Source organism: Colwellia sp. (assembly GCF_013214175.1).
In the GTDB taxonomy this organism is placed as follows: domain Bacteria; phylum Pseudomonadota; class Gammaproteobacteria; order Enterobacterales; family Alteromonadaceae; genus Colwellia.
The window spans coordinates 115,343-230,685 of the sequence record NZ_JABSPA010000003.1; the positions used below are offsets into that span (position 1 = coordinate 115,343).

Annotated in this window: 100 protein-coding genes, 1 tRNA gene and 2 riboswitches (2 of these 103 running past the window's edge); of the genes, 49 read left to right on the forward strand and 52 right to left on the reverse strand. The window is 38.9% G+C overall.

Annotation, left to right across the window (positions count from 1 at the left end; all coding sequences use genetic code 11):
• The 9 genes from HRT55_RS09010 to nqrM all read left to right on the forward strand — a co-directional run.
• Window positions 1–2,619, forward strand: partial view of a ligand-binding sensor domain-containing diguanylate cyclase gene (locus HRT55_RS09010; RefSeq protein WP_291620625.1) — the 3' portion only. It extends 561 nt beyond the left edge of the window; 2,619 of the gene's 3,180 nt are visible here — the last part of the coding sequence; the start codon falls outside the window, past its left edge; its stop codon occupies window positions 2,617–2,619.
• Between the two features lie 480 nt (window positions 2,620–3,099).
• Window positions 3,100–4,437 carry a Na(+)-translocating NADH-quinone reductase subunit A gene (locus HRT55_RS09015; RefSeq protein ID WP_291620626.1) on the forward strand — a complete coding sequence of 446 codons (1,338 nt, stop codon included), beginning with the start codon at window positions 3,100–3,102 and terminating at the stop codon, window positions 4,435–4,437.
• A gap of 2 nt (window positions 4,438–4,439) precedes the next feature.
• Complete coding sequence (locus HRT55_RS09020; RefSeq protein ID WP_291620627.1) at window positions 4,440–5,651, forward strand: NADH:ubiquinone reductase (Na(+)-transporting) subunit B; 1,212 nt, start codon at window positions 4,440–4,442, stop codon at window positions 5,649–5,651.
• A complete protein-coding gene (locus tag HRT55_RS09025; RefSeq protein ID WP_291620628.1) occupies window positions 5,644–6,456 on the forward strand; it encodes a Na(+)-translocating NADH-quinone reductase subunit C in 813 nt (270 codons plus the stop codon). Before HRT55_RS09020 ends, HRT55_RS09025 begins: the two co-directional genes overlap by 8 nt.
• A complete protein-coding gene (locus tag HRT55_RS09030) occupies window positions 6,456–7,079 on the forward strand; it encodes an NADH:ubiquinone reductase (Na(+)-transporting) subunit D (RefSeq protein ID WP_291620629.1) in 624 nt (207 codons plus the stop codon). The genes HRT55_RS09025 and HRT55_RS09030 overlap by 1 nt, the downstream gene beginning before the upstream one ends.
• 3 nt (window positions 7,080–7,082) lie before the next feature.
• On the forward strand, window positions 7,083–7,706 hold the full coding sequence (gene nqrE / locus HRT55_RS09035; RefSeq protein WP_291620630.1) for an NADH:ubiquinone reductase (Na(+)-transporting) subunit E: 624 nt from the start codon (window positions 7,083–7,085) through the stop codon (window positions 7,704–7,706).
• Between the two features lie 70 nt (window positions 7,707–7,776).
• A complete protein-coding gene (gene nqrF / locus HRT55_RS09040) occupies window positions 7,777–9,000 on the forward strand; it encodes an NADH:ubiquinone reductase (Na(+)-transporting) subunit F (protein WP_291620631.1) in 1,224 nt (407 codons plus the stop codon).
• 260 nt (window positions 9,001–9,260) lie between these two features.
• Window positions 9,261–10,280, forward strand: coding sequence for an FAD:protein FMN transferase (locus HRT55_RS09045; RefSeq protein WP_291620633.1), 1,020 nt, complete (start codon window positions 9,261–9,263; stop codon window positions 10,278–10,280).
• Between the two features lie 145 nt (window positions 10,281–10,425).
• On the forward strand, window positions 10,426–10,656 hold the full coding sequence (gene nqrM, locus HRT55_RS09050; RefSeq protein ID WP_291611798.1) for a (Na+)-NQR maturation NqrM: 231 nt from the start codon (window positions 10,426–10,428) through the stop codon (window positions 10,654–10,656).
• A 163-nt stretch (window positions 10,657–10,819) separates the two neighbouring features.
• On the opposite strand, the gene dxs is transcribed toward nqrM, so the two are convergent.
• Genes dxs through HRT55_RS09065 form a run of 3 tightly spaced genes read right to left on the reverse strand, consistent with a single transcriptional unit; the run spans window position 10,820 to window position 13,916 of the window.
• Window positions 10,820–12,712, reverse strand: a complete 1,893-nt coding sequence (gene dxs, locus HRT55_RS09055) for a 1-deoxy-D-xylulose-5-phosphate synthase (RefSeq protein ID WP_291620635.1) — start codon at window positions 12,710–12,712, stop codon at window positions 10,820–10,822.
• 53 nt (window positions 12,713–12,765) lie between these two features.
• Window positions 12,766–13,668 (reverse strand): (2E,6E)-farnesyl diphosphate synthase, encoded by a 903-nt coding sequence (gene ispA, locus HRT55_RS09060; protein WP_291620638.1) that lies wholly within the window; start codon window positions 13,666–13,668, stop codon window positions 12,766–12,768.
• Window positions 13,668–13,916 carry an exodeoxyribonuclease VII small subunit gene (locus HRT55_RS09065; protein ID WP_291611804.1) on the reverse strand — a complete coding sequence of 83 codons (249 nt, stop codon included), beginning with the start codon at window positions 13,914–13,916 and terminating at the stop codon, window positions 13,668–13,670. The genes ispA and HRT55_RS09065 overlap by 1 nt, the downstream gene beginning before the upstream one ends.
• Before the next feature lie 274 nt (window positions 13,917–14,190).
• Here HRT55_RS09065 and pomA point away from each other — a divergent pair, with 274 nt between their 5' ends.
• The 3 genes from pomA to thiI all read left to right on the forward strand — a co-directional run bounded on the left by pomA (window position 14,191) and on the right by thiI (window position 17,538).
• Entirely contained in the window at window positions 14,191–14,955 is a 765-nt protein-coding gene (pomA, locus tag HRT55_RS09070) for a flagellar motor protein PomA (protein WP_291620640.1), read from the forward strand.
• Window positions 14,956–15,027: 72 nt separating this feature from the next.
• On the forward strand, window positions 15,028–15,972 hold the full coding sequence (locus HRT55_RS09075; RefSeq protein WP_291611808.1) for a flagellar motor protein MotB: 945 nt from the start codon (window positions 15,028–15,030) through the stop codon (window positions 15,970–15,972).
• A gap of 111 nt (window positions 15,973–16,083) precedes the next feature.
• Complete coding sequence (gene thiI / locus HRT55_RS09080; protein WP_291620642.1) at window positions 16,084–17,538, forward strand: tRNA uracil 4-sulfurtransferase ThiI; 1,455 nt, start codon at window positions 16,084–16,086, stop codon at window positions 17,536–17,538.
• 105 nt (window positions 17,539–17,643) lie between these two features.
• Here thiI and HRT55_RS09085 read toward each other — a convergent pair whose 3' ends face one another.
• Window positions 17,644–18,648, reverse strand: coding sequence for a ketopantoate reductase family protein (locus HRT55_RS09085; RefSeq protein WP_291620644.1), 1,005 nt, complete (start codon window positions 18,646–18,648; stop codon window positions 17,644–17,646).
• A gap of 55 nt (window positions 18,649–18,703) precedes the next feature.
• Complete coding sequence (locus HRT55_RS09090; RefSeq protein WP_291620646.1) at window positions 18,704–19,081, reverse strand: VanZ family protein; 378 nt, start codon at window positions 19,079–19,081, stop codon at window positions 18,704–18,706.
• Between the two features lie 206 nt (window positions 19,082–19,287).
• Here HRT55_RS09090 and HRT55_RS09095 point away from each other — a divergent pair, with 206 nt between their 5' ends.
• Entirely contained in the window at window positions 19,288–19,770 is a 483-nt protein-coding gene (locus HRT55_RS09095) for a YajQ family cyclic di-GMP-binding protein (RefSeq protein ID WP_291620648.1), read from the forward strand.
• Between the two features lie 160 nt (window positions 19,771–19,930).
• On the opposite strand, the gene HRT55_RS09100 is transcribed toward HRT55_RS09095, so the two are convergent.
• Genes HRT55_RS09100 through HRT55_RS09115 form a run of 4 tightly spaced genes read right to left on the reverse strand, consistent with a single transcriptional unit; the run spans window position 19,931 to window position 21,633 of the window.
• Window positions 19,931–20,716, reverse strand: coding sequence for a hypothetical protein (locus HRT55_RS09100; RefSeq protein WP_291620650.1), 786 nt, complete (start codon window positions 20,714–20,716; stop codon window positions 19,931–19,933).
• Window positions 20,697–20,957: a heavy-metal-associated domain-containing protein gene (locus HRT55_RS09105; RefSeq protein WP_291620652.1), complete on the reverse strand. Its 261-nt coding sequence runs from the start codon at window positions 20,955–20,957 to the stop codon at window positions 20,697–20,699. Before HRT55_RS09105 ends, HRT55_RS09100 begins: the two co-directional genes overlap by 20 nt.
• A gap of 57 nt (window positions 20,958–21,014) precedes the next feature.
• On the reverse strand, window positions 21,015–21,410 hold the full coding sequence (locus HRT55_RS09110) for a hypothetical protein (protein WP_291620654.1): 396 nt from the start codon (window positions 21,408–21,410) through the stop codon (window positions 21,015–21,017).
• Between the two features lies 1 nt (window position 21,411).
• Window positions 21,412–21,633, reverse strand: a complete 222-nt coding sequence (locus tag HRT55_RS09115; RefSeq protein WP_291620656.1) for a GDCCVxC domain-containing (seleno)protein — start codon at window positions 21,631–21,633, stop codon at window positions 21,412–21,414.
• A gap of 66 nt (window positions 21,634–21,699) precedes the next feature.
• On the opposite strand from HRT55_RS09115, the gene HRT55_RS09120 reads away from it, so the two are divergent.
• From HRT55_RS09120 to metH, 5 genes are all read left to right on the forward strand, one after another.
• On the forward strand, window positions 21,700–22,143 hold the full coding sequence (locus HRT55_RS09120; protein WP_291620658.1) for a helix-turn-helix domain-containing protein: 444 nt from the start codon (window positions 21,700–21,702) through the stop codon (window positions 22,141–22,143).
• Between the two features lie 312 nt (window positions 22,144–22,455).
• On the forward strand, window positions 22,456–23,610 hold the full coding sequence (locus HRT55_RS09125) for a GNAT family N-acetyltransferase (protein WP_291620660.1): 1,155 nt from the start codon (window positions 22,456–22,458) through the stop codon (window positions 23,608–23,610).
• A 50-nt stretch (window positions 23,611–23,660) separates the two neighbouring features.
• A complete protein-coding gene (locus HRT55_RS09130) occupies window positions 23,661–24,275 on the forward strand; it encodes a DUF938 domain-containing protein (protein ID WP_291620662.1) in 615 nt (204 codons plus the stop codon).
• A gap of 120 nt (window positions 24,276–24,395) precedes the next feature.
• Window positions 24,396–25,334, forward strand: a complete 939-nt coding sequence (gene metA / locus HRT55_RS09135) for a homoserine O-succinyltransferase (RefSeq protein ID WP_291620663.1) — start codon at window positions 24,396–24,398, stop codon at window positions 25,332–25,334.
• Between the two features lie 55 nt (window positions 25,335–25,389).
• Entirely contained in the window at window positions 25,390–29,082 is a 3,693-nt protein-coding gene (gene metH / locus HRT55_RS09140; RefSeq protein WP_291620665.1) for a methionine synthase, read from the forward strand.
• A 283-nt stretch (window positions 29,083–29,365) separates the two neighbouring features.
• Here metH and raiA read toward each other — a convergent pair whose 3' ends face one another.
• The 3 genes from raiA to radA form a co-directional block, all read right to left on the reverse strand.
• Window positions 29,366–29,704: a ribosome-associated translation inhibitor RaiA gene (gene raiA, locus HRT55_RS09145; protein WP_291611868.1), complete on the reverse strand. Its 339-nt coding sequence runs from the start codon at window positions 29,702–29,704 to the stop codon at window positions 29,366–29,368.
• Window positions 29,705–29,971: 267 nt separating this feature from the next.
• Window positions 29,972–32,158: a S9 family peptidase gene (locus HRT55_RS09150; protein ID WP_291621306.1), complete on the reverse strand. Its 2,187-nt coding sequence runs from the start codon at window positions 32,156–32,158 to the stop codon at window positions 29,972–29,974.
• Between the two features lie 617 nt (window positions 32,159–32,775).
• On the reverse strand, window positions 32,776–34,164 hold the full coding sequence (radA, locus tag HRT55_RS09155; RefSeq protein ID WP_291611872.1) for a DNA repair protein RadA: 1,389 nt from the start codon (window positions 34,162–34,164) through the stop codon (window positions 32,776–32,778).
• Between the two features lie 320 nt (window positions 34,165–34,484).
• Between radA and HRT55_RS09160 the strand changes: the two genes are divergently transcribed.
• Window positions 34,485–36,953, forward strand: a complete 2,469-nt coding sequence (locus HRT55_RS09160; RefSeq protein ID WP_291620667.1) for a PilZ domain-containing protein — start codon at window positions 34,485–34,487, stop codon at window positions 36,951–36,953.
• 364 nt (window positions 36,954–37,317) lie between these two features.
• Here HRT55_RS09160 and chrA read toward each other — a convergent pair whose 3' ends face one another.
• A complete protein-coding gene (gene chrA / locus HRT55_RS09165) occupies window positions 37,318–38,481 on the reverse strand; it encodes a chromate efflux transporter (protein ID WP_291620669.1) in 1,164 nt (387 codons plus the stop codon).
• 341 nt (window positions 38,482–38,822) lie between these two features.
• Window positions 38,823–39,833: a phosphoserine phosphatase SerB gene (serB, locus tag HRT55_RS09170; RefSeq protein WP_291620670.1), complete on the reverse strand. Its 1,011-nt coding sequence runs from the start codon at window positions 39,831–39,833 to the stop codon at window positions 38,823–38,825.
• 104 nt (window positions 39,834–39,937) lie between these two features.
• Here serB and HRT55_RS09175 point away from each other — a divergent pair, with 104 nt between their 5' ends.
• The gene (locus HRT55_RS09175) at window positions 39,938–40,624 is read left to right on the forward strand and encodes a hypothetical protein (protein WP_291620672.1); all 687 of its coding nucleotides are present in this window, start codon (window positions 39,938–39,940) and stop codon (window positions 40,622–40,624) included.
• 22 nt (window positions 40,625–40,646) lie between these two features.
• Here HRT55_RS09175 and HRT55_RS09180 read toward each other — a convergent pair whose 3' ends face one another.
• The 8 genes from HRT55_RS09180 to aceK all read right to left on the reverse strand — a co-directional run bounded on the left by HRT55_RS09180 (window position 40,647) and on the right by aceK (window position 49,092).
• Window positions 40,647–41,486, reverse strand: a complete 840-nt coding sequence (locus HRT55_RS09180; protein WP_291620674.1) for a TatD family hydrolase — start codon at window positions 41,484–41,486, stop codon at window positions 40,647–40,649.
• 164 nt (window positions 41,487–41,650) lie between these two features.
• Entirely contained in the window at window positions 41,651–43,423 is a 1,773-nt protein-coding gene (gene argS / locus HRT55_RS09185; protein WP_291620676.1) for an arginine--tRNA ligase, read from the reverse strand.
• A gap of 326 nt (window positions 43,424–43,749) precedes the next feature.
• On the reverse strand, window positions 43,750–45,330 hold the full coding sequence (prfC, locus tag HRT55_RS09190; protein ID WP_291620678.1) for a peptide chain release factor 3: 1,581 nt from the start codon (window positions 45,328–45,330) through the stop codon (window positions 43,750–43,752).
• Between the two features lie 331 nt (window positions 45,331–45,661).
• Entirely contained in the window at window positions 45,662–45,910 is a 249-nt protein-coding gene (locus tag HRT55_RS09195) for a hypothetical protein (protein ID WP_291620680.1), read from the reverse strand.
• Between the two features lie 155 nt (window positions 45,911–46,065).
• Window positions 46,066–46,554: a ribosomal protein S18-alanine N-acetyltransferase gene (gene rimI / locus HRT55_RS09200; protein WP_291620683.1), complete on the reverse strand. Its 489-nt coding sequence runs from the start codon at window positions 46,552–46,554 to the stop codon at window positions 46,066–46,068.
• Window positions 46,551–46,928, reverse strand: a complete 378-nt coding sequence (locus tag HRT55_RS09205; RefSeq protein WP_291620685.1) for a DNA polymerase III subunit psi — start codon at window positions 46,926–46,928, stop codon at window positions 46,551–46,553. Before HRT55_RS09205 ends, rimI begins: the two co-directional genes overlap by 4 nt.
• 157 nt (window positions 46,929–47,085) lie before the next feature.
• Window positions 47,086–47,162 (reverse strand) — tRNA-Trp (locus tag HRT55_RS09210).
• Between the two features lie 160 nt (window positions 47,163–47,322).
• Window positions 47,323–49,092 (reverse strand): bifunctional isocitrate dehydrogenase kinase/phosphatase, encoded by a 1,770-nt coding sequence (gene aceK / locus HRT55_RS09215; protein ID WP_291620688.1) that lies wholly within the window; start codon window positions 49,090–49,092, stop codon window positions 47,323–47,325.
• Window positions 49,093–49,369: 277 nt separating this feature from the next.
• On the opposite strand from aceK, the gene queA reads away from it, so the two are divergent.
• The 6 genes from queA (at window position 49,370) to HRT55_RS09245 (ending at window position 57,402) form a co-directional block, all read left to right on the forward strand.
• Window positions 49,370–50,467, forward strand: coding sequence for a tRNA preQ1(34) S-adenosylmethionine ribosyltransferase-isomerase QueA (gene queA, locus HRT55_RS09220; protein ID WP_291620690.1), 1,098 nt, complete (start codon window positions 49,370–49,372; stop codon window positions 50,465–50,467).
• A 155-nt stretch (window positions 50,468–50,622) separates the two neighbouring features.
• Window positions 50,623–51,756: a tRNA guanosine(34) transglycosylase Tgt gene (gene tgt, locus HRT55_RS09225; RefSeq protein ID WP_291621308.1), complete on the forward strand. Its 1,134-nt coding sequence runs from the start codon at window positions 50,623–50,625 to the stop codon at window positions 51,754–51,756.
• Between the two features lie 216 nt (window positions 51,757–51,972).
• A complete protein-coding gene (gene yajC, locus HRT55_RS09230) occupies window positions 51,973–52,305 on the forward strand; it encodes a preprotein translocase subunit YajC (protein ID WP_291612597.1) in 333 nt (110 codons plus the stop codon).
• A gap of 303 nt (window positions 52,306–52,608) precedes the next feature.
• Window positions 52,609–54,456: a protein translocase subunit SecD gene (secD, locus tag HRT55_RS09235; RefSeq protein WP_291620692.1), complete on the forward strand. Its 1,848-nt coding sequence runs from the start codon at window positions 52,609–52,611 to the stop codon at window positions 54,454–54,456.
• Window positions 54,457–54,474: 18 nt separating this feature from the next.
• Window positions 54,475–55,422 carry a protein translocase subunit SecF gene (gene secF, locus HRT55_RS09240; protein ID WP_291620694.1) on the forward strand — a complete coding sequence of 316 codons (948 nt, stop codon included), beginning with the start codon at window positions 54,475–54,477 and terminating at the stop codon, window positions 55,420–55,422.
• 582 nt (window positions 55,423–56,004) lie between these two features.
• The gene (locus tag HRT55_RS09245; protein ID WP_291620696.1) at window positions 56,005–57,402 is read left to right on the forward strand and encodes a DEAD/DEAH box helicase; all 1,398 of its coding nucleotides are present in this window, start codon (window positions 56,005–56,007) and stop codon (window positions 57,400–57,402) included.
• 155 nt (window positions 57,403–57,557) lie between these two features.
• On the opposite strand, the gene cobA is transcribed toward HRT55_RS09245, so the two are convergent.
• On the reverse strand, window positions 57,558–58,349 hold the full coding sequence (gene cobA, locus HRT55_RS09250) for a uroporphyrinogen-III C-methyltransferase (RefSeq protein ID WP_291620698.1): 792 nt from the start codon (window positions 58,347–58,349) through the stop codon (window positions 57,558–57,560).
• 145 nt (window positions 58,350–58,494) lie between these two features.
• On the reverse strand, window positions 58,495–59,298 hold the full coding sequence (suhB, locus tag HRT55_RS09255; RefSeq protein WP_291620700.1) for an inositol-1-monophosphatase: 804 nt from the start codon (window positions 59,296–59,298) through the stop codon (window positions 58,495–58,497).
• A gap of 341 nt (window positions 59,299–59,639) precedes the next feature.
• Here suhB and trmJ point away from each other — a divergent pair, with 341 nt between their 5' ends.
• The 9 genes from trmJ (at window position 59,640) to fdx (ending at window position 67,259) form a co-directional block, all read left to right on the forward strand.
• On the forward strand, window positions 59,640–60,461 hold the full coding sequence (gene trmJ, locus HRT55_RS09260; RefSeq protein ID WP_291620702.1) for a tRNA (cytosine(32)/uridine(32)-2'-O)-methyltransferase TrmJ: 822 nt from the start codon (window positions 59,640–59,642) through the stop codon (window positions 60,459–60,461).
• 58 nt (window positions 60,462–60,519) lie between these two features.
• Entirely contained in the window at window positions 60,520–61,329 is an 810-nt protein-coding gene (gene cysE / locus HRT55_RS09265; protein WP_291620704.1) for a serine O-acetyltransferase, read from the forward strand.
• Between the two features lie 260 nt (window positions 61,330–61,589).
• Window positions 61,590–62,096 (forward strand): Fe-S cluster assembly transcriptional regulator IscR, encoded by a 507-nt coding sequence (gene iscR / locus HRT55_RS09270; RefSeq protein ID WP_291620706.1) that lies wholly within the window; start codon window positions 61,590–61,592, stop codon window positions 62,094–62,096.
• 48 nt (window positions 62,097–62,144) lie between these two features.
• On the forward strand, window positions 62,145–63,359 hold the full coding sequence (locus tag HRT55_RS09275) for an IscS subfamily cysteine desulfurase (protein ID WP_291620708.1): 1,215 nt from the start codon (window positions 62,145–62,147) through the stop codon (window positions 63,357–63,359).
• Between the two features lie 129 nt (window positions 63,360–63,488).
• Window positions 63,489–63,872, forward strand: a complete 384-nt coding sequence (iscU, locus tag HRT55_RS09280) for a Fe-S cluster assembly scaffold IscU (RefSeq protein ID WP_019029442.1) — start codon at window positions 63,489–63,491, stop codon at window positions 63,870–63,872.
• An 11-nt stretch (window positions 63,873–63,883) separates the two neighbouring features.
• Window positions 63,884–64,207 (forward strand): iron-sulfur cluster assembly protein IscA, encoded by a 324-nt coding sequence (iscA, locus tag HRT55_RS09285; protein WP_291620712.1) that lies wholly within the window; start codon window positions 63,884–63,886, stop codon window positions 64,205–64,207.
• 163 nt (window positions 64,208–64,370) lie between these two features.
• Complete coding sequence (gene hscB, locus HRT55_RS09290; protein WP_291620714.1) at window positions 64,371–64,901, forward strand: co-chaperone HscB; 531 nt, start codon at window positions 64,371–64,373, stop codon at window positions 64,899–64,901.
• An 87-nt stretch (window positions 64,902–64,988) separates the two neighbouring features.
• The gene (gene hscA, locus HRT55_RS09295; RefSeq protein WP_291620716.1) at window positions 64,989–66,851 is read left to right on the forward strand and encodes a Fe-S protein assembly chaperone HscA; all 1,863 of its coding nucleotides are present in this window, start codon (window positions 64,989–64,991) and stop codon (window positions 66,849–66,851) included.
• A gap of 69 nt (window positions 66,852–66,920) precedes the next feature.
• Window positions 66,921–67,259: an ISC system 2Fe-2S type ferredoxin gene (fdx, locus tag HRT55_RS09300; RefSeq protein WP_291620717.1), complete on the forward strand. Its 339-nt coding sequence runs from the start codon at window positions 66,921–66,923 to the stop codon at window positions 67,257–67,259.
• Window positions 67,260–67,587: 328 nt separating this feature from the next.
• On the opposite strand, the gene HRT55_RS09305 is transcribed toward fdx, so the two are convergent.
• The 3 genes from HRT55_RS09305 to HRT55_RS09315 form a co-directional block, all read right to left on the reverse strand.
• Entirely contained in the window at window positions 67,588–69,153 is a 1,566-nt protein-coding gene (locus HRT55_RS09305; protein WP_291620718.1) for an ATP-binding protein, read from the reverse strand.
• The gene (locus HRT55_RS09310; protein WP_291620719.1) at window positions 69,146–69,505 is read right to left on the reverse strand and encodes a group 1 truncated hemoglobin; all 360 of its coding nucleotides are present in this window, start codon (window positions 69,503–69,505) and stop codon (window positions 69,146–69,148) included. Before HRT55_RS09310 ends, HRT55_RS09305 begins: the two co-directional genes overlap by 8 nt.
• Before the next feature lie 787 nt (window positions 69,506–70,292).
• Entirely contained in the window at window positions 70,293–72,620 is a 2,328-nt protein-coding gene (locus HRT55_RS09315; protein WP_291620720.1) for a peptidase U32 family protein, read from the reverse strand.
• A gap of 147 nt (window positions 72,621–72,767) precedes the next feature.
• Here HRT55_RS09315 and HRT55_RS09320 point away from each other — a divergent pair, with 147 nt between their 5' ends.
• The gene (locus tag HRT55_RS09320) at window positions 72,768–73,481 is read left to right on the forward strand and encodes a glutathione S-transferase (protein WP_291620721.1); all 714 of its coding nucleotides are present in this window, start codon (window positions 72,768–72,770) and stop codon (window positions 73,479–73,481) included.
• A 44-nt stretch (window positions 73,482–73,525) separates the two neighbouring features.
• Here HRT55_RS09320 and HRT55_RS09325 read toward each other — a convergent pair whose 3' ends face one another.
• Complete coding sequence (locus tag HRT55_RS09325; protein WP_291620722.1) at window positions 73,526–74,074, reverse strand: NUDIX hydrolase; 549 nt, start codon at window positions 74,072–74,074, stop codon at window positions 73,526–73,528.
• 232 nt (window positions 74,075–74,306) lie between these two features.
• On the opposite strand from HRT55_RS09325, the gene HRT55_RS09330 reads away from it, so the two are divergent.
• The gene (locus HRT55_RS09330; protein WP_291620723.1) at window positions 74,307–76,001 is read left to right on the forward strand and encodes a pseudouridine synthase; all 1,695 of its coding nucleotides are present in this window, start codon (window positions 74,307–74,309) and stop codon (window positions 75,999–76,001) included.
• Between the two features lie 101 nt (window positions 76,002–76,102).
• On the opposite strand, the gene HRT55_RS09335 is transcribed toward HRT55_RS09330, so the two are convergent.
• Both HRT55_RS09335 and HRT55_RS09340 read right to left on the reverse strand, forming a co-directional pair.
• Complete coding sequence (locus HRT55_RS09335; RefSeq protein ID WP_291620724.1) at window positions 76,103–76,306, reverse strand: helix-turn-helix transcriptional regulator; 204 nt, start codon at window positions 76,304–76,306, stop codon at window positions 76,103–76,105.
• A complete protein-coding gene (locus tag HRT55_RS09340) occupies window positions 76,303–76,725 on the reverse strand; it encodes a hypothetical protein (protein ID WP_291620725.1) in 423 nt (140 codons plus the stop codon). The genes HRT55_RS09335 and HRT55_RS09340 overlap by 4 nt, the downstream gene beginning before the upstream one ends.
• 244 nt (window positions 76,726–76,969) lie before the next feature.
• On the opposite strand from HRT55_RS09340, the gene HRT55_RS09345 reads away from it, so the two are divergent.
• Window positions 76,970–77,347, forward strand: a complete 378-nt coding sequence (locus HRT55_RS09345) for a response regulator (RefSeq protein ID WP_291620726.1) — start codon at window positions 76,970–76,972, stop codon at window positions 77,345–77,347.
• A gap of 50 nt (window positions 77,348–77,397) precedes the next feature.
• Here the strand turns inward: HRT55_RS09345 and HRT55_RS09350 are convergent, their stop codons facing one another.
• From HRT55_RS09350 to HRT55_RS09395, 10 genes are all read right to left on the reverse strand, one after another.
• Window positions 77,398–78,624 (reverse strand): EAL domain-containing protein, encoded by a 1,227-nt coding sequence (locus HRT55_RS09350; RefSeq protein ID WP_291620728.1) that lies wholly within the window; start codon window positions 78,622–78,624, stop codon window positions 77,398–77,400.
• A gap of 47 nt (window positions 78,625–78,671) precedes the next feature.
• Window positions 78,672–79,778: a chemotaxis response regulator protein-glutamate methylesterase gene (locus HRT55_RS09355; protein ID WP_367241207.1), complete on the reverse strand. Its 1,107-nt coding sequence runs from the start codon at window positions 79,776–79,778 to the stop codon at window positions 78,672–78,674.
• Entirely contained in the window at window positions 79,768–80,280 is a 513-nt protein-coding gene (locus HRT55_RS09360) for a chemotaxis protein CheD (protein ID WP_291620730.1), read from the reverse strand. Before HRT55_RS09360 ends, HRT55_RS09355 begins: the two co-directional genes overlap by 11 nt.
• A gap of 42 nt (window positions 80,281–80,322) precedes the next feature.
• Window positions 80,323–81,135, reverse strand: a complete 813-nt coding sequence (locus HRT55_RS09365) for a CheR family methyltransferase (protein ID WP_291620732.1) — start codon at window positions 81,133–81,135, stop codon at window positions 80,323–80,325.
• Between the two features lie 100 nt (window positions 81,136–81,235).
• Window positions 81,236–82,912, reverse strand: coding sequence for a methyl-accepting chemotaxis protein (locus tag HRT55_RS09370; RefSeq protein ID WP_291620734.1), 1,677 nt, complete (start codon window positions 82,910–82,912; stop codon window positions 81,236–81,238).
• 41 nt (window positions 82,913–82,953) lie between these two features.
• On the reverse strand, window positions 82,954–83,430 hold the full coding sequence (locus tag HRT55_RS09375; protein ID WP_291620736.1) for a chemotaxis protein CheW: 477 nt from the start codon (window positions 83,428–83,430) through the stop codon (window positions 82,954–82,956).
• Window positions 83,431–83,542: 112 nt separating this feature from the next.
• Entirely contained in the window at window positions 83,543–85,762 is a 2,220-nt protein-coding gene (locus HRT55_RS09380) for a chemotaxis protein CheA (RefSeq protein WP_291620738.1), read from the reverse strand.
• Entirely contained in the window at window positions 85,759–86,109 is a 351-nt protein-coding gene (locus HRT55_RS09385; RefSeq protein WP_291620740.1) for a hypothetical protein, read from the reverse strand. The genes HRT55_RS09380 and HRT55_RS09385 overlap by 4 nt, the downstream gene beginning before the upstream one ends.
• A 69-nt stretch (window positions 86,110–86,178) precedes the next feature.
• A complete protein-coding gene (locus HRT55_RS09390; protein ID WP_291620742.1) occupies window positions 86,179–86,541 on the reverse strand; it encodes a response regulator in 363 nt (120 codons plus the stop codon).
• A 44-nt stretch (window positions 86,542–86,585) separates the two neighbouring features.
• On the reverse strand, window positions 86,586–87,773 hold the full coding sequence (locus HRT55_RS09395) for a methyl-accepting chemotaxis protein (protein WP_291620744.1): 1,188 nt from the start codon (window positions 87,771–87,773) through the stop codon (window positions 86,586–86,588).
• A 373-nt stretch (window positions 87,774–88,146) separates the two neighbouring features.
• Between HRT55_RS09395 and HRT55_RS09400 the strand changes: the two genes are divergently transcribed.
• Window positions 88,147–89,478: a hypothetical protein gene (locus HRT55_RS09400; RefSeq protein ID WP_291620746.1), complete on the forward strand. Its 1,332-nt coding sequence runs from the start codon at window positions 88,147–88,149 to the stop codon at window positions 89,476–89,478.
• A gap of 104 nt (window positions 89,479–89,582) precedes the next feature.
• On the opposite strand, the gene HRT55_RS09405 is transcribed toward HRT55_RS09400, so the two are convergent.
• The 6 genes from HRT55_RS09405 to HRT55_RS09430 all read right to left on the reverse strand — a co-directional run bounded on the left by HRT55_RS09405 (window position 89,583) and on the right by HRT55_RS09430 (window position 97,467).
• Complete coding sequence (locus HRT55_RS09405; protein ID WP_291620747.1) at window positions 89,583–91,472, reverse strand: TonB-dependent receptor; 1,890 nt, start codon at window positions 91,470–91,472, stop codon at window positions 89,583–89,585.
• Window positions 91,473–91,916: 444 nt separating this feature from the next.
• Window positions 91,917–93,749: a TonB-dependent receptor gene (locus HRT55_RS09410; RefSeq protein ID WP_291620749.1), complete on the reverse strand. Its 1,833-nt coding sequence runs from the start codon at window positions 93,747–93,749 to the stop codon at window positions 91,917–91,919.
• A 34-nt stretch (window positions 93,750–93,783) separates the two neighbouring features.
• A riboswitch (cobalamin riboswitch) is annotated at window positions 93,784–93,957 on the reverse strand.
• A gap of 12 nt (window positions 93,958–93,969) precedes the next feature.
• Complete coding sequence (locus tag HRT55_RS09415; protein WP_291620751.1) at window positions 93,970–94,878, reverse strand: cobalamin-binding protein; 909 nt, start codon at window positions 94,876–94,878, stop codon at window positions 93,970–93,972.
• A 98-nt stretch (window positions 94,879–94,976) separates the two neighbouring features.
• The gene (cobO, locus tag HRT55_RS09420; RefSeq protein WP_291620753.1) at window positions 94,977–95,594 is read right to left on the reverse strand and encodes a cob(I)yrinic acid a,c-diamide adenosyltransferase; all 618 of its coding nucleotides are present in this window, start codon (window positions 95,592–95,594) and stop codon (window positions 94,977–94,979) included.
• 63 nt (window positions 95,595–95,657) lie between these two features.
• Window positions 95,658–96,644 carry an iron ABC transporter permease gene (locus HRT55_RS09425; RefSeq protein ID WP_291620755.1) on the reverse strand — a complete coding sequence of 329 codons (987 nt, stop codon included), beginning with the start codon at window positions 96,642–96,644 and terminating at the stop codon, window positions 95,658–95,660.
• Window positions 96,637–97,467 (reverse strand): ABC transporter ATP-binding protein, encoded by an 831-nt coding sequence (locus tag HRT55_RS09430; protein WP_291620756.1) that lies wholly within the window; start codon window positions 97,465–97,467, stop codon window positions 96,637–96,639. Before HRT55_RS09430 ends, HRT55_RS09425 begins: the two co-directional genes overlap by 8 nt.
• 85 nt (window positions 97,468–97,552) lie before the next feature.
• Window positions 97,553–97,687: riboswitch (cobalamin riboswitch) on the reverse strand.
• 292 nt (window positions 97,688–97,979) lie between these two features.
• Here HRT55_RS09430 and bfr (HRT55_RS09435) point away from each other — a divergent pair.
• Both bfr (HRT55_RS09435) and bfr (HRT55_RS09440) read left to right on the forward strand, forming a co-directional pair.
• Window positions 97,980–98,465, forward strand: coding sequence for a bacterioferritin (bfr, locus tag HRT55_RS09435; protein WP_291620758.1), 486 nt, complete (start codon window positions 97,980–97,982; stop codon window positions 98,463–98,465).
• A gap of 11 nt (window positions 98,466–98,476) precedes the next feature.
• Complete coding sequence (bfr, locus tag HRT55_RS09440; RefSeq protein ID WP_291620760.1) at window positions 98,477–98,944, forward strand: bacterioferritin; 468 nt, start codon at window positions 98,477–98,479, stop codon at window positions 98,942–98,944.
• Window positions 98,945–98,997: 53 nt separating this feature from the next.
• On the opposite strand, the gene HRT55_RS09445 is transcribed toward bfr (HRT55_RS09440), so the two are convergent.
• Together HRT55_RS09445 and HRT55_RS09450 are read right to left on the reverse strand one after the other, a co-directional pair.
• Window positions 98,998–99,192, reverse strand: a complete 195-nt coding sequence (locus HRT55_RS09445; protein ID WP_291614442.1) for a (2Fe-2S)-binding protein — start codon at window positions 99,190–99,192, stop codon at window positions 98,998–99,000.
• A gap of 502 nt (window positions 99,193–99,694) precedes the next feature.
• Complete coding sequence (locus tag HRT55_RS09450) at window positions 99,695–100,921, reverse strand: threonine/serine exporter family protein (protein WP_291614444.1); 1,227 nt, start codon at window positions 100,919–100,921, stop codon at window positions 99,695–99,697.
• A 100-nt stretch (window positions 100,922–101,021) separates the two neighbouring features.
• On the opposite strand from HRT55_RS09450, the gene HRT55_RS09455 reads away from it, so the two are divergent.
• From HRT55_RS09455 to HRT55_RS09465, 3 genes are all read left to right on the forward strand, one after another.
• A complete protein-coding gene (locus HRT55_RS09455; RefSeq protein ID WP_291620762.1) occupies window positions 101,022–101,195 on the forward strand; it encodes a hypothetical protein in 174 nt (57 codons plus the stop codon).
• Between the two features lie 99 nt (window positions 101,196–101,294).
• A complete protein-coding gene (locus HRT55_RS09460) occupies window positions 101,295–102,065 on the forward strand; it encodes a class II aldolase/adducin family protein (protein WP_291620764.1) in 771 nt (256 codons plus the stop codon).
• A gap of 157 nt (window positions 102,066–102,222) precedes the next feature.
• A complete protein-coding gene (locus tag HRT55_RS09465; protein WP_291620765.1) occupies window positions 102,223–103,398 on the forward strand; it encodes a mandelate racemase/muconate lactonizing enzyme family protein in 1,176 nt (391 codons plus the stop codon).
• Between the two features lie 25 nt (window positions 103,399–103,423).
• On the opposite strand, the gene HRT55_RS09470 is transcribed toward HRT55_RS09465, so the two are convergent.
• A complete protein-coding gene (locus HRT55_RS09470) occupies window positions 103,424–104,404 on the reverse strand; it encodes an amidohydrolase (protein WP_291620767.1) in 981 nt (326 codons plus the stop codon).
• A gap of 66 nt (window positions 104,405–104,470) precedes the next feature.
• Window positions 104,471–105,211, reverse strand: a complete 741-nt coding sequence (locus tag HRT55_RS09475; RefSeq protein ID WP_291620769.1) for an SDR family oxidoreductase — start codon at window positions 105,209–105,211, stop codon at window positions 104,471–104,473.
• A 130-nt stretch (window positions 105,212–105,341) separates the two neighbouring features.
• On the opposite strand from HRT55_RS09475, the gene HRT55_RS09480 reads away from it, so the two are divergent.
• Entirely contained in the window at window positions 105,342–105,812 is a 471-nt protein-coding gene (locus HRT55_RS09480; RefSeq protein ID WP_291620771.1) for a DUF3010 family protein, read from the forward strand.
• A 191-nt stretch (window positions 105,813–106,003) separates the two neighbouring features.
• The gene (locus tag HRT55_RS09485) at window positions 106,004–107,800 is read left to right on the forward strand and encodes an acyl-CoA dehydrogenase C-terminal domain-containing protein (protein ID WP_291620773.1); all 1,797 of its coding nucleotides are present in this window, start codon (window positions 106,004–106,006) and stop codon (window positions 107,798–107,800) included.
• Between the two features lie 131 nt (window positions 107,801–107,931).
• Here HRT55_RS09485 and HRT55_RS09490 read toward each other — a convergent pair whose 3' ends face one another.
• Window positions 107,932–109,656 (reverse strand): Zn-dependent hydrolase, encoded by a 1,725-nt coding sequence (locus HRT55_RS09490; RefSeq protein WP_291620774.1) that lies wholly within the window; start codon window positions 109,654–109,656, stop codon window positions 107,932–107,934.
• 291 nt (window positions 109,657–109,947) lie between these two features.
• Complete coding sequence (gene rpsT / locus HRT55_RS09495; RefSeq protein WP_291620776.1) at window positions 109,948–110,208, reverse strand: 30S ribosomal protein S20; 261 nt, start codon at window positions 110,206–110,208, stop codon at window positions 109,948–109,950.
• Between the two features lie 346 nt (window positions 110,209–110,554).
• On the opposite strand from rpsT, the gene murJ reads away from it, so the two are divergent.
• The 3 genes from murJ to ileS form a co-directional block, all read left to right on the forward strand.
• Complete coding sequence (gene murJ / locus HRT55_RS09500; RefSeq protein ID WP_291620778.1) at window positions 110,555–112,156, forward strand: murein biosynthesis integral membrane protein MurJ; 1,602 nt, start codon at window positions 110,555–110,557, stop codon at window positions 112,154–112,156.
• Between the two features lie 156 nt (window positions 112,157–112,312).
• Window positions 112,313–113,233, forward strand: coding sequence for a bifunctional riboflavin kinase/FAD synthetase (gene ribF, locus HRT55_RS09505; protein ID WP_291620781.1), 921 nt, complete (start codon window positions 112,313–112,315; stop codon window positions 113,231–113,233).
• 134 nt (window positions 113,234–113,367) lie between these two features.
• A protein-coding gene (gene ileS / locus HRT55_RS09510) for an isoleucine--tRNA ligase (RefSeq protein WP_291620783.1) crosses the window boundary here: on the forward strand, window positions 113,368–115,343 show its 5' portion. The gene runs 886 nt beyond the window's last position; the window shows 1,976 of its 2,862 coding nt (coding positions 1–1,976); it begins with the start codon at window positions 113,368–113,370; the stop codon falls past the right edge of the window.

Here is a 115,343-nt window from a genome sequence, read left to right on the forward strand (position 1 = left end):
CGCGACTTGGTGGAAAGTAATACCGGTGATCTATGGATAGCCACTAGGGATTACGGTGTCATCCAATTAAATAAACGAACAAGTAAACTAACGTATTATCAAACGAGTGCAAAAGATAACAACACGCTCTCGAGTAATACTATTAAATCGTTGTCATTTGATGACAGCAACCATAAGTTATGGGTTGGTACTTGGGGAGGTGGTTTGAATATGCTTGATATTAATACTGGCAAGGTAAGACGATTTTACTTAGGTAGCGGAGATAAAAAAAATGTTGGGCCACAAACCATTGTTACTATGATGAGGGATAGGAAAAATATGTTGTGGTTAGGTACACTTAATGGTGTTGCTTACTTTGATTTAACCACAGAACAATTTCATTACTTAAAGGACGAGTATCCAGAATTATCAACCTTAGGTCATGCGGCTTATTATGCTTTAATGTGCGATGAGCATGGTAGTATTTGGCTAGGCAGTTGGCGTGGCAAGTTACATTCTCTTGTTTTAGATGATCATAATTTTCATTTGGAAAGTTTAACTCAATATTTTCCAGGTAGCATTCATGAAAAGTCGATATCATCTATTCTTACTGACAATAATGGTGATGTATGGCTGGGCACTGAAACAAGCGGTGTTCTTCACCTCAGTGCTAATCTGCAGCTAATTAAACACTTTAAACATCAAAAATCTGATGCAAACTCATTATCCGATAATGCCATAACCACTATTAAGCAGCAAAGCAATGGTGATATCTGGGTAGGCACAAGTAATGGTGGCCTGAATAAATATCAAAAAGAATCTGATGACTTCATTACTTTTACTTTGCTTAATAAAGATGGTGGACGTGGCTCAAGCGATTATATTAGTGAAATTTTTGAGTATAATAACAAGCTATTTATTGGCTCTGCTAGTGGTTTATATGAATTCAATTCACAGACAAATGAAATAAAACATATAGATCTAGTAGGGAAGGAAAAAATTTACCCTAGTAATGGCTCAGTAAATGCTATGTTTCTAGATAGCCGTTTCAAATTGTGGTTAGTGACGACAGAAGGCGTATATTTAAAAAAAACTGATATGCCTGTTGAACTTGTCTTTAGTTTTAATGAGCAACTGCCAGCGAGCAGTGTTCGTTTCTCAACTGTGGCAAAAATAGCCGAAGATGATCAGCACAATATTTGGTTAGCCACCAATACTGGGCTATGGAAAATAGAAGAAATTACCAAGAATATTAATGGCAATACAGTTTTAGTTCTACAGCAGCATTTATCCACTATATTATCAGGGATGCAAAAAGATAACGCTGGTATGCTTTGGTTAGCAAGTAATAATAATTTATATCGTTTTTCACCGTTAACTTATCAATTTGACACTTTTAGCATATTAGATGGCATAAAGGGCGGTTTTAATAATGCTGCTCATGGTCTAGCGATAAATAATCAGTTATATTTTGGCTCTGATTATGGGCTGTTGTCGTTTTCCCCTAGGCATATAGTGACCAAAGAACACAAAATTAAAGTTACCATTGATGACCTGCTGCTAGCAAATAAGTCAGTACAAGTTAATGAAAAAAATGGGATTCTGACTAAGCCTATTTATCAAACTCAACATTTAACCCTTCCTGATAATGAAAATATTATTTCATTTGATATATCAGCATTAGACTTTAGGCAGCCAAACAAGGTTATTTATCAGCATAGGTTACTGGGTTTTGATGAAGCCTGGATTAAAAATAGCGCTAAAAATAGGAGGGTAACCTATACCAACTTAAACCCCGGACAGTACACCCTATCTATTCGAGGGGCATATACCTTTAACCCTATCTGGGGAGAAAAAACCGATTTATCTATCACAATATTGCCACCACTTTGGTGGACATGGTGGGCGAAATTAATTTATGTACTGGTAGCGCTATTACTGCTTAAAGTCAGCTACCAGGTACATAAACACAGAATTCTTTTTATCGCTTATGAGCAAGCAGCCTTAACCGATTCATTGACGGGTTTGAAAAATAGACGCTTTTTAGAAAGCACCATTGATCAAGATATTTCCCAATCGATGCGCTTGAAAAAAGATAATACCCTCAATGCCGACGTGACCTTTTTTTTCGCCGACATTGATTTTTTTAAAGAGGTAAATGATAAATATGGCCATGAATCAGGTGATATGGTTTTGAAGCAATTCTCGGCTTTACTACAAGATGTCTTTCGTTCATCAGATCATATTATTCGTTGGGGAGGAGAAGAGTTCTTAATAGTTTCACGTTTTACGCAAGCTGATAAAGCTCAAGAGATGGCTGAGCGTTTACGAACTAAAGTAGGAAATAAATCATTTGAAATATCCAGTGGTGAAAAAATAACTAAAACAGTTTCTATTGGCTATACCACTATTCCCTTTGATCGCGCTGCTACTTGTCGCTTAAGTTGTTCACAACTCATTGAAGTCGCTGATAAAGCGCTTTATCACGTTAAAGATAACGGCCGAGATGGTTGGGCGGGTATTTCAGCAGGGGAACATTTTGACTTAAGCAAATTTGAACGTATTGGTGACTTTAATTTAGCTGACAAAGTAAGCAGTGGCGAAATAATATTGGTAAGTAAATTACCTCATCGCAGTTAAATTATCATGTTCATATCAATTTCTGTTTAGTTAACAAGGAAAACATCGGTTGCTTGCTAAGTTATCAATGTGAAATTTAATCATCAAAACTCAATCAAAATGGCTGCAACTACCGAGTAATAAAAAACCTATAGCAGGATAACTTTACTGCCTAGGTTAAATTATCAGCAAAAGCTACGCAAAAAGTCCATTAATAGGCTAAATTGTAATGAAAAATCCTGAATCCCCGTAGAATAAAAAGGTCATTTTATGGTACTATCGCGCCAGAAAATTTTAACTTAGAGCCAGTGGGTATTTTTCTTTAGTGGCAACGCTAAAATTAATTCTTCACTGAAATACACTGAAATTGGTGACTTACATTTTATCTAATTGATATTTATACTTTAACTTTGTTTATACATGGTTGTAGGGTAGTTGATATTGATTAGATAAACTAATGAACTGATTTTTATACTCCCATCAAAAGTAGTGCAAGTGTTTATGATTACAATAAAAAAAGGCTTGGATGTTCCTGTAAAAGGTGCTCCCCAGCAGGTAATCCATGATGGTCCGTCCATCAAAACCGTTGCAACACTCGGTGAAGAGTTTGTGGGTATGCGTCCAACCATGTTTGTTAAAGTGGGTGATCGCGTTAAAAAAGGTCAAGCGATTTTTGAAGATAAAAAAAATCCTGGCGTTAAATTCACAGCTCAAGCTGCCGGTGTTGTTAAAGAAATTAACCGTGGTGAAAAACGTGTTTTACAATCAGTTGTTATCGATGTAGATGGCTATGATCAAGAAACGTTTACCGCTTATCCAGCAACTGAATTTGCTTCTCTAGCACGCAAAGACGTTGTTAAGAACCTAGTCGATTCAGGTTTATGGACAGCATTTAGAACTCGCCCATTCAGCAAAGTACCTGCCGTTGATAGTGCACCTGCTGCGATTTTTGTTAGCGCCATGGATACTAATCCATTAGCTGCAAATCCAGAAGTCATCATTAATGAACAAAGTGAAGCGTTTAAAAATGGTTTAACTATTTTATCTCGCTTAACTGACGGTGAAGTATTTGTTAGCAAGGCTCCTGGGGCAAATATCCCAGTAGATACTAATGCAACAGTAACTGAATTTGCTGGTAAGCATCCTGCAGGTCTTGTAGGTACACATATTCACTTCTTAAAATCAGCAAGCGCCGACAGGTTTGTTTGGCATGTTGGTTATCAAGACGTTATCGCTGTTGCCAAATTATTCACCACTGGTGAACTTGACAATACCCGTGTTGTCTCACTTGCCGGCCCAGCTGCTACTAACCCTCGTTTAATACGTACGGTTCTAGGTGCAAGTACTGCTGAATTATCAGCAGGTGAAACCGTTGATGGTGAACTACGTGTTGTTTCAGGTTCATTACTAATGGGCTCAACCGCGGCAGCAGTTCACGGTTATTTAGGTCGTTATAATGTACAAGTATCATTAATTCTTGAAGGTCGTGAAAAAGACTTTATTGGTTATATGTACCCAGGTGCAAATAAATTCTCGGTAACACGCGCTTATTTGTCGCACTTGTTCCCAAGTAAGTTATTTAACATGACCACTACGACTAACGGTAGCCCTCGCGCCATGGTGCCAATTGGTAACTTTGAACGTGTTATGCCATTAGATATTTTACCTACCTTGTTTTTACGCGATATTTGCTCTGGTGATACCGACGGCGCGCAACAACTAGGTGCCTTAGAGCTAGACGAAGAAGATTTAGCACTGTGTACATTTGTTTGCCCAGGCAAAACAGATTACGGTGTAATTCTTCGTGATTGCCTAACCACAATCGAAAAGGAAGGTTAGTCATGGGCTTGAAAAAGTTTATTGAAGACATTGAACCGCATTTTGAAAAAGGCGGCAAACATGAGAAATGGTTTGCACTTTACGAAGCCGTTGCTACGGGATTATTTACCCCAGGTTATGTGAACAAAGGTAAAACCCATATTCGTGATAGCATTGATTTAAAGCGTATCATGATCACAGTCTGGCTTGCGGTTTTCCCTGCCATGTTCTTTGGCATGTATAACATTGGTTATCAAGCTGTTGACGCATTAGCGGCGGGTTATGCTTTACCACAATCTTGGCAAGTAGATTTGTTTACCTTGCTTGGTGGTTCGCTAACGGCCAGTGCTGATACTTTTAGCATGATGCTTTACGGTGCTTGTTTCTTTCTACCAATCTATGCGGTTACATTTGCTGTAGGTGGTTTCTGGGAAGTTCTTTTTGCTGCTGTGCGTAAACATGAAGTTAATGAAGGTTTCTTCGTTTCCTCTATATTATTCGCACTTATCTTGCCAGCGAGTATTCCATTATGGCAAGTAGCCATTGGTATTACTTTTGGTATAGTTATCGCTAAAGAAATCTTTGGTGGTACAGGTAAAAACTTCTTAAACCCAGCATTAGCGGGTCGTGCGTTTTTATTCTTTGCTTACCCTGCTCAAATATCAGGTGATGCGGTTTGGGTTGCTGTTGACGGCTTCTCAGGCGCTACTATGTTAAGTGCATTTAATGCTGGTACGGCGGGCATGGTTGATTACACCATGAACGCAGATTGGTGGAATGCATTCTGGGGCTTTATTCCAGGCTCTGTTGGTGAAGTATCTACTTTTGCTATTTTGTTGGGTGGTGCTTACATCCTTTATAAAGGCATTGCTTCATGGCGCATCGTCTTAGGTGTGTTTGGTGGTATGGTACTTACCTCGTTATTATTCAATCTTATTGGTAGTGAAACTAATGCAATGTTTGCTATGCCTTGGCATTGGCACTTCGTTATTGGTGGTTTTGCCTTTGGTATGATGTTTATGGCAACAGATCCAGTGTCGGCTTCATTTACTAATACCGGTAAATACTGGTTTGGTGCACTCGTTGGCGTGATGGTGGTATTGGTTCGTGTTGTTAACCCTGCTTTCCCTGAAGGCATGATGTTAGCGATATTATTTGCAAACTTGTTCGCACCATTGTTTGACTACTTTGTCGTACAAGGCAACATCAAACGGAGGCTTGCTCGCAATGTCTAAAACTAAAAAAACTGAAACGGTTGCCGGTACGCTGATCTTTGTTTTAATTATTTGTTTAGTGTGTGCAGCTCTGGTATCAGTGGCTGCAGTGGGCTTAAAACCATTACAAACGGCTAACAAATTACTCGACAAACAAACTAAAATTCTTGAAGCATCTAATTTATTAGCTGTAGCTTTAAAACCGGAAAACATAAAAGTTGCTGGTAGCGAAGATAAAAGCATTGTTAGTACTTACGAAAAGTATGTTGTTGCTAAAATGATTGATCTTGATTCAGGGGCAATTATTGATGGTGATGTAAATGCTTTTGATGAACGTAAGGCTGCGCGTGATGTTACTCAAAGTATCAAACCTAAAAATGACATGGCGGGTATTAACCGTCGTGCTAATAGTGCGGTTGTTTACCTAGTTAAAAACGAACAAGGTCAATTAAACACTATTGTCTTACCTATCTTAGGTATGGGCTTATGGGATTTAATGTATGGTTTTGTTGGCTTAGAAGCTGATTTAAATACCGTTAGCAGCGTAGTTTACTCTGACCTTAAGGAAACCCCTGGCTTAGGCGCTGAAGTGCTGAATCCTAGATGGAAAGCCTTATGGCCAGGTAAAAAAATGTTTAACGAGCAAGGTGATATTGCCATTAAAATCGTTAAAGGTGGCGCTAAACAAGGTGACATTCACGGTGTTGATGCTTTATCTGGTGCGACATTAACCAGTAATGGTGTTGAGCATACTTTGCATTTTTGGTTAGGTGCTGAGGGCTATGGTCCTTTCATCAGCAAATTTAAAGATGGAGGGCTTGATTAATGTCTTCAGATACTAAAAAAGCCTTATTTGGGCCAGTTATTGATAACAACCCAATTGCTTTACAAGTTTTAGGTGTTTGTTCTGCCTTAGCGGTAACAAGCTCAATGGCTAATGCATTAGTCATGACGCTAGCAGTGATGGTAGTAACAGCATTTTCAAACTTCTTTATATCGGTTATTCGTAATCAAATACCGTCAAGTGTGCGTATTATTGTGCAAATGGCGATTATAGCCTCACTAGTTATTGTTGTTGACCAAGTATTGAAAGCTTTCTCGTATCAATTATCGAAAGAGTTATCAGTATTTATTGGTCTGATCATCACTAACTGTATCGTTATGGGTCGCGCTGAAGCTTTTGCTATGAAAGAAAAGCCGGGCATAAGCTTTATTGACGGTTTAGGCAATGGTTTGGGTTATGGCGCAGTATTAATGGTCGTGGCTTTTTTCCGAGAACTCTTTGGTTTTGGTACTATATTTGGCATGGAAGTGTTTCAGTTAGTGCAAAACGGTGGCTGGTATCAAGGTAACGGCTTATTGGTATTACCATTTAGTTCATTCTTCATTATTGGTTTAATCATCTGGGCAATTCGCCAGTGGAAACCTGAACAAGTAGAGAAGGATTAATCCATGGAACATTATTTAAGTATTTTTATTAAAACCATCTTCATTGAGAATATGGCGCTAAGTTTCTTCCTTGGTATGTGTACATTCTTAGCTGTGTCTAAGAAAGTAAGTACAGCCATTGGCTTAGGTGTTGCAGTGGTAGTGGTATTAGGTTTGGCTGTTCCGGCTAACCAAATAATCTATCAAGCTATTTTAGCGCCGGGCGCTTTAGATAGTATTATGGGCATTACTGATCCGAAAGAATCAATTGACTTAAGCTTCTTATCTTTTATTACCTTTATTGGTGTTATTGCGGCGTTAGTACAAATTTTGGAAATGATTTTAGATAAATATTTCCCTGCTTTGTATCAAGCGTTGGGAATATTCTTACCTTTAATCACCGTTAACTGTGCAATATTTGGTGCGGTATCTTTCATGGTAGCGAAAAATTTAACCTTAGGTGAAAGTGTCGTTTATGGCATTGGCTCTGGTGTTGGTTGGATGTTAGCGATTGTATTGATGGCTGGTCTGCGTGAAAAGATGAAATATTCTGATATACCAGACGGATTAAAAGGTTTAGGAATTACGTTTATTACTGCTGGATTGATGGCTTTTGGCTTCCTTTCTTTCGGTGGTATTTCCCTGTAACTCAAGGTTAATGTTGGTTTAACAGTTAACAATGGCTGTTAGACCCTTAATAAAATTAAAGGAAAAGTCGATGGAAATTATTCTCGGCATATCGATGTTTACCGCGATAGTTTTACTTTTGGTGTTAGTGATTTTATTCGCTAAATCAAAGTTAGTTTCTACAGGTGACATTACAATTAGTATTAATGGCGACCCAAGCAAGTCAGTGACTGCTGCTGCAGGTGGCAAATTGTTAGGCGTATTAGCAGACCAAGGTATTTTTATTCCTTCAGCATGTGGCGGTGGCGGTACTTGTGGCCAATGTCGTGTTGACGTGCATTCAGGTGGTGGTGATATTTTACCAACTGAAGAAGGGCATATTACTAAACGTCAAGCAAAAGAAGGTTGTCGTTTAGCCTGTCAAGTTGCTGTTAAGCAAGACATGGTAATTGAAGTTGAAGATGAAATCTTCGGCGTGCAAAAATGGGAATGTGAAGTTATCTCTAATGATAACCAAGCAACGTTTATCAAAGAATTAGTGTTAAGAATTCCTGATGGCGAATCAGTACCATTTAAAGCCGGTGGTTATATTCAAATTGAAGCACCTGCACATCATGTGAAATACAGTGATTTTGACATTGATGAACAGTACCGTGGCGATTGGAAACACTTTGGTTTCTTCGATGTTGAATCGAAAGTTGATGAAGAAACTTTACGTGCCTACTCAATGGCAAGTTACCCAGAAGAGGAAGGCATTATTATGCTGAACGTGCGTATTGCTACGCCGCCTCCTGGACGCTTACATTTACCAGCAGGTAAAATGTCTTCGTACATTTTCAGCCTTAAAGCCGGTGATAAAGTGACAATTTCAGGTCCATTTGGCGAGTTCTTCGCTAAAGAAACTGATAATGAAATGGTCTTTATTGGTGGTGGTGCAGGTATGGCACCGATGCGTTCTCATATCTTTGACCAACTTAAGCGCCTTAAATCTAAGCGTAAGATAAGTTTCTGGTATGGTGCACGTTCTAAGCGTGAAATGTTCTATGAAGATGATTATAACGGCCTAGCAGCTGAAAATGACAACTTTGTTTGGCATGTTGCCTTGTCTGATCCACAACCAGATGATAACTGGGATGGCATGACTGGTTTTATTCATAATGTTCTTTTCGAAGAATACTTGAAAGATCACGAAGCGCCAGAAGATTGTGAATACTACATGTGTGGTCCGCCAATGATGAATGCTGCTGTTATCGGTATGCTTAAAGATCTTGGTGTAGAAGACGATAATATTATGTTGGATGACTTCGGCGGTTAATCGTTTATTTTAACTTGCCTATTGCCTTGATTTCATCGTCGACTGTGCTCATTGACTAACGTCAACTCCGCGCAGCCTTCTTGAACTAAAGGTAATATTCAGCGTTAAAAATTAAACAATTACTCATCGGATGAATATATTGATAAGGACGACTTCGGTCGTCCTTATTGTTTTATGAACTAGTACAGCAAGTAAATTATTTATATCGCTATATTTTTTGAAAAAGAATATAGCGATATAAATAATAATTTGGAACCCTTATGAATAAATTGAAACTAGTGTTGTTAACTGTTTTACTAATAAGCCTATCAGCTTGTTTCCCGAGTAACCCTTCAAATAAAATAGAGGTGTTACTGCAAGGTCGTACCATGGGTACTACTTATAATATTAAAGTAGTGGCGACAGAAGAGCAGATATTAGCGCTTGAATTAAAACAACAAATTGATGCTGCGCTGAAGCAAGTTAACCTAGAAATGTCGACTTATATGCCTAACTCTGAACTATCCAGGTTTAATCAATCGACATCGACTGAACCAGTGGAAGTCTCAGCAGGTTTTGCTCGCGTAGTTAAAGAGTCAATTCGTTTATGGAACTTAAGTGAAGGCAAGCTTGATGTCAGTATTGGTCCATTAGTTAATCTTTGGGGCTTTGGTCCTGAAAAACGTCCTGAAACTGCACCTAGTGATGAGGTAATTGCATTGACTCATAAGCGTGTCGGTTTGCAGAACCTAACATTAGAGGGCAACAAACTATCTAAGAAAATCCCTGATTTGTATATAGATTTATCTACTACGGCTAAAGGCTATGGTGTCGATGTTGTTGCTGAAATAATTGAAAGTAATGGCTTTACCAACTACTTAGTAGAAATTGGCGGAGAAATGCGTTTAAAGGGCTTTAAGCACACAGGTGAGCTATGGGCTATTGCTATTGAAAAGCCACTTACGAATGAGCGCAGTGTACAGCAAGTGATTATTCCTAAAGATAATGCAGTGGCCACTTCTGGTGATTACCGTAATTATTTTGAAGCTGATGGTATACGTTTTTCACATATTATTGACCCAGATACCGGCAAGCCTATTCATCATAAGCTAGTATCGGTAACTGTTATTCATCCGTCATCTATGACCGCAGATGGTTTATCAACAACCTTGATGGTGATGGGCATGGAAAAGGGTATGGCTTTTGCTGCGAAAAATGATTTGGCGGCATTATTTATTTCGAAGACTGAAAATGGCTTTGATGAGCGATTTACGGTAAAATTCAAACAATATTTGAAGTAATAAAGTCTTGATAACCCTTAGCACTAGTTCTTATGTTGGAAATGGTCTGTGGTAAATTTAGCACAATGACTCTTGTCCAGAGCATTGGCTGTCTTTAGTTAAGTATGTAAGTTAAGTAAATAGAGTGAGTTGAGAGCATAGTATTATGATGATTTTTTTTATTACCTTTGGTTTTTTCCTTGTGGTAGGCACTGCTATGGCAGTGGGGTATATTTTCCAGAATAAAGCCTTAGCAGGTAGTTGCGGTGGTTTAGCAAGCGTAGGCATTGATAAAGAGTGTAACTGTGATAACCCTTGTGAAAAACGACAAGAGCGTGAGAAAAAATCTGCGCTTGAAGATAACTTAAAAAACAGAATTGACGTAACAAACTTATAATTTCTGGTTTTATATAAATTGTTTCTAAGCTTTGCTACCTTGTACCACTAAGCTAGCAGCAAAAATTTAGTGCTAAACAAAAAAAAGGATAATGAATTTACTTCATTATCCTTTTTTTTGTCCGTTAACTCGCTTATCGAGTTAACGCTATATCGGCTCAAAGCTAGCTAATAAAATTGCGTATCTTAGCGATAATACCTTGGGCATCTAAGCCTAATTCCTGGTGTACTTCTTCTTGGGTACCATGTTTAACGAAATGATCAGCAACACCAATGTTGAGGATGCAAACAGGCTTGCCCTGAGCAAGTAGGTATTCATTAACGCCTGAGCCAGCACCACCAGCAATGGCATTATCTTCAATTGTTACCAGACAGTCATGATTGGCATTGAGTTCATCAATTAGTGTTTCATCTAGTGGTTTAACAAAACGCATATCTACTAAGGTAGCATTAAGCTCTATAGCGGCTTTCTTTGCCTGGACTAACATAGAGCCAAAGCTTAATAACGCAATGCTTTTTCCTGATTGTCCGCTACCTTCTGGTACTTCAGCTTTAAGAACAGTGACACCTTTACCAAGTGCTATGGTTTCATCAACGCTGGGCAGAGTTGCTCCGGTACCACTACCACGAGGGTAGCGAACAACGCTTGGACCATTATGTTTAAAACCAGTATTAAGCATTAGCTGGCATTCACGTTCATCTGAAGGAGCCATGATGACGGTATTAGGAATACATCGTAAAAAACTTAAATCAAAGACACCTTGATGGGTGGCGCCGTCAGCGCCAACAATACCAGCACGGTCAACCGCAAACATAACCGGTAAGTTTTGTATGGCAATATCGTGAATAAATTGATCATAACCACGTTGTAAAAAACTTGAATAAATCGCTACCACTGGTTTTTGACCACCAATAGCAAGGCCCGCAGCATAGGTGACCGCATGTTGTTCAGCTATTGCGACATCAAAGTACTGGTCAGGAAAACGCTGACTAAATTCGACCATACCAGAGCCTTCAGCCATAGCAGGGGTAACGGCGACTAACTTACTATCAACTTCAGCGGTCTTACATAACCAATCGCCAAAAATCTTAGAATAGGTAGGTAAACTTGGCTTTGCCTTAGGCAAATTTTTATCTTCCGGGTTAAATTTAGGTACCGCATGATACTTAATTGGATCTTGCTCAGCTGCTTGATAACCCTTACCTTTCTTAGTGGCAATATGGAGTAACTGTGGTCCTTTTAGCTTGCGCATGTTTTTAATAGTATCAACTAAACCATTAACATCATGACCATCAATAGGGCCAATATAATTAAAACCAAGTTCTTCGAAGAAGGTACTGGGCACAACCATGCCTTTTAAGTGCTCTTCAGCACGGCTAGCCAATTCTTTAATCGGTGGGATATTGCCTAAAATCTTTTTGCCGCCCTCACGTAAGCCAGCATAGAAACTGCCTGAGAGCATTTTTGCCAAATGATTATTTAGTGCACCAACATTTTGTGAAATAGACATCTCATTATCATTTAAGATAACCAGCATATCTTTATTAATGTCACCAGCATGATTTAACGCTTCAAAAGCCATGCCGGCAGTCATAGCGCCATCGCCAATAACGGCGACAGTTTTACGGTTTAACCCTTCTTTTTCTGCCGCGACAGATAAACCTAAGGCTGCAGAAATTGAGGTACTAGAATGGCCAACACTTAAAACATCGTATTCACTTTCTTCACGCCATGGAAAAGGGTGCAAGCCATCTTTTTGTCTGATGGTATGTAATTGATCACGACGACCAGTGAGTATTTTATGAGGATATGCCTGATGGCCAACATCCCAAATTAAATGATCAAATGGCGTGTTATAAACATAATGCAAGGCAACCGTGAGCTCAATTGTGCCTAGGCCAGATGCAAAGTGGCCACTACTTTTACTCACTGAGTTTAATAAGAAACTACGTAATTCATTACTAATACGTGTTAATTGCGCTTGCGGAAATTTGCGCAGCTCTTCAGGCGTATTTATCTGTGAAAGTAGTGGGTAGTCAGCAAGGTTTGTAGTCATAGTTTGTCTATTGGTAATAATTATTTATTTAAGGTTTTGCACTGCTTAGTCGCTTAGTGGCTGCGCTTAACAATAAAGGTAGCAAAATCTGCTAAAGATTGGGTATTGTAAGGTAATCTAGCCAAAGCTTGAAGCGCTTGTTGTAATAAGTTTTCTGCTTTGTCTTGTGCGCCTTGCAAACCGAGCAGTGCCGGGTAGGTACTTTTGTTTGCTGCAAGATCAGAGCCTACGGGTTTGCCAAGCTGCTCTTCAGTCGAGGTTAGGTCAATAATATCATCTTGGACTTGGTAAGCTAAGCCAATAAGCTGGGCGTATTCGCTTAATATTTGTTTGTGCTCATTGGTCACTTGCTCGCTACATTCGGCAGGCATTAATACTGCGGCTTCCAATAAGGCACCGGTTTTTAATGAATGTAATACTTCTAATTCACTTAATGGAATCGATTTATCTGTGGCGGCTAAATCAAGCGCTTGTCCACCACACATGCCAAGGTAACCTGAAGCGCGCACTAACTGTTGTATAAGCTTTACTTGTAGCGGTAACGTAGCTGAGTTTGGCTTTGTTGAAAAACTGTGATTGGCCAGTATGTCAAAAGCTAAAGTTTGTAGAGCATCACCCGCTAAAATTGCCGTAGCTTCATCAAAGGCCTTATGACAGGTTGGTTTACCGCGTCTTAAATCATCATCATCCATGGCGGGTAAATCATCATGCAAAAGTGAATAAGCATGAATACATTCAAGCGCGCCAGCAACTGCATCAATATCATTTAAGTTAGCAGCTGTTGCTTGCCCGGTAATATAGGCTAAATAGGGGCGCATACGTTTACCGCCAATAAGCAGTCCATAACGCATGGCTTCAAGTAACTTAGCATCATTAATGGTAAGACTATCAAGCTTGGCGGTTAGAAAATCATTGATACGTTGTTGGAAATCCTCATAAGAGGTCAGTGTGGTCATTAACTTTCGCTCACACTACTATCAAAATCAGTTAATTGTGCAGTGCCGTTTTTATCAAGCAGGATTTGTACTTTCTGCTCGGCAGCTTGTAACTTTACCTGGCTTATTTGGCTAAGGTTTAAGCCACGCTCAAAAAGTGCCATCGATTCTTCTAAGCTCAACTCACCTTGTTCTAAACTTTGTACTATGGTGTCAAGTTCATTTAATGATTCTTCAAAAGAGAGGTTTTCTAGTTTCTTTTTAGCCATGATTATTGCTCTAAGCAGATAGGGAATAAATAATTGCGGCAAACTTACCCTAGCTTGTCACGTGGGTCAATTGACCTACCGCAATTATTGTGCAAAAAATATTTTATCATTAGGGTTAAGTTATTGACACTACGGGCGATAAACTACTTATATCTGTTTTTTATTATTAGTAAATTATTCGTCAGATATTAGCGAATAGTTTTTACATAATGTACTATCCTTTTATTGAAGTATGGTCTTAAAGCGTAATGTGTTGTTTGTTTAGGAGAACTCTGTGGATTTAGCTACGTTAATTGGTATTGTCGGTGCCGTCGGTTTATTAGCCATGGCAATGGTATTATCAGGCGATATTATGATGTTCGCGGATACTCAGTCAATAATCATCGTTTTTGGTGGTTCACTTTTTGTGGTGATGGCTAATTATAATATGGGACAATTTTTCGGCATGGGTAAAATCATCGTCAAAGCTTTTATATTTAAATTAGAAAAACCTGAAGAGTTAATTGAAAAAGCGGTTGATATGGCAGATGCTGCCCGTAAAGGTGGTTTTTTAGCGTTAGAGGAAGCTGAAATAACTAATGCCTTTATGCAAAAGGGCGTAGATATGTTGGTTGATGGCCATGATGCTGATGTGGTTAGGGCCACTTTACAAAAAGATATTGATTTAACTACCGAGCGTCATGAGACCGGTAGTAATATGATGATGGCGCTCGCCGATGTTGCTCCTGCGATGGGCATGATAGGCACCTTAATTGGTTTGGTAGCTATGTTATCAAATATGGATGACCCTAAATCCATCGGCCCTGCAATGGCCGTAGCATTATTAACCACACTGTACGGCGCCTTCCTCGCCAATGTTATCGCTATTCCTATTTCGTCTAAATTGAAACTGCGTATGGCAGAAGAAAAAATGAATCAAGAGCTAGTACTGGATGCTGTTTTAGGTATTCAAGATGGTCAAAACCCCCGAGTTATCGAAGGCTTATTAAAAAATTATTTAGCTGAAGGTAAACGAAAAGTCGATACCACAGAAGAATAGCGGGAATACTTATGTTGGGAATGCTTATGTTAACAGTATCTATGCTAGGACTGCTTATGTTTAGAGGTGTAAATGGCTGAGCCAAAATGTAAGTGCCCACCTCCAGGGCTACCCGCATGGATGGGCACTTTTGCCGATCTTATGTCATTATTAATGTGCTTTTTTATTTTGTTATTATCTTTCTCTGAGATGGATGTGCTGAAATTTAAGCAAATTGCCGGTTCGATGAAGTTTGCTTTTGGTGTACAAAACAAAATTGAAGTCAAAGATATCCCTAAAGGTACCAGTATTATTGCCCAAGAGTTTCGCCCGGGTAAACCTGAGCCAACCCCTATTGAAGTGATCCAGCAACAAACCATGGAAATGACCCAGCAAATGCTTGAGTTTCAAGCGGGTGATGAAACATCGGCTGGTGGCCGACAAGAGCAACGTGGTACAGAGCGTGGTGGCCAATCTCAAAATACTGAGGATGCACTTTCACAACAAGCGATAGATCAAGCTAAACAAGATATGGAAGATGCTGCGCAAGAGCAAATAAACGAATTAGTTAAGAAAATTGCTGAACAGTTGGAGCAGCAAATTCAAGATGGTGCTATCGAATTAGAGTCGTTAGGCCAACAAGTTATTATCCGCATTCGTGAAAATGGTTCTTTTCCTTCTGGCTCGGCTTTTTTACAACCTAAGTTTCATCCCGTTATTAGAGAAATTGGCGAATTACTCAATACAGTACCGGGTGAAATCATGGTATCTGGTAATACCGATAACCGCGGCGTTGACTCTGAGTTATTTAGCTCTAACTGGGATCTGTCCAGTAAACGAGCAGTCGCCATTGCCCATGTATTGATTAAAGTACCTGGCTTTGACCCCTCCCGTTTAGTGGTAGCTGGTCATGCAGATACTCGACCTTTAGTCCCTAATACCAATGCTCTTAACCGTCGTCGAAATCGTCGTGTTGAAATTGCCATTAACCAAGGTAAAGCCAAAGAAACCGAACGCATTAGTATTACCAAAGAATAGAAAGCAATACTTTAGCTGAAATTTGCTGACTTAACGGTAAAACTTAAAAAAGTCTGAAAAATAGTGTATAATGCGCGCCATTATTTTTATGTCTTTTTTAGGTTATAACCGATGAAATTTATCGTAAAGCTTCAAGCCGAGATTACCATCAAATCTCGCCCCGTCCGTAAACGTTTTACTAAAATCTTAGAATCGAACGTTAAGAATGTTTTACGTCGTATTGACGAGCAAGTCACTACACGTATGAACTGGGATAATATTGAAGTTAATACTAAAGACAACTCACCTGAAAATCGTGAACGTTTAGTTGAAGCCCTTAAGTGCATTCCGGGCATACCCATTTTTCTAGAAGTTCAACAAACTGAGTTTGTTGATGTTCATGACATTTATGAAAAAACGTTAGCTGTTCATGCCAAAACTATTGAAAACAAAACTTTTTGTGTACGCGCTAAGCGTACCGGTAATCATGACTTTAACTCACTAAAAGTTGAGCAATATGTTGGTGGTGGCTTAAATCAAGCGGTAGAAAGTGCCAAAGTTAAACTAAAAAATCCTGATGTTACCGTACGTCTTGAAATCAAAAATAAAGATTTATTCATTGTTACCCAGCGTCATAAAGGTCTCGGTGGCTTCCCAATCGCTACTCAAGAAGACGTATTGTCACTTATGTCTGGCGGTTTTGATTCAGGTGTTTCAAGCTACCAAATGATCAAAAAAGGTGCCCGTACTCACTATTGTTTCTTTAATCTTGGCGGTTCAGCGCACGAAGTGGGTGTTAAACAAATCAGTTACTACTTGTGGAACAAATTTGGTGCTTCCCATAAAGTAAGGTTCTTTGCGGTAGATTTTGAGCCTGTTGTTGCTGAGATATTAGATAACGTTGAAAATAGCCACATGGGTGTGGTGTTAAAACGTATGATGATTCGTGCAGCGACAAAAATAGCAGAACGAGGAAAAATTCAAGCACTGGTTACCGGTGAAAGTTTAGGTCAAGTTTCCAGCCAAACCTTAACTAACTTAAACGTAATCAACCGGGTAACTGATACGCTAATCTTACGCCCGTTAGGCGCTTACGATAAACAAGACATTATTGATATAGCACGTAAAATTGGCACGGAAGAATTTTCTAAAACTATTCCCGAGTATTGTGGTGTTATTTCGAAAAAACCGACGGTAAAAGCGGTATTATCGAAAGTTGAAGCAGAGGAAGATAATTTTAATTTTGATATTTTAGACAAGGTTGTCAGTGAGACACGTGTTTATGATATTCGCGATATTGGTAAAGAAACCGAAGAAGAAATTCAAGCGGTAGATCTTGTTGAGAATATTCCTGCTAATGCAGTTATTGTTGACATTCGTAGCCCAGAAGAAGAAGAAGACAAACCTTTAGAGTTAGGTGATGTTGAAGTGAAACATATTCCTTTCTATAAGTTGTCCACACAGTTTGGCGATTTAGATATGTCGAAAGAATACCTACTTTATTGTGATCACGGTGTGATGAGCAAATTACAAGCGCTGTACTTACTTGATAATGGTTTCAAAAATGTAAAAGTGTATCGCCCTTAACGGTCACTTATTATAATTTTTATTTAAGCCTTAATTGAAATAGTGAAGTATTAATTTCATGATTAATGCTTCACTGTCTACTTCATTAGGACTTTTAAGGCTTAACTATTTACTATTCTTCCAAGCATTACCTTTAAGGTTTAGCACCTGTTGCCACAGTCGAGTATTTTCTGGCGTGGCAATATTATGCTGCTGACCTAAACGGTGAATATAACCGTTAATGTAATCAATCTCTGTAGATCTGCCCGCCAAAGTGTCACTGCGCATTGAAGAGCAATTTTTAGCTGTTGCTTGCGCTACTTTATGTACCATTAGTTGTAAGTCACTTAATAGCAAAGCTATGCTCTCTGCCTGGCTGACTGCGGTAATTTCAGTTAACAGCGAGCTGATTTGTTCACTATACTTCTCGTTATTTATCTCGCCATTATCAATGTTCTCAATAGCTGTAATTGGATTGATGACACAATTTATTGCCAATTTTAACCACTGTTTCTTCACTATATCTTGATGAAAGTTTACTTGGGGTAGGGCGCAGTTCAGCTGACTGGTTAATTGCTGTTGTTGGCTTAAACTTATCTCACCCGCCAGTAAGCCGATATCACTTTGACCAAGCCCTGTGTGGCTGACAGCTAAAGGTGTATTTCGATAACTGCCATGGGTAGTTAACATAGTAAGAATCGCTTGCTGACGGGGTAATAATTTAACTACCTCCGCCAAAGTACCCATACCGTTATGAGCGAGAACTACCAAGCAATGAGGATTAATGTCTTTAGCTATTTTCTTGATAGCATCGGCAATATGAAATGATTTCAGGCATAGAATAATGACCTCAGCACAATTTATATCAGCCGTTTGACTATAAATAAGTGGGTAGCTAGTTGGATAGCAAATTTGAGAATTAAGTTGAGAATCTTCAGCGTGGTTTTGTTGATAGCGGGTAAATTGATAGCTAGCTGAGTTTAGCTGCTCTTTACTTAGTAATGCTTGATCAGAGGCAAGCAGGCTAACTTTTTGCTTGCTATTAACATTTACTTGAGACAAATGGTGATACCAAAGTAAACCCATGGCCCCTTGTCCAACAATAATAATATTATCTAATTTAGCAGTCATAAGTTAGTTATTTACCATTTTCTTTAGTTATCCGGGGGACGTTAGCAGAACTTGCTTACGGCTTTACTGTGAGATGCTTTCGAAAATAACTGAGGTACAACCATTTTGCTAGTACAAATAAACTAATGCCGATAACATCAGCAATAAAATCACCTAGCTCTCCACTTCTATAGCCAAGAAAAGATTGACCAATTTCTGTTAACGCGCCATAAAAAATGAGTAAAGGCACACAAAGAGGCAGGGATAATTTTATAATGGAGTGGCTAACCCAAGTTAAAATAAAAAAACTGGTTAAGTGGCCAATAGTATCTATTTCGGGGAACTGAAAAATGTGTTTTCTTAAGGTGTCAGGTAAAAATTCATGAGCGAAAAACAGCAATATTGTTACGGTAATCACAGTAAACAAAAAGTAAGAATGTTGGCGAGCCTTCACAACGAACCTGTAAATAATTAAGAAAGTGATTTGATACTAGCATGATTTAGCCAGTATTTCTTGCTGGGCTTCGGTCTCAGTTTGAGTTGCTCATCTTTGCTAAATGTTTCAGTTCAGTGCTTTAGTTAAGCGCTTTAGTTGCGTGCATTAATGGTGAAGGTATAATAGATCGCATTGAGCAAACTCACCCACATAGAGAATAAATTATGCCTTCAATGGATATCGTATCAGAAACTGATTTAGAAGAAGTTCGTAATGCTGTCGACAATGCTAACCGTGAAATTACCACACGTTTTGATTTTCGCGGTGTTGAGGCAAGTTTTGAGTGGAAAAAGCCCAATATAACCTTGAAAGCCGAAGGTGATTTTCAATTGAAGCAAATGTGCGACATGTTGCGCAGTCAATTAGCTAAACGTAATGTTGATGCTAAAGCCATGAACGTTGGCGATGCTAGTGCTACCGGCAGAAACTGGAGTCAGCAAGTCAGCTTTAAAGAAGGTATCGAGCAGGATATGGCTAAAAAAGTAGTCAAACTTATTAAAGCTGAAAAGTTAAAAGTACAAGCGGCTATTCAAGGTGAGCAAGTACGAGTAACAGGTAAAAAGCGTGATGACCTACAAGCGGTAATGCGTTTATTAAAGGCTGCTGAGTTAGAACAGTCTTTCCAGTATACTAACTTTAAAGACTAGTATTGCTGTCCTCTCGTAATGTAAAGCGCTAGCTAAATTAGCGTTATTGCCAAAAAAACCATAACATTGTTATGGTTTTTTTATGCGTTTTGAACTGATAACAGTCAATCGTTAGAAGCTAACTGAAAGCAGGGTAAATCTACTCGCTTACTTTATTATTTTAAAAATGAAAGCGACTACTTAATAGCAGGGTTAGGTCATTATTGTTGCTTAAATTTCTAACTATGCCACCTTCAATACCCCATGTTGAATGCACCCATTGCAGGCCAAGGGTCACTTGGTGGCTGATTTTATCTCCTGCTTGCCATCGGCCGCCGAGTTCTGTCACCATATAGATTTCCGGCGCTATACCCCAATCAGGGTAAATTGAAGGTGATAATCTATATTGCCAAGAAATATCATATCGTCCACTATTAGGTCGGCTATCAATACCCGCTTGATAAAGTGTATCAAAATCGAATTCATGTCTGTTTTTAAAAAAAGTATAAACAAAGCCAACTTGTATCGCTGGATCTCGATGCTTATTACTGGAATTATTAGCAGTAACATTAGGACTATCACTAATAGGGCTATCACCGATAGGAAAGGTTGCACCCGCTAATAAGGCTAACCTTGATGTGCCTGAGAAAAAGTCATCTTGTATTACCGTGTGACGATATAAAGTCGATAGCTCGCTAAATTCTTGTTCATCTCTAGGTGTTACCTTGTAGGGCATGGCAAATAGCAAAGCTTGTTTATTGCTTAAGCCGTAGGCAGCACTGCTAATAAAATTATCGCTGTTGCTATTTGTCGCATGCACATATAAAAATCTTATCACATAACCATACTTATCAAGGGGTAAGGCGACCAATGACCTTAAGCCCATACTGTTAGCATTTGGCACAGTAAGTAGCGCTAATATTGCGGCTATAACTATTGATGTAAAGCTAGTTATTAGCGTCTTCATTTGATATCACAGTGACTTTTATGGGAGTAAAGCCTGCATCCAATATCGCTTGTTTAATCATTGCAGTAGTAGGTGATTTTCCCTTGGTTTCCAAGCGAACTTTCTTCATCTTCATACTGACTGCTACCTCTTCAACACCAGCCATTTTATTGAATTTTCGATTTAAGCTGTCAACACATAACGCGCAGGTCATGCCGTGTATTTCAACTTCTATGGTCTTGGCGTTAATTGAAGCCGTCATGGTTAAAGCGACAACTAATGGTAATAATAAAATTTTTTTTCATGGTTTAATGCTCCTTTATAGTTCGAGGATGTTTCGAATGGGTAGTAATAGGTAACTAGTGAAAAAGCCAATAAACCAGATTATTACACTTAGCCAAAATATTCTTTTGTTCAAACGCTTTGATTTTTGACAAAGGGCTGCTAAGTCCGGCTCAACAGGGCAATGCTGATTAGGTCGCCAATTAAGCCAAGCTAAAGCCATCAAAATCAACGCTGCTATTATCAGTGTCCAGATCTTATGTTCAGCAAGAAAAACCAATCCAGGAATGTTGTAGTTTAAACTAGCAACTAGGGCACCAAAACCTAATGTTACTAGCAAGATAGGTAAGGCACAGCAAAGCAAGGTGCCGCTGGCAATAAAAAGTGTCAGCCATTTTAAGTAAGGTTTTTCTAAAATATTATTGTCTGGCATGTTAACTCTCACATCCTGAACATGAGCCCGACTCTTGAATTGGTGGACAGGGCACTGAGCCATATGAGCAAAATACGCAACAATCACCTTTAAGAGGTTTCAGTAATACCTGACAAGCGGTGCACTCATAGAACCATTGGCAAGCATTGGTTGGCATTTCAAGCAATTTTCTATCGCCACATTCGGGGCAGGTTAGTTCTGAGTTGATGATAATTTTAGTCATATGCGATCCCTAGTTTGTTTCTGTTAGTATAGAACCTATAGTTACTATAGGTTCAAGGGGTTTAAAATGAATTATGAAAAATATTCTATTGGTCAGTTAGCTAAAAAAGCAGGGTGTAAGGTTGAAACGGTTCATTACTATGAAAAAGTAGGCTTAATGCCCGAGCCACCGAGAACTGAGGGTGGTCATAGGATATATTCATTACCTCATGTTAAACGCTTGAATTTTATTCGGCGCAGCCGTGATCTAGGTTTTAGAATTGAGCAAGTTAAAGAGCTACTTAAGTTTATTGATGAGCCCAACCACTATTGTGGCGAAGTTAAAGCAATGGCAATGCAACAAGCTCGTGTGGTACAAGAAAAAATAGATGATTTACAGCGTCTTAAATCAGCGTTGAATGAAATGGTCACTCACTGTGCCTCAGGTAATAAGCCAGTGGATGATTGCCCTATAGTCGATGCGTTATATACCGAACACAGCACCGAAAAGAGCACTGAAAAAGCCACTTAAGAAGTTACTTGAAAGGTCACTGGTATAGCCATGGAGCAAACAACTGAACAAGCAAGGGGCTAAAATTAAATACAATAAAAGGTTTGAACTGTGATCTTTGCTCTACATGCCAGCTTGTCCCTTCTCTGTTTACCACTGTAAGATTTAGCCTTGTTGTCGCTTTAAAGTTTCTCGTATAGGAAACTTTCGGTAAAACTGTTATCTTCAAACGGCAATAGTCCTTAGCAGTAGTCCTTAGTAATAGCGCCTAGTAATTGATCCTAAGCAATGGACCCTAAGCAAATAACCTTTTTACTGTGAAGATAAAATTTTTTGATAACTTTCATTGATAGCTTTGAACAAATACCGACAAGTGATTGGCACAGGCTAAATACATCCTCATGCCCGTTAGCAAGTTATGAGTTTTTTAAGGCGTTAGAAGATAGTCAGTCAGTATCTACTGCGCGTGGTTGGCAACCTCATCATATGGTTATTAAAAACGATGGCACCATTGATGGCATTATGCCTTTGTACCTTAAGCAGCACTCTTGGGGCGAATATGTCTTTGACTGGGATTGGGCCCGAGCATATGAGGATAATAAGCTAGCTTATTATCCTAAACTTGTTGGCACTATTCCTTTTACGCCACTGACTAGCAACAAACTCTTGTCAAATAAGTTCAGTTTAGCGGAGCTCTTGCCGTCATTAATTAGTCATTGCCAGCAGCATGAAATAAACAGCTGGCACATATTGTTTTGCCCTGAAATTGATAGCGCGGTAAGGCAAACAGAAAACGATCAAAGTGTCGGTATGGCTAAATTACCGGCAGATGTTCATCAACGTCATACGGTACAGTTTCACTGGTTTAACCGAGGTTATGCCAGTTTTGATGACTTTCTTGCCACTTTTACCTCGCGTAAACGTAAAAATACCCGTAAAGAAAGGGCATCAATAAATCAGCAGGGCATTACAATCAGGCAACTTCAAGGGCAAGATATTACCGCTAAAGATATCGATTTCTTCTATTTGACCTATCAGCTCACTTATCTTAAGAAAGGTCATCAGCCTCATCTTAGTTTTGATTTCTTCAGGAAAACATTTAACAACTTAGCAGATAATATTTTACTAATAATTGCCCGCTATGAAGATAACGATGTGGCTTGTGCTTTATTTTTTTATGATGAAACACATTTGTATGGCCGATACTGGGGCTGTCAAGAATCATTTAAAAACTTACATTTTGAGCTTTGTTATTACCAAGGCATAGAATTTTGCATCCAACAAAATTTACAATGCTTTAACCCTGGTACCCAAGGTGAACATAAAATTCAACGAGGCTTTGAGCCCGTATTAACCCATTCATATCACTGGGTTAAACATGCAGCTTTTAAAGGTGCGATTAGAGAGTTCTGTCAACGCGAATGTGAACATATGCAAAGTTATCTTCAGCAATGTCGACAAGCATTGCCATTTAAAGTGGAGGTATAAATTGCCTCTAAGCTTTGCTTTCAAATAGATACCTTACCTAGGAAATTATAATGGATATCGCTTTTTCTCAAGCTTGTGAAAATAATAAACAGCCAATCCTTACGGTATTGCAAAACGCTTTTGCCAATACTAAGCAGGTATTAGAAATAGGTTCGGGCACAGGGCAACATGCGGTTTTTTTTGCTAAACAGTTACCGCAGCTTTGTTGGCAGCCAAGTGATCTTCTTATTAATCACCCATCGATAAACTATCGCAGACAAAACAGTGGCTTAAGGAATATGCTTGCGCCGATTGTTTTAGATTTACATCAACCATGGCAAGTGGCTTTGGCAAAGCCATCCCAGCAAGGAGTTATTGATGGGATTTTTACCGCCAATACCTTGCATATTGTCAGTAGCGCTTTGGTTAAGCTATTTTTCACTGGAGTAAAACAGAGCCTAGTTAAAGGTGGCGTTTTATGTGTTTATGGGCCCTTTAATTACCAAGGAAAATATACTAGTCAAAGTAATGCCAATTTTGATTTGTGGCTAAAGGATAGGGATGCCGAAAGTGCTATACGTGATTTTGAACACATTGAAAATTTGGCTGAGGAGGCAGGTCTTGCTTTAATATCGGATAACCCTATGCCCGCAAACAACCGCTTACTGGTCTTTATTATGAACTAAGGTTTTTTGATAGAATAGAAACATCTAGACGTCTATACGTTTAGATGTTGACATATCTAGCAATCTAAGTAATATGATAATCATCAATTTATTATGTTCTTTTTTTTGTTAGGTAGTGTTATGCCCATTAAAATTCCCGGTCAATTACCCGCTTTATCAGTGCTAGGTAAGGAAAACATCTTTGTGATGTCAGAGCACCGAGCGGCCAATCAAGAAATTCGCCCGATGCAAGTGGCTATCTTGAATTTAATGCCTAATAAAATTGAAACAGAAGTACAAATTCTGCGGATGTTATCTAATACGCCATTGCAAATTAATGTCGAATTTGTCCGTATCCATAAAAATGTTTCCAAAAATACGCCAAAAGAACATTTAGATAATTTTTATTGTTTATTTGATGAGATTAAACACAAGCAATATGACGGTTTGATTATTACTGGCGCGCCTTTAGCTTTATTAAATTACTCTGACGTGAGTTACTGGGATAAAATTTGTGAAGTGTTTGATTGGGCCGAGAAAAACGTCACTTCCACTATGTTTTCTTGCTGGGCTGCCCACGCTGCTTTATATCATCATTACGGTTTAAACCGTCATTTGCGCCAGAAAAAGCTGTCTGGGGTATATCAACATTATCCCCTTGATAGTAAAGAAGAACTTACTCGTGGTTTTGATGAAAGCTTTAATGTGCCGCACTCGCGTTATGGTTATATTAATCAAGTCGATTATCAAAGTATTGAAGAACTCAATATTTTAGTACAATCAGCAGATGCTGGTGTTTGTTTGGTCGCGAGTAAAAATAAGCGACAAGTGTACCTAACCGGACACCCAGAATATGATACCGCCACCTTGCATGAAGAGTATCTTAGAGATTGCAAGAAAGATGCAGCCACGCCACTGCCAATTAACTATTATCAAGATAACAATGTTAATAATAAACCGGTCGGCTCATGGCGAAGTCATGGTAGTTTGCTTTTTACTAACTGGCTTAATTATTATGTTTACCAAATAACGCCATACCAATTAGATGCTGATCATATTAATTCATCGCTAATGAAATAGAACATTAAATACTAAAAACTCCCTTATTCTTTAAATAGTTACTCCTGGATTTAACATGAAAAAACACCCATCTTTTGCTTTATTTGAACAGCAACTGGCTAAAAATATTCTCATTCTTGATGGTGCTATGGGTACCATGATCCAAGCGTACAAGTTTGAAGAGCAAGACTTCCGTGGCGACCGTTTTGCTGATTGGCATACTGATGTAAAAGGCAATAACGATATGTTAGTGCTTACTCAGCCGGAAGTGATTAAAGCGATTCACCTTGAGTACCTTGAAGCCGGCGCTGACATTCTTGAAACCAATACCTTTAATGCTACCACGATTGCCATGGCTGATTATGACATGGAAGAGTATAGCGCCGAGATTAATCGTGTTGCTGCACAAATTGCTCGCGCAGCTGCCGATGAATACACCAAAAAGAATCCAGACCGTCCACGTTTTGTTGCCGGTGTTTTAGGGCCAACTAACCGTACCTGTTCTATTTCTCCCGATGTAAATGACCCAGCCTTTCGTAACGTTACCTTTGATGAATTAAAAGAAGCTTACATTGAGTCGACCTTAGCGTTAATCGAAGGTGGTAGTGATATCATTTTAATCGAAACTATTTTCGATACCTTAAATGCTAAGGCGGCTATCTTTGCCGTTGAAACGGTATTTGAGCAATTAGATCAGCGTTTACCGGTAATGATTTCAGGTACTATTACTGATGCCTCCGGCCGTACCTTATCAGGGCAAACTACCGAAGCATTTTACAATTCACTGCGTCATGCAAAACCGGTTTCATTTGGTCTTAACTGTGCATTAGGTCCGGTTGAACTGCGCCAATATGTTGAAGAGCTAAGCCGTATTTGTGATGTTGCTGTATCTGCTCACCCGAATGCCGGTTTACCGAACGCTTTTGGTGAATATGACTTTACCGTTGAGGACATGAATACTCATGTGCAAGAGTGGGCTTCATCAGGGTTTTTAAATATCATTGGTGGTTGTTGTGGTACTACGCCTGAGCACATTAAAGGCATGGCTGACACGGTTGCTAATATTACGCCACGTAAAGTAGAGCCGCGTGAAATTGCTTGTCGTTTGTCTGGTCTAGAAGTATTAACCATTAATGGTGATAGCTTATTTGTTAACGTTGGTGAACGTACCAATGTAACGGGTTCGGCTATGTTTAAACGTTTGATTAAAGAAGACAATTACGATCAAGCTATTGCGGTAGCCTTACAACAGGTTGAAAACGGCGCACAAATTATTGATATCAACATGGATGAAGGCATGTTGGAGTCAAAAGACGCCATGGTACGCTTTTTAAACTTGATTGCAGGCGAGCCAGATATTGCCAAAGTGCCAATTATGATCGACTCCTCTAAATGGGACATCATTGAAGCGGGCTTAAAATGTATTCAAGGTAAAGGCATAGTTAACTCGATCAGCTTGAAAGAAGGCGAAGAAAACTTCCGCAAACAAGCTGAATTAGTACGCCGTTATGGCGCGGCTATGATAGTGATGGCGTTTGATGAAGAAGGCCAAGCGGATACCCGTAAACGCAAATATGAAATTTGTCATCGTGCTTACCATATTTTGGTTGATGAAATTGGTTTTCCGCCGGAAGATATTATTTTCGACCCCAATATTTTTGCCGTGGCTACGGGCATTGAAGAACATAATAATTACGCGGTCGATTTTATTGAAGCGGTTGGCGATATTAAGAAAAACCTACCTTATGCGATGATATCCGGTGGTGTTTCTAACGTATCATTCTCGTTTCGAGGTAATAACCCGGTGCGTGAAGCTATTCACGCAGTGTTTTTATATTATGCCATTAAAAATGGCATGGACATGGGTATTGTTAACGCCGGCCAGTTAGCCATTTATTCAGATTTGCCGAAAAAATTAAAACAAGCAGTAGAAGACGTTATTAAAAATAGTGATGATGACGCTACCGAACGTTTACTTGATATTGCCCAAGAATACCATGGACAAGCGGGCGGCCAAGCTTCAAAAGCGGATTTAACTTGGCGAGAGTTGCCGATTAATGAGCGCTTGTCTTATTCATTAGTGAAAGGTATTAATGAGTTTATTGTTGCCGATACCGAAGAAGCACGCCTTGTGGCTGTTCGTCCGTTAGATGTTATCGAAGGACCGTTAATGGACGGCATGAATACCGTTGGTGATTTATTTGGCGCTGGCGAAATGTTTTTACCGCAAGTGGTGAAATCAGCGCGAGTGATGAAACAAGCGGTTGCCCATTTAAACCCATTTATTGAGGCGGCAAAAACTGAAATTAGTACCAACGGTAAAGTCTTATTAGCGACAGTAAAAGGCGATGTCCACGACATTGGTAAAAACATTGTTGGCGTAGTGCTGCAGTGTAATAACTATGAAATTATCGACCTTGGCGTAATGGTTTCTTGTGAAGATATTTTACGGGTAGCGAAAGAAAAGAAGGTCGATATCATTGGCCTTTCAGGCTTGATCACACCATCCCTTGATGAAATGGTCCATGTTGGCAAAGAAATGAAACGCCAAGGCTTTAACTTGCCGTTATTGATTGGCGGAGCGACAACGTCAAAAGCCCATACTGCTGTTAAAATTGAACCTCAATATGATGAACCTGTAGTTTATGTCTCTAATGCTTCGCGCGCGGTTTCTGTGGTCAGTAAATTATTATCCAAGGAACATAAAGCAAAGTTTTTTGCTGATACTAAAGAAGAATATGAACGGGTGCGTGTGCGCCATTATAAAAAAGGTCCTCGTTCAAGCTTAATAAGTCTTGAAGCGGCTCGCGCTAATGCCACACCAATTAGTTTTGATGGCTACACCCCGAAAAAACCGAACAAGTTGGGTGTTACCGTACTTGATAATATCGATTTGAATGAAGTAAGAAAGTATATCGATTGGACACCATTTTTCATGACATGGCAGATGTCGGGCAAGTATCCGCTAATTTTAAAACACGAAGTGATTGGTGTTGAAGCAACAAGCTTATTTAATGATGCTAACGCTATGCTTGATGACGTTATCAACAATAAAAAAATATCTGCTAGAGCGGTATTTGGTTTGTTTCCTGCGAACAGAAATCAAGATGATATACAGCTATACACTGATGAAAGTCGCCAGGAAAAATTAATGAGACTTCATCAATTACGTCAGCAAAGTAAAAAACCGGCAGGGCAGTTTAACCGCTGTCTAGCGGATTATGTTGCCCCAATTGATAGCGGTATTGACGATTATATTGGCGCATTTGCGGTGTCAGCAGGTTTTGGTGTTGAAGATTTAGTGAAAGTCTTTGATGCTGATCACGATGCCTATAACTCAATACTATTAAAAGCGGTGGCGGATAGATTAGCCGAAGCCAGTGCTGAATATTTACATGAAAAAGTGCGTAAAGAATACTGGGGTTACGCCCCTGATGAAAGCCTAGGTAATGATGATCTTATCAGAGAAAACTATCAAGGTATTCGTCCTGCGCCAGGTTACCCTGCTTGTCCTGAACATACCGAGAAAGGTTTATTGTGGGAACTACTCAATGTTAAAGAGAACATTGATATGGACTTAACCTCAAGTTACGCCATGTGGCCAGGTGCTGCGGTAAGTGGTTGGTACTTCTCTCACCCTGAGTCTAAGTATTTTGCTGTGGCAAAGCTGGCTAAAGATCAGGTTCTTGATTACGCTGCTCGTAAAGGCATGACCATAGAGCAAGCCGAACGTTGGTTGTCAGCAAACTTGGACTATGAGCCGGAGTAAATTAACCTGAGCAAGCGAAATGTCATGTAGCATGGATGCTATTAACACAAACGGATCCCATGTTCACTTCCTGTACGTAAGTCCAAAGAGCTGGATCTTCGACTAGACACTTCGAAGATGACGACTAGCGTTAAATGCCAAAGCCGTCTGTATAAACATAATGAACAATAAAAAAGGCTGCATCCTGATGCAGCCTTTTCGTTTTCTCGTTAACTGGTAAATTTAAGTTTTACTGGTAATTGCTTAACCTTAGATTTAGCTTATTACCAGTACTTCACTAGCCTTATGGGGCTGCTTGGAATAAGTCTGTTTGTTGAACAACAAACTTATTATTGAATTTTGCTGATAATACACCTTTACGATGTGCGAGCGCTGATTGTAGTTTTTTTGCTACCTTAGCAATAGCTACATATAATTGCTTGTCAGAAGCATTTACTGTTACTTTTTCACCTTCATACAGAGTGGTGACTTCAAGTTTTTGTAAATGCGGCTCTACGGTAATAGTCGAGTTTAGCGTCATGATTGACGGATAATGCTTAGAGATTTTCGCAAACTTATTTTCGATAGATTGCTTGATACCTTCAGTAATTTCAACGTGGTGTCCAGAAATTTTAATCTTCATAGTCTTGCCTCTTTTGTTATCTTAATCTTTGTCTTCATCTTCATAATCCTCCTTCAGCGATAAAAATGCAATAGAAAAAACAGGCTTAATTGCAATTAAATGTAATCAAGATTTATGCCGTTTTTAAGTAAAAAAAACGGCAAGTAATCTAGATTACTTGCCGTTATTTTCTTAACATTTACCATTCAAGGTGAACTGCCTAAAGCTTATAAACTCACCTCGAATTGCCAATGTTAAGACTTTTACTGAGGCAAAAAGATAAAGGGTTTATTTAAAATGCCTATCAAAGAAGTCCATGATAGTGCTGTTTAAATGCACTTTCACTTTTTTACCACGCATACTATGTTTGCTGCCAGGGTAGGTCATTAATTCAAATAACTTGCCTTCATCTTGCAAGCTTTTAATTAATTTAGTGGTATTGGTAAATAAAACGTTATCATCAGCCATGCCATGATAAACCATCAGTGGACCACTTAAGCCTGAAACATATGGAAACACACTGCTTTGTTGATAACCGGCTGCATTCACTTTAGGGTGATTTAAATAACGTTCAGTATAATGGGTGTCATAAAGCATCCAATCGGTCACCGGTGCGCCACTAACCCCTGCTTTGAAATAATCACCCGCTTTAAACATAGTCATTAACGCCATATAGCCACCGTATGAATGACCAAAGATGCCAATACGTTCCTTATCAACATAAGGCAGGCTATGTAAATATTTAACGCCAGATATTTGATCGGCTACTTCTACTTGGCCAAGAGTCTCATAAATCGGAAATTCAAAAGCAGTGCCGCGGTAGTTAGAGCCACGATTATCTAGCTGATAAACAATATAACCTTGTTGTAGCATGTACTGAGTCATATCAGCGCCTTGCCATGAATTAGTCACACGTTGAGCGTGAGGACCACCATAAACCCTAACAATAACTGGGTATTTTTTACCGGGTTGCATGTTTTTCGGTTTATATAGTTTGTAAAACAAGTCTGCTTGGCCGTCATCCGATTTTAGTGAGCCAAATTCAGGCATAACTAAATCATCATAATAAGGAGCAACAGGGTGTGCAGTGGTTACCTTATTTTCAGCTAACCAAGTAACATGTTCACCATTGGCTAAGTGTAAACTTACTTGTTTAGGGGTCTTAGTGTTAGAGAAACTATCAATATAACTGTCACTGGTAGCACTAAAGTTGATGTTATGAAAACCATTTCGCTTGCTAATACGCTGTACATGTTCAGGTGTCTTACCTGTCATTGGTACCTTGTACAAGTGACGTTCAAGTGGTGTATCAGCACGACCGGTAAAGTAAAGCCAACCGTTTTTTTCATCAACACGGGTTAGTGAGTCGACTACCCATTCACCCTTGGTTAATTGTGAAATAAGCTGACCCTTTAGATTGTAATGATAAAGGTGTTTGTATCCATCACGCTCAGATGCCCAAATAAAGCTGTTATTATCTTTTAAGAAAGTTAAATCTTTATGTAAATTAATCCAATGCGTCGACGTTTCTGTTAACAAGGTTTTTTGGCGACGTTTTTTCAAGTCGTAGGTTTTTAATGTTAAGGTTTTTTGATCGCGACTTTGTAATTGGTAAGAGAGTTTTTTACTATCATTTAGCCATTTTACTCTTGGGATATAAATGTCTTGATTATCACCAAGATCAACAAAGCGAATTTTCTTAGCTTGAATATCGGTAACCGCTAATTGAATATGAACATTATTGGTACCGGTTGCTGGGTAACGTTGTTCAATTAATTCAATTTTCTCAGCGTATATTTCATTGCGAATAACCGTTTGTACTGGTGTTTCGTCGACACGTAAAAATGCAATGTGCTTCTCATTGGGTGACCACCAATAGCCGGTCATTCGAGACATTTCTTCTTGAGCAACAAATTCACTCATACCATTTTTAATAGCACCAGCACCGTCTATGGTTAGTTGACGCTCTTCACCTGAGGCAATATTTAGTACATAAATATTTTGCTCACGAATATAAGAAACAAAGTTACCTTTTGGCGAAAATTTAACATCGGTTTCAAAACCTGCCGTTTCGGTTAAACGTTTAGCCGTTTTACTTGCTAGATGGTAGTAATAAATATCACCATTTAGCGGGAATAATAACGCGCTACCATCTTGAGAAAATTGGTATTCCATAATGCCAACACCATAAATGCGCTGGCGTTCACGACGCGCTTTCTCTTCATCTGATAAATTCTCAGGACCACTAAATAGTGATTGAGAATCTACCAGCAGTTTATTTTCTTTACTTGCTAGGTTGTACTCCCATAAATCGTATCTGTGCAAGTCTTCAGCTTTACCTTGCAGATAGGTAACACGCGTACCATCAGGGGAGAATTTAAGTGATTTGGGAGTTTGACCATTTAGAGAAGGCGAACTATAAATGCGCTCAATGGTTAATTGTTCAGTGCTTGTTGCGGCAGCTGGCGCTTGCATATTTTTATCAACGAGGCCTTTAGCCGTTGCGCTGTCATTATTTGCATGGACACTTAGCGGTAAGGCTAATGAGCAAGCAATAGTAATAAGTGCTTTTTTAACAGTAAATTTCATAGCAAAGTTATCTAATTAAGTAATGTAAATGGGTAATTGTGTGCCTTGTACCTATGACTTCCTTGCCAACACTTTTTCTGTTCAGTATTTGTTTGCTCAGCACTTTAACAAACACGGGTTTGTTAAACTAGCATTGTGCTGAAAAAGACCACGTTATATACACAAGCGACCTCAATATGCAGGATTCAGCTGGAATTAGAAACGTCTTTAGGCAAGGCATTGATTGAAGAGAATAGTTATTCTATTGTCGAAACCAATAACGATGGATAAAGCGTTTCTAAGCCAGCCTCTCTGGGACGTCTGAGCAAATCATGCTCATCGTTGAATATTTGATTAAGGGAACAACCATTAATGAAATACAGGCCTTGATCATGAATCGCTCAGGCGTCCTGAAACGAGCATGTTGAGGTCGCTTGGGTATAGAGGGGATTGTCTTTGAAAATGCTGCTTATGTCAGTTAAATTTCACAAAAGCAGCTTTGTACGTAGATATATAGGCGGTGGTTATTTTATTAATTCAATCAATTCATGAATGGTTTTAACTGCGTGTATATTGGCACCTAAACCTTCCATGGATTTATGATAATTACGATAAGGAATATATATTTCGGTGAAACCATGCTGAGCGGCTTCTTTTACACGAGGTACACCACTGTCTATCGGCCTAACATCACCGTTTAAACTTAATTCGCCCATAATGCAGGTATTTCTAGGGATAACAAAGTCGTTCAGGCTACTTAGCAGTGCTGATACCAAGGCAAGATCTATACAGGTTTCAGTCTCGTCGATTCTTAAGCCACCAACAATATTAAAAAAGGTGTCGTGAAATATCTTGGTTTTGGTGTGCTTGCGTAATATGCCCGTTAACATCTTTATTCGGTTCATGTTCAAGCCAACACAAACTCGCTGGGGAAACTCTGCCTCGGTTTCAGTGGTTAAACATTGAATTTCTAATAGTAGGTTGCGGTTACCTTTACGAATACAGGTAATAGTTGAGCCGGGCGATTCAGTGCTAGAGCCGGAGAGAAATATTTCACTGGGATTATCAACACTGAGCATACCGCGTTCACACATTCTGAAAATACCGACTGTGTCGATATCGCCAAAACGGTTTTTATTGGCTCTTAAGGTACGAATTTGTCCGTCATTGGTATCGATGTGCAACAGCGCATCCACTATATGTACTAGGGTTTGTGGACCAGCAATTTCATTGTTTTTATTGACGTGGGCAATAATAAACATGGTGACATTGTTTTGTTTACAGTACTGGGTTAGTGCTTGCGCGCTACTTTTTACTTGCGAGGGAGAGCCTGGGCTGCCATTAGCATTTTCAGTCACTACCGCTTGAATAGAGTCAATAACGGCAAATTTAATTTTGTTGCTGTCTAATTCATCGATGATTGACTCAACACTGGTCTCAGCCAATAGGTACAAGTTATCTTCGTCGTAGTCTAGCTTTAATCTGTGCACACGGTTCTTAAACTGAGAAAGTGACTCCTCGGCAGTACAATAGAGCGAGGCGGTAGTTTTTGACATTCTAGCGACCAGATCTGATAGTAAGGTCGTTTTACCTGCGCCAGGATCGCCAGAAATAATATTTACCGAGCCGCGAGTGACACCACCGCTTAAAACACGATCGAGTTCACCTATACCGGTTAATCTTTTTTCGGCATCCGTAGCTTCTATCTCGTTAATTTTTTTAGAGCCGCCACCTATTAAGCCGGCATAGCCCGCTGTTTTTGCTGTCCGGGTGACAGTATTTTTACTGGCCGTTTTAGAGATTCTCACTTCAGCCAAGGTATTCCAAGCACCGCAACGACATTGTCCTTGCCAGCGAGTGAAGTTCATGCCGCAATCGGTACATACAAATTCGATTTTTGCTGCTTTTGCCATCTAGATTATACCTACCTTTAAAAGATAAAATGATTGTAATAAGGATCTGTCATTGCAGATGTATTATCTTGTTTCGATTAGTTGTGACCTTGTCGAAGCAACACGATACGATGAAACAAGTGACTTTGCGCGACTAGCCTACTTGAGAGGCATAGAAATTGCTTGGTTTATCTTGATAAAGTCGGTTAGATTATAATGATTTTGATTTTTTTGTCTAAGCTAAAAAGAGTAATACAGGTTGTTAGCCCGCAATAAGGCTAAGTATAGCGATTAAAACAGTGATTAAAGCAGCGAGTAAACGAGAAGTTAATAATAAAACTATGAATAATAATTTCAGCAAACACCATAAAATTATTGAGAATTTCCGTGGTGAAGTGAACAAGCAGAGTTTTGAAGCTAGCTTCAGTGCCATAACTGGACACCTCACCAAAAATGAAAGTTTTTTATTGAAAATGGAATTAAAGCGTTTAGCGGGCGCTTGTACACGAGCCATAGATCTACGTGGCTTGGTTGACGGTGAATGTCAGTTATTTGACTATCAAGGCCAAACACACTTTTTGGATGAGATTGCCGTGGCCGCGTTTCAGGAAAATATTGCCATTTATGGCGGTTATACTTTTGGCGTCTATGAATCAGTAAAAGATGCCGAAAATAGTTTTCGTAATATCTATCAAAATGAACAAGGTAATTCGACTACAGTTGAGGGTAAAAGTCTCAATAAAAAATCATCAGTAGAAAAGCTACAATATCCTGCCAAATTGCAACTTTTGGCCAATTACCCTAATCGCTCAGAAGAGCGGATGAATTTCGCTATTGCCATTACGTTAACCTTAGAGAATAAGCAACAAGTGACCACGAGCAGCATCGATTTAAGTGTCGAGGGCATTAAGTTTAAACTGATTAATGAAGCGACTCTATTTAAGGGCGAGCAAGTAACCATTGCCTTTACCGGCTTAGAGCAAGAGTTTCAATTTAATAAAAACAGTTTTTTTTCTTTTAAAGTTAAAAATACTTTACGTGATTCAGCCACCCAGCTTATTGGTTGTCAACGTATCGATATTCCTGAGGGTGACGACTTCTCACGCTTTCTTGCCAGTTATATCCAAGGAAATAAACGCCGTTATAAAATTAACTTAGATAATAGCTTAGCGGCGTTACAAGCGAGAAGTCATGAGCAATTCACCTTAGTTAAATTAAATGAATTGGTTGTATTTATGCAAAGTGCTAATGGTCGTGCTGAAGGTCTTGCGCCTCGTTATGCGCTTACCACTAAAAATAATCAAAAGGTATATCACTATTGGCGCGATGATAAACATAATTCGACTTTGCATTACCTTATTAATGATGAACGACTTGAGCGTCTACAGACTTTAGCGCATCAAAATAAGAGTTTATTAGTTTTTAGTTTCATTCATCAACACAAAGGTCGTAAGTTTTTCTATACCCTAGATGAAGAACAGCTTAAGCATGACAAGAGCTTTTTTAAGCAATTTATAGCCTTTGCTGCCAGCAAGAGCTCTTTTGCCATTACCGAATTAAAGTACCAGCAGGTAAGTGCTGAGCAAGCTTATTCACCGTTTACCTTATCAAGTGTTATGAGCAAGCAGCAAAGTTACTTAAATCCACCGTTAACTGATGACGTTAACGGCATTTTGGCGAATATACCTTGTTTAGTAACGGTAACCGATATCACTAGCGCTAGTGATATTAGTGAGTATCAAGCATTAGGCTATAAAGGTGTCGACCTAGAACGGCTGAAAAGTTATGGTCATAAGTATGGCGATAAGAACAATTTAGTTGATGAAATCACGTTAAGTTATGGTCATCAACGTCAAGAAATGCGCTTTAAATATCAGACGCCTGTTGACATTGAGTGCGCTGAAGTAACTTGGTCGGGACAATCGGTAGACTTTTCTGTATCGGGCTTAAAAGTAGATTTAGCAGAGCCAGCCTTGTTGTCACAGGGGGATGTAGTTTATTTAACTTTTCCTCAATTGCAAAAAATAACCTCAGCATTTGACCTCAAACAATTGCCTTATAAGGTAATGCGGATCAGCAAAGATAAAACCGTGGTAAACCTTCGGGTGTCGGTTAAAGAACACCAACATATCGGTCGATCATTTTTTAAGTTATTAATTGATAAGAATAAAAGTAAGTTGACGCCTGATGAATATGCGATGTTAACTCCTGGTTTATCTGGCGCTTTGAGGACCTTGTATGCGGTGAATATGACGATACCAACAGTCATGGTGCAATCAAGTGGCAGTCGTTATAAACTAGAAACCTTAGTTACCGGTCAGTACGCTAATCAAAGCCATAAAAGTTTATTATCAGCCATGCTGCGATTAAGTGATCGTCACGGCTATTATAATTTGTATCCTGTGCTCGGCAATTTGCATGTTAGTAGTTTACTTGAACATCAGATGAGGAAACTACTGGCCAGTGATGTTGCGGTCAGTGAAGTTATTTATATTGCCATCAATTCAAGTATTACTGATATTGATAAGTCGGTAACGATAAAGCAGGTAAGTGAACTAGAGAGCCTTGAGCTAAGAAAGCTTTTTATTAAAAAAGCGTTAAAGCAGGGACAGTTTTACGCCTTACAGTTAAAACTGTCACGCAGCGATGCCGCAAATATGGATCATTTAACTCCAGAGCTGACTTATATTGGCGTTTATGCGATACATAGAAGTAAGCAACTTGAGCAAGAAATGTATAGTGTTGCTGGTCTTGTTCAGTTAGTTGATGTCACCGAAGAAACATTGTTGAGATACGAATTAAACAAGTAATCGGTGACTCGCTATAACTGTTGCTACTGGTTTTATCTAGGACTGCTTTTTAAATTTCAGCCCAATGCTATGTATACCCGTTACCATTCAAAGTACTCGATTTCAGTGGGAATTTAAATGACTTTAGGCAAGGAGAATAACGTAAACATAGTCACTCTATATTTTTGTTCTTTAATGCGGAATAAAGTCATTTAAAACCCATCGCAGAAGTGCTTGAGCAACATCACTTCATCGTTACATCAATTTGAAATGGAATAACCATGGCTACATTGATATGCCTTGAATTGAAATTGCTCAAGCACTCTGAAACATGCATATTGAATGGTAACGGGTATAAGTCTTAATTTTTACATATATTAGGCCTTTAGAGAGCTATCGCATAACCAAAGGCAATAAAACCAGCGACTACCGCCATTATGGGGATTCTCATGGTCCGCAGTGCAAAAAAGCCAACAATCACAGCGGCCATATCAACAGGGTTTACAATTGCCGTAGTAAATACCGGTTGATATAACGCCGAGATAAGTAAACCCACTACCGCGGCATTAATTCCCCAGACCGCACCCGCAACTTTAGGTTTTTCCGCTAACGACTCCCAGGCACTGTGAAAACCTAACACCAGTAAAAACCCGGGTAAAAAGATAGCGACCGTGGCAATTAATGCCCCGGTTAAGGGGGTATTAACCAGTAAGTCAGCACCTAAAAAAGCAGACAATGAAAACATAGGTCCAGGTACCGCTTGTGCTGCGGCATAACCTAATAAGAAACGATCGGTATCAATAGCCTCACCTAATGCTTGTTGCAGTATAGGTAATACCACGTGACCGCCACCAAAGACTAAACTACCTGACTGATAGAAATCAGCAAAAAGCGTTAACCATAGCGGTGATTGAGTGAATAACGGTAGTCCGGAAAATAACGCCGCAAAGATAATCAATGGTAAATAGTGTATTTTCCCCTGCGCTTTTCTTGGGGGCATTGCCGCTGATATTACCTCAGTTGGTTTTCTGATGAGAATGCCAACAATCCCAGCGGCGATGAGCACCGACATTTGTATGAATAAACTTGGCGCAATCAACAATACTACAGCGGTTGCCATACAAATAATGGCGCTATTACGCTCTTTGCAAAAAGCTTTATACATATTTAATATCGCGTCAGCTACCACGACCACAGCTAATAATTTCAAACCATGGGTGACACCAACTAACCATGGCGTATCTTGAGCCTGATTGGTGGTCGCAAGTATATATAGCAATAAAAAAGAAGGAGAGGTGAAGGCAATAAATGCGGTAAAAGCACCGATAATACCGGCATGTCGTAAGCCAATGGCAAAACCAATTTGACTTGAGCCTGGACCCGGTAAAAACTGACTTAATGAAATTAAGCGTGCATAGCTTTCGCTATCTATCCATTGCAATTTTTGTACGAATGTTCTTTCGAAATAACCTATGTGGGCAGCAGGACCACCAAAACTGATCCAGCCTAAGGTAAAAAACTGCCAAAAGACTTGCCAAATTTTCATCATTATTTTACCTAACTGTTATGAACTATTTATTTATCGTGACTATTATATTTCAGTTTTATTACCGTAAAATGACACACCATAGCGGTAAACTAGTTTAATAAATAAGATGAATAGAAAATAAGGTACAGGGTTTATCTTTGTCTCAGACTGGTAAGCCGTTATGTAAGTCGTCAGGCTAGGCTATTCACAATATATGATTTAGCTGTATGAATTGGTGGTATGAATAGGACGTTTCATAATAGAAAAAGCCTAAACTCGATAGCTGTTATAGCTTAGGTTTAGGCTTTTTACTTTTTATTTCTTACTTTGAGCAGTTAACTGTTATCGGCTAGTTGAGCTAATTAGCTTAACCAATGTAAAAGGCAATCTAAACCCTGCACGTTAATGCTACTGTCTGCCTGCGCTAAGACAATCGGTTTAGCATGAAAAGCAACACCAAAACTTGCTGCAGCCATCATCACCAGATCGTTAGCACCATCACCCATAGCAACCGTTTGATTGTGAGGAATGTGATATTCTTTGCTCAGAATAGCGAGAGAGTCGGCTTTTACTTGTGCATCGACTACATCACCTAATACTTTGCCGGTAAGTTTGCCATCTATAATTTCTAGGGTATTGGCAAAAGCTGCATCCAATTCTAAAGAGTCTTTAAGGTGGTCAGCAAAATAAGTAAAGCCGCCAGAAGCGATGGCTATGCGCCAATTGTGCTTTTTAAGTTCTCTAATTAATGGCTTTAAGCCTGCCATAAGAGGAATGTCTTTGGCTACATCGCTTAATATGCTTTGTGGTGAATTTGCTAATGTCGCTACACGTTGATGTAAGCTTTGGGCAAAATCGAGTTCACCTAACATAGCGCGTTCGGTTACTTCTGCCACTTCTTCACCAACACCGGCTAGTTTAGCTATTTCATCAATACATTCAATTTCTATGGTGGTTGAGTCCATATCCATCACTAACAGACCGGGTTCACTTAAGGTCGGTACTTGTGTTAATAAAGCGGCTTCAATTTTATTTGCTAAAGCAAAGTCAGCTAGCGCTTTACGTGCTTGCATAAAGTCGCTACAGCTCACTTGAAAACGGCAGCTGGTTTGATTATTACGGTGATTAATAGCGGTTAATGTGGTGATTTTTAACTGAACTTGGTTTTGTAATGCTAACAGCTGAGCTAGGGGCAGTTGTTGAAATACCACTAATTCAATCTTATCTTGCGCTGCACTTGTTTCAAGCGGATGTTCATCAAGGTCAAGAGTCTGCTCTGATAAGCTAAAGGTGACGGGTAATTGCTTACCTGCTAGATTTTGGACTAAATACTGTTCAAGGGACAGGGATAATATATTGGCGATAAAAGACACGTTAACTCTCTAGGGTATTGGTATATAAATATTAAACTTCACATCAGTTAGTATTCTAACTATAGTGAGACTATTAATGCGCTAAAATAGTCACCTGTGTTTTTATGAAGCAAGCCGAACAGCCTTTATACCCTAAATTATCGTCGATTTATAATAAAATTCTGCAATTAGCTAGTGCTATTTCGCTTATCATAGTGCTGATCAGTATCTTGCAGTCTACCGGGGTGAAAAATAGTAACAATTTAACCGAGCATTTTAATTTTATTGCCAAGCAGCAATTACACCAAGCCATTGTTGGTGTCACCGTACTACTTGAGCAAGAGCATAAAAATAACATTGAGAAAAAAGCTTTATTACAACGCTACCTTGATGGTTTGGCAAAAGTTAACTTTGTTAAACAGGCACATTTATATGATGCTACTGGCATGTTATTAGTTGCTAGCACATCGGTAGAAATAGATAAGCGCGGTAATGAAATAGCTCGTCCTAAAGCCAAAAGTATTAACGATCTTTATGGCATATCACCACACCAACGCAACTTAAGCGATAAGTTAACACCTTTTGTTGAAGAAGTTCGCCATAGTGATGCAAGCAGTTATAAACTGCATGGTTACTTACGTTTTACTATCGAACCGTCTTATTTAACCAGTATATTAGCGCAAGCGGATGAAGAGCAGCAGTCATTACAACGATTAATGCTGTTAGTGGCAGGTGTTGTTGGCTTTCTACTTACTCGCGGTTTAAACCGCTTTAGCAGACGAGGTTATCGACTAGCTTCAGAGTCGAAATAGATGAGTTCAAAGCATGCCCTTATTAAGTGAAGAATACTTGCTCGACATTACGCTCACATTGACTGGCAATTTCCTCAGCACTCTCAGGCCTAATTGTCGTTAACAGCTCAAAAATTTTGATTAGATTAACTGGAGAGTTAGCTGGAGCAGGATGTTTTTCTTGTTTAGCCATTACCTCAAGACCCATTACCTCAGAGCTTAACGGCATCGATGGTGCATCCGTTTCTAATACTAAACTTGTCAATGGCAGACGTTTAAGGGTGTTGATGGTTTTTTTAGCGCGAGAATAACTGATAGTACTACCGACTCCGAGTTTAAAGCCTAAATCTAGGTAGCCTTTAGCCTGTTGGTAACTTCCTGAAAATCCATGAATGATACCCGCCTTGTTTAGCTGGTACCTCTTCAAAAATGGCATGTTCTTGTCGTGTGATTGCCTGTGATGAACTATTACCGGTAAGTCTTGCTGCTTAGCGAGGTTAAGCTGAAAATCAAAAAAATGTTGCTGCTTTGCTAATTCAGCTTCGGGATCATCACTACGTTTAATAATGGCGCCGTCTAAACCAATTTCACCAATAGCGATAATTTCATTTTTCGACTGTGTTATTTTTTCAGTTAACAGTTCTAGGTGAGTATGATTTAACTGCTGTAAAAACCACGGATGAATGCCTAAGCAGGGGTAAATACTAATAGGTTTGTTATGAAAGGTTTTGGCTAGGTTTAATACTTTATCAAAGTTATCAGGGGCTATGGCAGGAACGATAATTCGCTTAATTGCCAGTTTCGAGCATTGCTCTAGCAGGGCAGGTAGTTGTTCTTTAAAAGCGTTGTCATCAAGGTGGCAGTGACTATCAGTAAACTGCATTATTGCCTCTTAGTGTAGTTACTTGTAACTGTCTAATACTTTAGCTTAAAGCTATTTAGGTGTACCAATTTATAACTAGTTAACGCAAGAGGAAGAAAAAAGCACGGAGCTGACGCTAGTCAGTGAGTACTTTTGACGAACCTATTACGTTAATTAGGACTAAATTACATGCGATCCATTACTTCAATGCCTAATATATCCAGACCATGCTTTAAGGTGTCGGCGATAACTTTACATAAGGCTAAACGTGAAGCTTTAACTTCTTCGCTAATACCTTCTTTAAGAATAGGGCAGGCTTCATAAAAACTCATGTAAAGGCTAGCAAGCTCGTATAAATAATTACATAACAAGTTAGGAGTACATTCACTAATTACCGCATCAATTACATCTTCAAGTTGCAACAACTTAAGCGCTAAGGCTTTTTCTTGCGGCTCGATAATCGTAATAGTAGCATTAGCTGGCAACGTACCGGCACTCGCTTGCGCTTTGTTAAAGATACTTTGAATACGCGAATAAGCATATTGTAAATAAGGTGCTGTAGCACCTTCAAAGCTCAACATAGTCTTCCAGTTGAAGATATAATCACTGGTACGGTTTTTAGATAAATCGGCAAATTTAACCGCGCCAATACCAACTTTATTTGATATTTCCGCTAAATCGACATCGCTAATCTCAGGGTTTTTCTCTTTGATTAATGCACTGGCACGGACTACTGCTTCATCAAGTAACTCTGCAAGTTTAATTGTGCCACCAGTACGGGTTTTAAATGGTTTGCCATCATCACCCATCATCATGCCAAACGGACAATGTTGATAACCAACATTTGTCGGTAAGAAGCCAGCTTTACGAGCAACAATTTCAACTTGCTTAAAATGCAATCCTTGGCGTGCATCGGTGAAAATAATGATGCGATCAGCCGCTAACTTACCACTACGGTAACGACAGGCAGATAAATCGGTAGTGGCGTATAAGAAACCGCCTCCGGATTTCTGTACGATAAATACAGGTCTTTCGCCATCTTTATTAGCCATTTCATCAATGAAAACAACTTTAGCGCCTTGACTCTCTTCGGCAATCCCACTCGCCATAAGCTCATCAACTACCGTTGATAAATCGTCGTTATAAGCACTCTCGCCCATAATGTCAGAGCGCTTTAGTGAAACATTTAACTTAGCGTAGATTTCTTCACTGTGGGCAATGGAGATATCAATAAACTGTTGCCATAACTTGGCACTATCCGCATCGCCACTTTGCAGTTTAACTACATCAGCACGTGCTCTATCGGCAAAACCCTCTTCGTTGTCAAAACGAACCTTTGCTTCACGATAAAAGTTTTCTAAATCGGCAAGGGCCGTTTCAGCCACTTCATCGGTAGCAAGTTTATCGCTTAAATGCGCGATTAACATACCAAATTGTGTGCCCCAATCACCCATGTGATTTTGACGAATAACTTTATCACCACGAAACTCTAGTGCGCGAACTACCGCATCACCAATAATGGTTGAACGTAAGTGACCTACATGCATTTCTTTAGCAAGGTTTGGAGCGCTGTAATCAACCACGACAGTTTGCTGTTTATCATCAGCGTTACCACTGGTATCGGCACTGCGTTGGCTAACGCCGATAAAAGCATCTTGAGCAACTGTATTTAGTTGCGCCGCTAACCAGTTTTCACATAAGTGAATATTGATAAAGCCAGGGCCAGCTAATTCTATTTTGCTAGCAATACCATCTAGGTTTAGCTCAGCAACAACTTTAGTGGCTAATTCTCGTGGATTAGTCTTAAGCTTTTTCGCTGCACCCATCACACCATTGGCTTGATAATCACCAAAGTTTGGACGGTTAGATAAACTAACCGCAGGGTTCGTGCCTTCAGGTAGGCCCGCAGCAACCATTGCTTGGCTGACTTTTGTGGATAATATTTCTTTAATATTCATTTAATAGACTCTTTATCATTGTTATTTGGCTCAATACATTCATCAATCGTGCTCATTGACATGCGTCAACTCCGCGCGTTTTCTTCTGTCTTGAACCAACTAACTGCGATAAAGAAGCTATTACGCAGTTAGTGATTTTATTTGTATTATTTCTGATGTTTTATTAATAACTTATCAAAAATATTTTAATACTTAGTGATCTTTGGCAAAGTAGTTTGCTTACTTTTACCAGGCGCTTGGTCATTTTTATAAAGGAGCTTAGTACACTAAGTGACTGCATAAAAATGATTAAGCAACGCCGTAAAATGACAAACTAGGAAGCCAAATTAGTGTTCACGTGTCGAGTGGAACTTGATATCTGGATGACGCTCTTGCGCTAATGATAGGTTAACCATCGTCGGCGCAATATACGTTAAGTTATTACCACCATCATAGGCTAGGTAATCACCGGCTTTCTTCTTAAATTGCTCTAAGGTGCGTTCATCATCACAAGTACACCAGCGCGCAGTTGCAACACTAATGGGTTCGTAAATAGCATCAACTTTATATTCGCTCTTTAATCGTTGCACTACAACTTCAAACTGTAGTACACCAACCGCGCCAACAATCATGTCATTGTTAATGAAAGGTCTAAATACTTGCACAGCACCCTCTTCAGATAACTGTATCAAGCCTTTTTGTAGCTGCTTAGCTTTTAACGGATCGCGTAGGCGAATACGGCGGAACATTTCCGGGGCAAAGTTAGGAATACCACCAAACTTCATCATTTCACCTGAGGTAAAAGTATCACCAATTTGAATGCTGCCATGGTTATGTAAACCGATAATATCGCCAGCGAATGCTTCATCAACGTTTGATCTATCACCCGCCATAAAGGTTACCGCATCGGCAATTCTGACATCTTTATTAATGCGTACTTGTTTCATCTTCATGCCTTTTTCATACTTGCCTGAGCAAATGCGCATGAAAGCAATACGGTCGCGATGTTTTGGATCCATATTGGCTTGAATTTTAAAAATGAATCCAGTGAATTTTTCTTCTTCCGGGGTTACTGTACGTAAATCTGTTTTGCGCGGTAAGGGCTTAGGTGCCCATTTGGTTAGACCGTCAAGCATGTGGTCAACACCAAAGTTACCGAGTGCGGTACCGAAAAATACTGGCGTTAACTCACCATTTAGAAACGCTTCTAAATCAAACTCATGGGAGGCGCCTAGTACTAATTCCATTTCTTCGCGGAAATCTTCAGCAAAGGGACCAATGGCTTCATCAAGAAGGGGGTTATCAAGGCCTTTAATGACACGTCTTTCTTGAATCATGTGACCTAGGCCTGATTGATACAAAAATATTTCATCGGTCAATAAGTTATAAACACCTTTGAACTCTTTACCCATGCCAATTGGCCAAGTAATTGGAGCACATTTTATGTTTAATACCGTCTCAACTTCATCCATTACTTCAATAGGATCGCGCACATCACGATCCATCTTGTTCATAAAAGTGATGATTGGTGTATCACGCAGACGAGTAACTTCCATTAATTTAACGGTACGTGCTTCAACACCTTTGGCAACATCGATGACCATTAAACAAGAATCAACCGCGGTTAAAGTACGGTAAGTATCTTCCGAGAAATCTTCATGACCTGGAGTATCAAGCAAGTTTACCAAGCAGCCTTTGTAAGGAAATTGCATAACCGAGGTAGTAATTGAAATACCACGCTCTTTTTCCATTTCCATCCAATCAGATTTTGCGTGTTGACCTGACTTTTTACCTTTTACCGTGCCGGCTCTTTGTAGGGCTTGACCAAACAAAAGTACCTTTTCGGTGATGGTGGTTTTACCCGCATCGGGATGAGAAATGATAGCAAAGGTGCGACGTAAGTCGACTTGCTGTTGCTGTGCAGACATGCAAATTACCTGTTAAGAAAATAGTAGAAAAACACCCAGTTAATTAGGGACTTTTTAAAAATTATAAAATTGCGCGCATTGTACCATTAAAACAGAGTGAATCTGTAATAAAGCGAGGTTATAAAGAGCAACTTTGTAGATTGATAGCAGCTTGTTAAGAAGGTGACACTTTTATTGATAATAAACGGGGCAGGTCAATTGGCTTGTTATAGCAGATTTAATGTTTTATTAATGCTAGATAAAATCTAGGGAAAGGTAGTGAAAAGTAGGCTAAAGCTAGTTTATTAGCGGCAAAGCAATGCAGCTGAGGTTAGCCGCATTAGTTAAATCGTTAATTAAATAAGCTTGAAATGAATTGAGCTTCATTTTGCTCTAATAAAGGGGAATATACTTTGGTTCTTTTTGTGTGGCTAACTTGGTCAGTCTGTTGGCTAACCTGATTCACTAATAAAGCAAAAGCTTGCTCTTGGTTCAGTCCGGTCAATTGGCTAATATTTTTTAGTGCGTCATTCACCATCAGGTTGGCAACATCTTCATTTGACAACTGACTATCTGCTGTAGGACTTATTTTAGTAAACATTTGGCTCACCCTAATGACTTTTAGGAATATAGTTAACAATCTTGTTAACTATATTAACCAAAGGAGAAGGATTAACTAGCGGCTTTGCGTTTCGAAGTGTTGTGATTTGTTAATGTACTGAATAGTTTGTTACTTGTTAATCAAAGAGCTGCTTATTAGCACTTTAGCGACATTACAATGGCATCTTCATAACCAAAACCTGAGCTACTTGGATAATACCCCGTACGGCGATCAATTTCGATAAAGCCGGCATTCATATAGAGCATTTGTGCTGCGATGTTTTTTGCCCGCACTTCTAAGAATATTTTGTTTGCGCCAAGTCTTTTCGCTTGGGCTAAAAATTGATTAAGTAAGACTTTACCATAACCTTTGCCTTGCTCACTTGGCAGAACACAAATATCCATCAAGGTTGCTTCACCGACAACATATTCACCAATGTAGAAACCAATACTTAGAGCACCATGCTGCTCACCGAGTTTTTCACCAAGCTTCTCACCAAAGTAACGACCACCAATACAACTTAAAAAGGTTTTTTCACTCCAAGGATGTGAGTGACAAGCCAGCTCTATTGGCATTAACTTATCTACATCACCGGGCTTTATTTCAGCAAAGTGATTATTGTTACTTTTTGATGTTTTATTCATTGTGCTTGTCTACTCAGTAATTGCCACAGTTGCTTTTTAAGCGCAGGCGACTTTGAAATTTCGGCTATAGCTGGGGTGATCAACTGCTGCTCAAGCCATTGTATTTCAACGGGGGTTGATTTGTCGGTGAAATACCAGTTAAAGAGCCCTAAATCTAGATGGTCACCTTGCTGATTAATTTCACCGATACTTAAGCCAGTTGCTAATAAAATATCATTAAATAATTGCTGTGTGGCTAAGTTTTTTAAATCAATATCAAGGTAACTATTAGAATGAGTCGGTACACTTTTATTTTGACTATCACCGGAGCGATGCTGCCAAAGGCTGATACCCATTTCAGTTAATTGCTCAAATTGATGTTGATTAATGCTCATTAGTAAAGCTCATCAGAGAATGCTCATTAGCTAGGTATGATTTAAGGCTGAATATAATGACAGAATTCGCTGTTAACGAACAGCAGATAAATTAATACTGGGAATATATTAGCGAAAGTTTTTTGGAATATAGATAAAGAAATACTGGAAGAGAAAATGGCAGGGGTGGAGAGACTCGAACTCCCAACCATCGGTTTTGGAGACCGCTGTTCTACCAATTGGAACTACACCCCTGCAACAGATTCGAATTATACTGATGCAGGTTAAAAGGTAAAGACCTAATGTTCATATTTTTACTAAATCGCGTCTGTTCGGCTAATTTACCAACAAACTGCCAGTAAAGTAGCCAGCCTGTAGCTTTTTTTATTCTATGGTGCAGTTAACACCAGCTAAATTACTTTAACTCGCTGCTAAAGCCTTGATGACAAAGACGGTATTTATCGGGATAAGGAAAAACATCTTTATAAATACCATTAGCGACATCTTGTTGGCATTGTTGCCAATAGGTTGGTGTAAGTAAATCTTGATGGTGTATTTTAAAGGCTTTTAAATAGCTTGGATTGGCCAAAGCAAAAGTTGCTATCTCTTCAGGGAACATATCACCAGGCATTACACTGTACCAAGGCTCAGCAGCATACATTTGTTCTTCAGTGACCGCTTTAGGTTTTACCCGAAAGTTAACTTGGTCCATATAGGTGATTTCATCATAATCATAAAAAATAACCCGGCCATGACGAGTGACACCAAAGTTCTTCAGTAACATGTCACCCGGAAATATATCGGCAGAAATCAGTTGTTTAATGGCTTCGCCGTAACCAAACATGGCGTCATTTATTTCATCTTGTTTTTTATTTTTAAGCGCATCCATCAGGTATAAATTGAGTGGCACCATGCGACGTTCTATATATAAATGCTCAATGATAAGAAGCTCATCCTCGCCTTCACCTTCATAACGAATAATGGAAGAAGCAACTTTTTTCAGCTCCGCTAACAGTTCATTGTTAAAGCGCGCTTTAGGAAAAGCGACTTCAGAATACTCCATGGTATCAGCCATGCGACCCACTCTGTCGTGTAGTTTCACTAAGCGGTATTTTCCCTTTACATCTTTCTTGGTCATGTTTTTACTGGGGGAAAATTTATCTTTGATTATTTTGAATACATAAGGATAAGAGGGCAGGGTAAATACTGACATCACCATGCCTTTAATACCAGCAGCTAATTCAAATTGGTCGTTACTGTCTTCAAGGTGATTGAGAAAGTCTCGATAAAATTGGGTCTTGCCCTGTTTGTGAAAACCGATGGCAGAATATAAATCAGCCTTGGTTTTATGAGGCATTAACCCCTGTAAGAAATTAACCAGCGCATACGGATGCTGGCAATCAACAAAAAAGTAAGCACGGGCAAAACCAAATACCACCGCCATGTTTTCGCTGGTAGTCAGTAATGCATCTATATATAAACCGCCTTTCTCGTTGTTAAGTACCGCAACAATAAAGGGGGTTTCTCCTGCGGGCGATAACACCCGACCAATTAAGTAGGCACCTTTATTACGATAAAAAGTAAAGTTGAGGATATCAAACTGTAAATCTTCTAATTTTACCATGGTTTTATGAGCTTTGCGGCGAAAGGCATTAATAAGTGCATCAACATCACGGTCTAGATCTTCAAAGGGGATTACAGTTCTATGACTATTCATAATGTCACAAATAGTTTGTTTTAAACCTAGTGCTTGTGGTTGATAAGAGGTGTAGATCTTTGGAACTTCTTTCTCATCAAGGCGATGGGCAGTACTTTCTACAAAAATATAATCATTGTGATAATACTTGCGCTCGAATAAGTGACAAAAGACCGAATTGTAGAAAGTTTCCGCTAACTCGGGTTGTTTATGATTAGATAATAAATCTGAATAAACTGTTTTAACCTCTTGCCACAAAGCATCATCTAGATCGCTAATATTGAAGTCTTCTTTAATAACGCTGCAGCTTTCTGTTACTCGTTCGTCATAAAAATTAGTTCTCGCTCTGGCAGAGCGGTGCACTTCATGCCATTGGCATTGTTGAAATCGCTCTCTGGCTGATTGAGTAATCTCAGTGAACAGTGCAACATGGCGTTCAAAGCCACTAATAATGGTGTTGGCTATAGTAAAGGCAAGTTCATCTTTCATATGGCAAATAACTCTTTAGTCAGTATTAAATCAGGCTTGTATAAAGTTCATATCAATAATGCATGATTTACCAACATACACTAAAAGCCTTATTGTCGAGATTATTTTGATAAATACTGGTTATCACTGGTAATAATGGTGCTTCAATACAACTTTGTCGACGGTTCTTTGCTACTAAGGCTAGGCTTAAGATGTAAAAGTGGCGAATTAACTTGCTATCAAGGGCGTGCAGCTCTAAAATTACGCCTTTTTTTAAGCCAGAAAAATAGCCAATATCATGCGTGTTTCAGACTTTTCTTTCAATTTACCCGATGCCCTTATTGCTCGTTACCCTAAAACCGAGCGCACTGCTAGCCGTTTAATGACCTTAAATGGTGATTCTGGTGCGATAACCGATGGTGTTTTTACCGATATAGTAGCGCAATTAAATTCAGGTGATTTACTCGTTTTTAATAACACTCGTGTGATCCCGGCCAGAATGTTTGGCCGAAAAGCCAGTGGTGGTAAAATTGAGGTTTTGATTGAGCGCATTATTGATCAAAATACCGCCCTTGCTCATATTCGTGCCAGTAAATCACCCAAAGTAGGCAATGAACTTTACCTATGTAGAGAGCAAGGTAATGAGCTTGGCAATGACGATAGTGCCGTTAAATTTAAAGCAACTATGGTTGCCCGTCACGGTGCACTTTTTGAGCTTAAATTTGCTGATGGTCAATCAGTGTTAGATGTTTTAGATGAAATTGGACATATGCCACTGCCACCTTATATTGACCGACCTGATGAAGACAGTGATAAAGAGCGTTATCAAACAGTTTACAATGAAAAGCCTGGTGCGGTTGCCGCGCCAACAGCTGGCTTACATTTTGATAATGCTCTGTTAGAAAAAATTAAAGCTAAGGGCGTTGAGTTAGCTTTTGTTACCTTGCACGTCGGCGCAGGTACGTTTCAACCGGTAAAAGTTGACGAGATTGCCGATCATATTATGCACGCGGAATACGTTGAAGTATCAGATGAAGTGGTTACCCAAATAGCAAAAACCAAAGCAGCGGGTGGTAGAGTTGTTGCGGTTGGCACAACCTCAGTACGTTCTCTTGAAAGTGCGGCAAAAGCTTCTAAAGATAAAGGCGAAGCCTTAGGTGCTTTTTATGGTGATACCGATATATTCATCACCCCAGGTTATCAATTTCAAATCATCGATGCTTTAGTGACTAACTTTCACTTATCAGAGTCAACTTTATTGATGCTGGTTAGTGCCTTTTCTGGTTATTATCATATAATGCCAGCTTATCAACACGCTATAGATAAAGAATACCGATTCTTTAGTTATGGTGATGCTATGTTCTTAACTAAACAAAAGATAAAAGACGCTGACTAAATAAGAGTTAAGTAAATAACAAACGTTATAGCTCAGTAATACGCTGAGTTATAAAGAGAATTAATTTTTTAATATTATTTTAAACCCAAACACCGCCAGCCTGTTTTGCTAGTGGGTGACAGAGAAAATTTATGACTGAAACAGTAAAAAACAAAATGAAATATGAGTTAATTACCACTGACGGTAAAGCCCGTCGTGGCCGATTAACCTTTGATCGTGGTGTGGTGGAAACCCCTGCATTTATGCCCGTTGGTACCTACGGTACTGTTAAAGGCATGAAAGCTGAAGAAGTTGAGGCCACTGGCGCTCATATTATTTTAGGTAATACCTTTCATTTAATGTTACGTCCAGGTACTGACATTATTGAGCAGCATGGTGGCTTACACGGTTTTATGAATTGGGATAAGCCCATTTTAACCGACTCCGGTGGCTTCCAAGTTTTTAGTTTAGGAAAAACGCGTAAAATCACCGAAGAAGGTGTGCGCTTTAGCTCACCGGTAAATGGTGAAAAAATTATGCTTACCCCTGAACGCTCAATGGAAGTACAACGTAGCTTAAACTCAGATGTCGTCATGATTTTTGATGAATGTACGCCATACCCAGCAACACATACCGAGTCAAAAGACTCAATGGAGTTATCGCTTCGTTGGGCACAACGCTCAAAAGATGCCCACGGTGATAGCCCAAATGCATTATTTGGCATCATACAAGGCGGCATGTATGAAGACTTACGTGAAGTTTCTGTTGCTGGCTTAGAATCTATTGGCTTTGATGGTTATGCGATTGGCGGTTTATCAGTAGGTGAGCCTAAAGAAGATATGATCCGTATTTTAGATCATACCGCGCCCTTGATACCTAAAAATAAGCCCCGATATCTGATGGGAGTAGGTAAGCCAGAAGACTTAGTTGAAGGCGTACGTCGTGGTATTGATATGTTTGACTGTGTAATGCCAACACGTAATGCTCGCAATGGTCATTTGTTTGTTAATACCGGTGTTATTAAGATCCGCAATGCTGCTCATAAAACAGATACTGCGCCACTTGATGATACCTGTGACTGTTATACCTGTAAGAATTACTCACGTGCTTATTTACATCATTTAGATAAGTGTAAAGAAATATTGGGTTCGCAGTTAAATACCCTGCATAACCTACATTTTTACCAAAAAGTGATGCAAGGTTTGCGTGCAGCCATCGAGCAAGGTAAATTAGACGCCTTTGTTGAAGAGTTTTATGCTTTACGCGGTTTACCTGTACCGCCATTAGCCGAAGGCAGTAAACAAGTTTAGCGTTAAAGGTTAACTTAAAAGCTGATTTAATTAGCTTAGAATTTAAATGTAAAAGAATCCTGTGGCTTGGTGTTTTGCAGGTATTTGGTTCAATTAAGAGGAAAAGGCACGGAGTTGACGTTAGTCAATGAGTACCTTTGACACAATAATTGGGCCCAATAGCAATAAAATAAAAAGTCACTCTCCAATTATAAAAAGAAGTAAGGAAGTAAGTTTATGAGTTTATTTATCAGTACAGCCCATGCCGCAGACGGAGCACCAGCCGGTGGCGGAATGGAGATGATCATTATGCTAGCCGTTTTTGGTTTAGTATTCTTTTTCATGATCTACCGTCCACAAGCCAAACGTGTAAAAGAGCATAAAGGTTTAATGTCTTCATTAGCGAAAGGCGATGAAGTGCTAACACAAGGCGGTATTGTTGGTAAAATCGTTAAAGTATCTGATGAAAAAGACTTTATTGTTGTTAGCATTAGTGAAGGTACTGAAGTAACAGTACAAAAAGGCGCCATCAACGCAGTACTTCCAAAAGGCACAATGAAGTCTTTATAGCTTTATCTTTGTTATTTGGCTTCATTTCTTCATCAAAAGTACTCATTGACATGCGTCAACTCTGTGCTTTTTCTTTGAACTAAAGCCAACTAACTTAGCTAAGAACTATAAATTACACATAGTTCTTAGCTAAAAGCTATCAAGAGTTAAGTTTAGTAGAGTGGGCAGCTTGTTTTACAACAGTTTTGTTCGCGCGAACAGTAATAGCATTTTCATTAAATTCGTGGACTTTTTGTGCGTATTTTAACCCGCACAAAGGGACAGTAATTTAGTGAGATTGCTATAAATTTAAAAGGACAGATTGTGTTAAACAAATACCCTTTATGGAAAACACTAATGGTGGCATTTATTGTCGCCTTAGGTGCGCTCTATGCCACACCAAACTTATATGGTGAATCACCTGCAGTGCAAGTCTCAGGATTACGTGGCGTTGAAGCTGATGCCGCAACTCTTGATAATATCAGAGCACATTTAGAAGCAAGTAACCTTAGTTTCGACAGTATCGTATTAGAAAATGGCCAAGTATTAACGCGCTTTAAAAATACCGAAGACCAGCTTAAAGCCCGTGATGTATTGGACGATAGCTTAGGTAGAAAATTCTCAGTAGCACTTAACTTAACGCCAAATACACCGGATTGGTTAGCGGCCATTGGTGGTATGCCAATGAAGTTAGGTTTAGATTTAAGTGGTGGTGTTAGCTTCTTGATGGAAGTGAACATGAAAGAAGCCATTAATAAAGCTAAAACCAGCATGGTAAGTGATTTTCGTGGTGATTTACGTAATGAAAAAATTCGCTACCGCAGTGTAAAAGAAAGCAATAATGGCATTGTGGTTATTTTCCGGAAAGTTGCCGATCTAGACGCGGCAGAATCACTACTGGAAAAACGTTACCGTGATTTATTGATAAAAACGGATGACGATAAGTTAACGCTTACCGCGAAAATGACCGAGCAAAAGCTGAAAGAAATTCGTGATTATGCCTTGGCACAAAACATTACTATTATTCGTAATCGTGTTAATGAGCTAGGTGTGGCTGAGCCATTAGTGCAGCGCCAAGGTAAAAAACACATTGTTATCGAATTACCCGGTGTACAAGATACCGCTAAAGCAAAAGAAATACTTAATGCCACGGCAACTATTGAATTTCGCTTAGTCGATACCGAAGGTGATTTAGCTAATGCGATAAACGGTCGCATACCGGCAAATTCTATTTTATTGAGAGATAAAGATGGTCGACCGAGCTTATTGAAAAAACGCGTGATGTTAACCGGTGATCATATTACTGATGCAAAATCAGGCTTTGATGAATACTCACGTCCACAAGTAAATATTTCACTGGATAGTGCTGGTGGCTCAAAAATGTCCAATGGCACCAAAAGTAATATTGGTAAACCAATGGCAACGGTATTTATTGAATATAAACCTACCGGTAAACGTGACGCCGAAGGTAATATTATTTTTGAAAAAGTCCAAGAGATCATCTCTATTGCGACAATTCAATCACGTTTAGGTAAAAGCTTTCGTATTACGGGTGCTGGCAGCCCAGCCGAAGCACATAACTTAGCGTTATTATTACGTGCTGGTGCCTTAATTGCGCCAATTACTATCGTTGAAGAGCGTACTGTAGGTCCTACATTAGGTGCTGAAAACGTACGACTTGGCTTTGAAGCCATTATGTTGGGTTTTGCTTTAGTCTTTATCTTTATGATTATTTACTACCGTGCTTTTGGTGTTGTTGCTAATTTGGCACTGGCGGCAAACTTAGTATTAATTGTTGGCATAATGTCATTGATGCCAGGTGCGACTTTAACCTTACCTGGTATGGCGGGTATAGTATTAACTGTAGGTATGGCCGTTGATGCTAATGTACTGATATTTGAGCGTATTAGAGAAGAAATACGCGAAGGTAAGACAATTCAGCAAGCTATTCATCAAGGTTATGATGCCGCGTTTTCTACTATCATCGATGCGAACATTACCACTTTAATCGCCGCAGTGATTTTATATGCGATTGGCACCGGACCTGTTAAAGGTTTCGCAATCACCTTGTCTATCGGTATCATCACTTCAATGTTTACTTCTGTTATTGGTACTCGCGCAGTCGTTAATGCTATTTGGGGCGGTAAACGCCTTGATAAATTACCTATATAAAGACAGGAACGATAAATTATGCAAATTTTACACTTAAAAGAAACTGTCAATTTTATGAGCTATCGCAAGATAGCCATGGTATTTAGTGCAATATTGATGATTGCTTCAATTGTCTCACTAGCAACCAATAAACTAAACTTTGGTTTAGATTTTACTGGTGGCACCTTGATTGAGGTCGGTTTTGAACAACCCGCTGATTTAAAGATAATACGCCAAGTAATGACTGATAATGGTTTTGCTGATGCCAAAGTACAATTTTACGGCAGCAGCCGTGATGTGGTAATTCGCCTTGGTTTACGTGAAGATGTAAAAGCTGAAATGCTTGGCAATGAAATCTTGGCTCTTTTAGAGTCTGGCTCAGGGCAGAAAGTTGATATGCGTCGTATCGAGTATGTTGGTGCCAGCGTTGGTGACGAGTTAGCTGAACAGGGCGGTTTAGCCATGTTAACGGCGCTTATATGCATACTTATGTATGTTGCCTTTCGTTTTGAATGGCGCTTTGCCGTTGGCTCAGTAGTGGCTTTATTTCACGATGTGTTATTAACCCTGGGTTTATTCTCTATTTTAAAATTAGAGTTCGATCTTACGGTATTGGCGGCTATATTAGCGGTTATTGGTTACTCCCTTAACGATACCATTGTTGTTTCGGACCGTATTCGTGAAAACTTTAGGAAAATACGAAATACAGATGCTGAAGAAGTGATTAATATCTCCTTAACACAAACCTTGAGCCGTACCTTTATTACTTCAATAACAACCTTGTTAGTATTGGCGGCTTTATTCTTTAGAGGTGGCGAGCTAATTCACGGTTTTGCTACGGCATTATTATTTGGTGTTTTTGTTGGTACTTACTCATCAATTTATGTTGCTTCGTTAGTGGCATTGGGCTTAGGTATTTCAAGAGAAGACTTGATACCAGAAGTGATTGAAAAAGAAGGTGCTGATCAAGAGGCTATGATGCCTTAAGCATTATTGTTAAATGATTATAAAAGGCCGAGTAACGAAAGTTGCTCGGTTTTTTTATTTTTAGCCTATTTATTTTGCACTACACTTACAGACACTATTTTATACCTGTTCGACCTGAAGCTGCAGAATTCAGCTAAAACAGGTATATACCCAAGCTACTTCAAGGTGCTCGTTTCAGGGCGGAAGAGCGATTCATAATCAAGGCGCATATTTCATTAATGGTCATTCCCTTAATTACATACGCAACGATGAATATTATTTGCTCATACGCCCCCTAGGGCTGGTTTAGAAACGTTTTATCCATCGTTATTGATTTCGAGAAAGACGCTACATGGATGTAGCTTCTTAGAGAATGCAGGAGCACATTCTCCTGAATAACCATTGTCTTCAATCAATGCCTTGCCTAAATACGTTTCTAATTTCAGCTGAATCCTGCACCTTGAGGTTGTTTGGGTATATATCTAGCTGAGTGAGAGATAACTTAATAGACTTGGTATTAACCTTACTGTATGCTGCCGCCCCTTCATACTGCCAACATTTTCATCCCGCTGTCAGTATTTGCTATTTACTAAAGAGATTCTTATGAGCGATACCCCGACAACCAAGTTTACTGATTTAGGTTTATCTGAGCCATTACTAAAAGCAGTGCGTGATAAGGGTTATGAAACGCCATCTCCTATTCAAGCGCAAGCTATTCCAGCAGTTCTTTCTGGACGCGATATTATGGCTGCAGCGCAAACAGGTACGGGTAAAACAGCAGGATTTACTTTACCGCTATTACAGCGCCTTTCTACTAACAAAGGTAATAAGGTTGCATCAAACAACGTAAGAGCATTAATACTTACCCCTACGCGTGAACTAGCAGCGCAAATCCACGAAAGCATAGAGACCTATGGTAAGTATTTAAATTTACACTCAATGGTAGTTTTTGGTGGCGTGAAAATTAACCCACAAATAACGAGACTTCGCCAAGGCGTTGATGTACTTGTGGCAACACCAGGACGTTTACTCGATTTATACAATCAAAGAGCGGTAAAATTTAGTCAACTTGAAGTGTTCATTCTTGATGAAGCCGATCGTATGTTAGATATGGGCTTTATTCGCGATATTAAAAAGCTTATCGCAGTGCTACCAAAAGGCCGTCAAAACTTATTGTTCTCGGCAACTTTCTCTCCTGAAATCCGCGCTTTAGCTAAAGGTTTAGTCAATAACCCTTTAGAGATTTCGGTAGATGCTGAAAATAGCACGGCTGAAAAAGTCACTCAATGGTTGATGGCCGTTGATAAAAAACGTAAATCAGCGGTATTAACGCATTTAATACAAGAAAATAACTGGCAACAAGTGTTGGTTTTCACTAAAACCAAACATGGCGCAAACAAGCTAACTAAGCACCTTGAAGCTGAAGGCTTAACTGCAGCGGCTATCCATGGTAATAAAAGCCAAGGCGCGCGTACTAAGGCCCTTGCTGCCTTTAAAGATGGCTCGGTAAAAGTACTTGTGGCAACCGATATTGCTGCCCGTGGTATTGATATTGATTTATTACCACAAGTGGTTAACTTTGATTTACCGAATGTTCCTGAGGATTATGTGCATCGTATTGGCCGTACAGCCCGTGCAGGTAATACTGGACAAGCATTGTCATTAGTTTGTGCCGATGAGTTAGACTTATTGTGGGGCATTGAACATGTTATTCAGCAGCACATCGAACGAAAAGTTATTGATAAGTTTATACCTGCCAATGAATTAGGTGAATCCCGTGAGATCAAGCCTTTAAGACAAGGTAGACCGCCAAAATCTAAACCAAGTCAAAGTTCAGGACGTGGTAGAGGTCGAGTTGAGCATAAAGATGGGCAGCGCTCTGGTGGCAATGCTACTGGCAATAAGGGCAAGCCTGGTAATGATTCATCTAGACGTAAAAAACCGGAATATGACGGTACTGGGCCTAAGCCTCGTAGACCTAGACGTACAAATAATAGCTAGTTCTCATTAGAACTTATTAATAAATAAAAAGGCTTATGACGAATAGTAAAATATTCATCATAAGCCTTTTTTGTTATTAGCCTAGTAGCTACTAGCTCTGCGTCATTAGCTAGGTGTCATTTTCTAGGTATTATCGAGTACTGTTATTCCTGCATTTAAGGCGTTAAATAGCCTAAGTTAGTCAGTCGCTCACTGGAAAATATTCCCACGACATCACCAATAACAATTAAACTGGGTGGCGTTATCTTATGTAAGGTCACTAGCTCGGTTAAATTAGCTAATGTGCCCTTTATCACTTGTTGGTCTTGATGGGTGCCTTTTCGAATCAATGCTGCGGGCGTATTTATATCGCGACCTGCTGCGGTAAGCTGAGTGATTATTACCGGTAAACTTTTTATACCCATGTAAAAAACAATGGTTTGTTCTTTATCGTTCAATGCCTGCCAAGGTAAATCTAATGCACCATTATCTTGCACGTTTCCGGTGATAAAGGTGCAACTGCGGGCAACTTTTCGATGCGTTAACGGGATACCCGCATAACTAGTACAAGCAGATGCCGCTGTCATACCAGGTACAATGTGGCAGGCGACGCCATGGCTTAATATAAACTGTGCTTCTTCAGAGCCGCGTCCAAAGACAAAAGGATCGCCGCCTTTTAAACGTACTACTCTTTTACCCAATAGGGCATTATCAACCAGAAGTTGATTGATACCTTCTTGCGGAACTCTATGATCTGCTTGCTTTTTACCTACATATATTTGCTGACAGTCTCTAGGCAGTAATGCCATGATTTCTTCACTAACAAGGCGGTCATAAATAACCACCTCTGCTTGTTTGATAAAACGATAAGCTTGAATAGTGAGTAAATCAGGGTCACCAGGACCAGCGCCTACTAGGGCAACTTCCCCTGCAATGAAGGGTTGTTTTGCGGTATTAATGTTTTCCATGAGCTCTCTTAACAAATGTACTAAAAACTATAGGGTTAGTCTAAAGCAAAAAAAGCGCCAAAGTGACCTTATTTGAGTAAGGTTACTGTGGCGCTTAATATTATTCTGCTATTACTTAGGCTTATTAAGTAAACTCAGCTAGGAGTTACTTGCTAAGTGCATCACCTAAGTGAGGACGAATTTCTTTTAATACGTCTTTTAATATTCGAGTATTTGCGGCAACGATATTGCCTGATTGTGCATGGTTATGACCGCCAACAAAGTCAGTAACTAAGCCACCAGCTTCAATAATTAGCAGTTCACCAGCAGCAGTATTCCATGGTTTAGTACCAATTTCGAAGAAACCATCAACACGGCCTGCAGCTACATAAGCAAGATCAAGTGAGGTTGAACCAGCACGGCGCATATCAGCTGATTTTTGGAATAATGCTGAGAACATTGCCATATAAGCAACGCTATGTTGTTTGTATTTAACAGGGAAACCAGTAGCTAGAATAGTACCAGAAATTTCTTTGTTTTTATTTACACGGATTCTAAAGCCGTTTAGTTGTGCACCTTTACCACGACTGGCAGTGAATAACTCACCACGAATGGGATCAAATACTACCGCTTGATCTAATTTACCTTTTACTTTTAAAGCAATAGAAACGGCAAAGTGAGGAATGCCTTTTATGAAGTTAGCTGTGCCATCAAGTGGATCAACAATCCATTGGTAATCGTCATCTTTACCTTTTAAAATGCCAGATTCTTCACCGATAATAGTGTGATCTGGGTAAGATTTACGAATAGTCTCAATTATGGCTTCTTCAGAGCTAATATCAACACTGGTGACGAAATCGTTAGTGCCTTTTGATTCAATTTCAACTTTATCAAGTTGCTCCATAGAGCGAACGATAACTTTACCTGCTGTACGCGCTGCGCGCACGGCAATATTTAGCATGGGATGCATAATAGTGTACCTATTTGTAAATAATTTTTAAAAGAACGAACTTTCAAGCAAACATTGTCTTGAAAATTTTAGCGCGCAAAGTATATCAAATTTTATATCATTAAGCGATAGCATTACAAAAATAGTCGTTTAATAAATAAGCATCTTGTTGGTTTAGTTTTTTGATAGAAATAAAAAGACTATTAAATATCAAATTGCCATAGATAAATATGCTTATTAAGCGTGCTTTTTATTAGCTACAGCAGTAATCTTCTATGTTAGAATACTGGCCATCTAGATGGGTTAGATAAGCGCATTAAATAAGTTTACTCATCCAATTAAACAAACAAGTAGAGCGAAAAATGTCAGATTCTCAACAAGGTTCTCAGCAAAGTAAGACCCCAGGTTCACTATTAGATCGCGTTAAAATCGTTTTAGTAAACACTTCAGATTGTCGAAACATTGGTAGTGCAGCACGAGCCATGAAAACCATGGGCTTAAGCCAACTTATATTAGTTGACCCAATTGAAATGCCAAATGGTCAGGCGCAAGCAATGGCTGCTGGGGCAACTGACGTTTTAGCCAATGCTAAAGTGGTTAGTACACTCGCTGAAGCGATTGAAGATTGTGGTTTAGTTGTTGGAACTAGTGCGCGTTCGAGAACATTACCTTGGCCTATGTTAGAGCCAAGAGGCTGTGGTGAGAAGATGATAGCCGAGGCAGATGAATATCCTGTAGCGTTAGTTTTTGGTCGCGAAAGTAGTGGCTTAACTAATGAAGAGTTACAGCTTTGTCATTTTCATGTACAGATTCCAGCGAACCCAGATTATAGTTCACTGAACTTGGCCATGGCAGTACAAACGTTAAGTTATGAAGTGCGTACCAGTTACTTACTGGCGCATGATCAAAGTTATCAAGAACGCAGTACCGGTAATGGTAAATCAGTGGCTAAAGCTAAGAATGAAGATGAAGAGCTTTATCCTGTAAGTGAAGAAACAGAGCGCTTTTATCAACACTTTGAAAAAGCACTTAAAGCCACTGGCTTTATTGTAGAAAACCATCCTGGTTTAGTGATGACTAAACTAAGACGCTTATTTAATCGCGCTAGACCTGATGTTAAAGAAGTTAAGATGATGCGTGGGATTTTTGCCTCGATGGAAAGGTCTAGTAAAGAGAAGTCATAACAGTTAATTGTGGCTAACATAGCTGTTAGTCACTTAAGAGAAAGAGAAGGAATAATTTATGTTTAGCCGTATCAAAGAAGATATCAATAGTGTCTTTGATAGAGATCCCGCCGCTCGTACCAGTTTTGAAGTTATCCTCAATTATCCTGGTTTGCATGCAATTTGGATTCACCGATTAAGTCATAGGTTATGGTGCGCTAATTGGAAGCTCTTAGCGCGAGTTATATCTACTTTCTCTCGTTGGTTAACCGGCGTTGAAATTCATCCTGGTGCTAAGTTAGGTCGACGAGTTTTTATTGACCATGGTATGGGCATTGTTATTGGTGAAACCGCCGAAATTGGCAATGATGTAACCTTATATCACGGTGTTACCTTAGGTGGTACTAGCTGGAAAGCTGGTAAACGCCATCCTACCTTAGAAGATAATGTTGTTATTGGCGCTGGTGCACAAGTACTTGGTCCTATCACTATAGGCAAGGGCGGTAAAGTTGGCTCTAATTCAGTGGTGGTTAAAGATCTACCTGCTAACGCTACTGCGGTCGGTATCCCTGGAAGAATCGTTCCAGATAAACCGAGTAAAGGTGAAGGTCAACAACGAGAAGCAGCCGCTAAAAAATATGGTTTTGATGCCTATGCTGTTTCGCACGATAATCCTGATCCTGTGGCAAAAGCCATTGGTCGTTTGCTTGACCATGTGCATCTCATGGATGATCGTGTTAGCGCTCTTTGCAAAGAAGTTAATACCCTAGGTGGCGATATTTGTGATAAAAACTTGCCTGAATTAAGAGTCGGCGAGTTTGTTGAAGATGAAAAAGCGGCGGCACAGCGTCGCGAAAGTAAAGTGACCAGCTTTGATCCTGAAATTTAGTTTTATTAAATTAGTTTCATTAAAAATTAATAGTTGACTAAATTAGTCAACTATTACTTTTCGCTCAGTACTTCTTGGTGTACAATACTTGAGTAAATTACTCGGGTATTCATTTGACTAATCTGTAGGGTTATGTAGAATTGCGCAGAATTTGCAAAGCAAGGCATGTTTTTCTATGTCTTCCTGTTAAATAGTTTTGACTTAGTTGTCCTACTAAATTGATATATTGAGTACACCAACATAGTGTTTGAGAGTAGATTATGAAACTTACTTCTAAAGGTCGTTACGCAGTTACTGCCATGTTAGATGTTACTATTCATGCCATATCTGGACCTGTATCTTTGGCTGATATTTCAGAACGCCAAGGTATATCTTTGTCTTATTTAGAACAACTCTTTTCTCGTTTACGCAAGCAAGGGTTAGTTACCAGTGTTCGTGGTCCTGGAGGCGGTTATCGCTTGGGACGATGTTCAGCTCAAATAGCGGTTGCTGATGTGATTTCTGCAGTAAATGAAAGTGTTGATGCAACTAAATGTTCAGGAAAAGGCAATTGCCAGGATGGCGAACAATGTTTAACCCATTCTCTTTGGGAAGGGTTAAGTCAACGCATTGAAGAGTTTTTGCAAAACATCAGCTTATCAGAATTAGTGGCTAAGCGAGATGTGAAAGAGGTTTCTAAACGCCAAGATGCACTGCATATAAATGCTAATAAAAGCATAGCGTTAGATACACTAATAACCACTAAAAATATAATGAACGATTGGTAATAACCAATCGTGTCGTATTAAAGATTTACCATCGGAGAGAGTTAGCGAATGAAGCTTCCTATATATTTTGATTACTCAGCTACTACACCAGTAGATAAACGTGTCGCAGAAAAAATGATGCAATATATGACCACAGATGGTCATTTTGGTAACCCTGCGTCACGTTCACATAAATTTGGTTGGCAAGCCGAAGAAGCGGTTGATATCGCTCGTAATCAAGTTGCTGAATTAATTAATGCCGACCCACGTGAAATTGTTTTCACTTCAGGTGCAACAGAATCAAATAACTTAGCCATTAAAGGTGCTGCTAATTTTTATCACAAACGTGGTAAACACATTATTACTAGCAAAACTGAACATAAAGCGGTGTTAGATACTTGTCGTGAATTAGAGCGTCAAGGCTTTGAAGTGACTTACCTTGACCCAGAAGAAAATGGTTTAATTGATTTAAATAAATTAAGTGACGCCATGCGTGATGACACAGTATTAGTGAGCATAATGCATGTAAACAATGAAATTGGTGTTATTCAAGACATCAATGAAATTGGTGAAATATGTCGTGCACGTAAAATCGTTTTTCATGTTGATGCCGCGCAAAGTGCCGGTAAAATTAACATTGATATGCAAACATTGAAAGTTGATTTACTGTCGATTTCAGCACATAAAATGTACGGACCTAAAGGCATAGGCGCATTATATGTGTCCCGTAAACCTCGTATTCGTCTTGAAGCACAAACTCACGGTGGCGGACATGAACGTGGTATGCGCTCAGGTACTTTAGCAACGCATCAAATTGTTGGTATGGGCGAAGCGTGTCGTTTAGCTAAAGCAGAAATGGCGCAAGATCTTGCTCATGTTACTGCAATGCGTGACCGTTTATGGGCTGGTGTGAACAGCATGGAACAAGTGTTTGTTAACGGCGATTTTGAGAAGCGTTACCCTGGTAACTTAAATGTCAGCTTCAACTTTGTTGAAGGTGAGTCACTTATCATGGCATTGAAAGATTTAGCGGTATCTTCTGGTAGTGCTTGTACATCAGCGAGCTTAGAGCCTTCTTATGTACTTCGTGCTTTAGGACTAAATGATGAAATGGCACATAGCTCAATTCGCTTTAGTTTTGGCCGCTTTACTACTGCAGAAGAAATTGATTACGCAATTAAGTTAATTAAAAACTCAATCGGTCACTTACGTGATATGTCACCGCTTTGGGAAATGTTTAAAGACGGTATCGATTTAGATTCAATTGAATGGGCTGCTCACTAAACTATATTTAACACAATTATGTTTAGTAAAATAGTTCAGCACTTTAGATAAATTTGGTGTCAAATAAAGTGTATTAGGTGATTTCTGGAAATTACCTAATGACAATTTGGCACAAGTTAGGAGAGTAACATGGCTTACAGCGAAAAAGTATTAGACCATTATGAGAACCCACGTAACGTTGGTTCAATGGACAAAAACGATCCATCAGTAGCTACTGGTATGGTTGGCGCACCTGCGTGTGGCGACGTGATGAAGTTACAACTTAAAATTTCTGCTGATGGCATCATTGAAGATGCAAAATTCAAAACCTACGGTTGTGGCTCAGCAATTGCGTCAAGCTCATTGGTTACTGAATGGGTAAAAGGCAAGTCAATTGAAGAAGCGGGTAAAATTAAAAATACCGATATTGCTGAAGAGTTAGCTTTACCACCGGTAAAAATTCATTGCTCTATCTTGGCTGAAGATGCCATTAAAGCAGCGATTGAAGATTATAAAAGTAAACAAGGTAAATAACGGAGAAAACGATGTCTGTTACCATGACACCAGCAGCGGCTGAACGTGTTCAATCGTTCATGCAAAATCGTGGCAAAGGGCTTGGGCTTCGCCTAGGTATTAAAACTACCGGCTGTTCAGGTTTAGCTTATGTGCTCGAGTTTGTTGATGATTTAAATGAAGATGATCAGCTGTTCTCTATTGATGATGTCAACATTATCATTGACGCGAAAAGCTTGGTTTACCTTGATGGCATTGAGCTAGACTTTGTTAAAGAAGGCTTAAATGAAGGCTTTAAATTCACTAACCCTAACGCCAAAGGTGAGTGTGGGTGTGGTGAGTCGTTTAATGTTTAATCTCTTTGCAACTTGATTCAATTACGGCGTTGAAAGTGCTCATTGACTAACGTCAACTCCGCGCTTTCGCCTTGTACTTGAACCAAGTTCCTTCGAGTTTAAAACATTATTATAATTGAGCTTATTATAGAAAGCTTTAGACCATTTTCTCTAGGTATAAGCAGTGAATTACTTCCAATTATTCGGTATTGAAGCCTCTTTCGATATCGATTTACAAAACATTTCATCAAGTTATCAAGCATTGCAAAAAGCTGTGCATCCAGATAAGTTTGCCCATGCTTCAGAGCAAGAACAGCGTATTGCCGTACAAAAATCAGCGCACATTAATGACGCTTACCAAACGCTAAAACAACCATTACTACGTGCTGAATATATTTTAGTTCAACGTGGTGTTGATATGCCTAATGAGCAGAACACCTTTGGTGATACTAGCTTTTTAATGCGTCAGATGGAATTGCGCGAAATGCTTGAAGACGTTAGGTCTGCCGGTGATGTTGATGCCGCTTTACTTGAAGTTCAACGAATACTATCGAGTGAATACTTACAGCTCACTCAGCTGATGAGAGCGCAGATAAGTGAAAATAACTCAGCATCTAATGGTGCAGCATGCGATAATTTACGCAAATTAAAGTTTTATCAAAAGCTAAATGTTGAAGTGGATCGTCTTGAAGATGCTTTGTTTGATGACGAGTAATGCTAACAGACATCAATAATTAACAGCCAAGCACATTAGTATTTAACATTTACCATTAACCTAAACTCAGATCATTGAATTAACATCATGGCTTTATTACAAATTGCAGAACCCGGTCAAAGTACCGTTCCCCACGAACATAGATTAGCTGCCGGCATAGATCTTGGTACCACCAACTCCTTGATAGCAAGTGTGCAAAGCGGTAATGCACGTACTTTGAGCGATGATCAAGACCGTGATCTATTACCCTCTATTGTCAGCTATCAAGCAGACAATATCTTAGTGGGTCATAAAGCTCAAGCATTTAGCATCGAAGATGCACCGAATACCATTACTTCTGCTAAGCGTTTAATAGGACGCTCACTGCCAGATATTCAAAGTAAATATCCATCTTTACCCTATGAATTTTGTGGTGATGAGAATCATCCTGAAATTATGACTAGGCAAGGCGCTATTAACCCAGTGCAAGTGTCAGCAGAAATATTAAAAAGCTTAAAGCTACGTGCAGAAGCTGCTTTAGGCGGCGAGCTAACAGGCGTTGTTATAACAGTGCCTGCTCACTTTGACGATGCGCAAAGGCAAAGTACCAAAGATGCGGCAAAATTAGCGGGTGTTAGTGTATTACGGTTATTAAATGAACCAACGGCAGCAGCAGTGGCTTACGGGCTAGATTCAGGACAAGAAGGTATTATCGCTGTCTATGACCTAGGCGGTGGTACTTTTGATATTTCTATATTACGTTTAAATAAAGGTGTTTTTGAAGTATTAGCGACGGGTGGCGATTCGGCACTTGGTGGTGATGACTTTGATGTTGTGCTTGTTGACTACCTCGTTGAGCAAGCCGGTCTACAAAGACCTTTATCACCTTCGCTTGAGCGTCAGTTGATGCAACAAGCTTGTTTTGCTAAAGAGCAGTTAACCGATACCGAACAAGTTACTATTAATCTATCGCTTGATAACGGGAAAAGTTGGTCGATAAATTTCAGTAAAGCACAGTTAAATGAACTTATTGGCTCATTAGTTAATAAAACATTACGTGCTTGTCGTCGTACACTTAAAGATGCCAGCATTACCATTGATGAAGTGGTAGAAATTGTTATGGTAGGTGGTTCAACACGTGTACCTTTAGTACGTAGCGAAGTTGAAAAGTACTTTAATCAGACTCCTTTAACCTCAATTGACCCCGATAAAGTGGTTGCTATTGGCGCTGCTATTCAAGCAGATATTTTAGCGGGTAATAAACCTGATAGTGATATGTTATTACTTGACGTTATTCCATTGTCTCTTGGTCTTGAAACTATGGGCGGCTTAGTTGAAAAAGTCATCCCAAGAAATACCACTATACCTGTAGCAAAAGCACAAGAATTTACCACCTTTAAAGATGGCCAAACAGCCATGGCGGTACACGTATTACAAGGTGAACGTGAGTTAGTTGATGATTGTCGTTCATTAGCCCGTTTTGAGTTACGTGGTATTCCGCCTATGACTGCTGGTGCTGCTCATATAAGAGTAACATTTAACGTTGATGCCGACGGTTTACTCTCGGTAACGGCGATGGAGAAGTCTACCGGTGTTGAATCAAGTATTGAAGTTAAACCTTCATTTGGTCTTGATGACAATCAAATTAGTCAGATGATTAAAGATTCAATGAGCAACGCTGCTGAAGATATGCAAGCGCGTATGCTAAGAGAGCAACAAGTTGACGCCTTACGTGTTATTGAATCAGTACAAGCGGCTTTAGTTGCGGATAGTAAATTGCTTAACAGTGATGAGATTGCTGTTATTGAAAGTGCGATTAAGCTCCTCGCTCAAGTAAGCCAAGGTAGTGATATTAAGGCGATAGAAAGTGCCCTTGATAAGTTAAACGATAGTACGGCAATATTTGCTGAACGTCGTATGGATAGTTCAATTAGCCAAGCCCTTGCTGGCCAATCGGTTGATAAGCTTTAGCTTATCTTCAGATAATATTTAATTTATATTTAAGTTAGGCGAAAGCCTTGCAAGCAGAGAATAGATAAAATGCCAAAAATTATATTTTTACCTCATGAAGAATTATGCCCAGATGGCGCAGTTGTTGAAGCCGAAAAGGGTGAGAGCGTACTTAACGTCGCGTTAAGAAATGATATTGGAATAGAACATGCGTGTGAAAAAGTATGTGCATGTACTACTTGTCACGTTATTATTCGCGAAGGTTTTGACTCTATCGAAGAAGGCGATGAACTTGAAGAGGATATGCTTGATAAAGCATGGGGTTTAGAGCCTGAGTCACGTCTTAGCTGCCAATCAATTGTTGGTGATGAAGATCTTGTGGTAGATATCCCTAAGTACACTATAAATATGGTTTCTGAAACTCACTAATAGTTTTTGTTCACACCATATTTTAAAAGGCCATTAACATGGAAATGTTAATGGCCTTTTTTGTTATAGTTGTATTACTTTAGGTATTTACGGTAAATATTTACTTTAAGTCTTTTACTTTAGGAATTGGTTTTAGCTCTTTTATTTTGAGTAATATGATAGGGGTATTAATATATGCTAGCCTTTTTGGATAAGTGGTTACTCCCAGTAAAGTTTTGTTCTAAAGCTTAGCTAGGTAAGCCCTAATATCTTCACAATATGGTAAGTAGCGGCACTGGCTTAGGTGATTTTTACGTAGGCGTAGGCTGGCAAACCAAACCAAACCAAGTTAAGCCAAGCTTTGTGCTATTTTATTAAGTAATTCATCGAACTTAAACGGCTTTAACATCATACTATCCATACCAGCGTCAATACTGCGCTCACCAATTTCACTCGAGGCACTTGCGGATAGCGCAAATATGAGGGTATGTTGTTGACCAGTTTCTAACTTTCTTATTTGTTTAGTCGCTTCAAATCCGTCCATAACAGGCATTAAGCAATCCATTAGAATAAGGTCAATCTTATTATTTATAAACTGTTTTACCGCCTCTTCGCCATTTTCAGCCTCGATAATATTTGCTTGAGAATTATCCAGTGCCATTGCGACAATTTTGCGGTTTATCCGGTTATCATCAACAATCAGTACGGTTTTATTTTTCATGGAAATAGGCTTAGCAGGTGATGAGTCTATTGACGCAGGTGTATCTTGTTGTTCGCTAATCGGCAGAGATAAGTTAAAGCTAAAAACACTACCTTCACCTAAGCAGCTTTGCACCTCAATTTTACTGTCCATCAACTTAATAAGTTCACTGCTGATGGTTAAACCTAAGCCCGTACCGCCATATTCTTTTGTTGTTGATGAATCATGCTGAGTAAAGGGTTTAAATAATGTATTAATTTTATTCTCAGAAATACCTATGCCCGTATCAGTAATAGAAAATTTGAGTTCACATTTATTATCACTTAACGAAATAGTGTTTAACTCAAGCTGTACACACCCCTCTTTGGTGAATTTAATCGCATTATTGACTAAATTAATGAGTACTTGCTTTAAGCGAATATCATCAACAAGTACTAGTGGAATATCTTGTTCGGAAAATACGGTTTCAATAATTAAATCAGATCTCGTTTCTACGCCGCCACGGCAGACGCTTATGGCATCTAATAGTAAATGCTTGACGTTGGTTGTACACGGGTGTAGCTCGACTTTATGAGCTTCTATTTTTGAAAAATCCAGTACTTGATTTATTATAGCTAAAAGTTGATCACCCGATCTTCCAATGGTTTCGAGTAAAAAATCCTGTTGTTCTGTTAGTGACGTTTTATTTAATTGTTGTACCATGCCTAAAATACCGTTCATAGGTGTTCTAAGTTCGTGACTCATTGACGCAATGAACATGGTTTTAGCATTGTTGGCTGTTTCAGCTTTCTTTATTGCTTGCTCCATAAGTCTTTTACTTTTAGCGGATAATAGGCTGTATTCTTTTATCATTTTAGCCATTTGTAATTGGGTACTATTCACCACTCCTTGAATAAGAACATAGTTTTTTTCGTTAATAAGCGTTATTTTACAACTTAAATCGAGACACTCTACTCGATGGCCAATGGTCAACTCAAGCTTAAACCTGTAGGTACGTTGCTTTAAAATAGCGTTATTTACCCGCTTTATCATTTCTTGTTCAAATAAGTCTTTTAGAGTCTCGGAGCAGGGGATCTCATTAAACCAAGTGGCAAAAGTCTGGTTATATTCAATGATTTTGAGATCATCGATATCACAAAGCAATAAACCAATATCTAAATTAGCCAGTAATTCAGGTAAAAGTTGCAATGGTGGCAGGTTGATTTGGTTATTCATTTACAGCAATTTTATCCATTAATCCTGCTATTAAGGTGATAATACTGCGAATATCTTCTTGCTCAATGCTAGCCTCATCCAACGATTCTTCCAGTAACTCTACTACTTGATTAAAGTGTGGCACAGTTATTTTATAAGGAGCATGAACGATTTTTAAGTCAACACTTTCATACTTGTCTGGCCCACCTAAGGCCGTGGCAATAAATTGTGTTTGGTGGGACATCAGCCTTTCCATATTCACTTTTTCAAAGTAGGGTGATAGCTCTTCACTATCTAATATTTTTTGATAAAAATTTCCTACCACCATACTAAAGGTGTCAAAGCCACCGTACTTGTCATATAAAGTAATCATCTTTGAGTTTCACTCCTTATTAATGAAGCACTTGAGAGGTTTAATTGCAGTCAAAAGTGAATTAATTATAAGCGTGGTATAAATCACTCATTTTGCAAACTATTTTTAATAAAAGTTATTTAATAGCTTATCGACATTTATAACGAATATCGGCCCTAGTGACTAGGCTAGATAATTATTACATCCTTATCGTTTTTAGCTGTGGGCCTATAGTTGTGCAGTTTTGTAATAGCTAAGTGAGCGAATAAATTTATTTTTGTACTGGTATCGGTACTGGTGCGGGTCACGTTATTACTATGTTTACTTAGACCTTTCCTATATCAGATGACTTTTCTATTGTTGCTAGCACTGATATTTCTACCAGCCTAGATGAAGATAGATGGTCATGGGAGACTAATTACAAAGACTATATTCACTGGCGAGTAACAGGCCAGTAGCATTTAAAGGGATATGATTTTTCTTTAGGTGTTGAGGGAACAGATATAGAAACTTATGGCGAGAGCACACGGCTACTAACTGTCTTTAGAACGTTTGATCTGTAATGGGCTTTGTCGCTTATTTTGGTAAGTTACAGAGTAATTATCATCAAATAATAGTTATCATCAAAGAATGATTATCACCGAGCTACCAACGCAGCCTAGTATCACAGAGTAGCTAACGGTTAGTCGTTAGTTACTCTGGCAAAAATGTCAGCCTTTGAACTAGGCATTAGTCTGATCGTTATTTATTATTTACCGCTGTAAAGTAAATCCTATCAAAGACAAACCATCAACGAACCTTCAGGAGGTTAAAGGCCGTTATGGTATTGCACATTGGTTGACTCAGGTACGAGGGAATTAAGTGCGTCTTGTGCACTTACTTGCTCACTTGATAGTTCAATGGAATTGCCAAATGACTCGCTCTTACCGTGTTTAAGTAACAGTTCAAAATGCTCAATAAGGGCCGCTTTGTCAGGAGACTCTTTATCGCCAGCACCAATATTGGTTAAATCAATCATAAAGCCATCAAATAATTGTGTTAAATCTTTGATTATTTCGGTATTTAAAAATTGATCGTTATTATAAATACTTGGGTAGCCAGCTTTTTGCTTATCAATAGCAAAAGAAACGCCTTTGAGGTTGGTGATGCTGGTCGATTTATCGCAAGAAAGCATACAGCCATTATCAATGCGAGGTTTTTCACAACCAACACTTTGTTGGAAGAAACACTGTCTGCTGGTCATTAATAAAATTGGGTGGTAAACGCTGTAGAGCATTTTAAAGTTCTCAGGACGAGCAATAGTCTTCATCTGTTGACGGTTAATTTCATTGGAAATAAAGGCGCCGCTACAATTAAAGCTTTCTTTCATCGCTAATAGTGCATAAGAATTGGTGGTATTTAAGAAAGGTCCTGCAATCCATTCAATGCCTAATTCAAACGCTCTATTGGCAATACCGGTATTATTGGTGACAATTAACTTAGGTTTTACTTGTTCTAAAATATTAACCGCTACATCATAATCTTTACCAATTAATACCGATGGGAACCAAGGGATAAGACCTGGGTTCGCTTGGAAAAAGCCAACGTATTTAGTGCAGCCACGTTTATAAGCATCAGGCAGTTTAAAGTAAATATCAGCATCAGTTACATCGCTAAGGTTGATGTCGCTCTCGTCAGATATTAATAGTGATAATTTAGCGTTCTCATCTTTTTTCGCATGTCGTACTAGCTTTGGTAGCTCTACTTCAGTTATTACTGGAGTACCGTCATTGAGTAAGGCTGCTATCTTATTCTTAAGGGCAGTAAGCTCTTTAAAAGGAATGGTGACACCTTGTGGTATAGCGTCTGTATTTAATTCGTTTAAGTTAAACTCTGCGTTGTTAAAGCTTTTAAAACGTTTTTCAATAGCGCTATGGTCAATGCAATTCTTTTCACTGGCGATAAGTGACCGTTCAGAGTGCATAACATGCGTTTTCTCTGGCGTAACTTGCTCTGCAAAGCCAGTACTTGCCGCTTCATTAATTTGGATGGAAACGGTTAAAGGTTTGCCTATTTCACCTGAGAATACTAGTGAAAGAGTACGTTTTTCAATACTAATGTGTTTTATTTTATCAAATACATCCGCGTGTATTTTTTCTTTTTCATCACTTAGTTTCTGTTCAACGTCTTGTATTTGCACCACAGAGATAGCGTTACTTTTATCTATAGCGTAATATTTGGAATTATCACGGGGGTTTTCAATAAACATCGATTGGTTTAAATCACCACGTAAAAACGCATTAGAGAAGTCACGATTAAATACTTTATAAAGTCGCTCGCCGTCTTCAAGTAATTCACCTGTCGCAACAAAACCATCTATTTGTTTACGGAAACTATCAATAACGGTATGTACATAGCTTGCGCCCTTGATACGACCTTCCACTTTAAATGAATGAACACCCGCTTCTATCAGTGCCGGTAAATCAAAAAAGGCTGAGTTGTCTTTAATATTTAATGGGAATTTATTACCTGATTCGGTAGGTTTATATTCTTCACGACAAGCTTGGCTACAACGGCCTCGATTACCTGAATTCCCAACACTGGCAGAGGTTGAATAACATAAACCAGAAAAAGCGACACATAATGAGCCATGGACAAATACTTCAGTAAGCACGTTTTCTTTCTGTGATACTTTAGTAATCGCGGTGATTTCTTTTAAGTTTAATTCACGCGATAAATTAACACGCGAGGCGCCCAGCTTTTTCAAAAATGGGATTTGACCAATGTTATGGGTAGTTAACTGGGTTGATGCGTGAATATCTAGGGTAGGGAAGTGCTTTTTAAGGATATAAAGCATGCCTAAATCTTGCACAATTACGCCATCTAATGTGGTGTTTGCCAATTTACTTAATAACTTAGCGAGGGTTTTAAATTCTCGCTCGAGAATAATTATATTAAGCGTTAAGAATATCTGGCAGTCATACTGGTGTGCGAGCCTAATAATACGGACGAGTTCATCAAAAGAAATATTAGCTGCGCGGTTTCTGGCATTAAAAGTATCTAAACCACAGTACACCGCATCTGCGCCAGCAATAATTGCCGCTTTTATCGCATCTATATCACCACCGGGGGCTAATAATTCTATTTTAGGACTCATTTACTACAACTTTAGCCATTTACACGGCGGTTAAATTTCAAAGGGGGGATTTTACTCGTATAATGGGCCAATGAATACTGTTTAAGCCGCTTATTTATTATGATAATGAAGACTATTAATAATATCAGCATGGGGAAATAGCTATCAATGAAGGTAAGTTTTAATAAAAATGTTAATGACACGAGTACCTTACCTATCCTTTACTCGTTAAGAAATTGTCCATATGCCATGCGCGCCAGGTTAGCTATTTTTAAAGCGAAGCAGACGGTATTATTACGAGATTTAGTATTAAGTAATAAGCCTGGAGAAATGATAGCGGTATCGCCGAAAGCTACAGTACCAGTATTAGTATTGACAAATGGCACAGTTATAGAAGAAAGTTTAGAGGTTATGTTATGGGCTTTGCAGCAAACAGATCCAGCTGATTTATTACAAAGACACAATGGTGATCAGAAACCTTGTCAGGAAGAGGGCGCATTAGCTGAAATGCTATTACTCATTAATGAATTTGATACCGGCTTTAAAACTTGCTTAGAAGCCTATAAATGCGCGAAACGCTATCAAGAAGATGATATTGTTCAGTGCCGCGAAGCTTGTCAGCAATATATAAATCAATTAGAGCAGCGTCTAACTAAGCATTCTTGTTTAATTTCAGATAAAGAAAGTTTAGCTGATATTGCTTTAATGCCTTTTATTCGACAATTTGCTCGAATAGAGCGTCAGTGGTATTTGCAATCACCTTACCCAAGGGTAAGGCAATGGCTAAATAATTATTTGCAGAGCCCGGTCTTTACCAAAGTTATGGCAAAACATCCGTTGTGGGTAGATAACCAGCAAGATGTTCTCTTTGGCGGTAACTAAGCCGGCAATTAATCTGATAGTTAATCCGGTAACTAAGCAGGTACTTAAGCAGGTAATGATTGCTTTAATAATTCACTGACAATAAGCTTTAATAAAAAGGTTTCACGTTCTATCGAGAGACCTTTCTTATCACTTTTAGCAATAGTTTCTTCATTGTGAGCTATGGCCTGATGGATATTCATCCATACGGGGTGCATACCATTATTCAGCTCATGGTCTTCAAGTTCAGGCTCAAGTAATTCATCATCAATGGTGCAGGTATAGCAATAAGACTGCATATGCACAATATCAAAGTTATCTTTATGCCATGGCCTGAACTCCTCATAGAGGCCAAAATCGACAATATTTTTGACATTATGTGCGCCAGTTTCTTCTTTAAGCTCACGAACTAGACCGTCGATATTACTTTCGCCTTTATCTATGCCACCACCGGGTAAGCTATAGTCGTGATATCGCTTAGTATAAAGTAGCAATATATTGTCACCATTAAGCACTATGGCTCTGGTGGCTTTACGAATAAAGTGTTGCTTATCAGAGGAGCTAAGAGCAATAGGGGTAACATCTGGATGAATAGTTGATTTAAGTAAGCGCATAATATGAGGAGTTATAAAATTTATACTGCTTTAAATGGGGGATATTTTAAATTAATCAATGTAAAGCAAGGAATGACCATGAATTTTTATCCATTGTTCTCAAGGTGACAAACGATTAAAATAGCTTTTATATATTTTGATTCGCTTGACTAATGTTGAATTGAAATCAGTCTTACTGGTAAGTCCATTTTTTTGTGTCATACCTTTATTGTAATTGTTTTGAGCGTTATCTATGCAAATAATTGATCCTTGTTTTACTCGTTTTAAGTCTTCTATTGATTCTTATAATTTACCCGAACGTTTCACTTTCCCATTTTACTATCAGCCTCACCCTTTGTGTTTATTAGCGGCAGAAGAGCTGGAAGTCAGCCTAGATCAGAAAAAATCATTGCAGCATGATTTTAGCCAAAGTGGCAAAATGTTTGGCGTACTTTTAGTTGAAAATTCTCAAGGGGAACTAGGCTACCTTTCAGGATTTTCAGGTAAATTGGCGGATAATAATGATTTAACTCATTTTGTGCCACCGGTAGATGATTCAATCAATACCGAGTGTTTTAAAATAGAGCAAAAGGTAATAAATGACCTTAACGCTCAACTTACTTTGTTAGAAGCTAATCCAGATATTGCCGTAAAGCAAAAGGCTCTAGCAGATATAACATCTGCAGCGAATGACGATTTTAGTCAATTACAAAGTAAGAATTCGGTACAAAAAAAAGCAAGAAAATCACAACGTAACTTAGCTGCGACGTCACTATCAGATGCCGAATTTACTCTGCTAAAAGATAAATTGGCAAAAGAAAGTGTTGCGGATAAAAATGAATTGAAATATTTGAAACTTTCTTGGCAAGAAAAGCTTATAAAAGCTCAACAAGGGGTAGATACTTTACTTGATGTAATTGCTTCGATTAAAGAGCAAAGATCCTTATTATCAAACTCATTACAGCAGAAACTGTTTGAGCAATATCGTTTTCTAAACATTAAGCAAGATGTGAAGAATTTAACAGATTTATTCATTGATACGGCTTTTCATCACAAATATGGTGTGCCGCCAGCAGGAGCAGGTGATTGTGCCGCTCCTAAATTACTACAATACGCTTTTAAAATGTCCATGAAACCTATTGCCTTAGCTGAGTTTTGGTGGGGTAAATCTCCTAAATCTGAAGTAAGGCAGCATAAAAACTTCTACACCGCCTGTATTGGCAAGTGCCAGCCCATTTTAACGCATATGCTCAGCGGTATGCTTATTGATGATAATCCACTGTTGAAGAGCTTATCAGAAGAAAAAAACGTAGAAATTATCTATCAAGATGATGTGATGGCGGTGATTGATAAACCCAGTGAACTTTTGTCGGTTCCAGGTAAAAGTATTAGTGACTGTGTTCATAGCCGAATGAAGTTACTCTTCCCTAAAGCAAGCGGGCCACTTATTGTGCACCGTCTTGACATGTCGACCTCTGGTTTGATGGTCATTGCGCTAACTAAGCAAGCTCATAAGAATTTACAACAGCAGTTTATCAAACGCACTGTAGAAAAGAGATATGTTGCTTTATTATCTGCTTGCCCAAAGCAGTTAGTAGACAATGAAGAAGGGGTAATTAGTTTACCTCTAGCGGGTGATTTTGATGATAGGCCAAGACAAATGGTTTGTTTTGATACGGGTAAAGAAGCACAAACAAGGTGGCAGCGTATTGCTTTTGAACAGCAAGGTGAGCAAAGGTTAACTAGGATTCATCTATACCCTAAAACAGGTCGAACACATCAACTTCGAGTGCATTGTGCTCATCACCTAGGCTTTAATACGCCAATTGTCGGTGATGATTTATATGGCTCTAAAGCGAATCGATTACACTTACATGCCGAAATGTTAAAAATTAAGCATCCAACAACAAATGAAGTTATGCAGTTCACTGTCGCTGCCAAGTTTTAAATAGTAGCCGTTAACAAGTTAATAACTAGCAAACAGTCGCGTTAAAGTAATATCTCTACAGGTTATATTAACGCGACTCCTATGTTTTATCTAATACCGCCTTAAACTGTTTCAACTTCGTCTTGAAAAATATCTTCTATGGCTAAGTTAAACAGCCTTGCCGCTTTAAATGCTAAGGGTAAACTAGGAGCAAACTTACCTTTTTCAATAGCATTAATAGTTTGTCTCGATACTTCCAAGGCACTAGCAAGTTGAGCTTGTGTCCAGTCACGCTCTGCACGTAACACCTTTAAGCGATTTTTCATTGATACTTCCTGTAGCCAGAAAATACAGCAATTAGGTAGGTAATGCCCATCAAGATAACCACATGGGGTATTTCTGGTTGGTAAGTGATCAACTTGATGTCTTCTAATAACTCATAACTTAGGCCGACAACTAAGCCCACGCCTAACGCTAACGCCATGGCTTCAAGCAGAATCTTTTGTTGCATCTCATCTAGATCCCGTAAATAGGTTCTATTGGCTATTAACATTCGAAAGCCAACGGCTAGATTAATTAACATGGCAGTAATTGTTAAAGCTGTGTTGAAGTCCCAAATAAACTTTGGAGCGAACGCAGCTATTGCCATGGTGATCACCCAAGCAAAAGTCCAATTTCTTAAAGTAATGGTATTGGCATTATTTTTTGATTGGTAACTGTTATTTTCACATTCTTGTTTTGACATAAGTAAACTCTCTTTATTTATATATGAAGGTATATGTAAAGTTTATTTGACTTTATTCTAGCTGTAATGGAATTTAAGTCAAGCTTACTTTACATAAAGATTGGTTAACTAGTCTTTATGTCTAAATATATGAGGGATAAAAGAGCATATTATTGATGCAGTGGAAAAGCAGCCATGTGACGCTATAATTTTTAGTTAGACCTTTACTTAATATGTAAGTCTTTAACCAAAGGGATTTAACAAGATGAAAATATTAGTTGTTGATGACATGCCATCAATGCGCCAAGTTATGCTGCATATGCTAACTAGTTTAGGCCATAGCGACCCAGATGAAGCCAGCTGTGGCTTGCATGCGCTGAAAATGTTGCGCTTAAATGATTATGATTTGTTAATTACCGACTTACATATGCCTAATTTAGATGGCGAACAGTTGCTAAGTAAAATAAGAGAAGATAAAAAACTCCATAACTTGCCTGTGTTAATGGTGTCTTGTGAAGATGATAAGGCCAAAATAATGGCACTTATTGCCGGTGAGGTAACGGGGTTTATGGTAAAGCCTTTTAACTGTAATACCTTGAAAAAACAATTACATTGGATAAGTTCTAATAGGCATATTGCATAATAGCTATGATATTTATGGGATTATAATGTTATCAGTTCAAGGTGATAGTTCTAATGATTACTCTCCTGAGCTTGTTTTTCATGTAAATCTTGGCGTATTTTAGCTAAGTCAACTTGTAGCCAATGAATTAACTTTTCAGGGGGCATAGGTTTAGCAAAGTAATATCCTTGTATTAAGTCTACATTCAATTGAAAAAGTAACTTAAAGTCATCAAAATTTTCAACCCCTTCGGCTACTGTTGTTAAACCTAAATCTTTAGCAAGATTGACTGTGCTTTTTAATATGGCTAATTGCTGCGGCCTAGTGGCAACATTATCGACTAAAATACGATCTAGTTTTAACTCGGTGGCGGGTACTCGAGATAACTGCTGAGCATTTGCAAAGCCAGTACCGTAGTCATCAATTGCCAGTTTAAAACCTTTTAATCTTAACTTCGCTAGCGTTTCTATCGCAGTTGATATTTCGCCACAAATAGCATTTTCAGTTACCTCTAGGACAATTTCCTTTGGTTCAATATTATGGAGTGCAACTTGACTGGATATTTTTTCAGCAAGGTCATTATCTGCTAGAGATAGTGGTGATAGATTGAAAGCGAGATGAAAGTTGATGCCATGATCTCGCCACTGTACTTTTTGCTTAAGCGCGATATCAAATAAATAATGAGTTAACTCAGAAATAATACCAAATTCCTCCGCGGCAGTAATAAACTCTACCGGAGATACGAAACCTAGTTTGGGATGATTCCAACGAGCTAAGGCCTCTACACCTTTGAGTAATAGGCCTTTGCAGGTCAATTTTGGTTGATAAAACAAGGTGATTTGTTGCTCTTTTATACCACTTATTAAGTCATCAATTACTAACCTATTATATATCTTATGAGTTTCATTACTATTGGTATGAGTTTTTAGTCTATTCAAGCTATTAACTAGGTCATTAATTTGCATAGGCTTTTTAAATGTACCTAGGACAATTAATCCGTCAGATTCAGCCATGGTGCCAATACTCGAAATTAAAGACGGATCTTTTGAGCTTAAAATTATTACCGATGGTGCCAATTTATTTTTAGCAATTTTTCGTGATAATTCAACACCATCCATTATTGGCATTTCTAAGTCGATGAAAACGAGATCAAACTTCTCCTCTGATAATTTATCAATGGCATCCACGCCATTGATGGCACCAACAACGTTATCAACACCTTGCTCTAGACACATATTCATTACATGGTTTCGTTGTACATTACTGTCATCAACCACTAATACATTTAATTTATTCATAGAGTCACTCATAAGTTTTATTTTACTCGCAAGCTTAATTTTGATAGTTAATGCTTAATTAGCTCCGCTATTTCACTTAAATCAACAATCATTTGCGCAGCACCCAGTTTTATTGCTTCTTTGGGCATACCAAACACTACACTCGAGCTCTCATTTTGAGCCATAGTCTTACTGCCGACATTTTTCATTGTTAGTAAGCCTTGAGCGCCATCATTTCCCATCCCTGTCAGAATAATGCCAGTAGCGTTCTGTTTAGCACTGTTTGCTAGTGACTTAAACAACACATCAACCGAAGGGCAGTGTCTGTTTACGGCAGGACCTTCTGAAACTATGGCAATATATTGCGCTCCTGAGCGTTTTACTTGTAAGTGTTTACCACCGGGAGCAATAAGAGCTCTACCAGGAATAATTCTATCACCAGAGCAGGCTTCTAAAACTTCTAACTCACATAAAGAGTTTAGTCTATCAGCAAAGGCTTTGGTAAATTTCTCGGGCATATGCTGAACTACTACTATGCCAGGGCATGTTGCTGGCAGAGCGGTAAGTATCTTTTCAAGGGCTATAGTTCCGCCAGTAGATGAGCCAATAGCGATAACTCTGTCTGTGGTGTGAGTCATGGATACTAAGTCAGTTTCTGCAGCTGAAGTTGAGCTGCTCAGAACCGACTCAATAATAGATTTAGTTTCTATATTGTTAATTTCAGGTGAAGAGAGTTGAGTATTAGTAATGATCCGACTAACAAGTGGTTTTTGCAATCTTGCCTTTGCAGCGGCGCGGACAACAGATTTTATTTGAGCTGCGGCTTCTTCCAAAAAATTCTTTAAGCCCATTTGGGGCTTGGTAATAATATCAACCGCTCCCGCAGCCAATGCATTTAAAGATAGTTCAGCGCCTTTTTCAGCGAGAGATGAGCAAATAACGACAGGGGTTGGACGCTCAGCCATAATTTTTTTTAAAAACGATATACCATCCATACGCGGCATTTCTATATCGAGCACTATGACTTCAGGCCATTGCTTTTGCATTTTACTGTAAGCGAATATTGGGTCATTGGCCACAGCATAAACCTCAATATCGGTTGAGTCGTTGAGTATTTGTGAGATAACTTGCCTGACCACAGCTGAGTCATCAACTATCATTACTTTAATGGTCACTAAAGGCTCCTTTATCTTCTTTATAGTTAATAACGGTGATACTACCTGTCGTCAAATCTAAAATAACACTACGACCATGTTGACCTAAAGTATCTTGCTTACCAATAGTTAGCGCGTTTTTCTTTGCCCAGTTTTCGGCAAACTTAACATTAACTTCGCCAATGGAAGGAGAAGTTAAACTAGGGTACATATTACTGCCGCCATAAAGTGCTAAATCATATTCATCTAATGGGTGAAGTAAGGCCATTTTTTTTAATAAATAATCCAGAGCTTGGTCTCCATAACGATATTTTTGCATTACTTGTGATGATTTAGTGTTATCTGCTTCTTGTGTTAATAAGTAGTGACACATGCCAGCCGTTTTACTCTTTGCATGCCAAATAGTAACCGCCACACAAGAGCCTAAAATTGTTTTTAACTGTTTAATCGCCTTACTTTCTTGCTGCTGAGAAAAGTACACCTCGCCTGGCTGTAAAGTAATGCCGCTATTACCTTGGCTCATCGACCTTCTCCTAATAAACTACCTTTACTTTATTGGCCATGCTTAACTTGTACGTTGATAAATTGCTGGTTTTATTAATTCAAATGAATGCTCTAAACCATGTAAGGTTTCGGAGTGGCTAATAAAGAGATAGCCATCTTTATTTAGACATTGTTGCAGACCCTTAATTATTTTTTGACGCGTTTTATCATCAAAATAAATCATCACATTACGAATAAAGATAAGATCAAATTTTCCTAAACTGGCCATGTTGTCAAGTAAGTTGAAATAGAAAAAGTGTAGCCGCTTTCTTAATTCAGGTTTTACTCTCATATAACCTTCAAATTCGTCAGTGCCTTTAACGCAATAAGTTTGTCGGTACTTTTTAGGAAGTAATTTAGTTCTATCATCAATATATATTCCTTTGCGAGCGTGGGCTAATACTGACTTGTTAACATCAGATGCGACAACTGACCAAGGCGTAGGGCAATGTTCATTAAGCAGCATGGCAATACTGTAAGGCTCTTCACCTGAAGAGCTAGCAGCGCTCCATACTTTATACTCTCGGTTAGGGTTTATCTTTGGCAGGATTGCATTGGCCAAATATTCAAAATGCTTTTCTTCTCGAAAGAAAAAAGTTTCATTGGTGGTCATCAACTCTAAGGCAACTTCTAGTTCATGACTATTCTCAGGATTGGTAATGAAGCGAAAATAATCAGAGAAGCCATTAACTTGGCTATGTTTAACGCGATTTAACAGACGATGACCTAGCATCATGCGTTTTTGCTTGGCTAAATGAATACCTAATTTGTCATAAACTAGCTTTTGAAAGAGGGTATAAACCTCCTCAGAAGGTAGTGTTTCCAATGTACTCATTATGGTTAACCCTTGCATTATGTAACCTTAACCCTTTATGAGCTACTAATTGCCACTGTGAGGTGAGTAATTAGTAGCTCAGTGTTATCGCTAATAAAGCTTAATAGCTGACAAATTTATCATCATCATCATCTCTATTACTGCCATCTTTAATTAACTTACTCGCCGATCTTTTAGGTTTCGAACTTAAACTAGTATTTATTGATGAGCTGTTACTTGATGATATAGCTTTAGCTAGAGGAGAGGCTTCTAAGGTAAAATAGTTTACCGATTCTTGTAGCTGTAATGCTTGAGCATTCATTTCTTCCGAGGTTGCACTGAGCTCTTCAGAAGCGGCGGCATTATGTTGCATCGTTTGATTTACTTGAGCAATAGCTTCATTAATTTGATGAACCCCAGAGGCTTGTTCTGAAGAAGCAGCGGCAATTTCTTGTACCAAATCTGCCGTTTTATTAATAGAAGGTACCATTTCTTTTAGCGATTTCCCGGCCAAATCGGCACGTTTTACGCTATCTTTAGCTAATTCGCCAATTTCTTGAGCTGCAATTTGACTGCGCTCAGCAAGCTTTCTTACTTCGGAGGCAACCACAGCGAAACCTTTACCGTGATCTCCCGCACGACCCGCTTCAATAGCGGCGTTAAGTGCTAAAAGGTTGGTCTGGTATGCTATATCATCAATAACACTTATTTTTTCGGCAATCTTTTGCATGGCATCAACGGTTTCCGATACGGCTTCGCCACCAATGGTAGCCTCTTTTGACGCTTGTTGCGCCATACCATTGGTAATGCCAGCATTTTCATTATTTTGTGAAATGGAAGCAGACATTTGCTCCATTGAGGCCGAAGTCTCTTCAACACTGGCAGCTTGTACTGAAGCACCTTTAGCAATAGTTTGTGCGGTGGAGTTTACTTCTGTGGAGGCGGAAGACAAAGCTTCTGAAGAGGATCTTACATCGTGAATAATGGTGGCTAATTGGTTTTTCATGTTAGTGATGCTATAAAGCAGGGAGTTTTTATCATTGTGCTTTAATTCAATTTCAATACTTAAGTCACCATTGGCAACTTGATTACAAACATGCGCGGCATAGCGAGGATCACCACCTAATGTTTTAAATAAATCATTAAAGATAAATACCATTAAGCCTAAAATAATAAAGCCTTCAATAAAAGAAAAAGTGATTAAAGCAGATTTGTTTTTAGCAAACTCTTCCTCCATGGCAATATGATTATCAGCAATTATTTCCTTGAAGTCTCTTTCTGTATTTTCAGCTAATTCGGTCATGCCTTTACTCGCTGGTCTATCAACACCACTGACACTTTTATCTACCTTCTTCCCTGTTAAGGGGTCTTTACTATTAAAATTATCCAAGGCTTTTAAGTAGGCAACTTTTAGCTGCTCATGGGCCAGTTTAACTTCCTCTATGGCTTGAGAATCAAGGGATAACTCTTTGGATTTTTTAATAGCGTGAGATAATAATGTTTGTACTTTATCAGAGCTTGTTTTAAATCTAGTTTGATACTTATCAAACTGTTTTTTATCATTTCCTCGAATTAAGATGTTTTTCCATTCTTGCACTTGAGTTTTAAAAATTACATGAGCATTGGTTAAAGCTGTTAATATCTCAACATTTTGTTTAACTAAAATAAAGCTCTTTTCGGTTGAATCTCGAAATTTCGACAGTTCATTGACTGCCTCCCAGCTTAACAATACTAGTGATAATACTACCAGAAGTCCCAAAAATAGAACTTTGGCTTTTAAGCTTATTCTTTCTAACATGTTGTTATCCTCTGCTCTCAAAATTATATTTAGTGACTGTTTTATTGCAGCTCTGCTTCAACTAAGTGGGCTAATTCCACCGGCGATAATGTTTTTTCAGCATCTAATAGCACAATAAATTCATCATCTTTTTTGGCTATACCTTGAATAAATTCAGCTCTTATTTTGGCTCCAAAAGCAGGGGCGTCTTCAATATCGTTAGCGGAAATATCGATAACTTCATTGACGGCATCTGCCAGTAAACCTAAGACACAATGTTGTTCGCTAGAGTGTAATTCAATGACGATGACACACGTTCTTTTATGTATGGTAATAGGTTGGCGACCTAAGCGAACGCTCAAGTCGATTACCGGGACCACTTCACCACGTAGGTTTATTACCCCAGATATAAATTGCGGCATTAATGGCACCTGCGTGATACCTGCGTATTCAATAATCTCTCTCGTTTGATGCAAGTCCATACCAAAATGCTCATCTGCAATGGTAAAGGTTAAGAACTGGCTGGTTTTATCCACCATTGTATCCTCCGAATTATCATTTACTTACGTGTTAAGTAAGCTACTTCTTAAAAGCTTATTACTTGCTGTTTTTACTTTTACCCATTTTTTGGTAATAAACTTTCGGGTACGATTATTTATCTGGGCTATTAATACTCTCAGGGTAAGAAATCTTGTTGGCTATTTCATTGGCGATAGCTAATTCAATTAACTGTGGTACATCTAAAATAAAAGCTATCTCACCATTGCCGAGTAAGCTAGAGCCACCTATACCTTTAAGGGCTTTAAAAATAGGCCCTAATGGTTTGACAACGGTTTGAATTTCGCCATTAAGTCTATCGACAGCGATACCCGCAACATCACTGCCAAACTGAACTATAACTAACTCTCTTTTAGCGGTATGCCTCGTCATATGATCGACAGCTTTCATCTTTTGGCTTGGGGCAAGGTTAAATATTTCGGACATATTTAGATAAGGGATCATATCGCCACGTAAATTAATACAATGCCGACCTTTAATGTCTTGGTGATTGGACAAATCTATACATTCTATGATGGTCGCTTGTGGAATAATAAAGTGTGTGCCTTTAGCTTCTACGTGAAAACCATCAATAATAGCGAGTGTCAGTGGGAGTCGGATTTTAAACTCTGAACCAAGACCGGTTTTTGAACTGATATCAATACTACCCTGTAATGCTTCGACATTACGTTTTACCACATCCATACCAACCCCACGTCCAGATAGGTTTGTCACCGTTTCAGCGGTAGAAAAACCAGGGTGAAATATAAGATGAAATAGTTCGTTATCGCTCAATTGAGAGTCATTATTGATAATACCTTTTTCGATAGCTTTTTCTCTTATGCGCACTTTATTAATACCATTACCATCATCGCTGATGGCAATAACAATGTGCCCGCCTTCATGGTAGGCCGATAGCTTGAGCTGACCTTTAATGTTTTTTCCTGCAGCTTGTCGATCTTCTGTTGACTCTAGGCCATGGTCCATGGCATTTCGAACAATATGAGTAAGTGGATCACCCAGTTTTTCCACCATCAAGCGATCTAGCTCAGTATCTGCGCCATCTATAATTAATTCTACTTCCTTACCTAGTTCTTGAGAGGTATCTCTGACAAGGCGTTTAAAGCGCTGAAAGGTGCCACCAATAGGGACCATTCTCAAACTTAAGGCGGCATCACGGATTTGATTAGTAAAATTATCAAAATCGTCAACGGCTTCTATTAGCGGGGGATTTTTACTGTCTTTAGAGAGCAACTCAATGCGTTGTTGATTAATGACTAATTCACCTATGAGGTTAATTAAATGGTCTAATCGGCTTGAGTCAATACGAATCTGTTTGCCTTCAGGGGCTTGGGTTTTAGCTTGCTTCTGTTTAGTTAACGCAGCATTTATTGTGGCATCGGAATCTTTTCGTTCTTCAGCAGGTGACTCGTCGGGTTGATCCGTTACGGTTTTTTCTGCACTTGGTGAAGCTAAAGCCTGCTCGAGAGAGTGTCTAGCCAGTGATCCGCACTTCACCAATATATCACCAAGCCTTTGATTTTCCTCTGGCAGCTTATCAATTAATGCAAGGTAGTCTTCAATGGTTGCACTGGGTGGTAAAATGGTGATGTCAGAGTCATCTTGGACAAACATAAAGGTATTTTCTATTTCTTCTAAGCTAGCGTCAGACTGTAGTGCTATTTCATAGGCGAAATAAAGGCTTTCAGCATCAAAGTTATCAAGAGAAGGGAAGTTATCGATAATGGTTTCTATATGCTTGATCTCACCTAGGCTAGTAAGAAATTTGATGAAAGATAAGGGATCCATGCCATTTTTAAGGCAGTCTGTTGATAGACGAAGGGAAATATGCCAAAGCTTGTCAGTACCTCCATCATCAGTTAGCTTATTTTCGGGTTGGCTTTCCGTGCCAGTACAAGTTTGTTCTACCGCTTCAATATTTTCTGTACTTGCCCAAGGAGCTAATGCGGTAAGTAAATCACTGTCTGTTTTTTGTAGGTCCGTTTGTGCATTAAATTCATCGAGTGTGACACCAACTAAGCTTTGCATGTGATCACGACATTTGAAAATAACGTTGATTAAATCTGTATCTATTTCGATTTCTTTGTCTCTAGCACGATCGAGTACATTTTCGACTACATGAGTAAAATTAACAATATGATCTAAGCCAAATATACCTGCAGAGCCTTTGATAGTGTGCGCGGAACGAAAAATATCATTAAGCATTTCGTCATCACACTCACCCTCATCCATTTTTAGCAGCATATTCTCCATTGACTCTAAATGCTCTTGAGCCTCAACAAAGAAAGTTTGTAATATGGCATCTAAGCTCATTGCTTATCCTCGGCATTATCCGAGGTCAGTTCGGTCAAATCTTCAAAGTCAATAAAGTAGCGATTTAGTTGAAATAAGTTACTGTAATCGGTTAGTGCTTCTCCTAAGGTAGTTACTTGGTAACTACTCTTTTGTTCGCTGACTATCTTCATCAGCATAATGAGTAGTTGTACACCTGCGGTATCAATTTCACTAATATTTCCAAATTGGAATAATGTAATTTCTTTTACTTTTAGTTGCTGAAAGTGCTGTTGATAAGCATCCATAGCACAGTAAATAGTAAGCTCACCACTAATGGTGATTTCAGTACTATTATTCTGCTTTTGAGTGATTTTTATTTCAGCCATTTTCTCTCAACCATTGTTATTTATTAAGCCTCCCTGGCGGTAATATCAAACTTACTTTTGCTAAAGTTATTAAGTAAGCATAGTCACGGCTTGCAACATTTGTTCGGGTTTAAAGGGTTTTACCATCCAAGCTTTTGCTCCTATCGCTTTGCCTTGCTGCTTCATATCATCAGATGCTTCTGTGGTAAGCATAATGATAGGGGTAAACTTATATGCAGGCATTTGTTTAATTGCTTTAACCATATCAATACCGCCCATAATAGGCATGTTGACATCGGAGACGATTAAGTGAATTTTCTTACCGTCAAGTTTACTGAGGCCGTCTTTACCATCAACCGCTTCAATAACCTCATAACCGGCACCTTTTAGCGTCATAGTAATTACTTGTCTGATACTGGCGGAATCATCGACTATTAAAATTGTTTTACTCATATTTCCCTACTATTTTTAGTATTAAGTGTTCTTGAGTTGGACTTTCAAAAAAAGGTTATTTCATCACTTTTATTATCTTGAGTTTGTTCACTGCCATCATGGACTGACACTTGTTCTAATGTAGTGTAAGTCCGTTTAATATTATTCAGCCATTGTTGGATATCTACCGGCTCTATCGGCAGTCCTTGACTAATATTGTATTGGCATTGCTGATAGTTGGGGGCTAGCTTATTCATGTCATCAAAAATATGACCAAGTATTTGGCTTACTCTATCTTGGAATTGTAGTGATACCAGTACATCATCTATCGCCAATTGAACCGTGGTGTTTTCTTGTTCAAGTTGGTTAGCGCTGAGCATTATTTTTTCCCCTGCGACACTGTAATCATCGATGACTTGTTTTATTGTTTCTTCAGCGTTGTTAATGATAAGGGCATCTTGCTCGGTAAATTCTTGGGTCTTGGTTAGGGTGTTTTGTAATGTGGCGTTAACTTGCTCAATGGTTTTAGATATTCGGGACCCTGTTTCTCCAGAACGCGTTGATAAGGTTCTAACTTCATCGGCAACAACGGCAAAACCTCGTCCAGCTTCACCGGCACGCGCTGCTTCAATAGCGGCATTAAGCGCGAGTAAGTTAGTTTGTGAAGCTATCCCTGCAACTTCATCACCCATTTTAGACAGCTCTTCAGCAATGGAGGATAAATTATTTATTTCACTTAAAATTTGGTCACGACCTACCATGGCGTCGTGTAAGGATTGAATGATGGTATTTAAAGACTGTTCAGATTGACTAATAATATTGGTTAAACCACTTTCGCCACTCATATCCCCAGTGGTTTCTTGTGATGTTTGAATAGCTTCGGCTAATTGGTCCTTAATTTGAGCAAAATTTGTTGCCAGCTGATTTATATTGTCATCACCTTGGCCTCGCGCTAATGACGTTTGTCCAGCCCAAACCTCAATAATTTGGTGTGCTAAATCTAAGTATTGCTCTAAATGGATATTATCTTGCTTGCTTGTTGAGGATGATTGCTCGGCTTCTAGCAGTTTTTGTTGATATGCCAATGAGATGCTTTTTTGGAAATAAAAACAAGCATAACCCGCTGCAATAACAGCTATGCCAAGGATAATTGCTAATAGTATACTTTGCCCACTATCAAGTAGGGCGAGTAATACGGAAATAGTGACAATGATAAAGCTAAGATTTAGTTTTTTTTGCAGGTCAATAAGCATTATTGTTCCTATAGATGATGGCGTGTGATTTACAATCAGTTCATGGAAACTTTACCTTAAAAATAAAGCTAAAAAAGTAACGCTATAAATTAGCGTAGACAATGAAATTAAATAAAACAAGGATTGCTAGTTATATGCTAAGTGACTGTGCAAACTAACTATTGTGATTGTATTGCTTTGGCTATTTTAGCTTCTTTTGTCGAGGAAATAGTCATAACAAAAGTTAGCTAGTTACCGCTAAAACTGGGTATAATTCCTTCAACGTTGTTTTGTAGATGTTTTTGTCACTTTAAGGTGAGATCGTCTGAGCAATAACATCTATATCGCCTGGTTTTTTCCATAAACTTTTAAATGACATTTTGAGGAACGCCTCTTGAATAAACACCTTATATCTCCATTATTACTCACCCTATTTCTGCAAGGTTGTGGTGGTAGTTCATCTAGCACTCCTCCCGAGCCACCAGAGCCAGTTGAATACAACTTCTCTTTAACCTCACAATTAACTAATGATTGCGGTATCGATAGCGCCTTCACTGACGTAGAACTTTTACTGCAAGATGAAGCTTGGCAAACACTGGAAGTTTATCAACCCGATGAAAGTGGTGTTATTAGCTTTGTTACAGAAAATGAGTTTATTAACTATACCTTGGTTGCTAAAAACCAGCAGGGCAGTGAAGTCGAAGGTTTAAATGTGGTTAGTTTTTATCAAGCCAGTAGCGCTACGCCTAGCCATTACCAAGCGCAGTTTGATAACGTAGTGGATAATCCCAGCAGTTGTGAGTGTGTTACGCAGGATCTAAATTTAGCTCACGCTCCATTGGCAATGGAAAGATCGGTGACTAGCTCAGCAAGTATTGATGAGTGGGTGTCTATTGATGAGAGCAATACCTTATTTAAAGGTGTAACTGTTTGTCGTGCAATAGATGGTAGTTGGCCATTACATTCATTTTCGGTAGAAGGTCTAGGTTTAAATCAAAGACTTATTGCAGCAGGTAGCTTTTTTGACCTAAATGCTGAAGCTAATAGCGAAAGTGATTGGTCATTATTTGCTACGCTTCCTGCAACTTCTTACCAGTTAACTCCACCGTATCAAGAGCTCAGCAGTGTTCAGTTAATTGACGGTGAGCAACACTTTCCCATGCAGGTAGCTGAAGGTGAGCAGAGCTTACTAATTTTTGATAATCACATAAATACCTTTAAAAGTTATTATCAATCTCAAGCTTCAGTCACTTTTCCGCTAATTGACAGTATTAAAGAAAGTGCCGTTAGTAAAAATATTCATCGAGTAACTTCAACCGAAGCACAAACGTCAATAGACGTAAAGGCTAGTGCGTATAAACCTAATTTTGATTACCCTACATTTGAAGAAATTAAAGGCGATGGTAGTTACAACTATGGCACTGTTGCCGGTTTCCCTATGGCGATTATTAATTTCACTTTTACTGGTTTATCCATGCCGGTAAAGTGGACTTTTTATGGCCCTGAAAAGGGAGAGTTAGCGATAAGTGTACCTTTAACTGGCTATGCAGATATTATTGATATTAGGACTAGGAAAGAAGCCATAGATGTACGCTTAGTTAAGAGTCTGGATACCAATAATTATCATGATTATATTAAACATTATCAGGGAAATAGCTCTGCGAATATGACTAGTGATTTTGCTAAAGAGATGACTTCAGCAGAGCTTGATCGTAAATTTTACTAGCTTAACTTAAATCTATTCAGTTTTAATTTACTATTCTAAGTAATAAAAAGCCTGCGATTGCAGGCTTTTTATGTGAAAACTATGACCAGCCTAACTAAGTTGGCTTAGAATTTATAATCTAAGGTAAGGCTGTAACCACGCTCTGCGCCAGGGTAGTTGCTTGCTGTTTGATAGTTTTTATCAGTAAGGTTAGTAATCCTAGCAAATAAATTCATTTTACTATTTAGACGGTAATTTACCCCGACATCTAATAAAGTATAGGCTTTAAGCTGGGTTTCTTGAATAGCAGAATTATCAAAACTACTACCTTGATAATTGACATCAAAAGTAAAGTCTAACTGTCCAAGAGAGTAGATAAAGTTATAGTTAGCCGAAAAGTATGGCCGCCTAGCTAATTTCTTGCCGGGTGATTTATCTTCAGCATCCACATGGCTTAAGGTTAACCTGTTGCTAGTATCAGCTATATCTGCCGAAAGAGTCGCTTCTGCACCAAATACTTCCGCTTTAGCTATGTTTTCCGGTTGCCAAGGGCTATATGGCACAGAGCTATCAAGAGGTGTCCATTCAATTAAGTTATCGATATTAGTTTTGTAGATTGATACTTCAGCAAAGAAAAGTTTATTATGATAGCGAGTTAAAAACTCTAAACTATCAGATGTTTCGGAAATAAGCTCTGGGTTACCTTGTAGTGGATAATATAAATCATTTAAGCTCGGTACTTTAAAAGCGGTACCATGACTTAATGAGAAAAGTAGCTGCTCACTAACTTGGTAACCTGCGGCTAATTGATAGCTAGTTTCACCATCAATATCACCTATTTTATCGTAGCGTATCGAGGCTTCAAGTTTTAGTCGTTCAATGTTACGGGTAGTGCTAATAAAAAACGCCTTACCATCACGCTCTGTTTTATCGTAAAAGTTATTGCTATCAATACTTTCGTTATACCACTCATAGCCAGCAGTTAATTCTGAAAATTCACCAAAGGGAAGTTGCGCTAAAGCCGTTACTTGCTCCCGGGTTGTGGTGAATGAACTATTTGGATTAGGAAAGCCATTTTGATTATTAAAATCACTGTAGTTATCTTCTGTGCTGTCTTGATAAGTACTTAAGCCTAGCTGTAAATACACTTGCTCAAGTTGCAGGTGGTTTCTTAATAACAGATGGTAGTTTTTATAGCTGATTTCATCACCTGTGTATTGGGTGTTAGCATCAAACTCTGTAGTGCCTTGAACGTACTGTGTGCTTAATTCAAGGGCGTATTGTTTGGTAAATTGGCTGGTGCCTAAAAGCCCTACAGATTGACGGTCATAACCATCATCATCATTTTTGTCATCAGCAGGTGGAATGCTGCCACTAGGGGCCGTAACATCAAAGCCTTTTGATTTTTCCAAACTCGCGCTTAAGGTATAGCTATGATCTTTATTACCAAAACCTAACGCACCGTAACCTTGATATAAGCTATTACTACCAACTCTTCCGCCTACTTGGCTCTCGCCGGCAGTTAAATCCCGAGTGAAAACCTGTACTACGCCACCGACGGCATCTGAGCCCCATAAGGCAGCTCTAGAGCCTTTTATTACTTCGACACGCTCTACTAGTTGCACTGGTATATCGGCGAGGCTTTTTACCCCAAGATCAGTTGAACCAAGGCGAACACCGTTCACTAAAACGAGAAGGTGATCTGAGCTGGTGCCACGAACAAAGCTTGACGATTTATGTGCAGAAGTACCTTGTGTGGTCATTGATATGCCAGCCACACGACTTAGTAAATCACTAACCGATAAAGGCTGGATTTTCTCAATATCTTCACGGGTGAAAATGTCGACAGCGGCTAACGTATCAAATTTATTTTGAGTACTGCGATTGGCGGTAACGACGATGGTTTCATCGTTTTTAGTGATTTTGTTAAAAATTTGGCTACTTGTATTTTCAGCAAAAGAAAGTGATGAGTAAAGTAGGCTGTGAATACATAGTGCTATTAATGTTTTTTTCATTTGCCCTCAATTATATACAGCTAATCATACCGCTAAACAGGTGCAAAGTATTTTACTACAGAAGCTGTTAAAGATGAGTAAGGATTAGTTGTTTTTTCATAGTCAGCGATATATCGATAAAGCTTATTAGCAATATCAGGCTTGTGTCCATTTTTACGAAAGAGGCAATGTTGTGGATTTTCCTATGGCTAAGATTAGTTTGACATTTATAGCCTTTGACTCATGAAATAAGTGGTCACTAGTTAAGTGGACTTCTTACTAAAATAAAAAGACATGAGACCTATTAAACAGGTTATAAATAGATTAACTTCTCCTGTCCTAAATTAAGTTAATAAACACAAAAAAGGTCAGTAGCAAAAGCTTCTGACCTTCTATTAAAAACCGTCACCTTATTTTAGGGCGGTAAACGCTATCAAACAAAACAGCTAGATTTAGTAGCTACTTTTATAAGTTGCTATAGCTAACTTGCAAAAAGTATTCTGCTCCAGGTGTAACATAGCCAGGCGCAGTTTCATAATCTGCATCGAATATATTGTTGGCTTTAACTTGCAACTTCCAAGCATCATTCAACTGATAATTAACACTAATATCAAGGGTGTTATAAGCCGATAATGTTGAATCTGAGTACGCGTCAAAGCGTGTTCCCTGATATTGATAAATACCCGTTAGGCTAACTTGTTCCCAGTCATATGTTGCGCCAATATTCGCTTTATGGCGAGCACGACGACTTAGCTGGGTTCCTGTTGTTTTGTCTTCAGTATCGGTATAAGTATAATTCGCAGATAAGTTGAGGCTTTCTACTTGCTGAGATACATTGAATTCTACGCCTTTTATTTTAGCATCTGCAATATTATCATATTGATAAGTAACGTAATTATAATCTAATAAGTTATCGAAACCTAGGTTAAAGTATGCAACTTCAGTTGTTACACCATAGACGTCACCACGGAGTAAAAATTCCCAACTTTGTGATGTCTCTAGTTCAAGATCAGCATTACCAGACCAGCTATCATAAAGTTGATATAAGCTTGGTGCTTTAAAACCAGTACCATAGTTAATACTAGTGAAAATAGAATCACTAATGTTATAACCTAGACTAACGTTATAGGTAGTTTTTGTGCCGGTATCTTCTACATCGTTATAACGAAGTGAAACTTCGCTAATAAATGCGCCTTCATTGTATAAAGCACCCGAAAATACACTGCTGGTATCTCGTGATACGCCACTAAAACCATCATTAGAACCGGTATACTCGTCTTGATAAAACTGACCACCAAAGCTAAAGCTCAAAGCATCAGCTACGTTGTAAACACCAACATAATCTGCTTGATTTCGCGTTGTTTCATCAACTGCTGGGTAGTCACCAAAACGTGTTTGTTCTTCTTGGTATTGGGCTAAACTAATGTCGTGAGACCATAAATCCTGTGCATAGTTTAAGCTAGTTGCTAACAAGTGTTTTTTGTATTCTTGGCTTGGGGCAATAACTGTCCATTCAGAGTTACCATCATAATCAAAATCACCCTCATCATATCGACCAACCCAGGTTAAAGTTAAGGCATCACTCAAAGATTGTTGACCCTTAAGTGACATATTAATTCTTTCATAGCCATCTTTATCGTCATCAACAGGGAAGTCATTTTTTGTTACATCGTAGCCGTCACTTGTTTCTTTACTAATACTTAAGGTTGTTGACCCTTCACCATGACTAATGCCACCAGTTACTCCAGCAGAAATATAATTATTTGAACCATATTCTACGGCTGCTTGATATTCACCACCGGCTAAATTACGGGTGAAAATCTGTATCACAGCACCAACCGCATCTGAACCGTACATTGCAGCACGTGGACCTTTTACTACTTCAATACGTTCAATTTGATATGTTGGTATATCATTAACCGTTGCGCCACCTGAACCTGTTACAGTATCAATACGTACTCCATCCACAACGAATAAGGTATGAGTTGAGTTTGTACCACGAACAAAAACAGAAGTATTTTGTGCCGGACCACCATTAGAAGCAATATCAATACCAGCGGTAAGTTTTAATAGTTCAGCTACTGACTTTGGTTGAATACGCTCTATATCTGTACGAGTAATAATAGATACCGCTGACATAATTTCATCGGTTGACTGTTTGTATGGGTTGCCGGTGATAAGCATAGTTTCATCGGCTTTGCTTGTTTTGTTAATTTGTTCAACAATATTTTGCTCAGCAAAAGAAAGTGATGAGTAAAGTAGGCTGCTAATACTTAGTGCTATTAAGGTTTTTTTCATGTTGTCCTCAGTTATAAGCACCCACCGTGCTTACAATGATTAATTTAATTTAGGCAGGTCTCCGGACTTGAGCTACAAAAAACTGTAACTTATACCGTTGCGGGGGCAGTATTGGGTTAACCAATTTCCCGTTTCACCTTCAGCTTTAGTGATTGCTATTTAGCCATCATCACTAAAGCTATTGGGCACCTAAAATATTTATTATTGACTAGCGTAAAGGCTAGTTATGCTTTTGTTGTAAAATCGTTCTTGTGTTATCAATGGCTTGGCACAAATCTTTTAATGCAGTTAAGCTGCGAATTGACATGCGGTGCATGGCATCGGCGTCAGGTTGAATTATTTGCTTATTGGCAACGGCTGGTATTATGGGCCAATCCTGCCAATTAAAGCCTTCACGCTCTTTTTGATTTACTGACAGTGGTTGAATAATAAGTTGCACTAAAGCGGGTAGTACTTGCTCTATGCTAATTTGCGGGTATGGCGTGAGCACTGGCTTAAAAGGGTTGTTAACTTTACAAACATTAAGGAACTGTTGTGGCCAACTGCCCTTAGCAACAGTTGTTAAAGGTCTTGACCATAGCTCATAAAAGCCTGTAATTTCTGTTTTCTTTTGATAAGCCTTGGTTATCTGCGCTAGCTCTTGTTCAAACTTTTGCGCCACTTGCTCACCTTGCTCTTTGTGACCGGTCAGTTTAGCAAAGCTACGCACTTCTTTAGCAATATCTTCGAATGTCTCTGGCTGTGAATAAACAATATTAAAGCCCAATTGCTCTAAGCGGGCTAAATCATCACTTGGGTTACCACTTTTCCAGGCGATAATTAAATCAGGTTGCAACTCGATAACTCGCTCTAGTTGTAAACGGACATAATTACCTATTCTTGGTATTTTTTTTGCCTGCTCAGGGTAGTCAGCAAATGCTGTGGTACCAATAATTTGTCCACCAGCACCGACATCATAAAGCATCTCAACAATATGCGGGGCTAGCGCAATAATAGTTGGCTTGCTTTCTTCTAGAGAGAGTTCTTTATTTGATTCTATATTCAGCTCTTTATTAACTTCTTTAGTAGGAAGGGCATAAGCTGAATTTGAAATGAAAAGTAAGGTAAGCAGCAGAGAGGTTAATTTCATTATGTTGTTTCTGTTTGGCGATAAGTTACGGAGCTAGCGTATAAGGTGCTAGCTCTCTTCTTTCTAAAGTTAAAGTGGTTCTATAGGTAAATGGCGCTTTACCAATCAATACCTTTTTGCGCTTTAATACCGCTGTCAAAAGCATGTTTGATTGATTGTACTTCGCTAACCGTATCAGCCAACTCTATAATGGCGCGGTGACAAGCACGGCCAGTGATGATGACATGTTGGTGCTTAGGGCGATTGTTTAATGCCTCAATAACTTCATCTAAATCAAGATACTTATACGACAACATGTAAGTCATCTCATCAAGTAATACTAAATCAAGATTATTATCGCTGAGTAACTCTTTGCATTTAAGCCAAACTTGCTTTGCTGCCGCAATATCTTTTTCTTTATCTTGCGTATTCCAAGTAAAGCCAGTGCCCATAACACTAAATTTAACACCGGCATTTTCAAGTAATTTTCGCTCACCACAGGCCCAGGTACCCTTGATAAATTGTGCAACCGCAGCATTAAGACCATGACCAACGGCACGGGCGACAGTACCAAAACCAGAAGTGCTTTTGCCCTTACCATTACCTGTTATGACTATAAGTATGCCGCGCTCATCGGTGGCGCTATCGATGCGAGAATCAACTTTGTCTTTTAGTTTTTGCATTCTTTGCTTGTGCTTGTCAGTCGTATTGCTGTCAGTTGTTTTTTCATCAGTCATAGGATTACCTCTGCTGTTTTATTTTATTAAATATTGATTTATTGGATATTTGTTCATTAAATATTAAGTTATTGCGCGTGAGCGATACATGATAAATAAGAAAAATATACTCCCGAGTGCCGAGGTTATAATGCCAATGGGTATTTCGGCGTGCGGTAATGATGAGCGAGCAATAACATCCACCCATATAAGAAATATAGCGCCAATTAAGGCACTGCCAATAATTAATTTCAGGGTTGTTACGCCAATCAATTGTCTAACAATATGAGGTATCATCAAGCCAACAAAGCCAATACCGCCGCAATAGGCAACAATCGTTGCGGTCAGGGCAGCACAAATACCTAACATAAGTAGGCGTAACTTATCGACATCAACGCCCAAACTGGCAGCACTTTCATCACCCAATAAAAGCGCATCTATTTGCCTGTGTACCGCAATGACGGTAACTATTGCTACAATAAGCACGCTAGCAATGACGTAGAAGTTAGCCATCTCAACACGCGCTAAGCTGCCCATAAGCCAGAAAATAACGCGGTTGGTGGCAAAGGGTTCGCCAAAATATAAAATAAATTGCGTAATTGAGCCAAGCATAAATGAAACGGCAACGCCGGCGAGCAATAGTTGCTCCATACGCTGAAGCACCTTAGCGATAAATACCACTATGATGACGGAAAATAGTGCCCCTAGAAATGCTGCCAAAGGTAGGGCTATGGTGAGGTTATCAGCCAATGATATATTAGCGATTGTTGCGCCTAAGCCTGCGCCGGAAACAATACCAAATAGATAAGGGTCGGCAAGCGGGTTGCGTGTGGTGTTTTGTAAAATAGCGCCGGCAATAGCTAAGCCCATTCCTGCGACTAGGGCAACTAACACTCTTGGAATACGGACTTGCCAAATAACAATATTAGCTATTTGGTTTTGACAGCTACCGACTAAGCAGCTAATTAACTCTGCAGAGTCTATATCAGCAGGGCCAAAAGTTACGGCTGCCATCGCAGATAAAATAACTAAAGCGATCAAGACCAAAAAGATAGTCGTAACTTTATTCATCAACTGACTCCGAAAAACGACTATGGTGCTCATCGGTCTCTGGCAAGTAGAATGATACTTGCGTCGCACCTGTCATCGGATCAATACTTTGCTGACAAGGTAGACCGAATACTTGGCTTAATTGTTTAGGTGTCAGTACTTCTTCGGGACTGCCATCACAAATTAATTGACCTTGATTTAATAGCAGTAAGCGTTGGCAGTATAAACTGGCTAAGTTGAGATCATGTACTGTCATGATAACGGTGATATTAAGTTTATTGACCAGTTGTAATACCTGATGTTGATAAAAAACATCTAAATGGTTGGTTGGCTCATCAAGGATCAAAACTTGACTCGCTTGCACAAGTGCTCGGGCAATTAATACCCGTTGTTGTTCGCCACCCGATAGTTGATTAAAGCTATGATGTAGTGCCTGCTCTAATCCCACTTTTTTCAGCGCTAAGTTGATTTGTGCTTTGTCGTGATCGCTGTCTAGTGAAAAAAGCGTTTTGTGCGGTAATAAACCCATTTTCATCACATCCTGCACGGATAATGCAAAAATGGTGTCATTTTTTTGCATGACTAGGGCAAAATGTTGGGCAACTTCTTTAGCACTGTATTGAGTTATGGCACGGCTTTTTAATTGCACGCTACCGGTAACATTAGTGCTGGCGAGAATATTGTTTTGATTGGTTATACAGCGTAATAAACTAGTTTTTCCCGCGCCATTGGGACCAATAATACCGATCACTTCACCTTTGCGAACATTGAAGTTAATGTTTTGCAAGATGGCTTTATTTTGAACCTGCCAGCTTAACTGGGAGATATTAAGGAGTGTCGACATAAATAAACTCGTGTTTTCCCGCACGGTAATAAATAATAGCAATCGAATTAAATAAGTAATTTCTTATTTTAATCCGTTTGCTATGAGTATAGTTTTTTTGGTTAGCTATCTGACTTTGAAATTATATTAGTGCTGAAGCTCAATATTATTTCATTTACAGTTGCGGGAACAGTGATGGATTCTTACCATCTTCATTAACACAAAAATTCTTTAGGACGCGGATTCTATATTGATTTCTTGATATTATCAAGTTTTAGGGGTTTAGACGGCTACTTGTTATGCTTATTGCCAATTAAACCTTAGAGTTTTGATGAACTTTACCTGATATTAGCTCATTTTAAGACGGATAATCTAGTCATAATTAATAATGCAAATGCTAATAGTTTTCACTTATAAAATAAACACTTAGTAACAGATAATTAGTCGAATAATTCGATAAAACTTGATCTTTCAACTAGTCTTTAAGACAACCGAATATCAGTGTTTTTTAACTTGTTATATTGAGGTGTCAGATGAAAGGTAATGCAAAAGTTATAGCGAGTCTAAATGGCTTGTTACACAATGAATTAGCAGCAATTGATCAGTATTTTACTCATTCGCGTATGTATCAAGACTGGGGCTTAGATAAACTTTATGAGCAACTAGATCATGAAATGCAAGAAGAGATCACCCATGCCGATGCGTTAATCAAACGTATTTTATTCCTTGAAGGTACGCCTAATCTAAAATCTCGCCGAGATTTACTTATTGGTAGTGATGTTCCGAGTATGCTTAAGAATGACTTAATTCTTGAAATGGAAGTGGTCGCTGCACTAAAAGCTACTATCACTTTATGTGAGAGTGAGGGGGATTTTCAAAGTCGAGAGATTCTAGAGAAGTTACTTGAAGATACTGAGGAAGATCATGTTTATTGGCTTGAAAAACAACTCGGTCTTATTGATAAAATAGGCCTACAAAATTATATCCAATCACATATGGGTCAGCATCTACCAGGGTAAGGGGAGTCATAATGAAAGGCAATAAACAAATACTTACGCTGCTTAATAGTGCTTTAGGTATTGAGTTAATAGCAATTAATCAATATTTTTTACATGCTCGCATGTATAAAAACTGGGGCTTAGAGAAGCTTAACAAAGCTGACTACAAACTTTCTATTGAAAAAATGAAGCAAGCTGACGAGTTAATTGAGCGGATATTATTTTTGGAAGGCTTACCCAATTTACAGGATTTGGGGCGTCTACATATAGGTGAACATGCGTCAGAAATGTTACAAGCTAATATGGATTTAGAGTATGTTTCTCGAAAGGCTTTACAAGCACTTATTGTAGAGAGTGAAAAGCTAGAAGATTATATTAGTAGGGATTTAGCAGAAGACTTGCTAGAAAATGTAGAAGAGCAAATTGATTGGATTGAATCACAACAATATATTATTGACCATGCAGGTATCGAGAATTATTTGCAGGCGATGATGGATTAGTACTTTATCGGATTGGTAATGTGGCAGGCTTTTATGAAAGCTACTTGTTCAGCTTAAGCTACTTTGGGTTGGGCTTCAGCAATTTGCAATAACTTTCTGTTCAGTACACGCTTAGTACATTGACAGCACTTGCCGCATTGCGAACCGACATTAAGCTCACTTGTTAACTGCTTCATAGTTTCTGCGCCATTATCAATTGCCGACTCAATTTGTGTATCGGTAACCCCATGGCAAATACAAACGTACATATAATTCTCAGCGTGAAAGTGACCCTTAAATAATGGTGTTTATAATAACCTTAATGATAATAATTATCAATAAGATTGTTTGTTAATAAAATTAATGAGTTAGTCTTTTTGTGCAAAAAAAGGCGAGGCGTTTTATATTTTTTAAGGTACAAAGTTAGCTGCCTAGCAGCTATTTTATTTGTGGTAAGAAAGCGAGTATTAATAATATGCCAGTCTTGAACTTGCTCATTAAAAAAGCCGGACTGTTGAAAGGCTTTGATTATAGTTCCACGTTGCCTCAGTATTTTTAACCCCTTTTGTAGCATTGTTATTCTATGTAAAAAACGAGCAAAGACGCTTTAAATGAACCCATAGGGCAATTGTTGTTTGAAATGTAGACTGCGTTATCGCACATTCATGTAATCAGCTACACCTTGTGCGCTCTGCCTTACCTACATATCAAACAAACTGCTGTAAAAGTTATCTCGAAAGATAAATAGACGCTAATGATATTAGTTTCTAATTATAAAGTTTTACCGTGTGGTAATACCGCATTGGAAAAGATAATACCTGCAACCAGTGACATAAATATCAAAAATGTTTGTGAGCCTAAATCGGGCACATTTAGCATATTCTGCCCAGAGATAGCACTATTTAAACCAATATAGACTTTAGAGCCAGGTACCAATACAACTAAGCCGAGTATCCTGACAATACTGGAAGGTAAGTTCATCACCCGTGAAAACAAGTTGCTGTATAAACCAAGGGCGAAGGCGCCAACAAAAGCACCTAAGGCGACACCTAAATAGGTACTTGCCCAGATGCTAACACCAAAGGCGATATAACCCGCAATCATGCCCCAAGGGGCGTCTTTTAACCTGACTTTAAATAGCACAACTAAACTTGCTGACAAGGTTGTTACTGCAAGCCATGAGGTCCACACTGGCATAGTTTCAGGAGGAACAAAGACCGCGCTTCCCCACATCAAGTTACCTAATGCCATACCTAAGACGGCACCGAAGTAAAGCTTAAATAACATCATGATACTGTCCATGATACGCGCGGTACCTGACATTAAATGTCGCGCAGCAAGTTCAGACAATCCAACGGTTAACGATAATCCGGGTATAAATACTATGATGCTTGAGAGAATGACCATGGGTATATTTATACTAGGATCAAATATTGATATTGCTGAAGCTAGCAATGATGCTGATAGCGCGGCTAGGGGCTCAAGTAAATCTGCCATACGGCGAGATTTTTCCGCCCAAAGAACAAAGCCAAAAATAACCCAGCCTAAGATGGCCGACCAGAAGACATCATGCCAACTGGTGTGCATTAACATGGCAAAGGCACCACTTGAAGCGCCAAAAGCTAAAAAGGATAGAAATGTGCCATACGGAGCTGGTTTATTTTTAACTTCGGCTAAACGCTCAATCGCTTCAGCTAAGGTGCGCTGACCATTGATTAATTCATCAACAAGTTCATCAATGCGCGCTAATGAGCCAAGATCGATATCTCCAGGGCTAACACGAACTAAATGATTATATTGCTGATCATCTTCATCATCAGATAAGATAAAGGTAAGTGCCGTCGGCGTAATGATAAATGAAGCGCGAATATCAAGAAATTTAGCAATAGATAAAAGGTTGTCTTCTAGGCGATAAGCGGTAGAGCCTAGCTTATGTAAAGCTTTGCCTAATTTGATGATAAAACGACGTTTTTGGTAAAAATTATCGGTTTGCTGCATAGCGATATAAAATGGTAAGTTGCACTGAATGCTATGGTAATCGATTTTGCGAAAACTGGGTATAAAAAACTACTTAAAAAATAAATAAAAAGAGAAAAAAATGACATTAATAATTATTTTGGCTTGTGTCTTTTTCGCCGTGTTCCTGATGGTTACTTTGGGGGAGAAGTTTGGTAAACCCATGACAGAAGAACAACAAGGTAAGTACAGTAAAGTTATACCTATACTGGTATTTGTCTTAATAGTCTCGGCCATTATCAAAATGATACTGTAAATAGCTTTAAACGACTTTATAGCTTGATCTTCATCAGGTAAAATCAGCTATATTATCTACTTTTCTAAACTATTTACCACAATGAAGAGAGTGCTTGAAATGCAGCAACTGCCTAAACTCGATTTAAAAAACAAAGTCTCAGCACAAGAATGGCAATTACGGGTCGATTTAGCGGCTTGTTACCGCTTATTACAAATGCATGGTTGGGATGATCTTATTCATACCCATATTTCAGCACGTATTCCCGGCACCGAGCATATTTTGATCAATGCTTTTGGTTTAGCTTTTGAAGAAATAACCGCCTCCAATTTAGTTAAAATTGATATCGACGGCAATATTATTGATAAAGATTGCCCGTTTACGATCAACCCGGCTGGTTTTACTATTCATAGTGCCGTACATCAAGTACGTCATGACGATATTTGTGCCTTACATATCCATACCAACGAGACTATTGCTGTAGCCAGTGTCGAAAAAGGTTTATTACCAATAAGCCAGTATTCAATGTTTGCTCTAGCCTCGATGAGTTACCACGATTATGAAGGCTTGGCGGTTAACGATGACGAAAAGCTTAGATTACAAAATGATTTAGGAGATAAAAACTTTATGTTATTACGTAACCATGGCGCCTTAACTATGGGAAAAACCATAGGTGATGCGTTTATGCATATGTATGATTTAACCCGTGCCTGTGAAATACAGTTGCAAGTAATGGCATCAGGTATGAAACCCATTTATGCTCCACAAAGTATTATTGATGGTATTAAAGCGCAAGCTAACATTGTTCATGATGGCGAAACCGGTGGCCAAAAAGCATGGCCAGCGATGTTGCGAAGAGTCTATCGTGCTGATCCAACTTTCGCAGAGTAGTGCTAATCTTTTTGCGGTATAACCCAATTTAGGCGTCAAGAGTACTTATTGACATTCGTCAACGCCGTGCTCTTTCCTTTAACTTGAATTATACCGCTGCAAGATGAGCGACTACTATCCAATAATTGAATGAATAAAAAATAAAATCGAGAAACAAATGAAAATAACCCATATAGAAGTCTTTGATATTGAATGTCCAAAGCGTGCTGGTTGGAACCCTGTTTTTGTCCGTATACATACAGATGAAGGTATTAGTGGTGTTGGTGAAGCGGGTTTAGCCTATGATTGGGGTCATAGTGCTGCTGCTGCCATGATTAAAGAAATCAGTGAAGCAATATTGATTGGTTTTAACCCATTTAATACTGAGCTTTTATGGTCGCGCATGTTGCGCGAAAGTTTTTGGGGATTAGGCGGTGGACCGGTTTTATATTCAGCGATGAGCGCTATTGATACTGCTCTTTGGGATATTAAAGGTAAGGCTTTAGGTGTGCCTGTTTACCAATTACTGGGTGGTAAGGTCAATGATAAATTACGTACTTATGCCAGCCAACTGCAGTTTGATTGGGATGTCGAAATCAAGAAGCTCATTGAGCCGGAGCAATATGCAGAAGCGGCATTAAAAGCGGTGGCACAAGGTTATGATGCGGTAAAAGTTGACCCTATTGTTTATAACGGTGATGGCAGTTCATCTTTTGATCGCACTAAATTATTTACTAAACCGCAAATGCGCTTGTTTGGTAATAGACTACGCGCTATTCGTGATGCTGTTGGTGAAGATGTTGATATTATTTTTGAATCGCATTCATTAATGGGTGCGGCATCAGCTATTCAAATGGGCAGAATTGTCGAAGAAGTTGGCTGTATGATGTATGAAGAGCCGGTTAACTACTTAAATCCAGCCGTACATAAAAAGGTTTCGGATAACGTTAATGTGCCAATTGCCGGTGGCGAGCGCTTGTACCATAGGTGGGATGTTAGACCTTATTTTGAAGATCAAAGCATTGATGTATTACAGCCTGATGTTGGTTTATGTGGCGGCTTTACCGAAACGAAAAAAGTTTGCGACTATGCCGATGTTTACGATATTCGCATTCAGGCACATGTTTGTGGTGGTCCGGTTGCAACAGCGGCATCACTACATTTAGAAACGGCTATTCCTAACTTCTTAATTCATGAACATCATACTTATGCGATTAAAGACTGGAACAGAGAGTTATGTTTACAAGACCCACAACCCGTAGATGGTTTTTTCCAGGTGACCGAAGTGCCGGGTATTGGTATTGAACTTAACGATGCAATTGTGAAAAGATCGCCAAACGTTACCATTAAATAGTTTAGTAAGCTTATTTGAGTATTACTTACAATTGGTAAACCTTAAGCGCATTGTCATACAGCAATGCGCTTTTTTCATTTTCACTACACTGCTTAATAAGATTAGAGCCGAGTATATCCTGCCAATAATCAGCATAACTTTTATTGCCTACCTCATTAGCCAGCTTCTTACCTAACCCTCTACCAAGTAAACACAGCGGAAAGTTACTGGCTAGCATTACTCGTTCAATTGAAAATTCTCTAATACAAAAGCTTGTTACCGCTGAAAACCAAGACATTTGATATTGCCTATCTGTCATCTCCCATCCAGAACACTTAATAAATACATTTGGGTACATAGCGAGTTCGCTTATATGCTTTTGCCATAAGTGCCATTCATCAGTATCAGTATTAGTTGAGGCGCTTTTAGGTGGGAAGCCTGCATGGTTAATGATAAAGCGCAGTTGGTCATTATTGGTGATGGTTTGTATTAATAACGGCATAACTTTGTTGGAATCTTCACCTGCCAGAGGTAGTTGCAGCTCAAATATAAAGTCAGTTACTTGATTAAGGCTGGCAAAGTTTTGCTGGACGTTTTGATTGCTTAAAATACTATAAGCTTGTTCATCAAGAATATGACGAGCCCCAATCATACTTGAGTGTTGCTGCAATTTATCCAGTATCTTAGTAAAGTCTAATGGTGATGCCAATAGGTTGATGCTAGCAACAGTTCTACTATTTGGATGAGGCAAGCCTTCAATGGCTAGGTTGTTAAAGGTTAAGCTTTCAAGGTATTCGAGCTCACGCCAAGGTTTAGCATTATCAAAGCCCGCTTCAATATGAACAAAACCACTGAGATTAATGTTACTGGTGAGGACTAAACACTTGGTTAAATCATCAATGGAAAAGTCATGCTGGATAAGCGACTTATCGGGCCAAAAGGGTGGGTTTTCTGATTTAAGCCAATGGTAATCGCCAAGCGAACGCGCAAATAAATGCAAATGAGGATCGATAATGTTAATTGTCATAACGTTATTGTAGAGGCCTTTATATATGCAAGTCTTGTCTGTTACGGGTTCTTATTTTTATTATTGTTATTGCGCGGTATAGCCGCCATCAATCACTTGCAAGCTACCAGTGATAAATTTGGCTTTATCTGAAGCTAAAAATAGCACCAACTCCGCTACTTCTTCAGGTTGCCCTAAACGCTGTAATGGTTGTAATTTCTCTTCTTCAAGGTGTATTGCCGCTTTATCCGCACCTGATTTTTGACAATAATTATCAATTGCTTGGTGGTATAGCGGTGTTTCAATGGTGCCTGGGCAAACGGCATTAGCACGAATATTATAGCTAGCGTAATCAAGCGCGGTAGTTTTAGCGATAGAGGCGAGGGCGCTTTTACTCAGGTTATAAGCAAAAGAATTCTGTTTGGCAATTAATGCCTGATCGGAAGCCATCAACAATATTGCGCCATTTTTATTCGCTTTCATCGATGGTAGCACCGCTTTTATCGCGGCATAGGCACCCTTAACATTAATATTAAAGACCTTATCTAAATCTGCTTCACTGGTATTTTCAATATTGGCGGAAAAATGAATACCGGCATTAGAGACCAAAACATCAATAGTATGCTGCTTAGCAATCTCAGTAATTATTTCGCTAACTTGTTGAGTGTTAGTGACGTCACATTGGCGGTACTCACTTTTGCAGTCAACACCTGCTGTTGAAGGGCATAAATCTAAATTAAACACCTGGTAATTATTCTCAATAAATAGTTTTACAATACTTAAACCAATACCAGAGCTACCACCGGTGATCACACATACTTTTTTCATTAAATTTACTCAGTTAACGCAATTATAAGAAATGATACCTGTAAGCTAAGCCAAGTTCCATTTAGTTCTTTGTGTAGTTTGCATGATAATGAGTATATAATATTGGCAATTCGTTTAATGAGGTTTTTCCATGAGAGCTTGTGGTGTAGAAATTAAGAGCAATGATGCAATAATTTGTATCATGTCTAAAGAAAATAACTTGTATGATATTCCTCATACACGTGTACAAAAAATTAGCCTAGATAATGCAGGCGATGCCGAGCAAGTGCAAAAATTTCAATTTACTTTTGCCAAGTTGATGGAAGATTACCAGGTTACTCATGTACAAATTAAAGGTCGTGCTTTAAAAGGTAAGTTTTCTGGCGGCCCTATTGGTTTTAAAATTGAAGCAGCTATTCAGTTAATTAGTGAATTGAACGTTGAAATTTTAGCCGGTAGCTTTATTAAGAAAGAATTAGCAAGAAGCCAAATTGATATTGATTTTAGAGACACGGGCTTAAAGCAATATCAAGAAGAAGCATTTACTACAGTATTCGCTTATTTAGAGTCTCAAAATAATGCTTATAACGTACAGCCTGAAAGTAATAATCAAGAAGATTAAACTTTATCGTGCTGTGATTTGTGCATTATTTGTAAATTTATATAAGCTTAGTGATTAACGTCAGTAAGCTTTTTTTATGTCTGCTATTTAAAAAGTGGCAATAACATGATTTAATCAAACAACTGTTTGAATAGGTCTGACCTCAGACCAGAATGTTTATCAAACCCAAAAGTTAACCATTGGAGAAAATCATGCCAGAGTATAAAGCACCGATCAGAGACATTAAGTTTGTTATGCAAGAGTTACTTGATTGCGATAGCCATTATCAAAAATTAGGTTATGAAGATGCTAGTTTAGATATGGTCGATGCCATTATTAGCGAAGCAGCAAAGTTCACCGAGCAAGTTGTTGCGCCTATCAATCAAATAGGTGATGAACAAGGCTGTACTTGGACCAATGGTGAGGTGACCACACCCGATGGCTTTAAAGAAGCTTATCACCAATATGTTGAAGGCGGTTGGCCAACATTAGCGCAAAATGTAGATTTTGGTGGCCAAGGTCTACCACATTCATTAAATACTGCAATAACAGAACTTTTCTCTAGTGCGAATCATAGTTTTGCTATGTACCCAGGTTTGAGTCATGGCGCATTAGCGACTATTGAAGCCCATGGTAGTGAACAGCTAAAAAATCAATTCATCCCTAAATTAGTTGAAGGGTCTTGGACCGGTACAATGTGTTTAACTGAATCACATTGTGGTACCGATTTAGGCATGTTACGCACCAAAGCCGAGTTAAATGAAGATGGTAGCTATTCTTTAACTGGCTCAAAAATATTTATTTCTGCCGGCGAACACGACCTATCCGACAATATTGTTCATATTGTTATTGCTAGAATTCCTGGCTCCCCAGAAGGCAGCAAAGGTATTTCGTTATTTATTGTGCCTAAGTTTAATGTTACAGATGATGGTGCTCTAAGTGATCGTAATGCCGTTTCTTGTGGCTCTATTGAACATAAGATGGGTATTAATGCTAATGCAACTTGTGTGATTAATTTTGATGGCGCTAAAGGTTACTTAATTGGCGAAGTTAATCGTGGCTTAAATTGCATGTTTACCTTTATGAACGTTGCCCGTTTAGGTGTAGCTACTGAAGGTGTTGCTGCTGCCGAGGCATCATTTCAAGGCGCATTAGCTTATGCAAAAGACAGACTACAGATGCGCTCTTTATCAGGGGTGAAGAATCCTAAGGGTCCAGCAGATGCAATAATAGTTCACCCAGATGTTCGCCGCATGTTATTAACACAAAAATCTATTGCCGAAGGTGGTCGAGCATTGATTGCCTATTTAGCTCAGTTAGTCGATATCGGTCATGCTAGTACATGTGAAGAGGAAAAAGCAGCGGCAGAAACTAAACTGGCTTTATTAACACCTATTGCTAAAGCTTTCCTTACCGAACTAGGTTTAGAATGTACTAGTCATGGTGTGCAAGTTTTTGGTGGCCACGGTTTTATTAAAGAGTGGGGCATGGAACAACTAATGCGTGATACTAAAATTAGTTGTTTATATGAAGGCACTACCGGTATTCAAGCCTTAGATTTATTGGCTAGAAAGATATTAGGTTCTAAAGGAAAAATCCTTAAAGCTTTTGGTAGTGAAGTAACCAAATTCTGTTTAGAGAATGCAGAAGACGATGCTATGCAAGAGTTTATTCAACCAATTATGAGCTTTGGCGGTGATTGGCAAAAAATGACTGAAAAAGTCGGCGAAAAGGCTATGCAAAATCCAGATGAAATAGGCGCTGCTTCGGTTGATTATTTGATGTATTCTGGTTACTTAACCCTGGCTTATTTCTGGGCGAAAATGGCAAAAGTTGCTCAAGATAAACTTGCAGAAGGTAGTGATGAAGAAGCCTTTTATCAAGCAAAAATTAAAACAGCGCGTTTCTATTTTCAACGTATATTACCACGAGCCAAGGGTCATGCCGCTTGTGTTGAAAATGGCGGTGAATCTATGATGGCACTTGATGCGGATGACTTCTCTTTCTAAGCTTTCAAGTCTGCTTTACCCTACATTGTTAGAGTAATAAAAAAGCGCTTATCGATTAACTCGACAAGCGCTTTGTTTCTATTTATTTGCTTGTATTTTTAAGGTAATAAATAGAGTAAATAACTAGAGTGCTACAGCCCTAATACTTGTTTACCTTGTTTAAAGACAATATCTACCGGGATATTCGCGGCTTCTAAACGTGCTAAGTCTGCCGCAAGGATTTCACCAATCACACCGCTCTCTTTTACTAATTTATCAACACCTTGGTAGTCGCCATTACCTTGTAAGGTTAATATTAGTTCAGATAAAGAGTTAATTGCCGCAGTCATCTTGTCAACATTAATGCTATATAAACCTTGCTCATTGCGGCTAAAGGCACCATTTTCTTGGAAGTAATTAAAACGTACCATGTTGGCCTTGCCGTGAGCTGAGCTAGCACCAAAGCGAATTGAACGGAAAATTCCAGCCAAAAAGGTAGTGTAATAATCTTCTAAGGTACCTTCAGTGATTGCGCCTTTATTAAGTAATTGACGAATCATGTATAAACCAAGAATGTCGGCTTTACCTTCTTCTAATGCTGAAGCATGTTCTTTTAATGCTTGGCGAACCGGACCTTGACCGTTAAGGGTGTTCTTAATACCTAAACCATGAGCAACTTCATGAAACATGGTATTAGCAAAGAAACCGGTGAAGGTGACGTTTTTACGCTGCTCAGGCACGATAAGCGTATCAGCGATAGGTAACATGATGGCATCAAACTTTGCGCGCATGGCATTTTTCAATTGTAAACGTCTGGTGCCTTTTTTCAGCTGTACTTCTTCATCATTTGGTAAGTTGATAGCAATTGTTTTACTACCCGCATTTGAGTGACCGGCATAATAAATAACATCGTAAGCATTTAAGTCAGCATCTGAGCCAGGAACTTCGGCTTTATACTTTTTGGCTACCGGTAAACCCTTTTGTAATTCAGGTAAAAACTGAGCGTATTTAGCCAGTTTTTCACTCCAGGCCATGTCTTTAATCAAAACATACGATTCAAAAGCAGCGCGATAACCGTAAAGTTGGTCTTCATAGCTTTCAATCGGTCCAATAACCACATCAATTGGGTTATTTTTCATGTCCATCCAAGCGTAATCTGAGGCTTGGTATTCATCAGTGCGTAATGCTTGAGCACGCATGGTGAGATAATTAGCAAATTCTTTGTCATCGGCAAATTTTGCTGCTTCATCAAGAATAGCTGCTGCACGGGTCATTTTGTCATGATAAATTTCTGAGTAAGCGACAGTCATCAGCTTACCTTCGTTATCACGTCGAACAACCGAATAAAGGCCTTTTTTGTCGCTAAAATCACTCTGCTCAAATTCAGACTTAGTCATATCGCTAGGATAAAATTCAGCGCCGTGTGCTTTTGTTGTCGCTTGGCTTAAAAATATTTTATCGCCATCGAGACGATCCCAAGGACCATAGTTTACTTCAGCAAAGCGTCTGACGTTTTCATCACTAATACTCGCTAAGAAGCTTTGCTTGTCTTGTGAGAAAGCTTGCAGCCAAAACAAGTCATCCATTATTTTAGAGGCATCAATCAATAAAGCTAACATTTGCTTTTGGTTTGTTGATAAATGGCTTAAATCGGCACTTAGGGTGACTTCTTTGTATATATTTAAACGATTTTCAAAACCCGCAAGAAGCTCAGGTTGATTGGCAGGCTTTAGCTGTTCACTACTAAGGCTTGTAGTATTTTGCTCAGTAGCAACTTCTTTAGCTGCATTATCTTCATCAGTATTATTACAAGCAGTTAATGTGGCGCTAGCCAGTAATACTACCGCGGCAATTTTTGTTAGTTTTAGTGCTTTCATAGCAGGTCTCTATAAATAAGTTGCCTAGAGACTAGAAAAAAATGGAGCTGAGTGCAATAGAAAAGAGTAATTAAACACTCGCTGAACTGTAAAAATAACGCTTTGCTTTAAAGCTGAGCTGAAGTTGACTAAAAGGGGGGCAGAAGGGGACCAAAGGAAGTTTAAAGGAATCCTAAGAAGAAAAGTGTCAGGTAAATTTCAGACATAAAAAAACCGACTAAAGTCGGTTTTTAAATGAAAAATATAGTGCACTATATTTTTACTTCATAAAAAATACAGTTAAAGCAATAATTAAAGTGCTTTAATTTTTGCATTTAAACGGCTCTTAGAACGAGCTGCTTTGTTTTTATGAATAAGACCTTTACTTGCGTAACGGTCTAAAATTGGTGTAGCAGCAGCGAATTCTTTTGTTGCTACGTCTTTGTCACCAGCTTCAATTGCTGCTAGTACTTTTTTAAGTAAAGTACGCATCATTGAGCGACGACTTGCATTATGTTGACGGCGCTTTTCAGATTGTACTGCGCGCTTCTTAGCTTGCTTTGAGTTAGCCAAGGTGATCTCCTAAAAGAGTGATTATAAGCTTAAATTTAAGGCGACGAAATATGCCTCTTTTTTTGCTCTTTGTCAAATGTTTTAATTGTTTAATTGAGTCTTAACGATAAAAATTAACGATAAAAAGCAATTAAAAAGAATATGGTTGCTGTTTACGGTGAGAATTATCGCCGATAGAACAGATCATGTTGTGAACAGCGGTAAGTATACATTGTTTAAATAGCTAAAATCATCACATAATACACATTATTTATTTTTGCCATATTTCCACAGTATTTTTGTACCGATTTTGTATGGGTGTAGCACTATTAATCAATCAAAAAAAATTTGATTGGAGGACGTTTTTTTGAGTAAAAAATTAATTAAATCAGGGTTGATTGTTAGTGTTATGACATTGGTCTCTCGGGTATTAGGTTTAATACGCGATGTAGTCATTGCTAATGTGATGGGCGCGGGGGCGATGGCAGATGTATTTTTATTTGCTAACAAAATCCCTAATTTTTTCCGAAGACTCTTCGCTGAAGGGGCCTTTGCCCAAGCTTTCGTGCCAGTATTAAGTGAATATCAGGTCAAGGATGAACAGCTAGGTGATCAGCATGATGGCAAAAAGACCCAAGAACAAACACGTTTATTAATTGCGCAAGCTTCCGGTACCTTAGGTGTAATTATCACCGGGGTGACCTTGTTCGGTATGTTGGCGTCGCCCTTATTTGTTATGTTGTTTGGTTTTGGCTGGTTTGTCGATTGGTTTAATGATGCGCCAGGCGGAGAAAAATTTACCCTAGCAAGTAATCTGCTGAGTATTACTTTTCCTTATTTATGGTTCATTAGTTTTGCTGCGCTTTCAGGTGCAGTGCTCAATACCATGGGTCGCTTTGCTGTCGCCGCTTTTACGCCAGTTTTACTAAATGTTGCCATTATCGGTATGGCTATTTATGGTGCGCCTTATACCGAGAGCCCAGCCCATGCATTAGCTTGGGGGGTGTTTTTAGGCGGCTTAATCCAGTTTCTTTTCCAGATACCATTTTTGTACAGAGCAGGCATGTTGGTTAAACCAAAATGGGCTTGGCATAGTGAGGGTGTTACTAAAATAAGAAAATTGATTATACCGGCCTTGTTTGGTGTTTCCGTTACACAAATCAACTTATTACTTGATACATTAATTGCCAGTTTCTTGATTACCGGCTCTATTAGTTGGCTTTATTATGCCGATCGGTTGTTAGAGTTTCCACTAGGGCTTTTTGGTATTGGCATTGCCACTGTGGTGTTACCTAGCTTGGCAAGGCTGCATAGTAAAAATAATCCCGCAGAATTTAGTGCCACCCTAGACTGGGGCATACGTGTCATCAGCTTATTTGGTTGGCCAGCTTTAGCGGGTTTAATGGTGTTAGCACAGCCCATTATTATGGTGTTATTTATGCGCGGTGAGTTTACTCAAGACACTGTTATTCAGGTCTCAATGGCATTGTTTGCTTATTTGTCAGGCTTGTTAAGTTTTATGTTTATCAAAATATTAGCGCCAGGTTATTACGCGCGACAAGATACTAAAACGCCAGTGAAAATTGGTATTACAGCCATGGTTGCTAATATGGTTTTTAACTTAATGTTGGCACCATTTTTAGGTTATGTTGGTCTGGCATTGGCTACCACGCTGTCAGCAACCTTGAATGCTTGGCTGCTATATCGCGGGTTAAAAGCGCAAGGCGTTTATCAATTGTCGGCTAAAACGCTCATTTTCATTGCTAAATTAGTGTTAAGTGCCAGCGTTATGGCGTTAGTTGTTTATCAATTATCCAGTGACTTTGATGTTTGGTTAGCAATGGACTTTCTTGAACAAGTACAGCAACTAATTATCTGTATTACTGCTGGCGTCGCTAGTTATCTGCTAATGATTATTTTGTTAGGTATACGTTTAAATGACTTTACGATAGCTAAAGGCGAAAAATAAGCTAAATAAAGTGCTTGAGCTACTGATTATTAGCGCTCGCTGGTATATAATTTTCCGATTTATTTTATACGAATGTCAATGTTGAGGTTCGTTGTGGCTTAGCTAATGTTTTAGTTAGGTTATTTAGCGTGATAGTAAAAGGCAGAATAATAACTAATGCAGTTAGTTCGCGGTATACATAATATTCGATTACAAGATCATGGTTGTGTATTAACTATTGGTAATTTTGATGGTGTGCACTTAGGCCATCAGCAAGTGATTAAAGCACTGGTCAGTAAAGCTAAAGCATTAAATTGTGTGGCGGCGGTATTAGTATTTGAGCCGCAGCCACAAGAACTTTTTTCGCCAGAAACTGCGCCTGCTCGATTATGCCGTCTACGTGATAAATATAATCTATTAGCAAAGCTTGGTGTACAACGACTTATTTGTGTTAATTTTACTGCTAAGTTTGCTAGTCAAAGTGCTGAACACTTTATCGAGCATTTGTTAGTTAAAAAACTTGGCATAAAGCATCTTATTGTTGGCGATGATTTTCACTTTGGTAAAAATCGTACGGGTAACTTCACCATGTTATGCCAAGCAGGCAAAGAATACGGTTTTGATGTTTCCGATACCAGAAGTTATAAAATGGCTGATTGCCGTATTAGTTCAACCGCTATTCGTCAAGCACTCGAGCAAGATGACTTAGTGACCGTTAAACAGATGCTAGGCAGAGAATATTCAATTATTGGTCGCGTTTTTCATGGTGATAAGCGTGGCCGTCAGTTGGGTTTTCCAACCGCCAATGTCTTACTAAAAAGACGTGTATCACCGCTCAGTGGTGTGTTTGCTGTCATGGTAAATACCCAAAATGGGCAATTTAAAGGTGTTGCCAATATTGGTGCTAGGCCGACTATCAATGGCATAAGGCAGCAACTAGAAGTACATATTTTTGATTTTGATGAAAGCTTATACGGACAATGCATTGAAGTGATAGTGAAGAAAAAACTGCGCCCAGTGATAAAGTTCGACAGCCTTGAGGCGCTAACTGCGCAAATTCATCAAGACAGTGAACAAGCAAAAAAAGTATTAGCATAAGGTCTTACCTAGGCTTTATCTGCGCTTTACTTTAGATAGTTAAAAAAACATATTCAATAAACAGTTATAAATCGGGTTGATATTTATAGCGTTTTGTTAAATTTATCAGCCAACATAAACGGATAATGATTTAAATGAGTGATTACAAACAGACCTTGAACTTACCAGCCACTTCTTTCGCTATGAAAGGAAATATGGCTAATCGTGAACCTAATATGCTCAAAGAGTGGGCTGCTAAAGATCTTTATGGCAAGATTCGTGAAGCCAAGAAAGGTAAAAAGTCATTTGTTCTGCATGACGGCCCTCCTTATGCCAATGGTAATATTCATTTAGGCCATGCGGTTAATAAAATCTTAAAAGATATTATTGTTAAATCAAAAACATTATCTGATTTCAACTCTCCTTTCATACCTGGTTGGGATTGTCACGGTTTACCAATTGAATTAATGGTTGAGAAAAAAGTTGGCAAGCCAGGTCATAAAGTTTCTGCTAGTGTTTTTCGCGAAAAATGTCGTGAATATGCTGCTAAACAAGTCAATGGTCAACGAGAAGATTTCAAACGTTTAGGTATTTTCGCGGATTGGGACAAACCTTACTTAACCATGGACTTTGGTACTGAAGCGAATATTATCCGTTCGTTAGGTAAAATTGCTGAAAATGGTCATTTGCATCAAGGTTTTAAACCTGTGCATTGGTGTACTGATTGTGGTTCGTCTTTAGCAGAAGCTGAAGTTGAATATAAAGATAAACAATCACCTGCTATTGACGTGAAATTTGTTATCGCGGATGAAACTGTTGCTGATAAGTTTTCTCACCCAGAAGGTCATAAAGGCGAAGGTGAGATTGGCATCGTTATTTGGACCACAACACCGTGGACACTTCCGGCTAACCGCGCTATTTCAGTACATGCTGATGTTGAATACACGTTAGTGCAATGTGATGTTGAAGGTAAAAAACAACGATTCATCATTGCTTCAGACCTTGTTACCTCATGTATGGACCGCTTTGGTTTAGATAAATACCACGCATTAGGTTTCTGTAAAGGTCAGGATTTAGAATTAGTACAATGCCAGCATCCATTTTATGACTTTACCGTGCCGGTTATTTTAGGTGAACATGTAACGACTGATTCAGGTACTGGTTGTGTACATACGGCGCCTGGTCATGGTGTAGAAGATTTTGTCGTTGGTAAGTTATACGACTTAGAAGTGGCTAACCCAGTTGGCGCTAATGGCGTATACCTTGAAGATACCCCGTTACTTGCTGGACAACATGTCTTTAAAGCCAATGCAAGTGTGGTAGAAATATTAAAAGAAAGGGGCGCTTTAGTACATCATCACGCCTTAGAGCATTCTTACCCGCATTGCTGGCGCCATAAGACCCCATTGATTTTCCGTGCTACGCCACAGTGGTTTATCAGCATGGACAAAAAAGGTTTACGTCAAGATTCATTAAACGAAATAGAAAAAACACAGTGGATCCCTGATTGGGGTCAACGTCGTATCGAATCTATGGTTGAAGGTCGTCCAGATTGGTGTATTTCACGTCAACGTACGTGGGGCGTGCCTATGGCATTATTCATTCACCAAGATACCGGTGCCTTGCATCCGCGTAGTATTGAGCTTATTGAAGAAATTGCTCAGCGCGTTGAAAAAGAAGGTATCCAAGCATGGTTCGATTTAGAGGCAAGTGAACTAATCGGTGATGACGCTAACGAATACATTAAAGTACCTGATACTTTAGATGTATGGTTTGATTCAGGTACTACTCATGAATCAGTTATCAAGGCGCGTGAAGAATTTGACGGTATTGCTGACTTATATCTTGAAGGCTCTGATCAACATCGTGGTTGGTTTATGTCATCAATGATTTCTTCCGTTGCTATGAATGGTAAAGCGCCATATAAGCAAGTGCTAACTCACGGTTTTGTGGTTGACGCTAAAGGTCACAAAATGTCTAAGTCGTTAGGTAATGTTATTACGCCAAAAGAAATTACTAACAACTTAGGCGCTGATATTTTACGTTTGTGGACAGCATCAGTTAACTACACGCAAGAAATAACTGCGGGTGATGAAATATTTAAGCGTCAAGCCGATGCTTATCGTCGTAT

Coding starts and splice junctions, on each gene's coding strand:
- HRT55_RS09410 (WP_291620749.1), bottom strand. CDS start 93,749: ATGAAAAAAACCTTAATAGCACTAAGTATTAGCAGCCTACTTTACTCA.
- HRT55_RS09480 (WP_291620771.1), top strand. CDS start 105,342: ATGAGAGCTTGTGGTGTAGAAATTAAGAGCAATGATGCAATAATTTGT.
- fdx (WP_291620717.1), top strand. CDS start 66,921: ATGCCAAAAATTATATTTTTACCTCATGAAGAATTATGCCCAGATGGC.
- HRT55_RS09365 (WP_291620732.1), bottom strand. CDS start 81,135: ATGAGTACATTGGAAACACTACCTTCTGAGGAGGTTTATACCCTCTTT.
- HRT55_RS09450 (WP_291614444.1), bottom strand. CDS start 100,921: ATGCAGCAAACCGATAATTTTTACCAAAAACGTCGTTTTATCATCAAA.
- dxs (WP_291620635.1), bottom strand. CDS start 12,712: ATGACTACAAACCTTGCTGACTACCCACTACTTTCACAGATAAATACG.
- HRT55_RS09375 (WP_291620736.1), bottom strand. CDS start 83,430: ATGGTGGATAAAACCAGCCAGTTCTTAACCTTTACCATTGCAGATGAG.
- HRT55_RS09460 (WP_291620764.1), top strand. CDS start 101,295: ATGCAGCAACTGCCTAAACTCGATTTAAAAAACAAAGTCTCAGCACAA.
- HRT55_RS09470 (WP_291620767.1), bottom strand. CDS start 104,404: ATGACAATTAACATTATCGATCCTCATTTGCATTTATTTGCGCGTTCG.
- HRT55_RS09015 (WP_291620626.1), top strand. CDS start 3,100: ATGATTACAATAAAAAAAGGCTTGGATGTTCCTGTAAAAGGTGCTCCC.
- HRT55_RS09335 (WP_291620724.1), bottom strand. CDS start 76,306: ATGAAAAATCGCTTAAAGGTGTTACGTGCAGAGCGTGACTGGACACAA.
- HRT55_RS09370 (WP_291620734.1), bottom strand. CDS start 82,912: ATGTTAGAAAGAATAAGCTTAAAAGCCAAAGTTCTATTTTTGGGACTT.
- cobA (WP_291620698.1), bottom strand. CDS start 58,349: ATGGAAAACATTAATACCGCAAAACAACCCTTCATTGCAGGGGAAGTT.
- HRT55_RS09065 (WP_291611804.1), bottom strand. CDS start 13,916: ATGGCTAAAAAGAAACTAGAAAACCTCTCTTTTGAAGAATCATTAAAT.
- HRT55_RS09180 (WP_291620674.1), bottom strand. CDS start 41,486: ATGCAGTTTACTGATAGTCACTGCCACCTTGATGACAACGCTTTTAAA.
- HRT55_RS09100 (WP_291620650.1), bottom strand. CDS start 20,716: ATGAAGACGCTAATAACTAGCTTTACATCAATAGTTATAGCCGCAATA.
- HRT55_RS09390 (WP_291620742.1), bottom strand. CDS start 86,541: ATGAGTAAAACAATTTTAATAGTCGATGATTCCGCCAGTATCAGACAA.
- HRT55_RS09395 (WP_291620744.1), bottom strand. CDS start 87,773: ATGCTTATTGACCTGCAAAAAAAACTAAATCTTAGCTTTATCATTGTC.
- iscR (WP_291620706.1), top strand. CDS start 61,590: ATGAAACTTACTTCTAAAGGTCGTTACGCAGTTACTGCCATGTTAGAT.
- HRT55_RS09385 (WP_291620740.1), bottom strand. CDS start 86,109: ATGGCTGAAATAAAAATCACTCAAAAGCAGAATAATAGTACTGAAATC.
- trmJ (WP_291620702.1), top strand. CDS start 59,640: ATGTCAGATTCTCAACAAGGTTCTCAGCAAAGTAAGACCCCAGGTTCA.
- HRT55_RS09350 (WP_291620728.1), bottom strand. CDS start 78,624: ATGAATAAATTAAATGTATTAGTGGTTGATGACAGTAATGTACAACGA.
- queA (WP_291620690.1), top strand. CDS start 49,370: ATGCGTGTTTCAGACTTTTCTTTCAATTTACCCGATGCCCTTATTGCT.
- HRT55_RS09160 (WP_291620667.1), top strand. CDS start 34,485: ATGAATAATAATTTCAGCAAACACCATAAAATTATTGAGAATTTCCGT.
- HRT55_RS09340 (WP_291620725.1), bottom strand. CDS start 76,725: ATGTCAAAACAAGAATGTGAAAATAACAGTTACCAATCAAAAAATAAT.
- HRT55_RS09205 (WP_291620685.1), bottom strand. CDS start 46,928: ATGAGCATTAATCAACATCAATTTGAGCAATTAACTGAAATGGGTATC.
- ribF (WP_291620781.1), top strand. CDS start 112,313: ATGCAGTTAGTTCGCGGTATACATAATATTCGATTACAAGATCATGGT.
- nqrE (WP_291620630.1), top strand. CDS start 7,083: ATGGAACATTATTTAAGTATTTTTATTAAAACCATCTTCATTGAGAAT.
- HRT55_RS09245 (WP_291620696.1), top strand. CDS start 56,005: ATGAGCGATACCCCGACAACCAAGTTTACTGATTTAGGTTTATCTGAG.
- HRT55_RS09360 (WP_291620730.1), bottom strand. CDS start 80,280: ATGAGCCAAGGTAATAGCGGCATTACTTTACAGCCAGGCGAGGTGTAC.
- secF (WP_291620694.1), top strand. CDS start 54,475: ATGCAAATTTTACACTTAAAAGAAACTGTCAATTTTATGAGCTATCGC.
- HRT55_RS09315 (WP_291620720.1), bottom strand. CDS start 72,620: ATGAGTCCTAAAATAGAATTATTAGCCCCCGGTGGTGATATAGATGCG.
- metA (WP_291620663.1), top strand. CDS start 24,396: ATGCCCATTAAAATTCCCGGTCAATTACCCGCTTTATCAGTGCTAGGT.
- cysE (WP_291620704.1), top strand. CDS start 60,520: ATGTTTAGCCGTATCAAAGAAGATATCAATAGTGTCTTTGATAGAGAT.
- bfr (WP_291620760.1), top strand. CDS start 98,477: ATGAAAGGCAATAAACAAATACTTACGCTGCTTAATAGTGCTTTAGGT.
- bfr (WP_291620758.1), top strand. CDS start 97,980: ATGAAAGGTAATGCAAAAGTTATAGCGAGTCTAAATGGCTTGTTACAC.
- HRT55_RS09325 (WP_291620722.1), bottom strand. CDS start 74,074: ATGCGCTTACTTAAATCAACTATTCATCCAGATGTTACCCCTATTGCT.
- HRT55_RS09195 (WP_291620680.1), bottom strand. CDS start 45,910: ATGTTTACTAAAATAAGTCCTACAGCAGATAGTCAGTTGTCAAATGAA.
- nqrF (WP_291620631.1), top strand. CDS start 7,777: ATGGAAATTATTCTCGGCATATCGATGTTTACCGCGATAGTTTTACTT.
- HRT55_RS09085 (WP_291620644.1), bottom strand. CDS start 18,648: ATGACTGCTAAATTAGATAATATTATTATTGTTGGACAAGGGGCCATG.
- HRT55_RS09175 (WP_291620672.1), top strand. CDS start 39,938: ATGAAGCAAGCCGAACAGCCTTTATACCCTAAATTATCGTCGATTTAT.
- tgt (WP_291621308.1), top strand. CDS start 50,623: ATGAAATATGAGTTAATTACCACTGACGGTAAAGCCCGTCGTGGCCGA.
- thiI (WP_291620642.1), top strand. CDS start 16,084: ATGAAATTTATCGTAAAGCTTCAAGCCGAGATTACCATCAAATCTCGC.
- HRT55_RS09475 (WP_291620769.1), bottom strand. CDS start 105,211: ATGAAAAAAGTATGTGTGATCACCGGTGGTAGCTCTGGTATTGGTTTA.
- HRT55_RS09110 (WP_291620654.1), bottom strand. CDS start 21,410: ATGCCAGACAATAATATTTTAGAAAAACCTTACTTAAAATGGCTGACA.
- radA (WP_291611872.1), bottom strand. CDS start 34,164: ATGGCAAAAGCAGCAAAAATCGAATTTGTATGTACCGATTGCGGCATG.
- HRT55_RS09095 (WP_291620648.1), top strand. CDS start 19,288: ATGCCTTCAATGGATATCGTATCAGAAACTGATTTAGAAGAAGTTCGT.
- HRT55_RS09150 (WP_291621306.1), bottom strand. CDS start 32,158: ATGCAAGCGCCAGCTGCCGCAACAAGCACTGAACAATTAACCATTGAG.
- cobO (WP_291620753.1), bottom strand. CDS start 95,594: ATGACTGATGAAAAAACAACTGACAGCAATACGACTGACAAGCACAAG.
- HRT55_RS09305 (WP_291620718.1), bottom strand. CDS start 69,153: ATGAATAACCAAATCAACCTGCCACCATTGCAACTTTTACCTGAATTA.
- HRT55_RS09455 (WP_291620762.1), top strand. CDS start 101,022: ATGACATTAATAATTATTTTGGCTTGTGTCTTTTTCGCCGTGTTCCTG.
- metH (WP_291620665.1), top strand. CDS start 25,390: ATGAAAAAACACCCATCTTTTGCTTTATTTGAACAGCAACTGGCTAAA.
- HRT55_RS09405 (WP_291620747.1), bottom strand. CDS start 91,472: ATGAAAAAAACATTAATAGCACTATGTATTCACAGCCTACTTTACTCA.
- iscU (WP_019029442.1), top strand. CDS start 63,489: ATGGCTTACAGCGAAAAAGTATTAGACCATTATGAGAACCCACGTAAC.
- HRT55_RS09430 (WP_291620756.1), bottom strand. CDS start 97,467: ATGTCGACACTCCTTAATATCTCCCAGTTAAGCTGGCAGGTTCAAAAT.
- HRT55_RS09030 (WP_291620629.1), top strand. CDS start 6,456: ATGTCTTCAGATACTAAAAAAGCCTTATTTGGGCCAGTTATTGATAAC.
- prfC (WP_291620678.1), bottom strand. CDS start 45,330: ATGTCTGCACAGCAACAGCAAGTCGACTTACGTCGCACCTTTGCTATC.
- HRT55_RS09075 (WP_291611808.1), top strand. CDS start 15,028: ATGGCTGAGCCAAAATGTAAGTGCCCACCTCCAGGGCTACCCGCATGG.
- HRT55_RS09425 (WP_291620755.1), bottom strand. CDS start 96,644: ATGAATAAAGTTACGACTATCTTTTTGGTCTTGATCGCTTTAGTTATT.
- HRT55_RS09045 (WP_291620633.1), top strand. CDS start 9,261: ATGAATAAATTGAAACTAGTGTTGTTAACTGTTTTACTAATAAGCCTA.
- argS (WP_291620676.1), bottom strand. CDS start 43,423: ATGAATATTAAAGAAATATTATCCACAAAAGTCAGCCAAGCAATGGTT.
- iscA (WP_291620712.1), top strand. CDS start 63,884: ATGTCTGTTACCATGACACCAGCAGCGGCTGAACGTGTTCAATCGTTC.
- chrA (WP_291620669.1), bottom strand. CDS start 38,481: ATGATGAAAATTTGGCAAGTCTTTTGGCAGTTTTTTACCTTAGGCTGG.
- HRT55_RS09445 (WP_291614442.1), bottom strand. CDS start 99,192: ATGTACGTTTGTATTTGCCATGGGGTTACCGATACACAAATTGAGTCG.
- suhB (WP_291620700.1), bottom strand. CDS start 59,298: ATGCATCCCATGCTAAATATTGCCGTGCGCGCAGCGCGTACAGCAGGT.
- yajC (WP_291612597.1), top strand. CDS start 51,973: ATGAGTTTATTTATCAGTACAGCCCATGCCGCAGACGGAGCACCAGCC.
- HRT55_RS09320 (WP_291620721.1), top strand. CDS start 72,768: ATGAAGGTAAGTTTTAATAAAAATGTTAATGACACGAGTACCTTACCT.
- HRT55_RS09490 (WP_291620774.1), bottom strand. CDS start 109,656: ATGAAAGCACTAAAACTAACAAAAATTGCCGCGGTAGTATTACTGGCT.
- ispA (WP_291620638.1), bottom strand. CDS start 13,668: ATGACCACACTGACCTCTTATGAGGATTTCCAACAACGTATCAATGAT.
- HRT55_RS09345 (WP_291620726.1), top strand. CDS start 76,970: ATGAAAATATTAGTTGTTGATGACATGCCATCAATGCGCCAAGTTATG.
- HRT55_RS09020 (WP_291620627.1), top strand. CDS start 4,440: ATGGGCTTGAAAAAGTTTATTGAAGACATTGAACCGCATTTTGAAAAA.
- HRT55_RS09330 (WP_291620723.1), top strand. CDS start 74,307: ATGCAAATAATTGATCCTTGTTTTACTCGTTTTAAGTCTTCTATTGAT.
- HRT55_RS09310 (WP_291620719.1), bottom strand. CDS start 69,505: ATGATTACTTTATATGACAAGTACGGTGGCTTTGACACCTTTAGTATG.
- hscA (WP_291620716.1), top strand. CDS start 64,989: ATGGCTTTATTACAAATTGCAGAACCCGGTCAAAGTACCGTTCCCCAC.
- HRT55_RS09025 (WP_291620628.1), top strand. CDS start 5,644: ATGTCTAAAACTAAAAAAACTGAAACGGTTGCCGGTACGCTGATCTTT.
- HRT55_RS09380 (WP_291620738.1), bottom strand. CDS start 85,762: ATGAGCTTAGATGCCATATTACAAACTTTCTTTGTTGAGGCTCAAGAG.
- HRT55_RS09105 (WP_291620652.1), bottom strand. CDS start 20,957: ATGACGGCTTCAATTAACGCCAAGACCATAGAAGTTGAAATACACGGC.
- HRT55_RS09415 (WP_291620751.1), bottom strand. CDS start 94,878: ATGAAATTAACCTCTCTGCTGCTTACCTTACTTTTCATTTCAAATTCA.
- nqrM (WP_291611798.1), top strand. CDS start 10,426: ATGATGATTTTTTTTATTACCTTTGGTTTTTTCCTTGTGGTAGGCACT.
- HRT55_RS09275 (WP_291620708.1), top strand. CDS start 62,145: ATGAAGCTTCCTATATATTTTGATTACTCAGCTACTACACCAGTAGAT.
- HRT55_RS09120 (WP_291620658.1), top strand. CDS start 21,700: ATGAATTATGAAAAATATTCTATTGGTCAGTTAGCTAAAAAAGCAGGG.
- rimI (WP_291620683.1), bottom strand. CDS start 46,554: ATGAATAAAACATCAAAAAGTAACAATAATCACTTTGCTGAAATAAAG.
- HRT55_RS09115 (WP_291620656.1), bottom strand. CDS start 21,633: ATGACTAAAATTATCATCAACTCAGAACTAACCTGCCCCGAATGTGGC.
- HRT55_RS09465 (WP_291620765.1), top strand. CDS start 102,223: ATGAAAATAACCCATATAGAAGTCTTTGATATTGAATGTCCAAAGCGT.
- aceK (WP_291620688.1), bottom strand. CDS start 49,092: ATGAAAGATGAACTTGCCTTTACTATAGCCAACACCATTATTAGTGGC.
- HRT55_RS09485 (WP_291620773.1), top strand. CDS start 106,004: ATGCCAGAGTATAAAGCACCGATCAGAGACATTAAGTTTGTTATGCAA.
- raiA (WP_291611868.1), bottom strand. CDS start 29,704: ATGAAGATTAAAATTTCTGGACACCACGTTGAAATTACTGAAGGTATC.
- HRT55_RS09130 (WP_291620662.1), top strand. CDS start 23,661: ATGGATATCGCTTTTTCTCAAGCTTGTGAAAATAATAAACAGCCAATC.